The organism is Bradyrhizobium sp. 2TAF24, from assembly GCF_052115025.1.
Taxonomy (GTDB): domain Bacteria; phylum Pseudomonadota; class Alphaproteobacteria; order Rhizobiales; family Xanthobacteraceae; genus Bradyrhizobium_A.
Genome location: NZ_JBFRFW010000002.1, coordinates 113,238 through 225,244 on the forward strand (window position 1 = coordinate 113,238; position 112,007 = coordinate 225,244).

General features: G+C 66.1%; 112 protein-coding genes, 1 tRNA gene and 1 riboswitch (2 of these 114 cut by a window edge). Of the genes, 45 read left to right on the forward strand and 68 right to left on the reverse strand.

The window, feature by feature from the left end; translation table 11 throughout:
• Positions 1-940, reverse strand: the 5' portion of a protein-coding gene (cobD, locus tag AB4Z37_RS03770; protein WP_441515350.1) for a threonine-phosphate decarboxylase CobD. Its footprint begins 50 nt before the window's first position; only the first 940 of its 990 coding nucleotides appear in the window; its start codon is at positions 938-940; the stop codon falls past the left edge of the window.
• 9 nt (positions 941-949) lie between these two features.
• On the opposite strand from cobD, the gene AB4Z37_RS03775 reads away from it, so the two are divergent.
• Together AB4Z37_RS03775 and cbiB are read left to right on the forward strand one after the other, a co-directional pair.
• Positions 950-1,810: an ABC transporter substrate-binding protein gene (locus tag AB4Z37_RS03775; RefSeq protein ID WP_441515762.1), complete on the forward strand. Its 861-nt coding sequence runs from the start codon at positions 950-952 to the stop codon at positions 1,808-1,810.
• A gap of 1 nt (position 1,811) precedes the next feature.
• A complete protein-coding gene (gene cbiB / locus AB4Z37_RS03780; RefSeq protein WP_441515351.1) occupies positions 1,812-2,789 on the forward strand; it encodes an adenosylcobinamide-phosphate synthase CbiB in 978 nt (325 codons plus the stop codon).
• Here cbiB and AB4Z37_RS03785 read toward each other — a convergent pair.
• The 8 genes from AB4Z37_RS03785 to cobS form a co-directional block, all read right to left on the reverse strand.
• On the reverse strand, positions 2,786-4,249 hold the full coding sequence (locus AB4Z37_RS03785; protein ID WP_441515352.1) for a cobyric acid synthase: 1,464 nt from the start codon (positions 4,247-4,249) through the stop codon (positions 2,786-2,788). The two genes, cbiB and AB4Z37_RS03785, sit on opposite strands and share 4 nt — an antisense overlap.
• The gene (gene cobO / locus AB4Z37_RS03790) at positions 4,249-4,875 is read right to left on the reverse strand and encodes a cob(I)yrinic acid a,c-diamide adenosyltransferase (protein ID WP_441515353.1); all 627 of its coding nucleotides are present in this window, start codon (positions 4,873-4,875) and stop codon (positions 4,249-4,251) included. Before cobO ends, AB4Z37_RS03785 begins: the two co-directional genes overlap by 1 nt.
• Positions 4,872-8,582 carry a cobaltochelatase subunit CobN gene (gene cobN / locus AB4Z37_RS03795; RefSeq protein ID WP_441515354.1) on the reverse strand — a complete coding sequence of 1,237 codons (3,711 nt, stop codon included), beginning with the start codon at positions 8,580-8,582 and terminating at the stop codon, positions 4,872-4,874. The genes cobO and cobN overlap by 4 nt, the downstream gene beginning before the upstream one ends.
• A 17-nt stretch (positions 8,583-8,599) precedes the next feature.
• Positions 8,600-9,613 (reverse strand): cobalamin biosynthesis protein CobW, encoded by a 1,014-nt coding sequence (cobW, locus tag AB4Z37_RS03800; protein WP_441515355.1) that lies wholly within the window; start codon positions 9,611-9,613, stop codon positions 8,600-8,602.
• A gap of 12 nt (positions 9,614-9,625) precedes the next feature.
• Positions 9,626-10,162, reverse strand: a complete 537-nt coding sequence (cobU, locus tag AB4Z37_RS03805; RefSeq protein ID WP_441515356.1) for a bifunctional adenosylcobinamide kinase/adenosylcobinamide-phosphate guanylyltransferase — start codon at positions 10,160-10,162, stop codon at positions 9,626-9,628.
• Complete coding sequence (locus AB4Z37_RS03810; protein ID WP_441515357.1) at positions 10,159-10,608, reverse strand: DUF1636 family protein; 450 nt, start codon at positions 10,606-10,608, stop codon at positions 10,159-10,161. Before AB4Z37_RS03810 ends, cobU begins: the two co-directional genes overlap by 4 nt.
• Before the next feature lie 109 nt (positions 10,609-10,717).
• Positions 10,718-10,912, reverse strand: a riboswitch (cobalamin riboswitch).
• Between the two features lie 17 nt (positions 10,913-10,929).
• Positions 10,930-11,511, reverse strand: a complete 582-nt coding sequence (locus AB4Z37_RS03815) for a histidine phosphatase family protein (RefSeq protein ID WP_441515358.1) — start codon at positions 11,509-11,511, stop codon at positions 10,930-10,932.
• The gene (gene cobS, locus AB4Z37_RS03820) at positions 11,511-12,257 is read right to left on the reverse strand and encodes an adenosylcobinamide-GDP ribazoletransferase (RefSeq protein ID WP_441515763.1); all 747 of its coding nucleotides are present in this window, start codon (positions 12,255-12,257) and stop codon (positions 11,511-11,513) included. The genes AB4Z37_RS03815 and cobS overlap by 1 nt, the downstream gene beginning before the upstream one ends.
• Before the next feature lie 137 nt (positions 12,258-12,394).
• On the opposite strand from cobS, the gene cobT reads away from it, so the two are divergent.
• Positions 12,395-13,408 (forward strand): nicotinate-nucleotide--dimethylbenzimidazole phosphoribosyltransferase, encoded by a 1,014-nt coding sequence (cobT, locus tag AB4Z37_RS03825; RefSeq protein WP_441515359.1) that lies wholly within the window; start codon positions 12,395-12,397, stop codon positions 13,406-13,408.
• A gap of 10 nt (positions 13,409-13,418) precedes the next feature.
• On the opposite strand, the gene AB4Z37_RS03830 is transcribed toward cobT, so the two are convergent.
• Both AB4Z37_RS03830 and AB4Z37_RS03835 read right to left on the reverse strand, forming a co-directional pair.
• The gene (locus AB4Z37_RS03830; protein ID WP_441515360.1) at positions 13,419-13,910 is read right to left on the reverse strand and encodes a winged helix-turn-helix transcriptional regulator; all 492 of its coding nucleotides are present in this window, start codon (positions 13,908-13,910) and stop codon (positions 13,419-13,421) included.
• A 21-nt stretch (positions 13,911-13,931) separates the two neighbouring features.
• Positions 13,932-14,468 carry a PaaI family thioesterase gene (locus tag AB4Z37_RS03835; RefSeq protein ID WP_441515764.1) on the reverse strand — a complete coding sequence of 179 codons (537 nt, stop codon included), beginning with the start codon at positions 14,466-14,468 and terminating at the stop codon, positions 13,932-13,934.
• 156 nt (positions 14,469-14,624) lie between these two features.
• Between AB4Z37_RS03835 and AB4Z37_RS03840 the strand changes: the two genes are divergently transcribed.
• The 3 genes from AB4Z37_RS03840 to AB4Z37_RS03850 are packed head-to-tail and all read left to right on the forward strand — an operon-like array spanning position 14,625 to position 18,332.
• Positions 14,625-15,119: a (2Fe-2S)-binding protein gene (locus tag AB4Z37_RS03840; protein ID WP_441515361.1), complete on the forward strand. Its 495-nt coding sequence runs from the start codon at positions 14,625-14,627 to the stop codon at positions 15,117-15,119.
• On the forward strand, positions 15,112-17,481 hold the full coding sequence (locus AB4Z37_RS03845; RefSeq protein WP_441515362.1) for a xanthine dehydrogenase family protein molybdopterin-binding subunit: 2,370 nt from the start codon (positions 15,112-15,114) through the stop codon (positions 17,479-17,481). The genes AB4Z37_RS03840 and AB4Z37_RS03845 overlap by 8 nt, the downstream gene beginning before the upstream one ends.
• Positions 17,478-18,332 carry an FAD binding domain-containing protein gene (locus tag AB4Z37_RS03850; protein WP_441515363.1) on the forward strand — a complete coding sequence of 285 codons (855 nt, stop codon included), beginning with the start codon at positions 17,478-17,480 and terminating at the stop codon, positions 18,330-18,332. The genes AB4Z37_RS03845 and AB4Z37_RS03850 overlap by 4 nt, the downstream gene beginning before the upstream one ends.
• Positions 18,333-18,348: 16 nt before the next feature.
• Here AB4Z37_RS03850 and AB4Z37_RS03855 read toward each other — a convergent pair whose 3' ends face one another.
• The 5 genes from AB4Z37_RS03855 to AB4Z37_RS03875 form a co-directional block, all read right to left on the reverse strand.
• Positions 18,349-18,900 carry a winged helix-turn-helix transcriptional regulator gene (locus AB4Z37_RS03855; RefSeq protein ID WP_441515364.1) on the reverse strand — a complete coding sequence of 184 codons (552 nt, stop codon included), beginning with the start codon at positions 18,898-18,900 and terminating at the stop codon, positions 18,349-18,351.
• Positions 18,901-19,032: 132 nt separating this feature from the next.
• The gene (locus AB4Z37_RS03860) at positions 19,033-20,283 is read right to left on the reverse strand and encodes a CaiB/BaiF CoA transferase family protein (protein ID WP_441515365.1); all 1,251 of its coding nucleotides are present in this window, start codon (positions 20,281-20,283) and stop codon (positions 19,033-19,035) included.
• A 1-nt stretch (position 20,284) separates the two neighbouring features.
• Entirely contained in the window at positions 20,285-21,082 is a 798-nt protein-coding gene (locus tag AB4Z37_RS03865) for an enoyl-CoA hydratase/isomerase family protein (protein WP_441515366.1), read from the reverse strand.
• A 125-nt stretch (positions 21,083-21,207) separates the two neighbouring features.
• Positions 21,208-21,768, reverse strand: coding sequence for a dihydrofolate reductase family protein (locus AB4Z37_RS03870; protein ID WP_441515367.1), 561 nt, complete (start codon positions 21,766-21,768; stop codon positions 21,208-21,210).
• A gap of 53 nt (positions 21,769-21,821) precedes the next feature.
• Positions 21,822-22,448 (reverse strand): TetR/AcrR family transcriptional regulator, encoded by a 627-nt coding sequence (locus AB4Z37_RS03875; protein ID WP_441515368.1) that lies wholly within the window; start codon positions 22,446-22,448, stop codon positions 21,822-21,824.
• A gap of 306 nt (positions 22,449-22,754) precedes the next feature.
• Here AB4Z37_RS03875 and AB4Z37_RS03880 point away from each other — a divergent pair, with 306 nt between their 5' ends.
• From AB4Z37_RS03880 to dhaK, 12 genes are all read left to right on the forward strand, one after another.
• Positions 22,755-24,080, forward strand: a complete 1,326-nt coding sequence (locus tag AB4Z37_RS03880) for an ABC transporter substrate-binding protein (RefSeq protein WP_441515369.1) — start codon at positions 22,755-22,757, stop codon at positions 24,078-24,080.
• A 159-nt stretch (positions 24,081-24,239) separates the two neighbouring features.
• Entirely contained in the window at positions 24,240-25,202 is a 963-nt protein-coding gene (locus tag AB4Z37_RS03885) for a carbohydrate ABC transporter permease (RefSeq protein ID WP_441515370.1), read from the forward strand.
• Between the two features lie 7 nt (positions 25,203-25,209).
• On the forward strand, positions 25,210-26,163 hold the full coding sequence (locus AB4Z37_RS03890) for a carbohydrate ABC transporter permease (protein WP_441515371.1): 954 nt from the start codon (positions 25,210-25,212) through the stop codon (positions 26,161-26,163).
• A complete protein-coding gene (locus AB4Z37_RS03895; protein WP_441515372.1) occupies positions 26,160-26,369 on the forward strand; it encodes a hypothetical protein in 210 nt (69 codons plus the stop codon). The genes AB4Z37_RS03890 and AB4Z37_RS03895 overlap by 4 nt, the downstream gene beginning before the upstream one ends.
• Positions 26,370-26,372: 3 nt before the next feature.
• A complete protein-coding gene (locus AB4Z37_RS03900; protein WP_441515373.1) occupies positions 26,373-27,470 on the forward strand; it encodes an ABC transporter ATP-binding protein in 1,098 nt (365 codons plus the stop codon).
• Positions 27,463-28,485, forward strand: a complete 1,023-nt coding sequence (locus AB4Z37_RS03905) for an ABC transporter ATP-binding protein (protein ID WP_441515374.1) — start codon at positions 27,463-27,465, stop codon at positions 28,483-28,485. The genes AB4Z37_RS03900 and AB4Z37_RS03905 overlap by 8 nt, the downstream gene beginning before the upstream one ends.
• Positions 28,485-29,081 (forward strand): dihydroxyacetone kinase subunit DhaL, encoded by a 597-nt coding sequence (dhaL, locus tag AB4Z37_RS03910; RefSeq protein WP_441515375.1) that lies wholly within the window; start codon positions 28,485-28,487, stop codon positions 29,079-29,081. The genes AB4Z37_RS03905 and dhaL overlap by 1 nt, the downstream gene beginning before the upstream one ends.
• Positions 29,078-29,485 carry a dihydroxyacetone kinase phosphoryl donor subunit DhaM gene (gene dhaM, locus AB4Z37_RS03915; RefSeq protein ID WP_441515376.1) on the forward strand — a complete coding sequence of 136 codons (408 nt, stop codon included), beginning with the start codon at positions 29,078-29,080 and terminating at the stop codon, positions 29,483-29,485. Before dhaL ends, dhaM begins: the two co-directional genes overlap by 4 nt.
• A gap of 24 nt (positions 29,486-29,509) precedes the next feature.
• A complete protein-coding gene (locus AB4Z37_RS03920; protein WP_441515765.1) occupies positions 29,510-29,812 on the forward strand; it encodes an HPr family phosphocarrier protein in 303 nt (100 codons plus the stop codon).
• The gene (gene ptsP, locus AB4Z37_RS03925) at positions 29,796-31,406 is read left to right on the forward strand and encodes a phosphoenolpyruvate--protein phosphotransferase (RefSeq protein ID WP_441515377.1); all 1,611 of its coding nucleotides are present in this window, start codon (positions 29,796-29,798) and stop codon (positions 31,404-31,406) included. The genes AB4Z37_RS03920 and ptsP overlap by 17 nt, the downstream gene beginning before the upstream one ends.
• Entirely contained in the window at positions 31,403-31,810 is a 408-nt protein-coding gene (locus AB4Z37_RS03930) for a hypothetical protein (RefSeq protein WP_441515378.1), read from the forward strand. Before ptsP ends, AB4Z37_RS03930 begins: the two co-directional genes overlap by 4 nt.
• Before the next feature lie 43 nt (positions 31,811-31,853).
• Positions 31,854-32,843, forward strand: a complete 990-nt coding sequence (gene dhaK, locus AB4Z37_RS03935; protein WP_441515379.1) for a dihydroxyacetone kinase subunit DhaK — start codon at positions 31,854-31,856, stop codon at positions 32,841-32,843.
• Positions 32,844-33,020: 177 nt separating this feature from the next.
• On the opposite strand, the gene AB4Z37_RS03940 is transcribed toward dhaK, so the two are convergent.
• Both AB4Z37_RS03940 and AB4Z37_RS03945 read right to left on the reverse strand, forming a co-directional pair.
• Entirely contained in the window at positions 33,021-34,070 is a 1,050-nt protein-coding gene (locus AB4Z37_RS03940; RefSeq protein ID WP_441515380.1) for a S1C family serine protease, read from the reverse strand.
• Positions 34,071-34,122: 52 nt separating this feature from the next.
• Positions 34,123-35,211 carry a phospholipase gene (locus tag AB4Z37_RS03945; RefSeq protein ID WP_441515381.1) on the reverse strand — a complete coding sequence of 363 codons (1,089 nt, stop codon included), beginning with the start codon at positions 35,209-35,211 and terminating at the stop codon, positions 34,123-34,125.
• 174 nt (positions 35,212-35,385) lie between these two features.
• On the opposite strand from AB4Z37_RS03945, the gene AB4Z37_RS03950 reads away from it, so the two are divergent.
• On the forward strand, positions 35,386-36,435 hold the full coding sequence (locus tag AB4Z37_RS03950; RefSeq protein WP_441515382.1) for a LacI family DNA-binding transcriptional regulator: 1,050 nt from the start codon (positions 35,386-35,388) through the stop codon (positions 36,433-36,435).
• Positions 36,436-36,463: 28 nt separating this feature from the next.
• On the opposite strand, the gene AB4Z37_RS03955 is transcribed toward AB4Z37_RS03950, so the two are convergent.
• Together AB4Z37_RS03955 and pyrC are read right to left on the reverse strand one after the other, a co-directional pair.
• Complete coding sequence (locus AB4Z37_RS03955; RefSeq protein WP_441515383.1) at positions 36,464-37,936, reverse strand: aspartate ammonia-lyase; 1,473 nt, start codon at positions 37,934-37,936, stop codon at positions 36,464-36,466.
• Positions 37,937-37,990: 54 nt separating this feature from the next.
• Positions 37,991-39,097 carry a dihydroorotase gene (gene pyrC, locus AB4Z37_RS03960; RefSeq protein WP_441515384.1) on the reverse strand — a complete coding sequence of 369 codons (1,107 nt, stop codon included), beginning with the start codon at positions 39,095-39,097 and terminating at the stop codon, positions 37,991-37,993.
• Positions 39,098-39,387: 290 nt separating this feature from the next.
• Here pyrC and AB4Z37_RS03965 point away from each other — a divergent pair, with 290 nt between their 5' ends.
• The 3 genes from AB4Z37_RS03965 (at position 39,388) to AB4Z37_RS03975 (ending at position 42,412) form a co-directional block, all read left to right on the forward strand.
• Positions 39,388-40,359 (forward strand): S1C family serine protease, encoded by a 972-nt coding sequence (locus tag AB4Z37_RS03965; RefSeq protein ID WP_441515385.1) that lies wholly within the window; start codon positions 39,388-39,390, stop codon positions 40,357-40,359.
• A gap of 245 nt (positions 40,360-40,604) precedes the next feature.
• Positions 40,605-41,549: a LysR family transcriptional regulator gene (locus tag AB4Z37_RS03970; RefSeq protein WP_441515386.1), complete on the forward strand. Its 945-nt coding sequence runs from the start codon at positions 40,605-40,607 to the stop codon at positions 41,547-41,549.
• 233 nt (positions 41,550-41,782) lie between these two features.
• Positions 41,783-42,412 carry a transglutaminase-like cysteine peptidase gene (locus AB4Z37_RS03975; RefSeq protein ID WP_441515387.1) on the forward strand — a complete coding sequence of 210 codons (630 nt, stop codon included), beginning with the start codon at positions 41,783-41,785 and terminating at the stop codon, positions 42,410-42,412.
• A 92-nt stretch (positions 42,413-42,504) separates the two neighbouring features.
• Here the strand turns inward: AB4Z37_RS03975 and AB4Z37_RS03980 are convergent, their stop codons facing one another.
• The gene (locus AB4Z37_RS03980) at positions 42,505-43,839 is read right to left on the reverse strand and encodes an MFS transporter (protein ID WP_441515388.1); all 1,335 of its coding nucleotides are present in this window, start codon (positions 43,837-43,839) and stop codon (positions 42,505-42,507) included.
• A gap of 311 nt (positions 43,840-44,150) precedes the next feature.
• Between AB4Z37_RS03980 and AB4Z37_RS03985 the strand changes: the two genes are divergently transcribed.
• Positions 44,151-44,573, forward strand: a complete 423-nt coding sequence (locus AB4Z37_RS03985) for a YciI family protein (protein ID WP_441515766.1) — start codon at positions 44,151-44,153, stop codon at positions 44,571-44,573.
• Positions 44,574-44,630: 57 nt separating this feature from the next.
• Positions 44,631-45,893: an RNA polymerase sigma factor gene (locus tag AB4Z37_RS03990; protein ID WP_441515389.1), complete on the forward strand. Its 1,263-nt coding sequence runs from the start codon at positions 44,631-44,633 to the stop codon at positions 45,891-45,893.
• Between the two features lie 31 nt (positions 45,894-45,924).
• On the opposite strand, the gene AB4Z37_RS03995 is transcribed toward AB4Z37_RS03990, so the two are convergent.
• From AB4Z37_RS03995 to AB4Z37_RS04015, 5 genes are all read right to left on the reverse strand, one after another.
• The gene (locus tag AB4Z37_RS03995) at positions 45,925-46,392 is read right to left on the reverse strand and encodes a nucleoside deaminase (RefSeq protein WP_441515390.1); all 468 of its coding nucleotides are present in this window, start codon (positions 46,390-46,392) and stop codon (positions 45,925-45,927) included.
• 88 nt (positions 46,393-46,480) lie between these two features.
• Positions 46,481-47,473, reverse strand: coding sequence for an acyl-CoA dehydrogenase family protein (locus tag AB4Z37_RS04000; protein WP_441515391.1), 993 nt, complete (start codon positions 47,471-47,473; stop codon positions 46,481-46,483).
• Between the two features lie 19 nt (positions 47,474-47,492).
• Positions 47,493-48,650, reverse strand: a complete 1,158-nt coding sequence (locus tag AB4Z37_RS04005) for an acyl-CoA dehydrogenase family protein (protein ID WP_441515392.1) — start codon at positions 48,648-48,650, stop codon at positions 47,493-47,495.
• A gap of 2 nt (positions 48,651-48,652) precedes the next feature.
• A complete protein-coding gene (locus AB4Z37_RS04010; protein ID WP_441515393.1) occupies positions 48,653-49,429 on the reverse strand; it encodes an SDR family NAD(P)-dependent oxidoreductase in 777 nt (258 codons plus the stop codon).
• 51 nt (positions 49,430-49,480) lie between these two features.
• Positions 49,481-50,704 (reverse strand): CaiB/BaiF CoA transferase family protein, encoded by a 1,224-nt coding sequence (locus tag AB4Z37_RS04015; protein ID WP_441515394.1) that lies wholly within the window; start codon positions 50,702-50,704, stop codon positions 49,481-49,483.
• 181 nt (positions 50,705-50,885) lie between these two features.
• Here AB4Z37_RS04015 and AB4Z37_RS04020 point away from each other — a divergent pair, with 181 nt between their 5' ends.
• The gene (locus AB4Z37_RS04020) at positions 50,886-51,680 is read left to right on the forward strand and encodes a crotonase/enoyl-CoA hydratase family protein (protein WP_441515395.1); all 795 of its coding nucleotides are present in this window, start codon (positions 50,886-50,888) and stop codon (positions 51,678-51,680) included.
• Between the two features lie 7 nt (positions 51,681-51,687).
• Positions 51,688-52,653 carry a LysR family transcriptional regulator gene (locus AB4Z37_RS04025; RefSeq protein WP_441515396.1) on the forward strand — a complete coding sequence of 322 codons (966 nt, stop codon included), beginning with the start codon at positions 51,688-51,690 and terminating at the stop codon, positions 52,651-52,653.
• 20 nt (positions 52,654-52,673) lie between these two features.
• On the opposite strand, the gene AB4Z37_RS04030 is transcribed toward AB4Z37_RS04025, so the two are convergent.
• On the reverse strand, positions 52,674-53,279 hold the full coding sequence (locus AB4Z37_RS04030; protein ID WP_441515397.1) for an HAD family hydrolase: 606 nt from the start codon (positions 53,277-53,279) through the stop codon (positions 52,674-52,676).
• A 554-nt stretch (positions 53,280-53,833) separates the two neighbouring features.
• On the opposite strand from AB4Z37_RS04030, the gene AB4Z37_RS04035 reads away from it, so the two are divergent.
• The 3 genes from AB4Z37_RS04035 to AB4Z37_RS04045 all read left to right on the forward strand — a co-directional run bounded on the left by AB4Z37_RS04035 (position 53,834) and on the right by AB4Z37_RS04045 (position 56,374).
• Entirely contained in the window at positions 53,834-54,565 is a 732-nt protein-coding gene (locus AB4Z37_RS04035; protein WP_441515398.1) for a hypothetical protein, read from the forward strand.
• A 257-nt stretch (positions 54,566-54,822) separates the two neighbouring features.
• The gene (locus AB4Z37_RS04040; protein WP_441515399.1) at positions 54,823-55,431 is read left to right on the forward strand and encodes a hypothetical protein; all 609 of its coding nucleotides are present in this window, start codon (positions 54,823-54,825) and stop codon (positions 55,429-55,431) included.
• 229 nt (positions 55,432-55,660) lie between these two features.
• Positions 55,661-56,374, forward strand: coding sequence for a response regulator transcription factor (locus AB4Z37_RS04045; RefSeq protein ID WP_441515400.1), 714 nt, complete (start codon positions 55,661-55,663; stop codon positions 56,372-56,374).
• Here AB4Z37_RS04045 and AB4Z37_RS04050 read toward each other — a convergent pair.
• The 36 genes from AB4Z37_RS04050 to motA form a co-directional block, all read right to left on the reverse strand.
• A complete protein-coding gene (locus AB4Z37_RS04050; protein ID WP_441515401.1) occupies positions 56,340-56,798 on the reverse strand; it encodes a hypothetical protein in 459 nt (152 codons plus the stop codon). The genes AB4Z37_RS04045 and AB4Z37_RS04050 overlap by 35 nt on opposite strands.
• Positions 56,789-57,277 (reverse strand): hypothetical protein, encoded by a 489-nt coding sequence (locus tag AB4Z37_RS04055; protein ID WP_441515402.1) that lies wholly within the window; start codon positions 57,275-57,277, stop codon positions 56,789-56,791. The genes AB4Z37_RS04050 and AB4Z37_RS04055 overlap by 10 nt, the downstream gene beginning before the upstream one ends.
• Positions 57,278-57,307: 30 nt before the next feature.
• Complete coding sequence (locus AB4Z37_RS04060) at positions 57,308-57,781, reverse strand: rod-binding protein (protein ID WP_441515403.1); 474 nt, start codon at positions 57,779-57,781, stop codon at positions 57,308-57,310.
• Positions 57,782-57,792: 11 nt separating this feature from the next.
• The gene (locus AB4Z37_RS04065) at positions 57,793-58,227 is read right to left on the reverse strand and encodes a hypothetical protein (protein ID WP_441515404.1); all 435 of its coding nucleotides are present in this window, start codon (positions 58,225-58,227) and stop codon (positions 57,793-57,795) included.
• A 7-nt stretch (positions 58,228-58,234) separates the two neighbouring features.
• A complete protein-coding gene (gene fliR, locus AB4Z37_RS04070) occupies positions 58,235-58,984 on the reverse strand; it encodes a flagellar biosynthesis protein FliR (protein WP_441515405.1) in 750 nt (249 codons plus the stop codon).
• Positions 58,981-61,068: a flagellar biosynthesis protein FlhA gene (flhA, locus tag AB4Z37_RS04075; RefSeq protein ID WP_441515406.1), complete on the reverse strand. Its 2,088-nt coding sequence runs from the start codon at positions 61,066-61,068 to the stop codon at positions 58,981-58,983. The genes fliR and flhA overlap by 4 nt, the downstream gene beginning before the upstream one ends.
• 78 nt (positions 61,069-61,146) lie before the next feature.
• Positions 61,147-61,413 (reverse strand): flagellar biosynthesis protein FliQ, encoded by a 267-nt coding sequence (gene fliQ, locus AB4Z37_RS04080; protein WP_441515407.1) that lies wholly within the window; start codon positions 61,411-61,413, stop codon positions 61,147-61,149.
• 39 nt (positions 61,414-61,452) lie between these two features.
• Entirely contained in the window at positions 61,453-61,863 is a 411-nt protein-coding gene (gene flgD / locus AB4Z37_RS04085; RefSeq protein WP_441515408.1) for a flagellar hook assembly protein FlgD, read from the reverse strand.
• 17 nt (positions 61,864-61,880) lie between these two features.
• A complete protein-coding gene (flbT, locus tag AB4Z37_RS04090; RefSeq protein WP_441515767.1) occupies positions 61,881-62,321 on the reverse strand; it encodes a flagellar biosynthesis repressor FlbT in 441 nt (146 codons plus the stop codon).
• 8 nt (positions 62,322-62,329) lie between these two features.
• Positions 62,330-62,677, reverse strand: coding sequence for a flagellar biosynthesis regulator FlaF (flaF, locus tag AB4Z37_RS04095; protein ID WP_441515409.1), 348 nt, complete (start codon positions 62,675-62,677; stop codon positions 62,330-62,332).
• Positions 62,678-62,714: 37 nt separating this feature from the next.
• Positions 62,715-63,758: a flagellar hook-associated family protein gene (locus AB4Z37_RS04100; RefSeq protein WP_441515410.1), complete on the reverse strand. Its 1,044-nt coding sequence runs from the start codon at positions 63,756-63,758 to the stop codon at positions 62,715-62,717.
• Between the two features lie 4 nt (positions 63,759-63,762).
• On the reverse strand, positions 63,763-65,235 hold the full coding sequence (flgK, locus tag AB4Z37_RS04105) for a flagellar hook-associated protein FlgK (protein ID WP_441515411.1): 1,473 nt from the start codon (positions 65,233-65,235) through the stop codon (positions 63,763-63,765).
• Between the two features lie 34 nt (positions 65,236-65,269).
• Positions 65,270-66,505, reverse strand: a complete 1,236-nt coding sequence (locus tag AB4Z37_RS04110; protein ID WP_441515412.1) for a flagellar hook protein FlgE — start codon at positions 66,503-66,505, stop codon at positions 65,270-65,272.
• Between the two features lie 79 nt (positions 66,506-66,584).
• Complete coding sequence (locus AB4Z37_RS04115; RefSeq protein ID WP_441515413.1) at positions 66,585-67,190, reverse strand: transglycosylase SLT domain-containing protein; 606 nt, start codon at positions 67,188-67,190, stop codon at positions 66,585-66,587.
• The gene (locus AB4Z37_RS04120) at positions 67,108-68,322 is read right to left on the reverse strand and encodes a flagellar hook-length control protein FliK (RefSeq protein ID WP_441515414.1); all 1,215 of its coding nucleotides are present in this window, start codon (positions 68,320-68,322) and stop codon (positions 67,108-67,110) included. The genes AB4Z37_RS04115 and AB4Z37_RS04120 overlap by 83 nt, the downstream gene beginning before the upstream one ends.
• Positions 68,319-69,506: a chemotaxis protein gene (locus AB4Z37_RS04125; protein ID WP_441515415.1), complete on the reverse strand. Its 1,188-nt coding sequence runs from the start codon at positions 69,504-69,506 to the stop codon at positions 68,319-68,321. The genes AB4Z37_RS04120 and AB4Z37_RS04125 overlap by 4 nt, the downstream gene beginning before the upstream one ends.
• Positions 69,503-70,804 (reverse strand): MotB family protein, encoded by a 1,302-nt coding sequence (locus AB4Z37_RS04130; RefSeq protein WP_441515416.1) that lies wholly within the window; start codon positions 70,802-70,804, stop codon positions 69,503-69,505. Before AB4Z37_RS04130 ends, AB4Z37_RS04125 begins: the two co-directional genes overlap by 4 nt.
• A 1-nt stretch (position 70,805) precedes the next feature.
• Entirely contained in the window at positions 70,806-71,441 is a 636-nt protein-coding gene (locus AB4Z37_RS04135) for a hypothetical protein (protein ID WP_441515417.1), read from the reverse strand.
• Entirely contained in the window at positions 71,438-73,066 is a 1,629-nt protein-coding gene (fliF, locus tag AB4Z37_RS04140) for a flagellar basal-body MS-ring/collar protein FliF (protein WP_441515418.1), read from the reverse strand. The genes AB4Z37_RS04135 and fliF overlap by 4 nt, the downstream gene beginning before the upstream one ends.
• A gap of 130 nt (positions 73,067-73,196) precedes the next feature.
• Positions 73,197-74,138, reverse strand: a complete 942-nt coding sequence (locus AB4Z37_RS04145) for a flagellin N-terminal helical domain-containing protein (RefSeq protein WP_441515419.1) — start codon at positions 74,136-74,138, stop codon at positions 73,197-73,199.
• A gap of 179 nt (positions 74,139-74,317) precedes the next feature.
• On the reverse strand, positions 74,318-75,052 hold the full coding sequence (gene fliP / locus AB4Z37_RS04150) for a flagellar type III secretion system pore protein FliP (protein ID WP_441515420.1): 735 nt from the start codon (positions 75,050-75,052) through the stop codon (positions 74,318-74,320).
• The gene (locus AB4Z37_RS04155; RefSeq protein WP_441515421.1) at positions 75,049-75,531 is read right to left on the reverse strand and encodes a flagellar basal body-associated FliL family protein; all 483 of its coding nucleotides are present in this window, start codon (positions 75,529-75,531) and stop codon (positions 75,049-75,051) included. Before AB4Z37_RS04155 ends, fliP begins: the two co-directional genes overlap by 4 nt.
• Positions 75,532-75,544: 13 nt before the next feature.
• The gene (gene flgH, locus AB4Z37_RS04160) at positions 75,545-76,240 is read right to left on the reverse strand and encodes a flagellar basal body L-ring protein FlgH (protein ID WP_441515422.1); all 696 of its coding nucleotides are present in this window, start codon (positions 76,238-76,240) and stop codon (positions 75,545-75,547) included.
• Entirely contained in the window at positions 76,237-76,890 is a 654-nt protein-coding gene (locus tag AB4Z37_RS04165; protein WP_441515423.1) for a MotE family protein, read from the reverse strand. Before AB4Z37_RS04165 ends, flgH begins: the two co-directional genes overlap by 4 nt.
• 99 nt (positions 76,891-76,989) lie before the next feature.
• Positions 76,990-78,087: a flagellar basal body P-ring protein FlgI gene (flgI, locus tag AB4Z37_RS04170; protein ID WP_441515768.1), complete on the reverse strand. Its 1,098-nt coding sequence runs from the start codon at positions 78,085-78,087 to the stop codon at positions 76,990-76,992.
• Positions 78,087-78,566, reverse strand: coding sequence for a flagellar basal body P-ring formation chaperone FlgA (flgA, locus tag AB4Z37_RS04175; RefSeq protein ID WP_441515424.1), 480 nt, complete (start codon positions 78,564-78,566; stop codon positions 78,087-78,089). Before flgA ends, flgI begins: the two co-directional genes overlap by 1 nt.
• A 20-nt stretch (positions 78,567-78,586) precedes the next feature.
• Entirely contained in the window at positions 78,587-79,375 is a 789-nt protein-coding gene (gene flgG / locus AB4Z37_RS04180) for a flagellar basal-body rod protein FlgG (protein ID WP_441515425.1), read from the reverse strand.
• 12 nt (positions 79,376-79,387) lie between these two features.
• Entirely contained in the window at positions 79,388-79,717 is a 330-nt protein-coding gene (locus tag AB4Z37_RS04185) for a flagellar hook-basal body complex protein FliE (RefSeq protein ID WP_441515426.1), read from the reverse strand.
• A gap of 3 nt (positions 79,718-79,720) precedes the next feature.
• The gene (gene flgC / locus AB4Z37_RS04190) at positions 79,721-80,140 is read right to left on the reverse strand and encodes a flagellar basal body rod protein FlgC (RefSeq protein ID WP_441515427.1); all 420 of its coding nucleotides are present in this window, start codon (positions 80,138-80,140) and stop codon (positions 79,721-79,723) included.
• Between the two features lie 16 nt (positions 80,141-80,156).
• The gene (gene flgB / locus AB4Z37_RS04195) at positions 80,157-80,534 is read right to left on the reverse strand and encodes a flagellar basal body rod protein FlgB (RefSeq protein WP_441515428.1); all 378 of its coding nucleotides are present in this window, start codon (positions 80,532-80,534) and stop codon (positions 80,157-80,159) included.
• Between the two features lie 370 nt (positions 80,535-80,904).
• Positions 80,905-81,981, reverse strand: a complete 1,077-nt coding sequence (gene flhB / locus AB4Z37_RS04200; protein ID WP_441515429.1) for a flagellar biosynthesis protein FlhB — start codon at positions 81,979-81,981, stop codon at positions 80,905-80,907.
• Positions 81,982-81,993: 12 nt separating this feature from the next.
• Positions 81,994-83,028, reverse strand: coding sequence for a flagellar motor switch protein FliG (locus AB4Z37_RS04205; RefSeq protein ID WP_441515430.1), 1,035 nt, complete (start codon positions 83,026-83,028; stop codon positions 81,994-81,996).
• A gap of 28 nt (positions 83,029-83,056) precedes the next feature.
• On the reverse strand, positions 83,057-83,455 hold the full coding sequence (gene fliN, locus AB4Z37_RS04210; protein ID WP_441515431.1) for a flagellar motor switch protein FliN: 399 nt from the start codon (positions 83,453-83,455) through the stop codon (positions 83,057-83,059).
• Positions 83,456-83,500: 45 nt separating this feature from the next.
• Positions 83,501-83,788 (reverse strand): hypothetical protein, encoded by a 288-nt coding sequence (locus tag AB4Z37_RS04215; RefSeq protein WP_441515432.1) that lies wholly within the window; start codon positions 83,786-83,788, stop codon positions 83,501-83,503.
• Positions 83,769-84,683 carry a flagellar motor switch protein FliM gene (locus AB4Z37_RS04220; protein ID WP_441515433.1) on the reverse strand — a complete coding sequence of 305 codons (915 nt, stop codon included), beginning with the start codon at positions 84,681-84,683 and terminating at the stop codon, positions 83,769-83,771. Before AB4Z37_RS04220 ends, AB4Z37_RS04215 begins: the two co-directional genes overlap by 20 nt.
• A 17-nt stretch (positions 84,684-84,700) precedes the next feature.
• Positions 84,701-85,606: a flagellar motor stator protein MotA gene (motA, locus tag AB4Z37_RS04225; protein WP_441515434.1), complete on the reverse strand. Its 906-nt coding sequence runs from the start codon at positions 85,604-85,606 to the stop codon at positions 84,701-84,703.
• 152 nt (positions 85,607-85,758) lie between these two features.
• Between motA and AB4Z37_RS04230 the strand changes: the two genes are divergently transcribed.
• The 5 genes from AB4Z37_RS04230 (at position 85,759) to AB4Z37_RS04250 (ending at position 91,065) form a co-directional block, all read left to right on the forward strand.
• Positions 85,759-86,547: a DUF1217 domain-containing protein gene (locus AB4Z37_RS04230; RefSeq protein WP_441515435.1), complete on the forward strand. Its 789-nt coding sequence runs from the start codon at positions 85,759-85,761 to the stop codon at positions 86,545-86,547.
• Positions 86,548-86,552: 5 nt separating this feature from the next.
• On the forward strand, positions 86,553-87,284 hold the full coding sequence (gene flgF, locus AB4Z37_RS04235) for a flagellar basal-body rod protein FlgF (RefSeq protein ID WP_441515436.1): 732 nt from the start codon (positions 86,553-86,555) through the stop codon (positions 87,282-87,284).
• Between the two features lie 133 nt (positions 87,285-87,417).
• On the forward strand, positions 87,418-88,749 hold the full coding sequence (gene fliI / locus AB4Z37_RS04240) for a flagellar protein export ATPase FliI (protein ID WP_441515437.1): 1,332 nt from the start codon (positions 87,418-87,420) through the stop codon (positions 88,747-88,749).
• Positions 88,750-88,808: 59 nt separating this feature from the next.
• Complete coding sequence (locus AB4Z37_RS04245) at positions 88,809-88,928, forward strand: helix-turn-helix domain-containing protein (RefSeq protein ID WP_441515438.1); 120 nt, start codon at positions 88,809-88,811, stop codon at positions 88,926-88,928.
• 103 nt (positions 88,929-89,031) lie between these two features.
• Positions 89,032-91,065, forward strand: coding sequence for a YgiQ family radical SAM protein (locus tag AB4Z37_RS04250; protein ID WP_441515439.1), 2,034 nt, complete (start codon positions 89,032-89,034; stop codon positions 91,063-91,065).
• 48 nt (positions 91,066-91,113) lie between these two features.
• On the opposite strand, the gene AB4Z37_RS04255 is transcribed toward AB4Z37_RS04250, so the two are convergent.
• Complete coding sequence (locus tag AB4Z37_RS04255; protein ID WP_441515440.1) at positions 91,114-96,450, reverse strand: autotransporter-associated beta strand repeat-containing protein; 5,337 nt, start codon at positions 96,448-96,450, stop codon at positions 91,114-91,116.
• Between the two features lie 4 nt (positions 96,451-96,454).
• Between AB4Z37_RS04255 and AB4Z37_RS04260 the strand changes: the two genes are divergently transcribed.
• A complete protein-coding gene (locus tag AB4Z37_RS04260; RefSeq protein ID WP_441515441.1) occupies positions 96,455-96,724 on the forward strand; it encodes a hypothetical protein in 270 nt (89 codons plus the stop codon).
• Positions 96,725-96,807: 83 nt separating this feature from the next.
• The gene (locus tag AB4Z37_RS04265; protein WP_441515442.1) at positions 96,808-98,520 is read left to right on the forward strand and encodes a winged helix-turn-helix domain-containing protein; all 1,713 of its coding nucleotides are present in this window, start codon (positions 96,808-96,810) and stop codon (positions 98,518-98,520) included.
• Between the two features lie 172 nt (positions 98,521-98,692).
• Here AB4Z37_RS04265 and AB4Z37_RS04270 read toward each other — a convergent pair whose 3' ends face one another.
• Complete coding sequence (locus AB4Z37_RS04270; RefSeq protein WP_441515443.1) at positions 98,693-102,013, reverse strand: autotransporter domain-containing protein; 3,321 nt, start codon at positions 102,011-102,013, stop codon at positions 98,693-98,695.
• A 571-nt stretch (positions 102,014-102,584) separates the two neighbouring features.
• On the opposite strand from AB4Z37_RS04270, the gene AB4Z37_RS04275 reads away from it, so the two are divergent.
• Positions 102,585-103,586: a helix-turn-helix domain-containing protein gene (locus tag AB4Z37_RS04275; RefSeq protein ID WP_441515444.1), complete on the forward strand. Its 1,002-nt coding sequence runs from the start codon at positions 102,585-102,587 to the stop codon at positions 103,584-103,586.
• Between the two features lie 100 nt (positions 103,587-103,686).
• On the opposite strand, the gene AB4Z37_RS04280 is transcribed toward AB4Z37_RS04275, so the two are convergent.
• The 3 genes from AB4Z37_RS04280 to AB4Z37_RS04290 all read right to left on the reverse strand — a co-directional run bounded on the left by AB4Z37_RS04280 (position 103,687) and on the right by AB4Z37_RS04290 (position 106,062).
• Complete coding sequence (locus AB4Z37_RS04280; protein ID WP_441515445.1) at positions 103,687-104,085, reverse strand: hypothetical protein; 399 nt, start codon at positions 104,083-104,085, stop codon at positions 103,687-103,689.
• A 191-nt stretch (positions 104,086-104,276) separates the two neighbouring features.
• Positions 104,277-104,353 (reverse strand) — tRNA-Arg (locus AB4Z37_RS04285).
• Between the two features lie 230 nt (positions 104,354-104,583).
• Positions 104,584-106,062, reverse strand: a complete 1,479-nt coding sequence (locus AB4Z37_RS04290) for an ATP-binding protein (protein ID WP_441515446.1) — start codon at positions 106,060-106,062, stop codon at positions 104,584-104,586.
• 365 nt (positions 106,063-106,427) lie between these two features.
• On the opposite strand from AB4Z37_RS04290, the gene rpmH reads away from it, so the two are divergent.
• From rpmH to AB4Z37_RS04330, 8 genes are all read left to right on the forward strand, one after another.
• Complete coding sequence (rpmH, locus tag AB4Z37_RS04295) at positions 106,428-106,562, forward strand: 50S ribosomal protein L34 (RefSeq protein ID WP_006609582.1); 135 nt, start codon at positions 106,428-106,430, stop codon at positions 106,560-106,562.
• A 23-nt stretch (positions 106,563-106,585) separates the two neighbouring features.
• Complete coding sequence (gene rnpA / locus AB4Z37_RS04300) at positions 106,586-106,933, forward strand: ribonuclease P protein component (protein WP_441515447.1); 348 nt, start codon at positions 106,586-106,588, stop codon at positions 106,931-106,933.
• A 29-nt stretch (positions 106,934-106,962) separates the two neighbouring features.
• Positions 106,963-108,822 carry a membrane protein insertase YidC gene (gene yidC, locus AB4Z37_RS04305; RefSeq protein WP_441515448.1) on the forward strand — a complete coding sequence of 620 codons (1,860 nt, stop codon included), beginning with the start codon at positions 106,963-106,965 and terminating at the stop codon, positions 108,820-108,822.
• A 54-nt stretch (positions 108,823-108,876) separates the two neighbouring features.
• Positions 108,877-109,530: a ribosome biogenesis GTP-binding protein YihA/YsxC gene (yihA, locus tag AB4Z37_RS04310; protein ID WP_441515449.1), complete on the forward strand. Its 654-nt coding sequence runs from the start codon at positions 108,877-108,879 to the stop codon at positions 109,528-109,530.
• Positions 109,527-109,901, forward strand: a complete 375-nt coding sequence (locus tag AB4Z37_RS04315; protein ID WP_441515450.1) for a DUF423 domain-containing protein — start codon at positions 109,527-109,529, stop codon at positions 109,899-109,901. Before yihA ends, AB4Z37_RS04315 begins: the two co-directional genes overlap by 4 nt.
• Before the next feature lie 122 nt (positions 109,902-110,023).
• Positions 110,024-110,914: an acetylglutamate kinase gene (argB, locus tag AB4Z37_RS04320; protein ID WP_441515451.1), complete on the forward strand. Its 891-nt coding sequence runs from the start codon at positions 110,024-110,026 to the stop codon at positions 110,912-110,914.
• A gap of 137 nt (positions 110,915-111,051) precedes the next feature.
• The gene (locus AB4Z37_RS04325; RefSeq protein ID WP_441515769.1) at positions 111,052-111,957 is read left to right on the forward strand and encodes a DUF1036 domain-containing protein; all 906 of its coding nucleotides are present in this window, start codon (positions 111,052-111,054) and stop codon (positions 111,955-111,957) included.
• 9 nt (positions 111,958-111,966) lie between these two features.
• On the forward strand, positions 111,967-112,007 hold the beginning of the coding sequence (locus AB4Z37_RS04330) for a pyrimidine 5'-nucleotidase (protein ID WP_441515452.1). 664 nt of this gene lie beyond the right edge of the window; only the first 41 of its 705 coding nucleotides appear in the window; its start codon is at positions 111,967-111,969; the stop codon falls past the right edge of the window.

Below are 112,007 nucleotides of genomic sequence, written 5' to 3' on the forward strand. Positions count from 1 at the left end.
GTGGCAGGCCGAAGCGCAGCAGATCTGGCGCATCATTGAACCGCCGGCACCAGATGTGATGGCGGGCAAGGCGGGCATGGATGGCGGCCGCTTGAGAATGTCGCGCGAGGCGGAACAGCAGCGTGCCGCCGACGATCGTCAGCCCAGCCTGCATCAGGGCGCCATCGAGCGCCTCGGCCATGGCCTTGAGGCTCTCGCGGGTCCGCGTGGCCCAGGCCCGATCGGCCAGCGCCGCCGCGCCGATGGCGAGCGCGGGGCCGGAGCAACTCCAGCTCCCCAGCGCCTCGGCGATCCGTTCGGCGAGCGCCGGCGCAGCGATGGCAAAGCCCAACCGCACGCCGGCGAGGCCGTAGAACTTTCCGAACGAGCGCAGGATCACGATCGGCAGGTCGCCGCACAGCGCCGCGGCGGTCAGCGCGGGATCGACATCGGCAAACGCCTCGTCGATGACCAGCCAGCCGCCGTTGCGCTGCACCGCGCGCGCCGCCTGGCGCAATTCGTCATGGCTGAAGATGCGTCCATCCGGGTTGTTCGGATTGACGACGACAACATGGCGTCCACGCGCCACCGCGGTCGCCAGATCGTCCACGGCGACCACGGCATGACCCGCGCGACGCCACGCCAGCGCATGCTCGTTGTAGGTGTGGCCGACCACGGCGACGGCGCCATTTTCAACGAGACACGGCAGCCACTGGATCAGTGCCTGCGTGCCCGCGGCAGCGACGATGTCGACACCTTCAGGGACGGCGTAAGCCGCGCGCGCCGCCGCGAGCAGCGCGACGTTGTCGGCGTGCGACGGCAGGCGCCGCCAGACGTCTACGGCAAACGCATCCGGCAGCGGCCACGGACAGGGATTGATCCCGGTCGAGAGGTCGAGCCAATCCGACGGCGCACCGCCATGCTGCGCTATTGCCTCGCCGAGATCGCCACCATGCTTCATGGCTGCTTCATGCCACCATCGCGCCGCCTGCGCGAGCGAATTCGTGGTATCGTCGCCGGTCTTGCCATCGCGTCCGCAACGGTGACTGCCGCCACGGCGGCCGGCCCCCGCATCGCCTCGATCAACCTGTGCACCGACCAGTTGCTGATCGCGTTGGCAGATCCAGACCAGGTCCTCGGCCTCAGCCCCTATGCGCTGGACAAGGCGCGCTCCTGGATGGCCGTGGAGGCGGCGCGCTATCCGTTACTATCCGGCGAAGCCGAGGATGTTCTGGAACTCAAGCCTGACCTGGTGCTGGCCGGCCGCTACACCAAGCGCGCCACGCGCGAATTGCTGAAGCGGCAGGGCCTCAAGGTGGTGGAGCTCGACGCCGTGCGCTCCATCGAAGACACCAAGCAGCAGATCATACGCATCGGCGACGTCGTCGGCCATCCCGAGCGAGCCGCTACGCAGATCGCCCGCATCGATGCGGCAGTGGCGTGGGCGCGCGAGGCGGTAGCGCGCAAGCCGGTGCGGGTGCTCGGCGTCTCACGCCGTGGCTGGGTGTCCGGCGGCGACAGCCTGACGAGTTCGCTGCTTGCAACCATCGGCATCACCAATGCCGCCCGCGACGTCAACCTCAAGTCCAGCGGCGGCTTCGCGTCGCTGGAAGCCATCATCGCCGCAAAGCCGGATTTCATCGTGGTGTCGGAGGGCGACGACTTCGCCGAGGACCAGGGCCGCGCCTTCCTGCTGCACCCGGCGCTGCAAGACCTCTATCCGCCTGACAAGCGCATCGTGCTGCCCGAGCGCCTGACCGTGTGCGGCGGGCCAATGCTCGCGGACGCGCTGGATCGCCTGGTGGCAGAGTTTGAGCGGGTCAGCCACTGACATGGCATCCTGGTCTGACAGCCTTCTGGTCGTGCTTGGCGCGCTGGCGTTCGATGCACTGCTTGGCGATCCCGACTGGCTGTGGCGGCGCTTGCCGCACCCGATCATCCTGATCGGCCGCACCATCGGTGCGCTCGACCGCGCCCTCAATCACGAGACACAGTCGCCGGCGTGGCGCCGCGTCGCCGGCATCCTCACGGTCGCGGTGCTCGTGGCCGCGGCGCTGCTCATCGGATATCTGATCGACATCGCCCTGCGCGCGCTCCCCGCAGGCTCCCTGTTTGTCGCACTGATCGCCGCGATCTTCATCGCCCAGCGCAGCCTCTACGAGCACGTCGCCGCGGTCGCCGCCGCCTTCGCATCCGGCGGCCTCACTGAAGCGCGCCGCGCGGTATCCATGATCGTCGGCCGAGATACCCTGCAGCTCGACGACAGCGGGGTGTGCCGTGCCGCCATCGAATCCTGCGCCGAGAACTTTTCCGACGGCGTGGTGGCGCCGGTGTTCTGGCTGGCGCTGCTCGGCCTGCCGGGCCTCGTCGCCTACAAGGTGATCAACACCGCCGATTCCATGATCGGCCACCGTACCGCCCGTCACGAGGCGTTCGGCTGGGCCGCGGCGCGGTTCGATGACCTCGTCAACCTGATCCCGGCGCGGCTTGCCGGCCTGCTGGTCGCGCTCGCCGCGCCCGTCGCCAGCGGCAGCATCAGCCGTGCGCTGCAGGTCATGGCGCGCGACGCCGCCCACCATCGCTCACCCAACGCCGGCTGGCCGGAGGCCGCGATGGCCGGCGCGCTCGGCCTCGCCCTCGCCGGCCCACGCCGCTACGCCACCTACAGCGTCGACGATCCCTTGCTCAACGCCGAAGGCCGCAGGGATGCGGCGCACGCCGACATCCGCCGCGCGCTGCGCGTGATGGCGACGGCCTGCATCCTGCAGGCGGCGGTCTATGCCGTGCTGCTGGCCGTCTCGCTGAACTAGCGACTGCGCGCGATCTCGAGCAGACGGTCGATATCGAGGTGAGCCGCCAGATGATCGGCCAATGCATCGAGCGCCCGCTCGATCGTCGCGTCGTAGGCCAGCGACGCCGCAACGCCGAACTGGCTGAGCCAGGCACGACGGAACGCATCACCCGCGAACAGGCCATGAAGATAGGTGCCCTGCAACCGTCCGTCCGCGGACATCGCGCCATCCGGCCGGTCGTCGAGATGCACGAACGGCCGAACGCAGTCGCCCCCTTCGGTGCGGCCGAGATGGATCTCATAACCTTCGATCGGCGCACCGCTGGCGCAGTGCGTCCCCCGCGACAGCACCGTCGTCTTGTCGCCGCTCATCACCGTGGTGACGTCGAGGAGGCCGAGGCCCGCGACCGTGCCCGCCGGTCCATCGATGCCATCGGGATCGGCGATCGTCGTGCCGAGCAGCTGATAGCCGCCGCACAAGCCGAGCACATGACCGCCGCGCCGGACATGGGCGAGGATGTCGATGTCCCAGCCCTGCTGACGCAGAAAGGCGAGGTCCCCAATGGTCGACTTGGTACCGGGCAGGACCACGACATCGGCCTCCGCCGGGATCGGCGCGCCCGGGCGGACGAACACAAGGCGCACGCCCTCCTCCATGCCGAGCGGATCGAGATCATCGAAATTGGCGATGCGCGACAGCATCGGCACCGCAATCACCAACTCCGCCGGCGCGGCTGCCATGCGATCGAGATCGAGCGCATCCTCCGCCGGCAGGAACGCCGCTTGCGGCAGCCACGGCACGACGCCGAGCGATGGCCAGCCGGTGTGGCGCGTGATCTCCGTCAGGCCTGCATCGAATAGCCTGACCTCGCCGCGAAACTTGTTGATCAGGAAGCCGCGGATACGCGCCCGTTCCTCCGCCTCCAGCACCGCGTGGGTGCCGACAATGCTGGCGATCACCCCGCCGCGGTCGATGTCGCCGGCCAGCACCACCGGCACGTCGGCGGCCGCGGCGAAGCCCATGTTGGCAATGTCGCCGGCGCGCAGGTTGATCTCCGCCGGGCTGCCGGCGCCCTCGACCAGCACGATGTCGGCATCCCCCGCGAGATGTTCAAAGCTCTCCAGCACCGCCGGCAGCAGCGCCGCCTTGCGGTCGAGATAGTGCTGCGCCCGTAGCGTGCCGGTGCGCCGGCCCCGCACGATGACCTGCGCACCGGTGTCGGTCTCCGGCTTCAGCAGCACCGGGTTCATGTGGACGCTCGGCCGCCGCCGCGCGGCGCGCGCCTGCACCGCCTGGGCACGGCCAATCTCGCCGCCATCGACCGCGATCGCCGCGTTGTTGGACATGTTCTGCGGCTTGAACGGCGCGACACGAAGCCCGCGCCGTGTCAGCAACCGCGCCAGCCCGGCAACCAGGGTCGACTTGCCGGCGTTGGAGCCGGTCGCCTGGATCATCAGCGCGGGCGTGCGGCCCGCCATCAGAACTCGATGCCCTTCTGCGCCTTGATGCCCTGGCGGAACGGATGCTTGACCAGCGTCATCTCGGTAACGAGGTCGGCGAGCTCGATCAGCGCCGGGTGCGCGTTGCGGCCGGTGACAATGACATGCTTGTCCGCCGGCTTCTCGTCGCGCAGGAACGCGACGACCTCGTCGATCGGCAGGTACTCGTAGCGCAGCACGATGTTGAGCTCGTCGAGCAGCACCAGGCGGTTGTCGTCGCTGCGAACCAACTCCTTGGCGCGCTCCCAGGCGGCGCGGGCTGCCGCGATGTCGCGGGCGCGGTCCTGGGTCTCCCAGGTGAAGCCTTCGCCCATGATGTGCAGGGTGACGAGCTCCGGAAATTTCGCCAGCAGCCTGGCTTCGCCGGTGTCCCAGCTCGGCGACTTGACGAACTGGACCACCGCCACCGGCCAGCCATGGCCGATATGGCGGAACACCATGCCGAGCGCGGCGGACGTCTTGCCCTTGCCCGTGCCGGTGTGGACGATCAAGAGGCCCTTGTCACCGGTCTTGCCGGCCATGATCTTGTCGCGGGCCGCCTTGTGCTTGCGCATCTTCTCGGCGTGACGCGCATTCTCGGTGTCGTCGCGGTCCGGTTCGGTCACAGTCGTGTCTCCTGCAAAGTCAAAAGCTCGGCGACCAGATTGGCGGCGCTGTTCGAGCGCGGCGTCCACAGCCCGCGGCGCATCGCCTCGGCAAAGCGCCGTGCCGTTTCGCGCAGCGCCGCGGGATTGGCCTCCGCCATGAAGTCGCACACCCGCGCGTCCTCCAGATAAGCCGCGAACAGCTGGTCGAAATGATGGCTCGACACCGCGTCGGTCGAAGCGGCGAAGCCGAACAGGTAATCCACCGTCGCCGCGATCTCGAACGCGCCTTTGTAGCCATGGCGCATTACGCCGTCGATCCATTTCGGGTTGGCGGCGCGGCCGCGCACCACGCGCGAGATCTCATGCGCCAGCGGTCGCGGCAACGGCGCCTCGGGGCGAGAGGTGTCGATATGAGCAATGCGCGGCGCGGCGCCGCGCAGGCTCTGCACCGTCGCGGCGAGCCCGCCCATGAACTGGTAATAGTCGTCGGAATCGAGAATATCGTGCTCGCGGTTGTCCTGCGCCTGCGCGACCAGGTCGACACGGCCGAGCTGGGCGGCGAAATCGCCGCGGGCAGCCGCGCCCTCGCTGCCGCTGCCATAGGCGAACGCGCCCCACGACAGGTAGACGTCGGCGATATCGCCGCGCGTGTCCCAGCCCCCCTCGTCGATCAGCGCCTGCAGTCCCGCGCCATAGGCGCCGGGCTTGGCGCCGAACACGCGATAGCTCGCCTGCCGCTGCGCGGCGTCGGCCGGCACGCCGTCTGCCGCAAGCGCACGCGCCCGCACGCGAACATGGGCCGCGATCGGATTGGCGTCATCCGGTTCGTCCAGCGCCGCGATCGCGCGCACGGCGCTGTCGAGCAGGTCCATCTGGGTCGGGAAGGCGTCACGGAACAGGCCCGACACCCGGAAAGTGACATCGACCCGCGGTCGCCTCAGCTCCGCGAGCGGTATGACTGCGAAACCGGTGACCCGCCCGGATGCCTCGTCCCACAGCGGGCGCGCGCCGATCAGCGCGAGCGCCTGTGCCACATCGTCACCGCCGGTGCGCATATTGGCGGTGCCCCAGGCCGACAGCGCAATGGTGCGGGGCCATTCGCCGGCCTGCTGCCAGTAGTGCTCGACCAGCCGCTCGGCGGCGAGCCGGCCGATACGCCACGCTGACGGGCTCGGCACCGCACGCACGTCGACCGCGAAGAAATTGCGGCCGGTCGGCAGCACGTCCGGCCGTCCACGGGTCGGCGCGCCGGATGGCCCGGGCGGCACGAAGCGACCGTCGAGCCCGCGCAGCAGCGCCGTGATCTCGGCCTCGCCGCAGCCGCTGATGGTCGGCCGCAGCCGGGTCTCGATCCAGTGCAGCACCGGTGCCGCCTGCGTCCAGGCCGGATCGGGCGCCGCGTCGCCGCGCACCAGCGCCGCAGCGAGATGCTCGATCCGCTCCACGGTGTCGCCAGCGGTGCGCCAGGGCGCATCACCGAGCGTAGCAAGCGTCGACGGCCGCGGACCGCTGTAGTCAACCGCCAGTTCCCGCGTCAATGGATCAAATTCGCCGAGCCCCAGGTCACGCGCCAGCGCCCGGTGCAGCGACGCATCCTCCGGCCGGATCTCGGAACGCGGCAGCCGCGCGATGGCGACCAGGAGGTCATCGCTCTGCCGTCCCCCGGGCGAACGGCCGAACACATGCAGGCCATCGCGAATCTGCATTTCCTTGAGATCGCAGAGATGGGCATCGATCGCCCGTAGTGCGTCGACGGTCGGCGTGTCTCTGTCGACGCCGACATCGGCGTCGAGGCGCTGCACCCGCGCCAGCGACAGGATGTCATCAGCGATCGCGCCCGCCCGCTTGGGATCGAGATCGGCGGCGAGCGCATATTCGTCGACCAGACTTTCCATCCGCGCCAGATCGTCGTGCAGCTCGGCGCGGGTCATCGGCGGTGTCAGGTGATCGACGATCACCGCGGCAGTGCGGCGCTTGGCCTGGATGCCTTCACCCGGGTCGTTGACAATGAACGGATAGATATGCGGCAGCGGTCCCAGGACCGCATCCGGCGTGCAGTCGGCGGAGAGGCCGGCGCTCTTGCCCGGCAGCCACTCCAGGTTGCCATGCTTGCCGAGATGGATCACGGCGTGCGCGTCAAATGCGGTGCGCAGCCACAGGTAGAATGCAAGATAGTGGTGCGGCGGCGCGAGGTCGGGATCGTGATAGGTGCTCTTGGGATCGATGTTGTAGCCGCGCGCCGGCTGGATGCCGACCATGAGGTTGCCGAAGCGATGCAGGCCGAGATGGAAGGCGTCGCCCACGACATGTGGATCCCGCGCCGGATCGCCCCAGCGCTCGGTGATCGCCTGCCGGACGCTCGCGGGGAGTTGCGCGAACGCCTGAGCATAGTCGGTAAGCGGCCAGCGCACGCCACCATGACGCGCGGCGCGGTCCGCGAGGTCGTTGGTCGGGCCAGCCTGCAGGCGCCGCATCATCGCGGCGTTGTCGCCCGGCGCGGCGCCGGCATCGTATCCGGCCTGACGCATTGCCTGCAGGATACCTATCAGGCTTTCCGGCGTGTCGAGACCGACGCCATTGGCGAGCCGTCCGTCGCGGTTCGGATAGTTGGCGAGCACCAGCGCCACCCGCCGCTCAGTCGGCGCAGCGCGACGCAGCGCCACCCAGCGCGCGGCGAGCTCCGCCGTCGCGGCGACGCGATCGGCAACGGCACGCAGCATGGTCGGCGCGAACGCGCCGTCGGCGGCAGCCGCCTTCTCCTTGAAGGCGATGGCATGGGCGAAGACGCGGCCATCGACCTCGGGCAGCACCACATGCATGGCGAGGTCGCGCGGTGTCAGGCCGCGCGACGACGTCTCCCAGGCGGCGCGGGACGATCCCGCCAGCGCCACCTGCAGCACCGGACAGTCGAACGCCGCAAGGACGCCGCTGTCGGCGGCTGCGGTCGCGGTGGCGAACGCCGTTGCGTTGATGATGATCTTGGGCGGATGCGCGGCCAGCGCCGCACGCAGGAAAGCGCTCGAGCGCTCATCTTTGAGGCTGGTGACATAAACGCCCACCGGATCGAGGCCGCGCTGCTGCAGGGCCTCGGCGAGGTCGGCGAGCGGCGCGGTGTCACCGGCGGCGGCCAGCGCGCGGTAGAAAATCATGGCTGCACGGGGGCGTTCGCTCGATGCCGGCTCGGCGGGCCAGAACCCGGCCGCGGGCATCGGTCGTGGCGGCGGCGGTGCCTCGCCCTGCCCGATCAGATGCGCCGCGAAGCGCAGCGCCAGCGCGATGTTCTCCGCGCCCCCCTCGCTGCAGTAGCGCCACAGCTGCTCGGTGGCGCCTGCATCCAGCGTGCCGCGCGCGGCCAGCGCCGGATTCCAGGTCAGCTCACCTGGAATGCAGGCGAACAGCGCACCGCGGCGCAGCGCATCGGCCCGCAGGCTCTCGATGCCATGCGGCCAGTAGCTTTCGCCGCCGAGCATGCGCAGCACGACGATTTTCGCTGCGCTTAGCGTCCGCTCGACATAGGCATCGACCGAAGCCGGGTGACCAAGCGCCAGCAGATTGGTCAGCGTCAGCGATGGAAAGTCCGCTCCCAGCCGTGCGGCCGCGGCGCCGAACGCCGCGAGTTCGCTGTCGGCCGCCGACAGCACGACGATGTCGGTCGTCGGCTGCCCGAGATCACGGGCGACGTCGCCGTCGTCGATGCCACCGCTGGTGTCGAGCTTGAGGTGCATCGGATCGTCGTAACCTCCTAGCCGGCGAGCGCGCGGCGTGCCGCGTCGCCGTCGAAACCCTTCAGACCGATGACGACGAGGTGCTCGGCTTGCGCCGCATCAGGACGTCCGAACGCCAGTTCGACCCGGCTGCCGACCGCCTGCACCACTACCGGCGCCGGCTTGCCGTCAATACGGGCATGCCCCTTGACGCGCAGCACCCCATCCAGAGCGAGGGCCTGCGCCACACGCGCCCGCACACCGTCGAGATCCGACGCGGCTGATGGCGTCACCACGATGCTCTCGAAGTCATCATGGTCGTGCTCCTCTTCCTCACCGTGGTGACCGGCACGCGCAGCGAGATCGTCTTCGGCCGTTGCCTTGAGGCCGATCAGCACATCGGCGGGCAGATTGCCTTCGGAGCGCACCAGCCGCACGCCGGACCGCACCACGGCGGCGAGACGGCTCTCCATCTCCGCCAGCGCCTGCGGCGCCACAAGGTCGGACTTCGACAGCACGACGAGGTCGGCGCAAGCGAGCTGATCCTCGAACACCTCCTCGATCGGATCGTCGTGATCGAGCGAGGGATCGGCGGCACGCTGCTCGCCCAGCGCCTCCTCGTCGAGCACGACACGGCCTTCGGACAGCGCCAGCGCGTCGACCACCGTGACCACGCCATCCACCGTGGCGCGGGTGCGCACATCAGGCCAGGCGAACGCCTTCAGCAGCGGCTGCGGCAGCGCCAGGCCAGATGTCTCGATGACGATGGCGTCGAGCGGCCGCTCGCGCGACAACAGCTTGTCCATGGTCGGAATGAAATCATCCGCCACCGTGCAGCAGATGCAGCCATTGGTCAGCTCGACGATATCGCCCGGGGCGCACGCCTTGGCGGCGCATTCCTCGACAAGGCCGCCATCGAAGCCGGCGTCGCCGAATTCGTTGACGATGACCGCGATGCGGCGACCGCCGGCCTGGGTGAGCAGCGAGCGCAGCAGGGTGGTCTTGCCGGCGCCGAGAAAGCCGGTGAGGACGGTGACGGGAACACGGGACATGCGAACTCCGGATCAGGCAGGTGGAATGGACGAACGTTTGAGCCACAGCGGCAGCCCCGCCGCGACAAAGGCGACCTCGGGCACGGCTGCGGCGATGGTCTGGTTGAGGCGTCCCTGGGCATCCCGGAAGCTGCGGCCGAGCGGTGTCTCCGGGACAAGGCCGAGGCCGACCTCGTTGGACACCAGCACCACGGGACAAGTTGCGTTACGCAGCCAGTCGGCGAGGCGCGTGCCCTCGCGCGCGGCATCGCGGCCGGCGTGCATCAGGTTGGAGAGCCACAGCGTCAGGCAGTCCACCAGCACGGCAACGTCCACGTCGCTGTCGCGCGCAAGGACCTCGACGAGATCGAGCTCGACCTCGCGGGTGGTCCAGCCGGCGCCACGCCGGTCGCGATGATGCGCGATGCGCGCACGCATTTCGTCGTCGCCTGCGGCCGCCGTCGCGACGTAGATCCGCGCAAGGCCGCTGGCCGCGATCAGCGATTCGGCGAAGGAGGATTTGCCCGAGCGCGCGCCGCCAAGCACCAGAGTGGTTTGCAGCACGCTCATTTGGGCGGCTCGCCATCGTCCGGCGACCAGATCGCCGGCGGAATGCGCGCCACGGTGCCTTTGCGCAGCACCTCCGCGCGCGACCGCCACGGCACCAGGCCATAGTTCGACATGCGGTACGCGGACACGAAGCTGGTCAGCGCCGGCACGCCGCGCTCGACATCGAGATCACCGAACAGGAAAGTGTAGCGGTCGGCGCCGGACACCGCGACGGTCACCGGCCGTTTGCAGACGCTGAGGCATTGCACCGCACGAACCCGGGCGGGCTCGCCACCGGCCTCGAACACCTCGCGGAGCGCCGCGAGCAGCGCGGGCCCGACCGTCGGCGGCGCATCCGCCGCGCGGCAGGTGGTGCAGACGCTGACAACGACATCCGGCTGAACATCCGCACGGGCCTCGGGCGCGGTCACCGTAGGCGCATCGGACGGGGATTCGGATCGATCCATCACAAGCTCTCAAGGCGTGGCTTCTAGGGCCGCGAGCTTTGTCGGATCGCGCGATGGCACGGGCCATCGGTCAACGCTCCCGTCCGGTGCACCCCGCCCCGACGCCTCCAAAGCACAAGTCCTGATGGCAGGTCTCCTGGCTTGCGAGTCGCGGCCTGATCGCCGCCTTCCCGGGACCTCCCAGTGGCTTCGGCACAGGCTCGTCGCTTACAGTTGCGGGGGCAGCGCCGGCCTTGAGACGAGCTCGCACCGGCTTCCCTTTTCACCTTCCACCGGGGAAGGAACCATCGGCCGGCACGGTATCTGCGGCCATCGCCGGGGTCAACCGCGCGAAACCGACGACTGGTTGACGGCCGCGACCCGCCATCCCGACGCCAGCCGATCGATCCGGGTCAGCGACAGCGGATCGATGACAAAACGCAGCGCATTCTCCGCCGCAAGGTCGAGCGCGATCGCCAGCGCCGCCCGCACGGTTCCCGAATGCACCACCAGCACCGCCTCGCCGTCAGGCAAGGCCGCGAACCCTCGCGACACCCGCGCGATCTGGTCGACAAAGCTCTCGCCACCGGGCGGCCGGTTGGTGGCGGAGGCAGCCCAGAACGCCCGATAGGCATCGCCCATCTCGGCGGCGAGGTCGTCGTGCCGGCGTCCCGTCCAGGAACCGAAATCTTGCTCGCGAAACAACGGGGCGAGCTGCGGCGTGAGCCCAAGCGCCGCGGCGGTTTCGCGGGTGCGCCGGGCCGGACTGCAAAAGCTGGTGGCGGAAGACGGCAGCAGGCGCCGCAAGCCAGCCAGCGCGATATGATCCGACACGTCGGCAGGCGCATCCGGTCCATGGATCACGCCCCGCGGACCATCGACCGGCGCATGGCGGATCAACCACAGCCGGGAGACATCCGTCATCATGCCAACCGAGCCGACAGCAGGAGCAGCACCACGACCTCCACTACCTGTTCGGCCGCACCGAGCACATCGCCGGTGTAGCCGCCGATCTGGCGGCGAGCCAGCCAACCCATGACAGCAGCGCCAAACACGGTCACCATGATGGCGCCGAGCGCGGTGCCGAACGGCAGGCAAATGAGAGCGATGGCACCGCCAACCGTCATCGCGGTCAGCACCGTGGCCTGATCGGGCCGACCGGCGCTGGCGGCAAGGCCGTCGCTGCGCGCCGGCGGCAGCAGCAAGGCCAGCGCCGGCAGCGGGCTGCGTGCCAGCGCATGGGTCGCCACCAGCGCCGGCACCACCGCGTGCAGCGGCAGCGCGGCCAGCGCCGCGAGCTTGGCGGCGAAGCTCGTGATCATCGCCAGCATGCCGTAGCTGCCGAGCCGGCTGTCCTTCATGATCGCGAGCTTGGCGGCGATGTCGCGTCCGCCGCCGAAACCATCGGCAACGTCGCCAAGGCCATCCTCGTGCAGCGCGCCGGTCAGCCACGCGCTGGCGCCCAGTGTCAGCGCTGCTGCGGCAAGAGGCGGCAGGCCGAGCCGCAGCAGCGCGAGGTCGAACAGCCCTGCGGCGAGGCCAATGACAGCCGCCACCAGCGGAAACAGGCGCATCGCCCGCGGCACGTCGACGGGGCCCGCCGGCGGCGCCAGCGGCACCCGCGTCAGGAAGGTCACGGCAAGGCGGAAATCGTCGAACCAGTCATGCATGGGCACGGCAGCAACAATCGGACGGCATCGCCTTGCTGCATACACGCGCCCTGCCAAAATTGCTTCCGTTTTCCGCCATTGACAGCCCCTCCCTGCGGTGGGATCGAGGGTTCGCAGTCCCGCCCGACAGGTTTTTCATGCCCTTCGAGACGCTCGACGAGATCCGCGCCTTCTGCCGCGACCCTTCGCACGGCAACGCCCAGGCGGCCGAAGCTGCCGCCGCGCGGCAGGACACGCTGACCAAGCCGCCGGGCAGCCTCGGCCGGCTGGAAGAGCTCGCCGTCTGGCTCGCCACCTGGCAGGGCCGGGCCGTTCCGCGCCTCGACCGCATCAAGATCGCGGTGTTCGCCGGCAATCACGGCATCGCCGCCCGGCGGGTATCGGCCTTCCCGCAGGAAGTGACCCATCAGATGGTGGCGAACTTCGCCGCCGGCGGCGCCGCCATCAACCAGCTCGCCAAGCTGCTGGGCGCCGATCTGCACGTCACGCCGCTCACCCTCGACCGCCCGACGTCGGACTTCACGAGGGCGCCGGCCATGGGCGAGGCCGACTTCCTTGCCGCGGTCAACGCCGGCTGGGCTTCGGTGCCCCTCGCCTGCGACCTGCTGATCATCGGCGAGATGGGCATTGCCAACACCACCACCGCGGCGGCGCTTTGCGCAGCCCTGCTCGGTGGCGGCGCGGCGCGCTGGGTCGGCCGCGGCACCGGCGTCGACGACGATGGCCTCGCGCGCAAGCGCGCCGCGATCGATGCCGGGCTTGAACGCCATCGCGCGCAACTCAACGATCCGCTGGCCGTCGCCGCGGTACTCGGCGGTTTTGAGCTCGCCGCCATGGCAGGCGCGGTGCTGGCGGCGCGGGCGCAGCGCATCCCGGTCCTGCTCGACGGCTTCGTCAGCACGGCCGCGATCCTGCCGTTCGCAAAGCTCAACCCGGAGCTGCTGGCGCATTGCCGCGCCGGCCATGTCTCGGCCGAAGCGGGCCATCGGCAGTTGCTCGCCGACCTGCGCCTCGAGCCGCTGCTCGATCTCGGCATGCGGCTCGGCGAGGCTTCTGGCGCCGCCACCGCTGCGCTGCTGCTGCGCGCCGCGGTCGCCTGCCATGCCGGCATGGCAACCTTCGCCGAAGCCGGCGTCTCCGACGCCGGCTAGCTTCGCACGGTCATGTCTGCGGAAAAGTCAGCCGCCAGCGAATGCGATCGTCGGCGCCCGGGCCGGCCTGCGGCGCGACATCGGAGATCCTGACCGGCTCGTCGGTCGCGGCGTCGACCAGCTTCAGCTTCACCGGCCGGCCGGTCTTGCGGTTCACGAACCTCATCGGCGGGCCGTCCTCTCCGGTCACCTTCCACCTGTCGCCGATCTGGATCAGCGCCTGGGTCAGCAGCACCGTGTCCCAGCCCTTGCGCGTCAGCAGGTATTCATGGCGCTCCGGATTGGTCTGGTACAAGCGCCGCTCGATCAGCTCGTTCGCTTCGAGATGCTTGAGACGATCCGACAGGGTCGCGTGGGTGACATCGGTCGAACGCCGCAGATCCTCATAGCGGCTGAGGCCGAGCGACAGGTCGCGCAGGATCAGGATCGCCCAGCGATCGCCGATGGTCTCCAGCGCCCCGGCGATCGAGCACGCCATTCCGTCGAAACTCTTCGAACGCATCGTTGATCCGCCTCTCCCCGCTCAGGCCGGCTTGCCCGCCGTCCCGATCATCGCGAATGTCGCCGTCGCGTGCACCGCCAGTTGTTCGGCGCCGTCACGAACGAAGCCTTCGGCATAGCTGGTCTGCCGCCCGAGCTTGATGACCTTGCCCTCCGCCGAGATCAAGCCCGAGCGCGCCGACAGCGGCCGCAGGTAGGTCAGCTTGAGATCGAGGGTCACCGCGCCCTGCCCCGCCGGCAACATGGTCGAGATCGCACAGCCCATCACGGTGTCCAGCAGTGTTGCCGCAACCCCACCATGCAGCAAACCGATCGTGTTCTCCAGACTCTCGTGTGGCTCGATCGCCATGCCGATCAGGCCGGGCTCGGCGACATTCATCATGAAGCCCATCAGCCGAGCGATCGGCGGCGGCGGCAGCAAGCCATCGCGGATCCCGCGCATCGCCTCGAGCCCTGACAGCTTCGCCGCCAACTGCGCCACCGGTTGCGGCGCCTGCCAGTCGACGACGTGTCGCCGCTGCGCCGTCGTCGCGAACAAGGCGGCTCGCTGAAGCTCCATGTCGTCCATTACTTCTCCTCCGGCCACCGGACCACCCGCATCAAAACGCTTGCATCCAGCGCGCATCTCATTCACTCTTATTATTAGAGTTACAAAATGTCCAGCCCTTGCCGCCCCCCATAGGGCCCGGCAACAACGGCGCGCATGGAGATCCACATGAGCCAGAGCGACGACCGGCATCACGCCGTGTCGATCACCATCAACGGCACCCGCAGATCGGCAACGGTCGAAGCCCGCAAGCTGCTGGTGCACCTGATCCGTGACGATTTCGGCCTCACCGGCACCCATGTCGGCTGCGACACCTCGCAGTGCGGCGCCTGCACGGTCGACATCGACGGCCAGGCGGTGAAGTCCTGCACCGTGCTCGCGGTGATGGCCGATGGCGCCTGCGTCACCACCATCGAAGGGCTCGCGCCGAAGAACGGCGGGCTGCACCCGATCCAGACTGCGTTCCAGGAGCAGCACGCCCTGCAGTGCGGCTTCTGCACGCCGGGAATGATCATGAGCGTACGCCAGCTGCTCGCGACGTGTCCCGCGCCGGACGAGCACGAGATTCGCCACGGCCTCGCCGGCAACATCTGTCGCTGCACCGGCTATCACAACATCGTGCGCGCCGTCGAAACCCTCGCCGCGGAGGCTCACCATGACTGACGCAGCGCCCCGCTACATCGGCCAGCCGCTGCGGCGGCGCGAAGATCTCAAGCTGATCACCGGCAAGGGCCGTTACGTCGACGACATCAAGCTGCCGGGCATGCTGCATCTGGCGATCCTGCGTTCGCCGCACGCCCATGCGAACATCAGGCATGTCGACCTCGACGCAGCGCGCGCCGCGCCGGGCGTGCGCCTTGCGCTCGCCGGAGCCGACCTCACCGGCAGGCTCGGCGCCATCGTGCCGAACTGGATTCTGCCGGGCACCAAGGTGCCGCACCGCCCGGTCGTCGCTGTCGATCGCGTGCGCTTTGTCGGAGAATGCGTCGCGCTCGTCGTGGCGGAGACGCTCGCGGAGGCCTGCGACGCTGTCGGCCTGATCGACGTGGACTACGAGGCGCTGCCGTCCGTGGTCGGCGAGGATGCTGCGATCAGGCAGGGGGCGCCGCAGTTGCACGACAATGTGCCGGGCAATATCACCACGCTGTTCAGGATCAAGGGCGGCGACTTCCAAAAGGCGGTGCAGGACGCCGATCAGGTCATCAAGCTGCGCATCGTCAACAACCGCCTGATCCCGACCTGCATGGAGACCCGCGCCATCCTCGCCGATCCCGGCGCCGACGGCGTCATGACCGTCTACATCCCGAGCCAGGTGCCCCACATGCACCGCCGCTGGATCGCCGAGACGGTCGGCATCTCCGAGCACATGCTGCGCGTGGTCGCGCCCGACATCGGCGGCGGCTTCGGTGCCAAGATGCATCTCTATCCGGAAGAACTGCTGTGCACCTATCTGGCGCGCGAGCTCGGCGCCCCGGTGAAATGGTGGGAAAGCCGCTCCGAAAGCCATCAATCCACCAGCCACGGCCGCGCCCATATCGAGACCATCGAGGCCGCGATCCGCAACGATGGCACCATTCTCGGCATGCGGGTGGAGACGCTGGGCAATGTCGGCGCCTACCTCTCCAACATGGCGAGCGGCGGCCCGACGGTGAACACCATCAGCTACGGTACCGGCTCGTACCGGATCGCCAACTATGAGGCGATCTCCAAGGTCATCGTCACCAACACGGTGCCCGTCGACGCCTATCGCGGCTACGGCCGGCCGGAAGGCGCCTACATCGCCGAACGCACCATCGATGCGGTGGCCCGGCATCTTGGCCTCGACCAGGTCGAGGTGCGGCGCAAGAACTTCATCCAGCCCTCGGACTTTCCCTATCGCCCGTATAGCAGCACGGGCGTGATCCTCGACAGCGGCAACTACGAGGGCTGCGTTCGCAAGGCGCTCGCGGCATTCGACTATGATGCGCGGCGCAAGGAGCGGGACGACTTGCGCGGCCAGGGGCGCTACCGCGGCATTGGCGTCGCCGCCTACACTCATATGTGCGGCATGGCGCCGTCGCGTCGCCTCGCCACGAGCGGCTTCGACCGCGGCGGCTGGGAAAGCGCGCGGGTCAGCATTGATTCCAGCGGCCGCGCGGTGATCTATTCGGGTTCGATGAGCCAGGGCCACGGCCATGCCACCTCATTGGCCCAGATCGCCGCCGATGTGCTGCAGATCCCCATCGAATACATCGACGTGGTGCAGGGCGATACTCGGCTGGTCCAGGCCGGGCATGGCACCTTCAACTCGCGCTCGATGGCGGTCGGCGGCTCGGGCGTGCATGTCTCGTCTCACCGTGTCCTCGTCAAGGCGACGAAGATCGCCGCCGCCTTGCTGGAGGTCGACGAGAAGGACGTCGCTTATGAGCAGGGACGGTTCAGCGTGCCCGGCACCGATATCGCGCCGGTGACCTTCGCCAGCGTCGCGCGCATGGCCTATGTCGGCCATCGCCTGCCGGCCGGACTCGAGCCCGGTCTCGACGAGACGGTGTTCTACGATCCCGTCGGCATGGGCGCGCCTTCGGGCGTGCACATCGCCTATGTCGACGTCGACCCCGACACCGGCATCGTCGATATCATCGACTATGTCGCCGTCGACGATGTCGGCACGCTCATCAATCCGTTGCTCGCCGCCGGCCAGATCCATGGCGGCGTGGTGCAGGGGATCGGGCAGGCCCTCTATGAGAGCGTGACCTACGATCCCGACAACGGCCAGTTGATGACCGGTTCGCTGCTCGACTACGCCGTGCCGCGCGCCGAGCAGATGCCCAACATCCGCGCCTCGTTCCAGGAAACGCCGTCGCCGACCAATCCGATCGGCGTCAAGGGCATCGGCGAGAGCGGCGCGATCGCCGCACCGCCAACCATCGTCCATGCCGTGCTCGACGCGCTGGCGCCGTTCGGCATCACCCATCTCGACATGCCGATGACGCCGCCGCGGATCTGGGCGGCGATCCAGGCCGCCCGCACCGGAGCCCCGTCATGATCCCCGCAGCCTTCGACTACATCCGCGCCACCTCGCTGTCCCACGCCCTCGGCCTGCTGCAGGACGACCCCGACAGCAACAAGCTGGTCGCCGGCGGCCACAGCCTCATTCCGGCGCTGAAGCTGCGGCTTGCCTCACCCGAGCGGCTGATCGACATTCGCAACCTCCCCGAACTGAAAGGCATCTCACTCGGAGACCGCATCCGGATCGGCGCGCTGACGACCCATGCGGAGCTGCTGGCAAGCGATGCCCTGCACGAAGCCGCACCGATCTTCCGCCAGGCCGCGAACCTGATCGCCGATCCGCAGGTCCGCAACCGCGGCACCATCGGCGGCGCGCTGGCGAACGCCGACCCGGCCGCCGACTGGCCGGCGGTGGTGCTCGCGCTCGGCGCGACGCTCGACGTCGTCGGGCCCAACGGACCGAGCCGGGTCGCCGCCCGCAATTTCTTCGTCGACATCATGACCACGGCGCTCGCGCCCGACGAGATCCTGCTCGCGGTCGAGTTCGACCGGCCGCAGCCCGGCACGCGCTTCCGCTACCGCAAGATCCGCCATCCGGCGAGCGGTTATGCCGTGGTCGGCGTCGCAGTCGTGCTGCGGCCCGTGGACGGCGCGGTCGCGGAGGCCACGATCGCGATCACTGGCGCGACCGGCCACGCCTTTGTCGCCGTCGACGCCGCGGCGCAGCTGATCGGCAAGCCACTGTCGGAGGCGACGATCACAACGGCCGCGGACGTCGCAAGCGGGCAAGCCGAGTGTCTCGCGGACAATTACGCGCCCGCGGCCTATCGCCAGCATCTGATCCGGACAGAAGTCGCGCGGGCGCTCGCATCTCTGGACGGTGACTGACTTGCTGACGCCGTCGCTAGGACCGTTTGCGTGGGATGCGGGCCGCCTTGGCGCGCGAGGCGCCCGCTTCATCGTCAACGCGGTCCCCGAACCGCTTGCGGTTGAAGGCGACAGCGCCGGTGCCTGGTACGACCTCGACATCCTCGAGGCGCAACGGGGTACCACGCGGCGACTGCAAATCAGGATATGCGATCGGCCGGCCGCTTTCGCGATCGCGGAACACGACCTGCGGGCCCGCCGGTTCAGCCAGCCAGTCGTCACCCCACTTCTTGAGGGCGAGATAGGCCGGGAAGAACCCTCGTCCCTTTTCGGTCAGCACATATTCGTAGCGGCCGGCATGCTCGGGCAGCGGCACCCGCGTCATCAGGCCCGCCTCGACGAACTTCTTCAGCCGGGTGCTGAGAATATTGGGCGCGACGCCGACATAGTGCTGGAATTCATCGAACCGCCTGACGCCGTAATAGGCCTCGCGCAGCAGCAGGATCGACCAGCGGTCGCCCACCACCTCCATCGCGCGCGCGACGGAGCACTCCTTGTTGGCAATACGGCTGCGCCGTTTATCCGGCATCTCGGATCCTGACCGCGCGCTTCCAGGAGCGCGCGGATCGACTTCTAGCATTCAATCGCATCGATTGACCAGCAACGCATGCCACCGGCTGCAGCAATGCCGCAGCCGGCCATGACCGTGCGTGCCGACCCATCAGGCCGCGGCTTCATCACCCCTGGCCTCGGGCGCCAGCGCCCGCTTGTGCGCGACCAGCGCGCCCGATGCTGTCAACCGCTGTACATCGGCGTCGCTGACGCCCAGCTCACGGAACACCTCCCTGTTGTGCTCGCCCTGGAAGGCCGGCGCGCCGATCGGGGCGAGTTCGTCCCGCGAGAAGTGCCAGGGCCGGCCAGGCAGGCGGTATTCGCCGCCGCTGCGGTCCGGGACGAGTTGAACCGCGCCCCAGTAGTCGCTCCACTCCGACTCCGCGAGATCCTTGACGGAGCGGATTTCACCCATCGCGATCTTCGCCTCGTCGAACTGCGCGTCGAGCGTCGCCATATCCGGGAAGGTCAAGATCCAGGACTGAATGATGGCATGCAGGGCGCCGAAATTCAGCCGCCGCGCGGCCGCGGACGCGAACCGCGGATCCTCCATCAGGTCGACCCGCCGCATCGCCCGCAGCCAGGACGGAAAGGTCCGGCTGCCGACAATGCTGGTGGCGACGGTGAAGTGCTCGCCATGCGGCCCGGTGAAGAACGCGCAGTCGGTGGCGCCCAGCACCGCAGGTTCCGCACCGATGTCGTCGTCGGACAGATCGACATGGGCCCGCTCGTTCACCGCGAGCAGCGTCGCGGCCATGGCGACATCGATATACTGGCCCCGTCCGGTCGCCTCGCGGCTGCGCAGCGCAGCGAGGATAGCGATCACGGCCTGCAGCCCGGTGTAGACGTCGGCATGAGACAGGCTGTCGGTGCGCGGCTCCGCGAGCGCGTCGCCGTAATGGCGCACGCTATTCTCTGTAAACCCCGCCTCGGCCTGCACGGTCGGCGCATACGCCATGCGGCTGCGCCACGGGCCACCCTGGCCATAGCCGGTGATCGACGCATAGATCAGCCGCGGATTGCGCTTCGCCAGCGTCTCGTAGTCGAGCCCGAAGAAGCCGAGCGTGCCGGCCCGGAAATTCTCGACCACGATGTCGGCGCTGTCGCACAGCTTGAGCGCCAGCTCATAGGCCCCGGGAATGTTGAGATTGATGCTGACATTGCGCTTGCCCGCATTCTGCTGGGCGTAATAGCCGGACATGCCGTCAGTGGAGGGAAACGCATAGCGCGAAACGTCCGGGCTCGGCGGTTCCACCTTGATCACTTCGGCGCCCAGATCCTGCAAGGTCCGGGCACACAAGGGGCCCGCGAGCACGCGGGAGAAGTCGACGATACGCAGGCCGTGGAGAGGTCCGCTCATGTCAGCGCCCCGCGAACTTGGCGAGGCCCGGACCGTTCTTGCGGAACGAGGCGAGACCGGCCTTGAGATCTTCCGACGCCCAGATCGGCACCTGCACCCGCGCCATCGCCTCGTCGGCGGCCGTGACGCCGTCATTGACCGCGATATGGACGAGCTCCTTGGTCGCCGCATGAGCCAGCGTCGGCCCCTGCGCGAACTCCTCGGCGATCGCCATCGTCGCCGTCTCCAGCTGTTCTTCCGGGACGGTGAGGTTGATCAGCCCCCATCTCTCCAGCGTCGGCGCATCATAGCGCCGGGCCAGCATCGACATCTCCTTGGCGCGCGCCGCGCCGATACGCTGGGCCTGGCGCTGGATGCCGCCGAGCAGCGGATGCAGCCCGAGGGTCGCCTCGACCGAACCGATCTTGGCCGACGAAGCCGCGATAATGTAGTCGCAGGACAGCGCCAACTCGAGGCCGCCGCCCAGACAGACGCCATGCACGCTGGCGATCAGCGGAATTGGCAGCAGCTCCATGAAGCGCAGGAACTCGACGCCGCTGAGGCGCCGCTCCTCGTCGGCGGCACCACCGCCGCCCTGCGCCACACGCTTCTCGAAGATGTCGAGATCGGCACCGGCGGAGAAGTGCCGCAGCCCGCTGCGCAGGACGATCGCGCGGCTGCCGGCCTGCTGCGCCTGCTCGACCTCGCGCACGATGGCGTTGATCAGCTTCGGCCCCAGCAGGTTGTAAGGCCGATAGGTCATGGTCAAAACGGAAATATTGCCGCGCTGCTCGCGCGTCACCAGGGCGTCCTCGGACACGGTTCTGCTCCCTCGCTGGACGCATTGCCGCGTCCTTTTCGTTCACGGGAGAGAGCCTAGCTTACGACTTGCATTTTGCAAGTCACAAGCTGGACTGTTGCCGCGCAGACCTGCTCTACGTCCGCCTAACCCGCCGGTGCGTAACGCAGGAAGACGTTGCCGTTGCCGAACGTTCGCGACGACAGCAGTTGGAGACCCAGCCGCTCCGGCAGCCCCTCGAACAGTGTCCGCCCGGCCCCGAGCACCACAGGCACCATCACCAATTGATATTCGTCGACAAGGCGGGCTGCAGCGAGCTGCGCCACGAGGCGACCGCTGCCGAGCACCACCAGATCCGGTCCGGCCTGCCGCTTCAGCGTCGAGATTTCGGTGGCGAGATCGCCCTTCAGGAGCGCGGTGTTCTGCCAGGACACCTGCGACAGCGTGCGCGAGAATACCACCTTCTGCTGGGCGTTGATCCGCTCCGCCACCACGGGATTCTGCTCGCGCGCCAGCTGCGTCGGCCAGTAGCCTGCCATCATCTGATAAGTGACGCGGCCGAACACCAGCACCCCGCCGCCCTTGGCGTTATCCTGAACGAATGCGTTGAACTCGGGATCGCGGCGGTGCGCCCAGCTCATGTCGCCCTCCGTGCTGGTGAAATAGCCGTCGAGCGTCACGTTGTTGAAGACCGTCAGCTTGCGCATATTGTGCGTCCTTCTGCAGTGGAGGTGATGCAAGGGGAAGCGCGGCCTGATCGTCAGTCGGAGGGATTGCGCGGCGCCAGTTCGTGCGCGAGATACCGCCTGAGGTGAGCGAGACAGTCCGCCACCACGGCTGGATCCTGCTTCGCCTTGGCAAGAACAAAAGCACCCTGCAGCACCGCCTGCGTGAACAGCGCCATGCTGTCGCTGCTCCATGGCGCATCGGGCGCATTCCGTGCCCGCGCGACATCGATATCGTGCGCGACCGTCGCCGCGTGATCATCGATATGCGCCTCACACGCTTCCCGTATCATCGGATGGGTGCGGTAAGCCTCCTGCACCATGGTGCCAAGCAGGCAGGTGAAACTGGCGAGATCACCCGAGGCAATGGCGCTGCGGAAATCGACATAGCCGAGCACGCGGTCGACCGGATTGCGCGCCTCCTGGAATGACGCCTGCGCGAAGCGCGCATCCGCCTTGGCGGCAAAATGGGCTGCGGCGGCGATAGCCAGCGCTTCCTTGCTCTCGAAATGATGAAAGAAGCTGCCTTTGGTCAGCCCCGCCGCCGCACAGACGTCATCGACGCGGGTCCCCGCGTAGCCGCGCGAGCGGATCACCTGCAGCGCCGCATCGAGCAGCTTGAGCCGGGATTCATGTGGCTGATCGACCATCGCTGAACTCATCGTCGCCTCCGGCAACTGCTTGCCGCATAAGCATACCAACTAGTTGGTATGAAGCAACACAACAGAATGACACGACCAACCCGGGGCTCTGCTGCAGTGCCGGATGTTTAGTGATTCTCGCTGCAACGCAAAATATTTAGCTGAAATTCATCGATTGCGGTGTTTATCAAAATGCGCTTTACTAAACTTAATTACTAAACAGACGCCGGACGTCACCGGCGCATTACGGAAGAAACGTCGCCCACCCACAGCCCGCTCTGCTTTTTTCGGCGCACGGCGCCGCGCGGGCGTTTCAAGGAGGAATTGATGAGATCGTTGCTCACAGCCGCCACAGCTCTCACCGCAGCGGCCCTCGCTTTCGGCCCGGCCGCGCCCGCCCACGCTCAGACCAAGCAGCTCACCTTGTGCTGGGCCGCCTGGGACCCGGCCAACGCGCTGGTCGAACTGTCGAAAGACTTCACCAAGGAGACCGGCATCGGCATGAAGTTCGAGTTCGTGCCGTGGACCAACTACGCCGACCGCTTCCTCAACGAACTCAACTCCCACGGCAAGCTCTGCGACCTGATCATCGGCGACAGCCAGTGGATCGGCGGCGCCGCCGAGAACGGCCACTACGTCAAGCTCAACGACTTCTTCGCCAAGGAAGGCATCTCGATGGATGACTTCATGCCGGCGACCGTGGTCGGCTACTCGCAATGGCCGAAGAACACCGCGAACTACTGGGCGCTGCCGGCGATGGGCGACGCGGTGGGCTGGACCTACCGCAAGGACTGGTTCGCCCGCCCGGACATCCGCACCGCATTCAAGGCGAAGTACGGCCGCGAGCTCGAAGTGCCCAAGACCTACGACCAGTTGAAGGACATCGCGGCCTTCTTCCAGGGCCGCGAGATCGACGGCAAGACCGTCTATGGCGCCTCGATCTATACCGAGCGCGGCTCCGAAGGCATCACCATGGGCGTCTCCAACGTCCTCTACGACTACGGCTTCGAGTACCAGAACCCGAAGAAGCCCTATGACATGAAGGGCTTCGTGAATTCGCCGGACGCCGTCGCCGGTCTCGAATTCTACAAGTCGCTGTACAAGTGCTGTACCCCGCCCGGCGCCTCCAACAGCTACATGAGCGAGGGCCTCGACGCCTTCAAGTCGGGCCAGGTCGCACTGCAGATGAATTTCTTCGCCTTCTTCCCGGGCCTCTACAAGGATCCGAACGTCGGCGGCGACAAGATCGGCTTCTTCGTCAATCCGGCGGCGAAGTACCAGTTCACGCAGCTCGGCGGCCAGGGCATCTCGGTGGTCTCCTATTCCGAGCATCGTGACGACGCGCTGAAGTACATCAAGTGGTTCGCCAAGGGCGACGTGCAGAAGAAGTGGTGGACGCTCGGCGGCTACTCCTGCGCCAAGTCGGTGCTGAACGATCCGAGCTTCCCCAAGAGCGCGCCGTTCGCGGCGGAATTCCTCAAGTCGATGGACATGGTCAAGGACTTCTGGGCCGAACCGTCCTATGCCCAGTTGCTGCAGGCCGAGCAGAAGCGCGTCCACGACTATGTCGTCGCCGACAAGGGCACCGCGAAGGAGGCGCTCGACAAGCTGGTGGAAGACTGGACGCAGATCTTCAAGGACGACGGCAAGTGATGAAGGCTTGACGTTGTCAGTTGCTCCGGGAGTCCCGTCTCTCCCGGAGCAGCCGCCCCTTCCGGATCAACCGTCTTGGCCAGTCCCGACCACAACAGCGACACCGCCGCGCGCGAGCGCGCCGTCCCATCCCCCATGCCCCAGCCGGATCACGGGTCCATGACCGAAGTCTCCGCCCAGAGCACATTTGCAGACCGCGCCGCCGACGCCACACCCGCCTCGGTCGGCCGCGCGATCCGCGGTCTGTCCGACAAGGCCATCGCCTGGTTGTTCATCGGCCCGACCATCGCCTTGCTGCTCGCGATCAACATCTTTCCGCTGATCTGGACGATCTACCTGTCGTTCACCAACTATCGCGCCAACCGGCCGAACGCCGAGGTCAAGTTCGTCGGGCTCGATTGGTACCAGCGCATCCTCGGCGACGCCGATATCTGGGCGGCGATGCAGACCACGGCGCATTTCGTGATCTGGACCATCGTGATCGAGACCGTTCTCGGCTTCGGCCTCGCCTGGCTGATCGACAAGAAATTCCGCGGCCACGCGCTGTGGACCACCGTGATCCTGATTCCGATGATGCTGTCGCCCGCCGTCGTCGGCAATTTCTGGACGTTCCTGTACCAGCCGCAGAGCGGGCTGTTCAATTACGTCATCGCGTTCGTATCCGGTATCGATCCCTCATCTTTCCAGATGCTCGGCAGCGTGCGCCTGAGCCCGTGGGCGATCGTCATCGTCGACGTCTGGATGTGGACGCCCTATGTGATGCTGATCTGCCTCGCCGGCCTGCGCTCGATCCCCGAATACATCTACGAGGCCGCCGAGGTCGATCGCGCATCGCCGTGGCGGCAGTTCTGGTCGATTACACTACCGATGGCGCTGCCCTTCATCATGCTGGCGGTGCTGTTCCGCGGCATCGAAAACTTCAAGATGTTCGACATGGTCAACCTGCTCACCGGCGGCGGCCCCGGCTCGATCACCGAGGTCGCCTCGATCACCCTGAAGCGGCAGGCGTTTGAAAGCTGGCGCACCGGCTACTCCTCCGCCTTCGCCATCATTCTGTTCGTCACCGTGTTCGGCCTCGCCAATATCTATGTGAAGGCCCTGAACCGCGTGAAGCAGCGCTGAGGTCGCCATGTCCGGATCAACCCAGGCTCATTCCGTCGTCGCTCCCTCCCAGCTGTCGCGCCGCATCGCCGGCACGCTGGTGATCGTCTATGCCGTCATCACCATGATCCCGCTGGTGTGGATCGTGCTGACCAGCTTCAAGACCCCGCCGGATTCCATCGCCTATCCGCCGAAGGTGATGTTCACGCCATCACTCGAGGGCTACGTCAATCTGTTCACGACGCGGACGCGGCAGTCGCCCGAGGTGATCGCGCAATTGCCGCCGCCGACCACCTGGTACGACAAGCTGGTGCGGTCGCGGAACATGGTGATCGCCGGTCCGTCCAACGTCATCCCGCGCTTCGTCAACTCGATCATCATCGCGTTCGGCTCTACGTTCCTCGCCGTGGTGCTGGGCACGCTCGCGGCCTACGGCTTCTCGCGCTTCCGCGTGCCGCTCAAGGACGACCTTCTGTTCTTCATCCTGTCGACCCGGATGATGCCGCCCATTGCGGTGGCGATCCCGATCTACCTGATGTACCGCGAGCTCGGCCTGTCCGACACCCGCCTCGGCATGATCCTGCTGTACACCGCCGTCAACGTCTCGCTTGCCGTCTGGCTGCTCAAGGGCTTCATCGACGAGATTCCGCGCGAGTATGAGGAAGCGGCGATGATCGACGGCTACACACGCCTGCAGGCGTTCCGCAAGGCGGTGCTGCCCCAGGCCGCCACCGGCATCGCCGCCACTGCGATCTTCTGCCTGATTTTCGCCTGGAACGAGTATGCCTTCGCCGTGCTGCTGACCTCCGGCACCGCCCAGACCATGCCGCCGTTCATACCCTTCATCATCGGCGAGGGCGGCCAGGACTGGCCCGCCGTCGCCGCCGCCACCACGCTGTTCGTGATCCCGATCTTCGTCTTCACCATCCTGCTCAGGAAACATCTCCTGCGCGGCATCACCTTCGGAGCGGTGCGCAAATGACCGGTCCCGGCCCCACCCGGCCCACCATCCTGCAGCGCCTGCTGCGCTTCCGCCGCGGCCCGTGGGAGAACCTCGCCACGGTGGTGATCGCCCTCGGCATCGTCATGCTGATGCAGCCGTTCTCGGCCACCGCCTACGCCTATTCGTTCGTCACCATCCTTGCCGGCACGGTGTCCTTCACCGTCGTCAGTCATTTTCCGGAGTAAGCCATGGCCGAGATCCGGGTCGAGAACGTCCAGAAGACTTTTGGTGGCTTCACCGCCGTCAAGGGTTCGACATTCACCATCGAGGACGGCGAGTTCTTCGTGATGCTGGGCCCGTCGGGCTGCGGCAAGACCACGACACTGCGCATGATCGCCGGCCTCGAGCTGCCCACCGCAGGCAAGATCCTGCTCGGCGGCGAGGACGTCACCTTCAACCGCGCCGCGGCGCGCGACATCGCCTTCGTGTTCCAGCTGTTCGCGCTGTATCCGCACATGAACGTGCGTCACAACATCGGCTTTCCGCTCAAGTGTCAGGGCATGGCGCGCAGCGAGATCCGCCAGCGCGTCGAGGAGGCCGCGCGCCTGCTGCGCATCGATCATCTGCTCGACCGCCCGGTGTCCGGCCTCGCCGGCGGCGACCGCCAGCGCGTCGCGCTCGGCCGCGCCATCGTGCGCCGCCCCAAAGCCTTTCTCATGGACGAGCCGCTGGGCACGCTGGACACCGAGTTCCGCGACCTCATGATCCACGAACTGCGTGACTTGCACACCCGTATCAGGGCGACCACGGTCTATGTCACCCATGACCAGCTCGAAGCCATGGCGATGGCCGACAAGATCGCGGTGATGAACCATGGCGTCGTCGAGCAATTCGGCCGCCCCCAGGACATCTACGATCGCCCCGCCACCATGTTCGTCGCCGATTTCATCGGCTCGCCACCGATGAACTTCCTCGCCTTCGAGAGCGGCCTCAAGACCGGCGATCGCGCCGTGCGCATCAACGGTGCGGACGTCGCGGTGCCGGAAATCCGCGCAGATCGCGCTCCCGGCGCGCTGGCGCTCGGTGTGCGGCCTGAACACATCGTGTTCGATGACGCCTCCAGCCTGCGCGGGTCGGTGTTCGAATCCGCCTATCTCGGCACCACCCAGATCGTTGCGGTGGAAACGGCCCACGGCGCGATCAAGGCCCGCCTGCCCGCCGACCGCGTGGTGCGCCCGGGCGAAACCGTGGGCCTGCGCTTCCGCTCGGAGCGGCTGTCGCTGTTCGACGCCGGCTCGGGCCGCGCGGTGCCCTCAGCCCTTTATGCAGGAGCCGGCCATGGCTGACGTCGTTCTCGATGGGGTGACCAAGCGCTTCGGCGACACCACCGCGGTCGCCAACCTGTCACTGTCGATCGCCGATGGCGAACTGATCGTGCTGCTCGGCCCGACCGGTGCAGGCAAGACCACGACGCTGCGGCTGGTGGCCGGCCTCGAACACGCCGACGCCGGACGCATTGCGATCGGCGGCCGGGATGTCAGCACGGTCGAGCCGGCGGGCCGCGACGTGACCTTCGTGTTCCAGCAGTACTCGCTGTACCCGCACCTGTCGGTCTACGACAACCTCGCCTTCCCGCTGCGCTCGCCGGCGCGCCGCGTGCCGGAAGATGAGATCAAACGCCGGGTGACCGACATCGCCACCATGCTGCGGATCGCGCACAAGCTCGACAACCGCGCCACGCGGCTGTCCGGCGGCGAGATGCAGCGCGTCGCGATCGGCCGCGCGCTGGTGCGCCGTCCCTCGATCTACCTGATGGACGAGCCGCTGTCGTCGCTCGACGCCAAGCTGCGCTCGGACCTGCGCCTCGAGCTCAAGCGGGTGCAGCAGGACCTCGGCGCCACCATTCTCTATGTCACCCATGACCAGATCGAGGCCATGACGCTGGCAAGCCGCATCGGCATCATGCGGGCCGGTGAGCTGGTGCAGATCGGCACGCCGCGCGAGATCTACCAGAGCCCGGCCAATGTCTATGTCGCAAGCCGCCTCGGCCAGCCAGCCATCAACCTGCTGCCAGCCGGCCTGATCCCCGCCGGCGCGGCCCCCGCGGGCGCGACCACGGTCGGCGCCCGCACCGAGCATCTGCGGATCACCAAAGCGGCGCGCCGCGACGCCCTCGGCGAGGTTGCGCGGATCGAGCATCTCGGCGATCAGAACCACCTGCACATCCGGATCGGCGACAACCGCCTGACCACCCTGGTCGATCCGGGAACGGAGCTCGCGGCCGGCGACACGGTTGCGCTGGCGTTGATCGATCCGCTTTATTTCGATCAGGCTGGATATCGAATCGGAGGAGGAGCCTGATGCTCGACCAAACGGCACGACGCGCCCTGATCGAAACCGCCGCAAGGCGCGTGATCGACCATGCCGATGAACTGACGACGCTCGACCAGGCGATCGGCGACGGCGACCATGGCATCAACATGAAGCGCGGCCTCGAAGCCGTGCTCGCCGATCTCGATGGCCTTGCCGCCAAGCCGCTGCCGGAGGCGCTGAAGGCCATCGGCATGACGCTGGTGATGAAGGTCGGCGGCGCCTCGGGCCCGCTGTACGGCACGCTCGCCATGACCCTCGGCAAGGAGCTGCCGGAAGACCCGAGCCGTGCCGACATCGCCCGTGCCCTCGGCGCGGCGATCGCCGCCGTGAAGGCGCGCGGCAAGTCGGAGGTCGGCCAGAAGACCATGCTCGACGTGCTCGCCCCGGTCGCCGAGGCGCTGGCACAGACCGGCGATCCGGCCGAGGCCGCCTCGGCCGCGGCCGACGCCACCATTCCGATGAAGGCGATCCGCGGCCGCGCCTCCTTCCTCGGCGAACGATCGATCGGCCACATGGACCCTGGCGCGCGTTCCAGCGCATTGCTCGTCGCCGCCATCGCAGAGATAGCAGGACATTCGGCATGACCAAGACCACACCAAGCAGCAACGTCGGCATCGTCATCGTGTCGCATTCGCCCGACGTCGCCCGCGGCACCGCGCAGATGGTGCAGCAGATGGTGGGCGAGGAAGTCCCGCTCGCCTATTGCGGCGGCGATCCCGGCGGCGGGCTCGGCACCAGCGTCGAGGCGATCCTGAGTGCGATTGACCGCGCCTGGTCCGACGCCGGCGTCGCCATCCTGGTCGATCTCGGCGGCGCCGAGACCAATTCGGAGATGGCGATCGAAATGCAGCCGGCGGAACGGCAGGGCAAGATCGTGGTGTGCAACGCGCCGATCGTGGAGGGCGCGGTGATCGCGGCCACCGAGGCATCGGGCGGTGCATCGCTTGACGTGGTGCGACGGACGGCCGAAGAGCTGTCGCCGGCCTGACGGACAACAGAAGGAACGATCATGGTGAATGGTGAAACATCCGGCAGCGTCCTGTTGACCCATGAGGTCGGACTGCACGCCCGCCCCTCGGTGAAGCTCACCAAGCTCGCCAAGACGTTTCAATCGACCATTGAGCTCAACATTGACGGCAGCGACAGCTGGATCGACGCCAAGAGCATCGTCAAGGTGATGGCCGCCAAGGCGCCGCAGGGCACGACGCTGCGCTTCCGCGCCAGCGGCCCCGATGCCGATGCCGCGGTAGCGGCGCTGGTGGCACTGGTCGAACGCGATTTCGATGAGGCGGAGGCCCATGCCGGCAACGGTTGAACTGAAGGGGCGCGCTGCCGCGCCCGGCCTCGCCCACGGTCCGGTACACCGCATCGTCGATGTCGCCGAGCTGCATCGTGCCGCGGACACGCCGGCGAGCGAGCGCGACGCGCTGGCTCGTGCGATCGAGGCCGCGACCGCCGATCTCGGCGATCTCATCGCCGGGACCGATGCCGATGGCGCGGCGATCCTCGAATTCCAGGTGGCGATGCTGGAGGACGACGCGCTGCACGATCCTGCACTCGCCGCCATCGATCGCGGCTCGGACGCCGCCAGCGCCTGGAAGAACGCCCTCGCTGTCCAGGTCGCGGATTATCGCGGCAGCGACGACGCCTATTTCAGCGCCCGCGCCAGCGACCTCGAAGACCTGCGCGACCGCGTGCTGTCGCACCTGTTCGGTGCGACAACTGATGCGCGGATCGCGCCTGGCGCGATCCTGGTCGGCCGCGACCTGACGCCGAGCCGGTTCCTCGCCGTCGACTGGTCGAAAGGCGGCGCCATTGCGCTTGCCGAGGGCAGCCCGTCGAGCCATGTCGCGATCCTCGCACGCTCCCGCGGTGTGCCGATGGCCGTCGGGCTCGGTCATATTCCGGACGAGGCCTTCACCACCGCCATTGTCGATGGCGAGCATGGCCGCCTGCTGCTCGATCCCGGCGCGGAAGACATCACCGCTTTTGGCGCCGCGCGGGATGCCGCCGCGGCCCGCCGCGCTGAGGAAGCAACCGTCCTCACGCAACCAGCCCTGACGAAGGACGGGGTATCCATCTCGGTTCAGATCAACGTCGCCGAGCCGGAAGAGCTCGATACGCTCGATCCGGCGATCTGCGACGGCATCGGCCTCGTGCGTACCGAATTCCTGTTCAGCCGGCCGGGCGGGCTGCCGGACGAAGCAACCCAATATCGCGCCTACGCCCGCATCGTCGACTGGGCCAAGGGCCGCCCCGTGACCATCCGCACCATCGATGCCGGTGGTGACAAGCCCGTTCCCGGGCTGACAGAGAGCGGCGAGTCAAATCCGTTCCTCGGGCTGCGTGGCGTCCGCCTGTCGCTCGCCAAGCCCGCCATCTTCAAGGTGCAGTTGCGGGCGCTAGCGCGCGCAGCGCTGCATGGTCCGCTCAAGATCATGCTGCCGATGATCACGGTACCTGAGGAGATTACGGCGGCCGCCGCCCTGCTCGATGCCGCCGTCGCCGAACTGCAGGTGGAGGGCGTCGATGCCCGCCGGCCGCCGCTCGGCATCATGGTCGAGGTGCCGGCCGTGGCCATCGTGCCCGAGCTGTTCAAGTCAGCCGCATTCTTCTCGATCGGCTCCAACGACCTGACACAGTATGTCACCGCCAGCGCCCGCGACGTTGCCGCGGTGGCAGCACTCAACGATCCCGGTCATCCCGCGGTAACCGCACTGATCCGCCGCGTGGTGGAGACCAGCCGGACGCTCGGCATCGACATCAGCCTGTGCGGCGACATGGGCGGCGATCCACAGCATCTGCCGGCGCTGATCGGCGCGGGCCTGCGCTCGGTGTCGGTGGCGCCGCCACTGGTCGGACGAGTCAAGCTCGCGCTTCGCGACATTGCGACGGGAGGCACGGCATGACCGACGACAGCGACGTCGGCGATGCGGTGGCCGACTACAAGCGGGTGCTACAGCGTGTGCTCGACAACCGCCCCTCCGGCACCCGCGGCCGGCTGGCGCACGCGCTCGGCAAGAACCGCTCCTTCGTCAGCCAGATCACCAACCCGGCCTACGCCACGCCGGTGCCTGCGCAGCACATCGAGACCATCTTCGAAATCTGCCACTTCTCGCCGGACGACCGGCGGCTGTTCCTCGACGCCTACGCGCAGGCGCATCCGCGCCGTGCACCGTCGATGGACGACATGCGCCGCATGCGCCAGCACGTGATCTATCTGCCCGATCTCGGCGACGACGACCGCAACCGCGAGCTCGACCAGTTGGTCGGCGAGTTCGTGCAGCGCCTGAGCAAATTGTTGGGCGAGTGATCGCCCGCCGCCATCATCTGAAAGACGTCCTGGGGAGGACACCATGAAGAAGCTCATCAATGCGCCCGACGCCGTGCTCGCGGAGAGCCTCGACGGCCTCGCCGCCGCCCATGCCGACATCCTGACGCTTGGCGACGAACGCAAGTTCGTCCGCCGCCGTCACCTGATCACCGGCAAGCCGGCGCTGATCTCCGGCGGCGGGGCCGGCCATGAGCCGCTGCATGCCGGCTTCGTCGGCTCCGGCATGCTCGACGCTGCCTGTCCCGGGCAGGTCTTCACCTCGCCCACCCCCGACCAGATGATCGCAGCGGCAAGCGCCGTCGACACTGGCGGCGGCGTGCTGTTCATCGTCAAGAACTACGAGGGTGACGTCATGAACTTCGCCATGGCTGCGGAGATGACCGACAGCAGGAACCTGACGGTGATCGTCGACGACGACGTCGCGGTGGAGAAGTCGACGTTCTCGACCGGCCGCCGCGGCGTCGCCGGAACGCTGATCGTGGAGAAGGTTGTCGGCGCGGCGGCGGAAGCCGGCATGGCGCTCGACGCCCTCAAGGCGCTCGGCGAGCGGGTCAATGCCGGCACCCGCTCGATGGGCGTGGCGCTGACGAGTTGCACGGTGCCGGCGGCCGGCAAGCCGACCTTCACCCTCGGCGAGGACGAGATGGAGATGGGGGTCGGCATCCATGGCGAACCCGGACGCCGCCGTGTCAAGCTCGCCCCCGCCGACCAGATCGCCGAGGAAATCGTCGGCGCCATCGCCGGCGACCTCAAGCAGACCGGCGACTGCATCCTGCTGGTCAATGGGTTCGGCGGCACCCCGTCGATCGAGCTCTACCTGATGTTCAACGCTGCCCGCAAACAGCTCGAGAAACACGGCCTGCGCGTCGGCCGCGCCCTCGTCGGCAACTATGTCACCTCGCTGGAGATGGCCGGCTGCTCGATCACCGTATCGATGCTCGACGACGAGATCGCCAAGTTCTGGGACACACCGGTGCACACCGCCGCGTTGAACTGGGGCCAGCGGTCGTAGGTCCACTGACCCGCCAGCGCCGAGCTCCCCTCATGGTGAGGAGCGCGGCGAGGCCGCGCGTCTCGAACCACGAGGCCCCTCCAGGCCGCTTCTCCGGCCTCATCCTTCGAGACGCCCGCTTCGCGGGCTCATCAGGATGAGGAGGCAGCGTGTCTGCAAGAAACTGCCGCGGCCCACCTACTTCACCGCCTGCTTGCGCAGCGTCGGGCGGATGTTGAACACACGCAGCCGGCCGAGCCGCAGGGCCTCGATCTCCAGCGAGCGGTCGATGCGGTCGCGATCGAGGGTGCGGATGAGGTCGTCGACGCCGTTGATCTCCTGGCCGTCCAGACGCACCACCACGTCGCCCGGCAGCAGGCCGGCGCGGGACGCCGCTTCGTTCGGCTCCAGTTGCGCCAGCAGCGCCCCCATGCGGTTCGGGATGCCGGCCAGCACCGCATGCTGGCGCGGCACCGGCACGGTCTGCGCCGCGACGCCGACATAGCCGCGCCGGACGTGGCCGTGGCGGATGATCTCCGACAGCACGAACTGCGCGGTGTTGCTGGCGACCGCAAAGCAGATGCCCTGCGCACCGCTGATGATCGCGGTGTTGATGCCGATGACCTCGCCCGCCGACGACACCAGCGGGCCGCCGGAATTGCCGGGATTGAGCGCCGCGTCGGTCTGGATCACGTCCTCGATGGTGCGGCCGCTGACCGAGCGGATCGAGCGGCCGAGTGCCGATACCACGCCGGCGGTCACCGTCGATTCGAAGCCGAGCGGATTGCCGATCGCGACCACCAGCTGGCCGCGACGCAAGGTCCTGGAATTGCCGAGCGAGGCGAAATGCAGGTCGCGCGCGCCATCGGCCCGCAGCAATGCGAGATCGGTGTCGGGATCGACACCTAGCACGCGCGCCTCGGTGCTCATGCCATCGGCGTCGCTGAGACGGATCTGCCGCGCCGTGCCGACCACATGGCTGTTGGTCAGCACGAAGCCGTCGGGCGAGATGACAATCCCCGAGCCGACACCGCCGCGGCCGCGCGCACCGGCGTCCGTTGTGCGCGTCTCGACACGCACAACGGCCGGGCCGACCCGCTCGGTGACGTCGATCACGGCCCGGGAGTAAGCGTCGAGCAGCGCCTGATCATCGACCGGCTCTTTTGGCGTCGCGGACCGCACCTGATCGGGCGACGCCGCTGCGTCCGCTGGCGAGTGAAGCGAAATATCCTGGGTGAAATCCAGCATGGTGAACCCTCGGCTTCACAGATGGTGGTCCTGCGAGCTGCTCGCAAGTAGCTCAGGCCCCGACCGTCGGCAGGGGGGCCGCCAGCCAGTCGAGGAGCCCGGCGTTCTCCTCGCGCGGATAGGTGTGGCTGAGATCCTCGATCTCGCGATAGCTGACAGTGGCGCCTGCCGCCGTCAGCGCCTGCCGCGCGCCGCGGGCGATCTCCACCGGGAACATCCAGTCGAGCACACCATGGGTAATGCGGATCGGCAGGCCGTGCAGCCGTTCGGCATCTGCCGCCTGCGCCATCAGCGGGTGGAACGAGGCGGCGACCGGGGCCAGATGGGTGAACGGCGAAGCCGGCTCCAGCCCGCTGACATAGCTGAACGTACCGCCATCGCTGAGGCCGGTAAGCAGCAGCCGCTGCGGATCGATGGCCCAGCGTTCGCGGACAAAGGCGAGGATGCGCGCCAGATTGGGCGTATCCGGATCTTCCCCCATCAGTGCCCAGGTCGGGCCGATCGCGGTCGGCGCGACCAGGATGGCACCGCGGCTGCGCGCATCGCGCAGCCAGCTCCACAGGAAGGCGCGGCCATGGCCACTGCCTCCATGCAGCGCCATCACCAACGGCCAGGCTCGGTCCGGCGTGTAGTACTCCGGCACATAGAGCGAAAAGCCGCCACGATCACGAAACGAATTCTCGGCATGCAGCACGCCGGTGCCGTCGCGCTTGCCGGCGCGCGCGAAGCGGGTCTGGAGATCGGGGTCCTCACGCACCTGCGGATCGAGAAAGAACGCATGGACCGGCGCCAGATCCGTCAGTGGATAGAGCGCCTCCTGGGCCCGCGGCAACTGTCGCAACGCGCCGAACACCGCCCTCAGACCATCCGCCTCGCCCGGCGCCGCGCGCAGGCCGTCGAACGCTGCGAGCACCGCTTCTGCCGCGCCCCGCAACTGCGTGACGACAGGCGCCAGTGCCTCCGGCCAATCCGCGAGCCGGGGCAACGCGTTCCGCAGCGCAACCTCCGGGGTGCCGACAGCCTCCAGCACCGCGGCAAAATCCGGCGGATGGAGATGGCGCGCGATGAAGCCGAGCCCTTCCAGCGACCGCAGCAGCGGCGGCAGCAGAGCGACGAGATCGTCCAGCCGGGCCTGGTCCATGTGCTTCCTCCTGCCAGCCACGATCAGCGACCGTATCCCGCCACGCCGGACTTGCCCATGCATGCCAGTCATGACGATCGATTGCGTCGAGGTCGATTGCCGGTAGAATGACCGGATTGATTTTCGCAGCCCCCATTTCGGGGTCCCGTCGCAGAAGGCTTCCGATCCCCCTCCATGGCTCCCACGCGCAAGGGCAAACGCCGCATCGTCACGCTCAAGCAGGTGGCGGAACTCGCCGGCGTCCACGCCTCCACGGTCTCACGCGCACTCAACCCATCGACCCGCTCGATGGTGATGCCCGCCGTGGTGGAGCGGGTGGTGAAGGCCGCCAACAATCTCGGCTACCGCCCCGACCCGGTGGCAGCCAGCCTGCGCACCGGCCGCTCCGCCCTGGTCGGCATCCTGGTGCCCGATATCGCCAACACCGTGTTCGCCCCGATTCTCAGCGGCGCCAGCGAGCGGCTGTCCGCTCAGGGCTACTCGGTGATCGTCGCCGACGTCGGCAATGACGAGAGCCGGCAGATCGAGCTCGTCACCGGGCTTATGGCGCGCCGGGTGGACGGCCTGATCCTCGCCACCGTCAGCCGCGACGATCCGCTGGTCGCCTACTGCGTCGAGCAGGACTTGCCAGCGGTGTTGGTCAACCGGGCGGAGACCCAGTCCCGCCTCCCCGCCGTGGTCTCCGACGACGCGCTCGGCATGAAGCTTGCTGTCGACCACCTTGTCGAGCTGGGGCATCGGCGCATTGCCCATCTCGCCGGGCCGGCACGACATTCCACCGGCTTCCTGCGGCGGCAGGGCTTTACCGCCGCGATGGCGGCACGCGGCCTCGATGCGGCCGCAGCGCCGTGCGAAAGCGCCGATGCTTTTTCCCGTGACGCAGGTGCCGCGGCGATGCGGCGCCTGCTCGATGCCGCGCCCGGCATCACCGCGGTGGTCGCCGCCAACGATCTGCTGGCACTCGGTGCCTACGACGTGCTGCACGAACGCGGCCTCATCTGCCCCCGCGACATATCGATCGTCGGCCACAACGACATGCCGCTGGTCGACATGGTCGAGCCGGCGCTGACCACGATCCGGATCAGCCATCGCGAGATGGGACGGCAGTCCGCCGACCTGCTGCAGCAGGCGATCGAGCAGCAGGATGTGCCGGTTCGCACCATCGTGCTGCCGCCGCAACTGGTCGTGCGCCGTTCGACGGCAGCGCCCCGCACATCCGGTTGACGCCGCTCTGCAGAGCGATGGTGAGGGCTCAGCGCGCCCGCGCCGGCGCCGTCATCGCATCCGCCCGAAACAGCCGGCTGAGCTGCTCGGGTGTCAGCAATTTCTCCTCCAGCAGGATATCGGCGACACGGCGGTTCTGGGCCAGCGCCAGCTTGGCGACGCGCGAACAGGTCTCGTAGCCGAGCGTCGGCACCAGCGCCGTGACCAGCCCGATCGAGTTGTCGAGCAGCGCCTGGCAGCGTTCCTGATCGACCTCGATGCCGTTGACACATTTGCGCGTCAGTGTGGAGACCGCGGCGGTCAGGGTGCGGATCGATGACAGGATGCAATAGCCGATCGTCGGCTCGAACGCGTTGAGCTGCAGCTGGCCGCCCTCGGCACACATCGTCACCGTCAGATCGTGACCGATCACCATGAAGGCAACCTGGTTCACCACCTCGGGAATCACAGGATTGACCTTGCCTGGCATGATCGACGAGCCAGCCTGAACGGCGGGTAGGCGGATTTCCGCCAAACCTGCCCGCGGCCCGCTCGAGAGCAAGCGCAGGTCATTGCAGATCTTCGACAGCTTGACGGCGACACGCTTCAGCACCCCGGAGAACAGCACGAAGGCCCCCATGTCGGAGGTCGCCTCGATCATGTTGCTGGCGGGCACCATCGGCTGCTGCGAGGAGCGCGCCAGCTCTTCGATCGCCAGCGCAGCATAGCGTGGATCGGCATTGATGCCGGTGCCGATCGCGGTGGCACCGAGATTGACCTCGCGGAACAGTGCCGCCGCTTCGCGAATCCGTTGGATATCCTCCTTGATGGTAACGAAGAAGGCGTCAAATTCCTGTCCGACCGTCATCGGCACCGCATCCTGCAGCTGGGTGCGGCCGATCTTCAGCACGCTGCCGAATTCGACGGCCTTCGACTTGAAGGCGAAGGCAAGCTCTTCCAGGGCATCGATCAGCGGGCCGGAGGCGAAGATGATGCCGAGCCGCAACGCCGTCGGATAGGCGTCGTTGGTGGATTGGGACATGTTGACGTCGTCGTTGGGATGCAGCGCTGCATAGTCGCCCTTCGGCCGCCCCATCAATTCCAGTGCAACATTGGCAATCACCTCGTTGGCGTTCATGTTGGTCGATGTGCCTGCCCCGCCCTGCACCGCGTCGACCACGAACTGGTCATGGAAACGCTTCTCCCTGGCGATAAGGTCGCAGGCCCGATCGATCACGGTCGCCTTGTCGGCCGCAAGATAGCCGAGCCGGCGGTTGGCGCGCGCCGCCGCCTGCTTCACCAGCGCCAGCGCGCGCACGAAATCCGGGAAATGGCCGACCGGCACGCCGGTGATCGGAAAATTATCCACCGCCCGCAGGGTGTGCACGCCCCAATAGACGCTGTCTGGCACCTCGGCGTCGCCGAGCAGATCATGCTCGCGCCGGGTGGCGACGCGGTTGATCTCGATGGAACGGGTGGTTGCAACCTCTACGGTATCCGGGCCCGTCGATTCAGCCGTCATTGTCGTACCTTTCGATCCACGATTGTCGGGAGACTTGCGTCTCTCCTGCCACGATCACATCGCATGCCCGCCGCCATCCCCGCGGTCCAGCGACCACGGCAACGGCTCGTCACCACGAAACACCACCACCTCGTCGTCTCCCACCACGACCGACGACGGCAGCGGACGCACCTGTCGCACCAAGGTCGTGGTACCGCTGTTCAGCAGCAGTCCATAGAACGTGGCGCCATTGACCGAGCAGAACGCTTCGAGACGATCGAGCGCGCCGTCCTCGTCGAACACCTGCGCATAGGTCTGCAGCGCGGTCGCCCCGACGAAGATGCCGGCACATCCGCAGGCCGCCTCCTTGGCGCGCGAGGGATGTGGTGCGGTGTCGGTACCGGCGAAGAAACAGGGCTCTCCCGACGTCGCCGCCCGGCGCAGCGCCAAACGATGATGTTCGCGCTTGGCGACAGGCAGGCAATAGAGATGCGGCCGCAGACCGCCCTGAAACAGCGAGGTGCGGTTGATGACGAGATGATGCGGTGTAATGGTGCCGGCTGCGCGGACCGCATGGGCGCGCACGATCGCCACCGTCTCCTCGGTGGTGACGTGCTCGACCACCACCTTCAACGCCGGAAGATCACGCAGCAGCGGCAGCAGCTGCGTGTCCATGAACACCTGCTCGCGGTCGAACACGTCGACGGCCGGATCGGTCGCCTCGCCATGGATCAGCACCGGCATGCCGATGCGCTGCATGCGCTCCAGCACCGGCCGCAGCGCCTTGATGTCGGTGACGCCGTGATGCGCATTGGTGGTCGCGCCGGCGGGATAAAGCTTGGCCGCTACCCACACCTTCTCGGAAAAGCCGCGTTCGATCTCATCCGGCGCCGTGACATCGGTCAGGTAGCAGGTCATCAGCGGCTGAAAGTCGCTGTCTGGCGCCCGCGCCGCAAGAATGCGCGCGCGATAAGCCGCTGCGGCCTCCACGGTCGTCACCGGCGGCACCAGATTGGGCATGACCACGCCGCGGGCAAACTGGGCCGCAGTATAGGGCAGCACCGCCCGCATCATCTCGCCGTCACGCAGATGCACGTGGAAATCGTCGGCGCGCCGAATGGTGATCCGGTCGGCTGCAGCCGTACGGCGAGCGRCAAGATCAAACAACGCTGCGGTTGTCATAACCATCCCTCCGCAACACCCAGGGAGCGGGAGCCTGGAAGCGAAGCCTGGAAACGGTCGATCGCCATATCGGTCAAGATTCGCAGCGATGCTGAAAGATCAGGCAGCAAAAATAAAGGATCGGCGCAGTTTGATCCAGTGTGAACAGCACACGATTTATTGCATTGCTGCAGTTGCTCATCCGTGGCGACCGAATGCCGCGCCAAGAACTCAATGACGGGTTCGGAGGATCTGCGGCTCGTCGCCGCGACGGCGGTGTGATAAAGTGCACCGCAAACAGGAGAGCCCCGATGGCCTCGTTGACCGAGTGGACCGTTCCGCAAGCCGCTCAGCCACGCAGCGATGACTACGACTTCGACCTCGAGCACGCGCTCGCCGCCGTGGTCGGGCTGCATGCCATCATTCCGCCGGACGCTTTCACGGCCGAAGTGCTCGGCACCGAACGCGTTGGCAACGGCGTATTGATCGATCGTGGCCTGGTGCTCACCGTCGGTTACCTGATCACCGAAGCGGAGACGGTGTGGCTGCATATGGGAGATGGCCATGTGGTGGAAGGCCATGCTCTGGGCTTCGATCAGGAGAGCGGCTTCGGCCTCGTACAGGCGCTCCAACCGATCGATGTTGAACCGCTGCCGCTCGGCAATTCCTCCGTCACCGATATCGGCGACCGCGTGGTGCTCGGCGGCGTCGGCGGTCGCACGCGTTCCGTCGCTGGCCGTATTGCGGCCAAGGAAAGCTTCGCCGGCTATTGGGAATACGCCCTCGACGAAGCGATCTTCACCTATCCAGCCCATCCCAACTGGGGTGGCACCGGGCTGATTTCGGCCAGCGGCGAACTGCTCGGTATCGGCTCGCTCCAGGTCGAGCGCGAGCGCAAGGGCAAGAACGAGCACCTCAACATGGTCGTGCCGATCGACCTGCTCAAGCCGAACCTCAGCGACCTCAGCCGCTACGGCCGCGTCAACAAACCGGCGCGCCCCTGGCTCGGGCTTTATGCCACCGAGATCGAAGACAATATCGTCATCGTCGGCATCGCCGCCAAGGGGCCTGCCGCACGTGCCGAATTGCGCGTCGGCGATGTGATCGTCGCGGTCAAGGGGGAGAAGGTGTCCGGCCTCGCCAGCTTCTATCGTGAGCTGTGGGCTCAGGGATCGGCAGGCGTCGACGTCCCCCTGACACTTTACCGCGACGGCGTCACCTACGACGTCGAGGTGAAGTCGTCGGACCGCGCCCGCTTCCTCAAGCAGCCGCGGCTGCACTGAGCCACTGCCAGCGCCTCAGGTGAACGACCGGCAGCGGGCCGCTCGACCGGCGGCGCTTTGCGCCTGCTGCAGCGCCCTGCTCTCCTCGTGCTCGATGGCAATCGTGCCCCTGACCAGTTGTCCACGCAGCCACTGCGCGATCGCGCATCGCGCCGTGCACGCTCTCATATCAACGTGGCTGGCAAAGCCGACGACGATGTGTCAAACGCATGATTTGCAAGATTCGATGATTTTGACGCATCAGCATGATTACCGTGAGACATGTCGAGCTCGTCCGCGCGCTCGACCAGCATCGCCACTTCGGACGTGCCGCCGAGGCGCTCGGCATCACGCAGTCGGCGCTGACCCGCGCGCTGCAGGCGCTGGAAGCCGATCTCGACGTCCGTCTGTTTGACCGCGGCACAGGCGTTCCCGAGCCCACGATGTTCGGGCGCATCGTGCTGGAATGGGGCCAGCCGGTGATGCGCGGCATCGACAACCTCAACCGCGAGATCCGCCTCGCAAGGGGTCTCGCGATCGGCGAGATCACCGTCAATGCCGGAACGTTTCCATCCGACCTCTGGGTGCCGCAGACGCTGGGACGGCTGGCGATGGAATTTCCCAACCTGCGCTGTCGCATGCGCTCCAGCGAGAGCCGCCGCGCGGTGAAAGAGGTCCTGGACGGCACGGTCGACATCGCCGTGGTTGATCTCGTCGAGATGCGCGGGATCGAGGAGCTCGCGATCGACGAGCTGATCACGGTCGACGTGGCGCTGTTCTGCCGACCGAACCATCCGCTGCTGCGCCACAAGGTGATCAACGAGATGGATCTCGCGGATTTTCCGCTCGCCGGCCCGCGCCCCTCGCACTACGCCTCCGAGGTGATGGAGAGCGCCGGCGAAAATCGTGCGCTGACAGTGCCAAAGTCCGGCGGTTTCGTGCCGCGCATCTGGGTTGAGAGCTTCAGCGCCATGCGCCATGCGGTGACCGCCAGCAACGCAGTCAGCTGGGCTCCGATTGCGCTGCTCGAGCCGTACTGGCGCCGCGGCGAGCTTGCCCATCTGGTGATGCGGCCGGCGCCGATCAACATCACTTACGGCCTCGCCAGCCAACGACATCGGACCCCCTCGCCGGCTGTCCAGGCGTTCGTGACGACCATCCGGAGCGTTGCCGCGACGACGCGCATCCCGCACGACCTCGTCCGCGTGTAACATTGTCGCGGGCACCGATGATCGGATGCACGTTCGATCTGAATCGCGACCCAAACGCGCACTCATTTTTGCTTAGACGCTTTTTTCTTCACATAATCCGGCGCCCGCCTCGCCCAAGCGACGATCGAGCGTCATCCAATTGATGAAAGTTTGATTCAATCTGATCGACGCGACTTAGTCGTGTGACAAATCCTCCATGGGAGGAACGGCCTCGTTTCAACGGCGAGGTCCCGATGTCGCGCGTAGCGTTCTGCCGACTTTTTCTGTCCGTCACGGTCGCACTGCTGTGCGCCGCCAACGGGGTGCGCGCGGCCGACACGCCGGGGCTCTATGTCAGGGTCGGCGCACACACATCGGCCCCGCCGACCGGCTGGGTGCAGTTCTGTCAGACCTACGCCAGGGAGTGCGAGACACAGCGCCTGCAACCCCGCGACATCATCCTGACCGACGATGCGCTGAGCGACCTGCGGCGCCTCAACGATTGGGTCAATCATCACATCAAGCCGATGACCGACAGGGAGCATTACGGCATGGTGCAGTGGTGGCGCTATCCCGACGATGGCGCAGGTGCCTGTCACAGCTATGCGCTGCTGAAGCGTCGTCTGCTGATCGAAGCCGGCTGGCCGCGCCAGGCCCTGCTGATGACCATCGTCCGCCAGACCAACGGTGAGGGGCATGCCGTGCTGACGGTCAAGACCGACCGTGGCGAATACATCCTCGACAACCTGACCGACGAGGTCCTGCTGTGGTCGAAGACGCCCTACGGCTACCACAAGCGCCAATCGCAGGACGATCCGAACCAGTGGGTCTGGCTGGACGAGACCCGCGCTGACATGACGGCCACGTCCACACGCCTGCGCTAGGCCATCGACGGCCGAGGAAGGCGGGCAACGGCCCGAGGCCCGCCGCCCGCCCTCCATTGACTTTCAGGCTGCGTCGGCGCGATCGCACGACGTCAGTGCGCGACATTCAGGTCGACGCCCTTGCGTTCCCTGATCGTCGATACAGCCGCCAGCGAAATGATCGACAGGATCATGAGATAGACGCCGATCGCCCAGGACGTGCTGTAAACGCCGATGATCCATTGCGCGATCATCGGCGCGAACGCCCCGCCGAGAATGGCGCCGAGGGCATATCCCACGGAGACGCCGGAATAGCGGACCTTGGCCGGATAGAGCTCGGCATAGAGGGCCGCCTGCGGGCCATAGGAAAGACCGAGGCCCAGCGTGAGCCCGAACGCAGCGATGAAGAACAGCACGATGTTCTTGCTGTCGATCAGGAACCACATCGGCACGGCCCACACCACCAGGATGGCATAGCCGACCTGGAAGGTGCGCACGCGTCCCCACCTGTCGCCGAGCACGCCGCCGGCGAGTGTGAACACGAACCAGGTCACCGCGCCAAGGGTCGAGACCAGCAAAATCTGGTCCGCCGGCATCTTCAGTGTATTCAATCCGTAGCTGATCATGAAGGCGATGAAGATGTAGCCCGCCGCATTGTTCGCCATGAACACCAGCGCCGTGCGGAAGATCTCGGCGCTGTGATCGCGGAACAGCTCGCGCAGCGGCGCGGCGGATTCCTTCTGGCGCCGCGCCATCTCGGCGAACACCGGCGATTCCTCGACGGAGCGGCGGATGATTGCGCCGATCACGATCAGGGCGATCGAGAGCAGGAACGGAATGCGCCAGGCCCATTCCGACACCGCCGCCTTGCCAAGGGTCGAGGTCAGGATCCACAGCACGCCGGTCGCAAGGATCATGCCGATGGGTGTGCCGATCTGGGGGAAGGAGCCGAAGAAGCTGCGCCGGTGGACCGGCGCATGCTCGACCGCCATCAAGGCCGCACCACCCCATTCGCCGCCGGCCGAAAAGCCCTGGAGAATGCGCATCAGGATCAGCAGCGCGGGCGCCCACGGGCCGATCTGGGCATAGGTCGGCAGCAGGCCGATCGCGGCGGTTGCGACCCCCATCAGCACCAGCGTCATCACGAACACCGCCCGGCGACCGAGCCGGTCACCGAGATGCCCGCAGAGAATGGCGCCGAGCGGCCGGAACAGGAAGGACAGCCCGATGGTGGCGAAGGACACGATCTGGGCCAGCAAGGGATTGTTCTGGACCATCGGCCCGAAGAACTGCGGCCCGAACACCAGCCCCGCCGCCTGGGCATAGACGAAAAAGTCGTACCATTCGATGGTGGTTCCGACCAGCGTCGCGACGAGAACCCGCTTCTCGTCCGCAGTGACACTCTGCGCATCCAGACGGTCTGCTCCCGCCCCTACATACGATTCCATGACATCCTCCCCGATGCTTCTGAATGGGTGGACCAGCCCGGGGACGCCACGGCTCTCCCTCGATCATGAGGGGCGACACCCAGCCATTGGCGCGAGGACCTGTCCACCAAAGTTGCACCAGAAGGTATACTGGTGTGGGGCAAGGCTGGCAAACGCATGCATCCGCATACGTTCGGGCTGAGGATCACAACCGCGTGCCCCCGATCACGCCGTTTGAAAAAAATTCTGGCAGGATGTCGATCCGGCCGATGCTCGTTCGTCGTGAGGGCAGGAAGGCCATGGTGGCCGCCACAATTCGAGGAGATGAAACGATGCGCGTGATGGTGATGGTGAAGGCGACCAAGGACAGCGAAGCCGGCACGATGCCCTCCACCGAACTGCTCGAGGCCATGGGCAAGTTCAACGAGCAGCTGATCAACGCCGGCATCATGCTGGCGGCTGATGGCCTGAAGCCGTCCTCGCAGGGCAAGCGGATCGCCTTCGACGGTCCCGGCCGCAGCGTGATCGACGGCCCATTCACCGAGACCCGCGAGCTCGTCGCCGGTTACTGGATCTGGCAGGTCAAGGACCTGGACGAGGCGGTGGAATGGGTAAAGCGTTGCCCCAACCCGATGCCGGGCCCGAGCGAGATCGAGATCCGCCCGGTGTACGAGATGAGCGACTTCGGTGAGGCTCTCACTCCGGAGGTGACCGATCTGCATGACAGGAACCGCGAGAAGACCGCCGGCCACTGACGGTTCCAGCCGCTGTCCCCGCTTGTCTCGCCTGCGGCCTTCCCGTAAGCGAGACATGTGGCCGCGACCGAGACCCATCGAGCGATCGAGACCGTTTTCCGGATCGAGCAGGCGCGGCTCATCGCCGGCCTCGCCAGGATGGTGCGCGACGTTGGCCTCGCCGAAGAGCTGGCACAGGAAGCACTGGTCACGGCACTGGCCGAATGGCCGAAGACCGGAGTTCCTGCCAATCCCGGCGCATGGTTGATGGCTGCGGCCAAACGCCGGGCCATCGACGGCTTTCGCCGCGACAAGATGCTGGCGCGCAAGCACGCCGAGATCGGCCGCGATCTCGAAGATGACCGCGACAGCCACGTCGCCGCTCTCGAAGCGTCCCTCGACGACGACCTCGGCGACGAGCTGCTCGGCCTGATCTTTACCGCATGTCATCCGGTGCTGTCCGCCGACGCACGGGTCGCACTGACGCTACGCCTGATCGGCGGGCTGACGACGGAGGAGATCGCCCGCGCCTTCCTCGTCGGCGAGACCACGATCGCCCAGCGCATCGTCCGCGCCAAGAAGGCCCTCGGCACCGCCCGCCCGACCTTCGCGGTGCCGACCGGAGATGAACGCAACAGCCGCCTCGCCTCGGTGATGGAGGTGATCTACCTGATCTTCAACGAAGGCTATGCGGCAACCTCCGGGGAGGACCTGATCCGCCCCACCCTGTGCGCCGAAGCCCAGCGGCTCGGCCGCATTCTCGCCGGCCTGATACCTGAGGAGCCGGAGGTGTTCGGCCTGCTCGCCCTGATGGAAATCCAGGCGTCCCGCCTTGCGGCGCGCACGGCGCCCGATGGCGCGTTCATTCCGATCACCGAACAGAACCGAGCCCGCTGGGACCGGCTGCTGATCGGCCACGGCCTCGCCGCGCTCGACCGCGCCAGGGCCCTCGGCGGCGCCGGCGGGCCTTATGCGCTGCAGGCCGCGCTCGCCGCCTGCCACGCCCGTGCGCCCCGGTCGGAGGAGACGGACTGGACGGCCATCGCCAGCCTCTACGACACCTTGCGCAAGGTGATGCCGTCCCCCGTGGTCGATCTCAACCGGGCGATCGCGCACAGCATGGCGTTCGGCCCGAACGCCGGGCTCGCCCTGCTCGAGGAGATCAATCAGGTTGCCACGCTTCGCGACTATGCACCGCTGCCAGCGGCGCGTGGTGACATGCTGTTGCGGGCCGGCCGCCTTACCGAGGCAAAACAAGCCTTCGCACAGGCGGCGTCTCTCACCCGCAACGCCCGCGAGCGGGACTTTCTGCTCGCACGCGCGGCGGCCTGCGGCGGCTGATCGCATGCCCCGCCACAGCGCATTGAACTGATCAGCCTTTCGGCCTCGCCGCCCACTCCTGATAGAGGCCAGAATCGCCTGCCGAACGGACCGGCACATGGCGGATCTTCATCGACTGCTCGGCAAACGGTTTCGCCAGATCCGCATAGATCGCCGCCGTGGAGAGGCCGAAAGGCGCGCCATCGTCATTCGAATAGGCGTAGTAGACCTCGCTGATGCCGGCGAGCCGCATTGCCGCCATGCACATCGGACAGGGATGGCCGCTCGCATACACGGCAGCTCCCGACAGGTGCGGCGAGCCGAGCTTGCGGCTCGCCGCGCGCACTGCCACCAACTCCGCATGAGCCGTGGGATCGTTGGTCGCGACCATCTCATTGACCCCGGTCGCAACGACCTCGCCGTTCCTGACGATCACCGCCCCGAACGGCCGGCCGCCAGCCATCATATTGGCGCGCGCGAGCCGGACAGCTTCCTGGAGATAGTGCTCGGTCGTGCTCATGATCGTCTCCTTCGGCGGATTGCAGCCAATCGTGCCCGATCCGCGCATAGCCGGCGCTCGAGACATTCGCAAGCGCTTCAAAGCGATCCTAGATCATCCGTATGAACCGCGACACCGGCTCACTGTCTGCGAGAAGCTGTTCACCGATGACGCGATGCCAATAGGCTTCGGATCCGTGTGCCATCCGCCAGCCATGCAGCCGGCGGGTGAAGAGCTGCAGGTCGTATTCGTCGGTCACGCCGATCGCGCCATGCACCGCGTGGGCGATGGGAGCGACCACCGTCACGGCTTCACTGCCACGGGCCTTGGCCACCGCGGCCGGCAGGCTTGCGGGAATCGTCCGCCCCGCGGAGAACGCACCGGCCGCCGCCATCTGCGCTGCGGCGACATGCTCGGCCATTACCGCAAGCTGGTGCTGGATCGCCTGGAATTTGCCGATTGGCTTGCCGAACTGCACACGGTCATTGCCATATTGCAGCGCCAGCTCGAAGCTGCGCGCCAGCGCTCCGGCGAGCAAGGCTGCGTGCAGCGCCGCACCCCAGGCCGCGAGGCTTCCGGCCGGCGCAGCGCCGGACAGCACGCGGCCGGCACGTCGGGCCACCGCCGCGTTCCAGGTCAGATCCGCCGTCGCGTCATGATGGATCCCGAGGGAGCGGCGCTGCGCCTCAGCGGCGTCCAACAGCAAGAGCTCGCCATCCAGCTCGCCCACCACGTGATCGGCCAGCGCGCCGAAGGGCACGCGTGGCGCCTGCAGGCTGCCGTCCGCCCCGCGCGTCAGGGCCGGCGCGAAGGTGGGCATCCCCTTGGGAACGGTTTCGCCCGCCGGCAGCAGCGTGCGCAGCGCGATCGCCTGGCCGACCGGCAATGGCATCGCATGGGCACCGAGCAGGCGCAGGATCGGTAACGCGACGGCGAGGTCCTGCCCGGCACCGCCGGCGTCTTCGCTGGCCATCAGCTCGAGAAATCCGGAGTCGGTGATCACGTCCCAGAGCAGCGCATGTGCTCCGCCGGATTCGATGACGCGTACCGCGGCTGGCGTGCAGTGATCGCGCAACAGAGCCTCAAACGCTTCGGTGAACATGGTCGATGGCTCTCTGTGGTCAGCGCAGGCCGAGGCCGCGGGCGATCATGCCGCGCAGGACCTCGCGCGTGCCGCCGCGCAATGAATAGGTCGGACAGATCTGGTTGATGTAGGCGCAGGCGCGCAACAATTCGGCATCGATCGGCGCGCCGGGATCCTCCCCCAGCGCGGCCTCGATCGCGGCGGGAATATCCTGCTCGAAGGTGGTGCCGAGGTCCTTGACCAACGCTGCCTCGACCACCGGGCTCTCCCCCGCGGCCAGCAGCGCCGTCACCGACAGCGACAGGCCGCGCAGCACCACAAGGTGCGTGGCGAAGCGGCCCACCGTCGCGGCATGCGCGGCGCCGCCACGCGCGCGCAGCAGCTCGATCCAGCGCTCCAGCAGCACGATGCTGGAATAAATGCGCTCCGGCCCGCTGCGCTCGAATGCGAGCTCCGCCGTCACCTGATGCCAACCGCTGCCCTCCTGGCCGATGAGCGCCTCGTCGCTGAGATGCACGTCATCGAAGAACACCTCGGAGAAATGCGCATCACCGGTCAGGTCGGTGATGGGCCGCACCGTCACCCCCGGCAGCGAGAGGTCGATGATGAATTGCGACAGCCCCTGGTGGCGGTCTTCCGGCTTGCCGGAGGTGCGCACCAGCGCGATCATGTACTGGCACTTGTGGGCGTTGGTGGTCCAGATCTTGCGGCCCGAAAGGCTCCAGCCGCCGTCCGCGCGACGCGTCGCACGGGTGCCCACACCCGCGAGGTCGGAGCCTGCATTGGGCTCGCTCATGCCGATGCAGAAGAATGCCTCGCCGCGGCAGATGCGCGGCAGATAGAACGCGCGCTGCGCGTCACTGCCGAATTTCAGGATCAGCGGACCGCTCTGGCGGTCGGCGATCCAGTGCGCCGACACCGGCGCGCCGGCGCACAGCAACTCCTCCACCAGCACGAAACGCGCGAAGGCATCCATCTCCGCGCCGCCATGGATGCGCGGCAGCGTCACCCCGACCCAGCCACGCGCGGCGAGCTTGCGGCTGAAGTCGGCGTCGAAGCCCATCCATGACCGCGCCCGCCGATCCGCCGGCAGCGACGGCATTTCGGCGGCGAGAAAGGCGCGCACCTCGCTGCGGAAGCGCTCCGCGACAGCGGGAAGGGCGGCTGGCTCGAAACGGTCAAGCAGGGTTGCCATGGTCACAGCCCGATGGTGTAGCCGCCATTGGCGGACAGATGCTGGCCGGTGACGTACGATGCCGCGTCCGAGAGCAGGAAGCAGACAGGACGGGCCACTTCATCAGGCTCGCCCCAGCGGCCGATCGGAATCTGCTGCAGGTAGGCGTCACGAAACTTGTCGCCGCGGATGGTCTCGGTCATCGGCGTCTCGACCACACCAAAGCCCACCGTGTTGACGCGGATGTTGTACTTGGCCCATTCGCGCGCAGCGCACATGGTCAGGCCGAGCACACCGGCCTTGGCGGCGCCGTAGTTGATCTGGCCGATGGTGCCGCGCCGCCCGGCGTCGGACGAGATGTTGACGATCGATCCCGCGACCTTCTCGCCGGCCCGGGCGCGCTCCAGCAGATGGCGAACGAGCGCCTGCAGGAAGTAGAACGAGCCCGACAGGTGCACGTCGATGACCTGCTGCCAGGCTTCGAGCGACATCTTCTCGATCATCGCGGTGCGGGTGATGCCGGCATTGTTGACCAGCGCATTGACGCTGCCGAACGCGGCGATGCCGGTTTCGACCGCCTGTTGCGCCAGTGCGGGATCGGCCACGTTGCCGACCAGCGTAACGCAACGCTCACGACCCAGCGTCTCGCGCAGCGTCGCCAGGGGATCCGGGTTGAGGTCGACGGCAACCACCCGACCACCAAGGCCGGCGACGGCCGTGGCAATGGCACGGCCGATGCCCTGGCCCGCGCCGGTGACGATGACCTGCTTGTTCTCGAGCGAGAAAACGCTGTCCTGCATCTGCTGTCTTCCTGATCGTCAAAACATCTTCCGATCGCGATATGCGGGACGTCAGATCACGCCCGTATCCCGCAGCTCCGCGATGCGGTCGGCCGAAAAACCCAGCCGCTCCGTCAGCACCGCCTCGGTGTGTTCGCCGAGCAGCGGCGCCGAGCGGCCATAGTCGATCGGCGTGCCTGACAAGCGGATCGGGCTCGCCACCGCAGGTGCTTCGACACCCGCGCTGTGCGGCAGCGACAGGCGCATGCCGCGGTGCTGCACCTGCGGGTCCCTGAAGACCTGCTGCATGTTGTAGATCGGGCCGCAGGGCACGTTGGCGGCTTCCATCAGCTCGACCCACTCCTCCATCGGGCGCGCGAGCATCGCCTCGGCGATCTGCGGGATCAGCGTATCACGATGGCGGTTGCGCTGGCCGGGCGTGGCGTAGCGCTCGTCGGTAGCGAGGTCCTCGCGACCGATCAGCTTGCACAACGCGCGGAACTGGCCGTCATTGCCCACCGCAACGATGACGTCGCCCTCCCTGCAGCGAAACACCTGATAGGGGACCATGTTCGAGTGCGCATTGCCCATGCGCTGCGGAATCCGGCCGGAGAGAAAGTAGTTGATGGCCTGGTAGGATGTGATCGCGACCACGCAGTCCAGCAGCGCAAGATCGATATGCTGCCCCTCGCCGCTCACATGCCGGCTCTCCAGCGCCGCCAGGATGGCGGTGGTGGCGTACATGCCGGTCAACAGATCGCTGATGGCGATGCCGACCTTCATCGGCTCGTCGCCGGGCGTGCCCTCGGGCTGGCCGGTCATGCTCATCAGTCCGCCCATGCCCTGAAACACGAAGTCGTAGCCGGGCAACGCGGCGTAAGGGCCGCTCTGGCCAAAGCCGGTGATCGAGCAGTACACCAGCCGCGGATTGACCGCCTTCAGGCTGTCATAGTCGAGGCCATACCGCGCCAAGGTGCCGACCTTGTAGTTCTCCACCACCACGTCCGCCTGCGTCGCCAGTTCGCGGATCAGCGCCTGACCTTCGGGATGGGCGAGATCGACGGTGATCGACTTCTTGCCGCGGTTCGCCGACAGGAAATAGGAGGAGTCCGCCGTCTCGCGGCCGTCGCGATCCTTCAGGAAGGGCGGGCCCCACGCCCGGGTGTCGTCCCCGACGCCGGGCCGCTCGACCTTGATGACCTCCGCGCCCATGTCGGCGAGATTTTGCGTGGCCCAGGGGCCGGCCAGGATGCGGGTGAGATCCAGCACCTTGAGGTGCCCGAGCGCGGTTTTCATTCCTGAGTTGTCTCCGGTTCACCGATGCGGGGGTGCAGCATAGGCGGGGTGACTTGCACCACTCCAATATTGAGTTTTATAAATTCAATACCGATTTGGTATCAAAAATCCTCCCGGGGGCACCGATCGGCGGCCCGGGGGAACCAAGGCCCGCCTCTCCACCGCAACAAGGCAAAGAACGATGAGCGACTTTCTGTCCTACGAGCAGCAGGATCACGTGGTCACGCTGACGATGAATGATCCGAAGCGACGTAACCCGTTGACGGGCAACAGCGCGGTCGACGAATTCGTGGCCGCCCTCGCGCGCATCCATGCCGACAGCAGCGTGCGCGCCGTGATCCTCACTGGTGCCGACCCGGCCTTCTCCGCCGGCGGTGACATCCGCACCATGCAGCAGCAGGCCGCCCCTGAGGTGTCGCCCGGGCGCATCCGCGAGGATTATCGCGGCGGCATCCAGCGCCTGCCACTGGCGCTGTTCAACCTGGAGGTGCCGGTGATCGCCGCGGTGAACGGACCGGCGATCGGCGCCGGACTCGACCTCGCATGCATGTGCGATCTGCGCATCGCGTCCGAGAATGCCAAGTTCGCGGAGAGCTTCGTCAAGCTCGGCATCATCCCCGGCGACGGCGGCGCCTGGCTGCTGCCGCGGGTGATCGGCATGGCCCGTGCGGCAGAGCTGACGTTCACGGCCGAGATGATCGATGCGCAGCGCGCGCTGGAATGGGGGCTGGTCTCGCGTGTGGTGCCGCACGCCTCCCTGATGGACACCGCCCGCGAGCTCGCCGCGCGCATCGTGGTGCACCCGCCGCTGGCGATGCGCATGACCAAGAAGCTGATGCGCGAAGCCATGCACACGCGGCTCGATACGCTGCTGGAGATATCGGCCGCGTTCCAGGCCCTGGCGCACAAGACCGCAGAACATGCGGAAGCGGTGTCCGCTTTTCTGGAAAAGCGCGCGCCGCGCTTCACGGATTGAGGCTCACATGGCGGACCCGACGCGCGCGATGCCGGCAACCGGCGCCCCCGGCGAGATGCTGCGCGGCGGCACGGTGCTCGACCTGCGCCGCATCCGGCAATTCGTCGTGCTGGCTGAGACGCTGAATTTCCGCCGCGCGGCGGAGCGGCTGCACATCGCGCAGCCGCCCCTGTCGGTGTCGATCCAGAAGCTGGAGGCGGAGCTGGGGGCCCGCTTGTTCACCCGGGGGGGCGCGGGCGGCGTCTCGCTCACGCCCAGCGGGCAGGCCGCACTGGTGGAGGCCCGACGTCTCCTGTTTCACAACGAGCAGCTGCTCGCCGCGGTCCAGGCCGCGGCCACGGGCACCGGCGGAGCGCTGCGCATCGGCTTCGTCGGCTCGACCATCCACGGCGTGCTGCAGACAATCGTGCGTCGGTTTCGCGACACCTACCCCGACGTGGAGCTGGTGCTGAAGGAAGCGACCTCGGTGCGTATCGCCGAGCGCGTGGACCGCGGCGAGCTCGACGTCGGACTGGTCCGCACACCACTGATGACGCCGACGCAGGCCCACCTGATGCCGCTGCTGACCGAGCGCTTCGTGGCGGCGCTCCCCCTCGGCAACCCGCTGGCGCACAAGGCCGCGCTCAGGCTGCAGCAGCTCGCGAACGAATCCTTCGTGTTCTACACGCGCGACGACGCCGCGGGACTGCAGGCCATGGCCATGCTAGCGTGTCAGCATGCCGGCTTCCTGCCAAAGGTGACGCAGGAGGCGACGCAGGTGCAGACCATGCTGTCGCTGGTTGAGAGCGGCCTTGGCGTGGCATTGGTGCCGTCGGTGATGCAGCACACGCCCAACCCGCGAGTCGCCTACCGTCCGGTCACCGATATCACGCCGGCCGCCGACGTCGGACTGGCCTTGCTGCTCCCGGAGCTCTCCAGTCCGGCGGCCCGGCACTTTCGTGATGCCGCGCTCGGCTGCTTCGCCGCCGGATGAGCCGGCAAGCGGACGCGCCGCTATTCGACCAGGACACCGTGCTCCTGCAGATGACCGAGCAACCATTGCTCGCCCAGAAACACCTCGGCCTGAAAGCCTGCCTGCCGCGCGCCATCGACGTTGACGGGCATGTCGTCGAAGAAGATCGAACGCGCCGGGTCGATGCCGGCGCGCTCGGCGACGATCTGGAACGAGCGCAGCGACGGCTTTTCATGACCGATGAGGTGGCTGAGATAAGCCTCGTAGCCAGCGAGCTCACCGTTCGACGCCCTCAGGATGAAATCCCAGTGCTCCTGATTGGTGTTGGAAAAGATCACGATGCGATTGTGCCGTGCAAGCCGCCCCAGCAGCGCCAGCATCGACGGGTCCAGGACGAGATGGCAGCACCAGTCGTCGAGGAACACGCTCCACGGAGCATCGTACCCGCCCTCGGCTTTCAGCTGATCGTAGAAGTGCCGGATCGGCGTGCCCGTTCCCCAGCCGCCCTGCCTGAGGCGGGCACTGACCTCCTCCAGACCCCATGAGCGCGAGCAACGCGACGCGAGACGCTCGAACAACATTGCATTGTCGTGCTGGACAATGACGCCGCCGAGGTCGAACACCAGGGCCTGGAAGCGGGCTGACATCCTGTTCTCCCAATAGCGAAAGCTGAGGGATTATCACAGCCAGCGCGTGAAGCCCTGCCGATCTTAATGGTCAGGATTGGATGCCGCGCATCCCGCCACGTCAGCGAGGCCGAAGGCGCTATCGGCCGCCGAAAAAGCCACATGTCGGCAACAACTTGATGACGGCACCGGATAGCCCGCCTCATCCCGTCGACGACAATCGCTGCATGCCCGAGCGGAGCTTCCCGGACGCCTCTACCCATATACCCTCTTCCAAACCTCTCGTGGCCGAAACGCCGGCGCTGCCCCACGGTACGGCCGGCGCAAGCCGATTGTGCTCCGCCGCAGCCTCCGGTTTCGCACAAGGTTCGCATGTTAACGAAACGTTAACGAGTTGCTTGCCTGCCACGGTAGCCATGGTCGAACCGACACCCCGCGAGACAGCGCCTGCGGCGCCATCGACTGACCCACGCACAGCTGTTGCGGCCGGGAACACACATACATCCAAGACGCAAGCCGCTGGCAAGGCGGGCGCCGAGGAACCGTCACGCGCCCCTGCATCGACCATTGATGAGTTGCTGGCCAAGGAGGCGCTGGCGAACCTGAAGCGCTCGCGCGCAACGACACGCAGCGAACCCGTCAAGTTCAGGGCACGCACGCCAATTCCAGCCGCGACGCTCGTGGTCAAGCCTTCGCAACGGCCGCCGTGGCTGACGCCGTTCATCGCGCTCGCAGCGGTCGTGATGATCACCTCCATCTCCTCTGCGGGAGGCATGGCCTACCTGTTCATGCGACCAGTGACGACGGCTGCGACATCAGACACCGAACTCCGCAATCTGCGCGAGACCGTGGCGCAGTTGCGCCGAACCATCGCCACCCTGTCCGGTGATATGGCCGCGAACCGCGCTGCACTTGACGTCGCCAACAAGGCAGTAAGCGACCGCTTCGGCCGTCTCACCCAGAGCGTTGAACGCGTCGAGAGAGATCAGTCCGTATCGGCGACCAGGATCGAACGCATCGCCGAGGAAAAGGCGCAAGTTGCCCGGACGGGCGCAGCCGCGCCGTCTCCCGAAATCACCGGCAGTGTGCAGCCGCAACGACCGAGCAGCACGCGGCGTGACATCGTCGCCGGCTGGCGCGTGCGGCGCGCATTCGATGGCGTCGCAGTCCTCGAGGGGCCGCTGGGAGTGATCGAGGTCATGCGAGGCCAGGAGATCACGAACCTCGGGCGCATCGAGGAAATCAAGCACGACAATGGAAACTGGCAGGTCCTGACCAGCAAGGGGACCATTCTTTCCACGCGCTGACCTTGCTCACACGCACAACCGATCGGATGGCACCGCAATTCAATCGGCATCGATGGCCCACGACTCGCACGCTGGCGCGAACATGCGCCGGCGCACGGCGCGTTGCCCGCACACACTGCGCCCGGCGCGCTCACGATACGCACATCCGCATCGCGCTCGGCTCAGGTGCCCCAAAACGATTCAACATCCGCGCCCGCACACGCGCTTATCCACTCCCCGCCGCGACATGTGGCGCTTTGCCGCGGAACCATATGCAGATGCCGATCGCGATGACGCCACCGCGCCGCAACCGATCATCGGCACAAGCAACCATCTCAAGCCACAACAGTATTTTCAGCGCGGCAACGGCAACGCGACGTCACTGCGACTCCAGCCATGATTGCTGCGAACACCGACCATCATCGGCCGATCGCGTTTTCAACAGCACGCGATGCGCGCGCAACTCGCGGCTCGACGACACAACCAAGATCACTCGCAAAATGCGCGATACGCAGCGATGCAACACCCTTCAGCGTACTGATCCAGCAACAGGAAATGCATTCCCCGAGCGCGATCTCGACCGCTGTTATCGTGCAATTACACCGCAAAAATCAGGGCATCTCGTCATCATGCGATGTTTCAAAATGATACGAAAATTCGCTAGCTGGCTGCACGGCAGGGGATGCACAGTTCCGCTGCTTGACGATCACACGCCGCTTCGACGTAATGGAACCGCTCTACGATTCGAATGCGCACGAGCTGCACCACGATGCGCAAATCGAAATAACCCGCAGGGCATTCTTGATGAAGCGCCCATCATCACGCTTCGTGCCTCGACGATGATCGGTTCATCAAGACTTCACCTTGTTTGCTCAGACAGCGCCTGATGAATCCCGAAGTATCATCACGCGCCCCGGGCAGCGTCATGACGGCGGCCGCGTCATACTCTCGATCGGCCACACCACGCGCGTCGAACAGTTCTTCAGTGAGAACGGGCGCACGTCTTCGGGACTTGCTTTGTATCGCGTTAGTACCTGTTGAGTTGCGTAACCAAAATGGAGCGAGTGGGCCTGCTTCGCCTCCAGAACAACCATTTGGGCAAACAGGGGCATCTACATGTTCATCGTCATCGATGATCGGGAGACCGTAACACGGGGTTACGCAGCGGGATTTGACCGGGAAGGCGTCGTATCGGTCGGCTTCTCGTCGAAGGATTTTCGCGAATGGCTGGAATCGGCGGTTGGCCATGACGTGATGGCGATCGGGGCGTTCATTCTGGGCGACTGCTCGGACCGAACCAGCATACCCAAGACCATTCGCAACAAGTCCCACGCGCCGATCATCGCCCTGACCAACCTAAAGCAGCTCACCGCAACGATCGAGCTGTTCGAGGCCGGCGTCGACGATGTCGTCCATGTGCCGATCCATGTTCGCGAGATCCTCGTCCGCACCGCCGTCATTCGCCGGCGCAGGTCCGAGCAGTCCGCAGGAACGCCGACCAACCTGATCAAGGTTTTCCTCGATGGTCGCGACCCGGAAATCGGCGGCAGGACGCTGGCCTTGCCGCGCCGCGAGCTGCGTATTCTCGAGCATCTGGTCGGGCACCAGGGCAAGTGGCTGACCAAGGCGCAGCTTTTCAACGCGACCTATGGTCTGTTCGACTCGAGTTTCGACGAGAACGTGATCGAGGGGCACGTCAGCAAGCTACGCAAGAAGCTGCGCGGCCATCTTGGCTACGATCCCATCGAGTCGAAGCGCTATATGGGTTACCGTCTCGAAGATCTGAAATCGCGTGCTAGCGGCGAATCTGATCCTTCGAAACATAATTGAAGTCCTGGACCAGCACGTCCTGCAACACGTCGGCTTGAAGACGCTTGTTGACGTGCTCCCGGACTGTTCGGGTCAATTGCGCGAGGTCGTAGCGGGATAAATTCCTGAAATCGAGTTTCTCATCGGCGTAGATGTTCCGGAAGGCCTCGTCCACGACGTAGGTTTCCGGTGGCACCGGCTGCTGGCGGACCATGGTTGAATCCGCGGTGAACGCGAACTGCGCCACGATATAACCCTGGACGCTGCCCTCGGCGATCATCGGCACGTTGATGATCCTGGTCTTCTCCGTCACGAGGCCCTCGACATGGGCCAGCTTGGCGCCGGGCCCGCCATGACTGTCCTTCCAGTAGGACAGCGCCATGCCGGCACCGACCGTCACGATACAGGCCCAGACGCCCGCAATCAGCAGCCTGACTATTTGCATCCGCCAGCCTCCATCAGGGAATATGTCCCGTCGGATTCAACCTCCTGGATCGACCGCGCGATGATCGCGGAGACCTCCCGAACGGCGTCGAGATGGATCTGCAGAGCTGCCCGATTGCGCACCAGGCTGGCGCGCAATCCGGAGAGATGCGCCACGACGCGCGGATCGGCCTCGACGCTTTCCGTCAGGCGCATGGCCCGCGTCAGTTCCAGCAGGCCGCGGTTCTTGCGCTGGCTGAAGACGTCGAAATCAACCACCTCGCGCCTGGCGAGCCTGTCGGTTTCCTCATCGATGGTGGCCTTGAGCCGATCGATTGCGCTCAGCGTGTTCGAGTCCGTTCCCAGCCATTGCGCTGGCGCCGGCCGCTCGTCGGCCACGGCCGCCAACGCGGATTGAGGCAATGCCGGCAGACCGGCGCTCGAACCGTGTTCCTCCTGACCGTCGATAATGCCAGCCAGCCGCTCTTCGTTCTGTTTCATCGATACCCTCGTCCTGTCCACGCCCGTCGCTCAACCTTCCTGCGCCGCCGCCGCATCGTCGGAGTAGCGTGATTTCGCCAGTTGCTTGGCAATGCCAACACCATCCCCCTTGGCCATCTCGTTGCCGATCTGCTCGGCCAACATCGATCGCCAGATCGTTCCAGCCGTGCCCTTGCCGAAAACGACGCTCGCATCCTGTGGCAACATCGATTCAACGAAAGTCTGCAGAACGAAGGCTTCGAATTTTCGATAGACCGTCCGGTCAGAAGCCGTGGCGTTGACGACGGTGGCGTGGCCGCTGTCGAGCGGCGTCATGCTGCGCGAGGCATCGGCACGCGGCGGCAGCGCGGCGCCCTGCTCCTGCTTCCCCGCCTCGATCCTGCTATCGACCTCGGCCACGAAGCTGCCGCCCGCTGCCGACTGCAGCCGTTCGAGCTTGGTCGCCGCCAACCGCTGCGACACCGGATCCGCAGCGGCCATGACGTCGACGATCAGGTCCGGCACCGGAGCAACCGTCATGTGGATTCTCCCTCGGTAATCTCAACTCGCGTCATATGTGCGTCCTCGCGCGGCCGCTTCGCCGCGCTATCGATGATGTCGTCGAGCAGGTGCCTGTCAAGCACACGCAGCGCCTCGCGATCTGCCGCCTCCGAGGCGCGCTGCACCTGCTTCAATTTACGTGCTTCGGCCAACGCCCGGGAGGTCAGTCGCTCCTTCGCGCCGGCAAGCGCGCCCTGCTCGACGCTTGCGGTTCTCAGATTGCGGCTGGCGGTCTGCGCCGCCAGCGCCGGCATGCCCTGCCCGTCATTGAAGCTCTCGATGATCCGGCGCTGCCGCTCCTGCAGCTCATGCTCCCTTGCGCTGCATTCCATCAGCTCCCATTGCGCGAGCTGGTGCAGCTTGGCCTGCACAGCCACGATGCGGCGGATCTTGCGGTCCCTCGCCGTCATGGCGCGGTCATCCGGTGAGCCACGACGCAAACGCAATCGTGAACTGAAGCACCATCTCGCGGCAGGTCAGGTAAATCAGCATGAGGCCGCCGAACAGTACGAACGGCAGAGAAATGAAATACACTGGAATGGCGGGCGTCAGCTTGTTGGCGAGACCGATGGCGAAGTTGACGATGACCCCGTAGATGACAAACGGGCTGGCCACCCTCAACGACAGAATGAACGCCTGCGAGAGATGATCGGTGAGCTGCGACAGCGCGGTTTCGCCGCTCAAGCCGACCCCGGGCTGCCACACCCGATAGGAACTGATCAGGCCGCGCAGCAGCTCCCAATGCTGGTCGGTCAGGAACAGCAGGACAACCGCTGGCAGTGTGATCAGCGGCACGACGGCCGGCGTATGTTCGCCGTCGTCGGTCGCCCCGGCGATGCCGCTGAGCCCCATCGTGGAGGCGATTAGCGTCGCCATCGTTTCCAGGGCGAGGAAGAACACCCGCGCGCTCAGGCCGATCAGGAAGCCGATCGCGAGTTCCACTGCGATCGCCCGCACCACGGCTGCCGTCGTCGCCGATTCCACCGCTGGACGGACGATGGCCTCGAGCAGCGGAGCCAGCATCAACGAGACATTGATGGCGAGAAACAGCCTGACCTGGACTGGGATGTTGGACCGCGAAAAGCCCGGCGCGACCATCAGGCAGGTGCCGACGCGGCAGAAGATCAGGAACGTCGCCAGCACAGAGGCAGACAAACCTGCGATCAAGAAATGGCTCCAAGGGACTTCACCTCGATGCCGCGGGCAATTTCGACATGCGACAGCACCGGCAGAGTCGGGAATACCCGCTCGGTGATCATGCGGACATAGGGCCGCACCTCGGGAGGCGCGACCAGGACGACGCTCTCGCCCTGCGCCATCGCCTTGCGCACGGTGGTGGAGACATCGGCAGCGAACTGTTCGACGAGCCGCGGATCGGCGTCGAACTCCACGATCTCCCCCTTGGCGTCGCGCTTGAGGCTCTGGTGGAACGCAAGGTCCCAGCGATTGCCGAGCCGCAGCACCTTCAACACGCCATTGTCGGCGAAATCGCCGCAGATCTGCTGCGCGATGCGCATGCGCACATGCTCGGCGATGTGCTCGGAGCGGCGGACATAGGGCGCGATTTCCGCCACCGCCTCGAGAATGAGATGCAGATTGCGGATCGAAATCCGCTCGGCCAGCAGCAGCTTGAGCACCGCCTGCATCCCCGAATAGGAAATTTGCGACGGGCAGATGTCCTCGATCAGCCGCTTGTATTCCGGGTCGAGCCGATCGAGCAGCGCCCGCATGTCCTTGTAGGACAGCAGCTGCGCCAGATTGCTGCGCACGACCTCGCTGAGATGAGTGAGCAGGACGGACATGTTGTCCGCCACCTTGAAGCCGTCTCTCCTGACCTCCTCCAGGAACGTCTCCGGCACCCACATCGCCTTCATGCCGAAGGCAGGCTCGATGGTCTCGTCACCGGGCACGTCCGGCTTGCGCACGCCGTCGAACAGCACCAGCACCTCGCCGAGGCGCAACTCGTGCTGAGCCACCACGGTGCCATGAATCTTGATGCGGTAGGTCTTTGGTCCGATCGCGAGGTCATCCGCGAGCTTGATCTCGGGAATCACGAACCCGTACTGGGTGGCAAAGCGGCGCCTGATCTTGCCGACGCGATGGCTGAGCTCGCCATGGGCATGCAGCATCTGGATCGCCAGTTGGCTGCCGACGCACAGCTCGATGTCCGCCGTTTTCAGGAATTCTTTGATCGATTCCTTGGAGTCCACCTGCGAGCGCTCGCGCTCCTGCGCGGCGACGGCTTCTTCGTGCTGGCGCCGGGCGGCTTGCCGGCGCGGCAGCGCGTAGCTCATGAAGGCCAGAACTCCGCCCAGGAATGCGAACGGCAACAGTGGCAAGCCCGGCAACAAGCCCAGCACGAACATCATCAGCGCAGCGACGGACTGCGCGCGCGGATAGCCACCGAGCTGCTTGAGCACCGTCTGCTCGGCTGAACCTCGCGTGCCGCCCTTGGACACCAGCAGGCCGGCTGAGAGCGACACGATCAGGGCGGGGATCTGGGACACCAGGCCGTCGCCGACCGAAAGCTTGGTGAAGACGTCAGCCGCGCGCGCCAGCGGCAGGCCATGGTGGGTGACGCCGATGACAATGCCGCCGAAGATATTGATCGCGGTGATGATGAGGCCGGCGATGGCGTCGCCGCGCACGAATTTGGAAGCGCCATCCATGGCGCCGAAGAAGGCGCTCTCCTCTTCCAGCTCCTGGCGCCGGCGCTGCGCCTCCTTGTCGTCGATCAGGCCCGCGGAGAGGTCCGCATCGATAGCCATCTGCTTGCCCGGGATGGCATCGAGCGTGAAGCGGGCACCGACCTCCGCGATTCGGGTCGCGCCCTTGGTGATGACGACGAAGTTCACCGTGACCAGGATGGCGAAGATGATCAGGCCGATGACGAAATCGCCCCCCATCACGAACTTGGAAAAGCCGGCGACGACATAGCCGGCGGCATGCTCGCCCTCAGCGCCGCGCGACAGGATGACGCGCGTCGTCGCCACGTTGAGGGCGAGGCGCAGGATAGTGGCGATCAACAGCACGGTCGGAAACGCCGAAAAATCCAGCGGCCGCTGGATCCACAGCGCGACCATCAGGATCAGGGCCGAGAGGGCGATCGAGAACGCCAGCCCGACGTCGATCAGCACCGCTGGAACCGGCAGGATCAGGATCGTCACGATGGCGACGATGCCCACCGCGAAGGCCACATCGGCGCCAATCCGGCGCTCGTTCGGAAGCGCCCGGATCGAGGTATCGGTCATGGAAAATCCCGCCAAATCGTCACGCCCCCACCTTGCCGCGCCGAGCTTGTGCGAAGGTAGCGGCAGCCATATCCGGCGTTAGAAGCCGTGCTCGATCCGCGAGTAGAGCAGCTCGGTGAAGGCGTAGATGTGCGCCCCCATGAACGATCCGGAGACCGCGGCCACGATCAGCATGACCACGATCTTGGGAATGAAGGTCAAGGTCATCTCCTGGACCTGGGTCAACGCCTGTAGCAACGCGATGGCAACGCCGACGAGCATCGCGGCGCCAACTGCGGGCCCCGAAGCAACGATGACAGTCCAGATCGCCTGCTGGACGATATCGAGAGCATCGCGTTCGTTCATGGCCTGCCGAAAACAGGTACGAATGTTGTCATCTGATTGCTAACTGATGGTGATGCCCGGTCCGAGCTGCACCTCGACGCCATTGTCCAGGCTCGCCACGGCACCGCCCTGGATAATGCGCACCGAATTGATCTTGCCGACGGTCTTCTGACCGTCGGAGCTGGTGAACGTCGCAGTACGGCCGATCAGGCCTTCCGCCTGCGACAGCGCACTGGATGACAGCAGCGAGTCGAGTTTGGTGTTGGTCTGGACCGCCTGCTCGACCGACGACAGCTGAGCGAACTGGCTCATGTACTGCGTCATGTCAGTCGGGTTTGTCGGATCCTGGTTCTTCATCTGCGCGATCAGCAGTTGCAGAAACTGATTGTAGTTTACCGTGGTCGGCGGCGACGCGGATCCGCCATCCTTGCTCGCTGCGGATTTGGCGTTGGTCACGCTATTGACGTTCATGTCGTTCTCCACGCCGTTCAGGCGATTTCAGCGGGCAGTTCGCCGGCCAACTCGGCTGGCTGGATCTGCGGCGCGTCCTTCCCGGCGAGAATCATCTGCTCGACCTCGAACAGAGAACGTATCTTCCGCAGGGCATCATAGTAGCGCCTCGCCTCGACCAGTTCGCCGATCACAGCCAGCCCCCCGATGATATCCGCGTTCCCGGAGGCCTGGCGAAGCGCATTGTGCTGCTCCCAGTAAACTGCCTTGGCATCCGCGACATCCTGCGGATTCATCAGCATGAGCTGGACCACGAAGTACAGCTGGCGCAGAGGCGTCGTCGCGTCGGCCACCTGCATGACCTGGTTTTCCAGCAGGAAAGTTACGTCATTGACCAGTTCGAGGGTTACCTTGCGGTCGACCCGCAACACTGCGCCATTCACATAGATCTTCTCGCCGCTGCGCAGCGAGATGCACATCGGTTTCTTCATGCCAACGCGTCTCGGATGATGATGTTAATTCCCAGCAACTCGGCGACGTCGGTGGATTTTTCCTGCCGAACCCGATCCGCCTCCTTGATGACCCATAGGCCGATGGAGATGAGATCGGCGCGCAGCTTCTCCGACAGTCCATTGCGCTCACTGGAGAGATCCTGCACGAAGAACGTCCACAACCGGCGAACGAACAGCAGGGCTTCCGTATCCTCGGGCGGCGCAAGCTGTCCGCTCTGCAATTGCCGCAACAGGTTGATCCCGTGGTTCAGGGCCTCACGCTCGCGACCGCGTGCTTCCTGGCCACCGTCCTCGATCACCGCATCGTAACTGGATAATGTCATGTCATGTGCAGCCGGCTACTGATCGACGAGTCCCCGATCAGAGGTAATTCAGAATGCTGAGCTTCTGGATCCGGGTCGTCAGCGCCAGTGACATCTCGACCTGGTTGCGCAGGCTGGTGACGCGGACAGATGCTTCCGCCGGGTCGACCTGTTCCATTGCCGTCACCTGCTTGGTGAGGAGGTCGACCTGCACCTTGAGACGGTCGGTGGCGTTGGTGGTCTGCTCCTGCGCCGTTCCGACCGTGGCGCCGACGCCGGCGAGATCGTTGATGGCCTCACCGACGACCTTCGTCGCCGTGTCGATGACTGTCTGGAACGCCGCCTGGTTGAGATTTTGCGTTCCGAGGTCGCTCAGCATCGTATAGGCCATGGCCAGCTTGCGGAACGCAGGTTGATTGGCACTCACCGAGGAGTTGATGGTTTCCGTGGTCGAGATGCGGCTGCGCATCACCTGGTCTGACGCCGTCGACCAGTTGGTACCCCAGGCCGGATCGGCAAACTGCGCCTTGAACGTAGTGTCCAGGAAGTTCTGCATCGCGGAGGCACTGATGCCGGAGACCGCCGGCGAGTTCTGGGCAACACCAAAATTGGCCAGGAACGCCGCATCGACGGCGTTCTTGCTGGCCGAGCCGGCGGCATAGTTCGCCACCGGCTGGTTCCCGGTATTGATGCCGCCGAACAGATACTGGCCATCCATGGTGACGTTTAACGTCGAGATCAGGCTGCCGAGATTGGCCGTCGCCGACTGGACGATGATGTTGCCACCATTCGCCGAATTGCGAGCCGCCAGGAGATCCTTCTGGAAGGCCTGGGCCGTGTTGATGAGGTCGCCGATCCGGTGCTGGGCCACATCGAGGCGCCCGGCCACCAGCGCGTTGGTGTCCACCATCTTGTCGGCGTCCTGCAGTTCGGCCCGCAGCGTGACGTCACGGCCGGTCAGAGCACCGAGATCGAGCCCGATATCCGCGAAGCGGCCGTTGGTCGCCTCCTGCGTCGCCTTGGACAGCGCGGCCTGGCTCTTCATGGTGGCAAGGCGTAGGGTTGTCGAGATCGAATTCGTGGAAATGAACGTGGTCGCCATCGCGTTACCTCACCGTCGCAAGAAGATCTTTCAGCATCGCATCGACCGTGGAGATCAGCTTCGACGAAGCTGAAAACGTCCGTTCGATCTGCAGCATGAATGACATTTCGTCGTCCATGTTGACGCCGCTGACGTTCGAAAGCGCTTCCGCGCTTCGCTCGAGCAGCGTCTGGCTGTACTTAGCCTCATCGCTGGTATTCTTGCGCGTGGCCTCCAGCCAGCTCACCGATGACCCGGCGAAATCCACCAGATTGGCATTCGGTTTCGCCAGCGCCGCCGGGTCGAACGGGCGATTGGTCGCCATACGGTCCACCATCTGCTGCAGCCGCGCCGAGAACCCGGCGGCGCCGGTGGTGTTGTAGCGATAGGCCGGGTTGCCCGAGATGGCGCCGTCGCGAACCAGGTTCGGGTTGCCGCCCGCGCCCTGGTCGACCGACGGATTGACGAATATCGTGCCGGCGAGCCCGGGGGAGATCACGCCCGACGGCGGAATCGCCGGCGCCCCCGGATAGGTGAAGAGGCCAGGGACATCCGGCAGTCCCGCGCCGCTCTGATCGCTCTCTGCGAACGTCTCGACCAGCCCGCGCGCCACCTCGTCGAGCTGCTTCTGGTAGGTCACCGTCGTATCGTCGCGCAGCGACGACAGCCCCGCGAGATTGCCACCGTGGATCGGCATCACCGCAGACGCGCCGGTCACCGGCACGCCATCGATGTAGACCGCATTCCCCGCGGTGCCCGACGTGAAGGCATTTGTGCGGTTGAAGCTCACGGAACGGGCGCTTGTCTCGAACAATGTGACGCCGGAATCGGTATAAATCACCGTGTCGTTGTTGGCGCGGGTGGCGACGGTGATGCCGACCTCCTGCGACAGTTTCGACAGGATGCTGTCGCGCTGGTCGAGATAGTCCGTGATATCGCTGCCGCTGATCGTGCCCTTGACGATCGATGTGTTCACCGTCTCGAACTGCCCGAGCAGTTGGTTGATGGTCGAGACCGACGTCGCCATATCGGCATCGGCGTCAGCTCGCACCGACTGGACGGTCTTGGTCGCATTGTTGAGCGAAGCCGCGACGCCCTTGGCCGCCGTCACCGCCGCTTGCGCCATTGTTGTGTTGTCCGGCGCAGTAGCGTATTGCTGCAGCGCGCTCTTCAGCTTGGCGAGCTGCGCCGCCGGCGACTGATCTTGCTGCGGATCGTCGACCGTTGTCGCGGCGATCTTCTGCAGACCATTGTACAGCGCGTCCTGCTTGGCCGAGGCGGAGGCCGATTTCAGCACATTGTAGAACAGCCCCGTACTGGTGGCGCGCTGGATGCCGGCGACATAGACGCCGTTTCCGGGCAGGGTCGCCACCAGCACGTTCTTGCGCGAGTAGCCATCCTGCTGAGCGCCCCCGATATTGCGCGACACGACCGACGCCTGCGTGCCGGCCGTCATGAGCGACGTACGAGCTGAATTGAGTGCGACCGTAAGTGACATGAGATGCCCCGGCTCGATGATAAGCTGACGCCGTTCAGCGCTTCAGGTTGACGAGGACATCGAGCAGGTCGGCACCGGTCTGGAACACCTTGGAATTGGCGGTGTAACCACGTTGCGACTCGATCATCGCCGTGAGTTCGCTGGCGAGGTCGACGTTGGACTGCTCGAGTGCCTCCGACTTGAACGTACCGAGGCCACTGTGCCCGGCGAAATCGACCTGCACGTTGCCGGAGTTGATTCCAACCGAGTAGACGTTGCCGGCTTCCGGCACGAGATTGTCCGGGCTGGGCACGGTGGCGAGCGGGATGTGGTAGCGCGCGAGCCGCGTGCCGTCGCTGTAGATCGCGTACATGGTGCCGGAGGTATCGACCTCGACCTTGTCGATGGAGCTCGGCGCATTGCCGTCCACCGATGCCTTGAACGCGAATCCGGCGGCGACCTGGGTCATGGTGGAGAAATCGAGCGTCAGCGGCGAACCACCGGGCACCGTCAGTGCGAGCGAGGTGGGACTACCGGCAGCCAGCTTGCCCTTGCCTGCGGCGCTGACATCGAAGGTAAAGGTATTGGTCGCAAGAGGCCCGCTCGAGTAAGGGAAGCCGCCGGCCGTCGACGTAGCGGTGTCATACACTTTTACATCCCAGGCGTTGGCGGCGGTCTTGCTCATGTAGACGTCGAGCGTCACCTTGTTGCCAATGTTGTCATAGGTGACGACCGAGGTCTTCGATGTATAATTTGGCACGCCCGCCGTGATGGCCGCGTTGGCATCGAGGTTGGCGTTCACCGTGCCCTGCGTCGACGGATTGCCCTGCAGCGCGGTCTGCGCGATGTTGACGACGCTGAGGCCGGAGAGGCCGTTGGCGACGACGTTGGGCGGGCCGTTCTTGAGGTCATAGCCCATCAGATAGAAGCCGGCGGCATTGACCAGGTTGCCCTTGCCGTCCGGCACGAACGAACCGGCACGCGTCAGGAACGGTGTGCCCGCGGTATTGGAAACGACGAAAAACCCATTGCCCTGGATCGCCAGGTCGGTCGCCGAGGTCGTGTACTGCAGCGGGCCCGAATCAGAGATGGCATAACGGACCTGCGTCTCCACACCGCCGGAATTGTAGGAGCCGGAGCCGCTCTTGAGGATGAGCGAGGAGAATTCGGTCGAGGCGCGCTTGTAGCCCGTGGTGTTTACGTTGGCGATGTTGTCGGCCACTGTCGACAGCTTGTTGGACTGCGCGGTCATCCCAGAGCCACCAGTGCGCATCACACCATACAGACTCATCGTTTATCTCCATTCTGATTTGGTTTCATTAGAGGTGCGTTGGCTTGTGTGAGCCTGACTCCGCAACCATCTGACGAGCTCAGGTCGCACGCGCACCACAGAACGCACGCGCTTCGCTCGTCCACGAACCGAAACCGCTCGTCACCAGATTTCCGATCACGCTGCAGACATAGCGACGTTGCCCGATAGTGTTGTTCGGCCCTGCATTGTAGCGCGCGACCGCCATGGTCCAGCTGCCTTCTCGGGCGCGCAACTCCTTGAGGAATCGCGCGGCATAATTGACGTTCTGGACCGGATCGAACATCGCTTCGACGCTCGCAAACTGCGTGCCGTGGTAGAGATGGTTGACCTGCATGCAACCGAGATCCACCAGTTTGGCGCCCTTGCTCTTGGCGTCGCGGAATTGCGCCACGGCCTCGCGGAGATCGGCGGCCCTCACGGTGCGACCGTCGATGTTGAGCGCGTAGGGATGCAATACGCCCTTGCGCCCGGTCTCGCTCAGGCCGACGGCATAGAGCACACCCAGCGGCACGTTCTGCACGCGGGCCGCCCGCACCATTTCGCGTTCGCACGGACCGTCGGCCTGTGCCGTCGTCGCTGCGCTACAGATAGACACCGTCACCGCTGCGACGAGCCACCGCATCTTCGTCCTGACGTTGCTTGGTTGGTTCGACAGCCTGATCATGCCCGTGCCTGTTGTGCCGCGTTCCACCCTGCGCATCATTGGGCTGGCGCTCCGGCGTTCCGCCGCTGAATTGCGATCCGCCTTGCGGCTGCTGCGAATGATTTTGGTTCGTCTGCGCCTGCGATTGGCCAGCGCCTGGATCCATCTGCCCGGCGTGGCTGTGATCGATCGCGGCGATCTCGAAGGTGTAGCCGGCCGACTGCATCGCATCCACCAGTGCGCCGCGTTCGGCGCGCAGCAGCTGCGTGGTGTCCTGCCGCTCGGCGGACAGCTTCACTTCGACCGCATCGCCGGTCAGACGCATCCGCACGGTCACGGTGCCGAGGTCGGGCGGATCGAGCTGCAGCGTCAGCATGCGAATCGGCGCATCGGGCCCCCGATGCGGCATGGCGAGCGCTTGCGCGGGGTCGGACGCACCGCTGGCGGCAGATGCGGGCGCGGCGGCCATATCCGGCGCGATCCGGTCGACGATCTTCTGCAGCAGTGTCGGCTGCGCGATCGGCTGGAAATGGGTCTCCTGTTCGCGCACCGCGACCTTGACGATCGGCGTCGCGCGCGTCTCGGCCGCACTGAGCGACGACGCAAAGCCCTGCGTCGAGGTTGCCTCGGTCTTCGTCGACTTCGCCGACTCGGCGTGCGCCAGCAACTCCGCGCGGCGCTCGCCATGAGCCGGAGACGGTGCCGCGCGGGCCGCATCGCCATCATCGGGGAGATCGAACGCTTCGGCGTGGTCGAGACGCGACATCACCGCACTGAGCGCGGCCTCTGGGAGACGCCATTCGGGCAGCGACGGCTTTGCCTCGCCCGCCACGCGATGAGGAGAGGGTTCGGCCGCCGCCTGGCGGGAACGCTCGCGCGGGCGGACCGTAGCCTGCTCCTGAAGCGGCTCGGCAGCCTGCGCCAGCTCGGCGTCAGCATGCCCCTCCGGCCGTACGACCTCTTTTTTTGGGACCTGTGCGAACGCGCGCAGCTGCTCGCGGAATTGATCGGCACGACCCCTACCGTCCTCGACCCTGGCTTTCGGGTCCTTAGGGTCCTTGGCAATCGTGGAGGCCTGGGCGCTGCCGCGGGGCGCTGTCTTGGCGTGGGCGAGCTGGCGGAGCATCGCCATCAGGGGATCGGTGCTGGTCATCGCTCCTGCTGCTTCAGTTGGCGTTGCGATTCGTTGAGAAGCGCCTGCGCCCGGTTGATGGTGGCCCGCGATGGACTGAAGTCGATTCGCGGCCCCATCGATGGCTGGCTCTCACTCGGCGCATCCTGCTGCGCCGTCACGACAGGGCGGACCTTGCGGACGTTGCGGCCAACGGCCAGCACAGCCCGCAGCAGCTCCACGTCCCGTTCGGGCAGCCGCGCCGCCTCGACGGCCTGCAGATCCAGCAGCGCTTCCTCATGAGCATGCGTGACAACGCGTGCCGCGGCGCGATAGAAGCGCCCGCGTTCACGCCCGGCGCTGCCCTCGTCCGTCAATGTCATGGCCCGCTCCGCTGCGAGATCGGCCATCTCGACCTTGCCGTTCACCAGCGCAGTGCGCGCGATCCTCAGGTACAGGGAGGGCCGGTCGGCCCCGTCGAGTTGATCGAGCAGGGCGACGAGGCGGGGAAAGCGCTGCGGTTGCTGCGCGAAGCTGAACCGGGCGACGGCGCGCCCGAGGCGCTGGCGGAAATTCTCCGAATAGATCGACGACCTGAAGCGCCGCAGGTAGCGCAGCGACAGCGCCTCGAAGCGATCGAAATCATCGGCCTGTCCGGCGACAAAAATCTCCCGACGCAGCGCCGCCTCTTCAATCAGCGTTCCCGGCATCAGCAGGCGCGCCTCGTCAAGCCGGTCGATCGCGGCTTTTGCGTCATCTTGCGCAGCCAGTGCCGATTGCACCAGCGCAACCTCGGCGGCGATCGAGACGGGCAGGTCGCGAGGCTTGATCCCGCCGAGCCGTGCCCGGGCCTCGTCCGGGCGGCCTTCGATATAGGCGATGGCGCCATCCAGAATTGCCGCATCGATGGCCAGTTCGCCATGCGCCCGCAGCTTGCCGACGACCTCCGGCGACCCGCCGCTGAGCAGATAGGTCACGGCGGCGCGGGCATTCTTCGGATTCTTCCAGACCACCGGATCGGCGTTGACGAAGTCTTCGCCCAGTTGCTTGAGCACGGCGGACTGCGCATTGTGCGCCTCCATGCTGCCGCGCGCGATTTCATCCTGCAGCGCATGAAGCTTGCGCAGGAGCTGATAAGGCTCGCGCACCGGCGCCTCGGCCTGCTCCGCCCGAGCGGTGCCGAGTAGGGCGAACAGGGCAACCGCGATGGGGCCGGCACGCATCATGGCTGCGGGGCGCGGATCAGCAGGTCGATCCGCCGGTTTTCCGCCGCCGACGGATCATTGGGATTCTTTGGCCGGCGGTCGGCGAAGCCCTCGATGTGCTCGATGCGCCGGGTGTCCAGCCCGCCGCGAAGCAGCATGTAGTGCGCCATGTGCGCTCGCGCGGTCGACAGGCGCCAATTGTCGTAATCCGCCGAGCGATAGGGACGGTTGTCGGTGTGGCCACGCACAATGATCTGTCCCTTGGTCTGGGCGATGAGGGGCGTGATCTTGTCGAGCGCCCGGACGAGGCCGGGCGTCGGCTCCGCCGAACCGTTGGCGAACATGCCGTAATTGACGTCGTCGGTGAGGCTGATGAGCAGGCCCTCATCGCTCGCCCTCACCTCGGTGACAGGGCGCACCGCGCCGAGGGGAGCCAATGCTGCGGAGATCGCGGCCTGCAGCCTGCTAGCCTCGCTCGACGCTGACTTCTTGTCATTTTGGGGAGCGGCGGCGGTCTTGTCGGCCGGTGGGCTCGACGCACGATTGGCCGCCGGACTGCTTCGGGAATCATCATCGGCGAACAGTCCCACAGCTTTTGCGGTATCCTGCTTGTCGCGCGCCGCGGCCGCCCCCTTCACCGGATCGGACTCGGATGCAGCCTCGGCGGCCGCGTCGCGCTTGTCGGTCGATGCACGCGCCATCTTTGCTTCGCCGGGCTCCGGCGCGTCGTCATCGGCGAGGAGGCCGCCGGGTTGCCTGCTGCCGGGTCCCCTGGCATCCGATGGCGTCGCGGGCGCGGTCGGCCAGGACGTCGGGTCAAACGGATCGCGGAACGCCTCACCGCCCTTCCAGCCCTCCTTGCGGGCCGCATCGGGCGCAATCCCGGCTTCGACGTTGCGCGGCGGCGTACCGGCGATCTCCGTCAGCGCCGCATAGGGATCGCGAAACAGCGCCGTTTCACCGAGCCGCGGCTGTGGCGCCTGCGGGCGCTGCATTTGCTGCGTGGATTGGCCGGGCTCAGGCTTCGGCCGCAGGCTGTCGTCCTCCACCGCCTTGCCGGGATCGACGCGCCGGGCATCGTTGATCCCCTTGCGGTCGGGCGTGGAGTCCGCGAGCTTGATGGGGTTGAAATAACTGGCAACGCTTTCGCGCGTCTCCTGGTTCGTCGCGCTGATCAGCCACATCACCAGGAAGAACGCCATCATGGCCGTCATGAAGTCGGCGTAGGCGATTTTCCAGACGCTGTTGTGGCTCTCGGCAGCTTCGAGGCTGGTCCGACGCCGGACGATGATCAGCTCTGGTCGCTCCTGGTCAGACATGTCAGGCCGGCACCGCAAGCTTCAAGTGCTCGGCCCAGCGCGTGATCTGGGTTTCGAGGACCACCTGATCGACAATGACGGACACCTCAGCGGATGAACCGACGCGCAGGTCCGCGACAATCGAGCGCGCGGTGAGTTTGCTGCGCACGACGTCCAGCAGGGCGACAGGACCCGTGATCCGCAGCAGCGGATGGCGGACATCCGACACCATGGATGACAGATGCTCGACAAACGCAGCGACCGCCTGCTTCTGCGCTTCGCCCGCGATGAACGGCGCGAGGATGCGCGCCGTTACCCCGGCAATTTGGGTCTCGAGCTGCGCGCTGGCATCAGCAAGGCCACGGGCGATCGCCGCGGCAGCCTCGTCGATCAGGCTCTGCCGCTCCGCGGCAAGCTCCGCGCTCAGCCGGGCCTTCTCGTCGGCGAGCTTCTGCTCGCTTTCGGCCAGGGCCGCGGCATAGCCTTCGGACTTGCCGCGCTGATAGGCCTCGTCCTCGTTCGACGCCACCTCCGGCTTGGGCTGCACCTTGGCCGCGATATGCTGCGCATGATCGAACGGAACGACCCGGCTGCGCGCCTTCGGTGGTTCCGGCGGATCAAAGTTGACCAGCAGGCGTGCGACCTTTTCCGAACTCATGTCGGCTCCTCCTGCCGGATCCATTGCTTGAGAATCGCCGCTGCCTGCTTCTCATCCAGCTGAATGATCTGCTCGAGGCGTTTCTGCGGCGCGTACTGAACCTTCCTGGAGATGTCCTGCACCAGGTTAGGCGTGTCCTCCTGCGCCAGCGCCGCCAGCGCGCTGCCCTCGCCCGCCAGCAGGGCGCTGCTCCCCTCCTCCATCTCGACCTCGGCGACGTCCGCGGACCGGGAATCGAGGATGGTGTTGATTGCGGGCCGCAGGCCGAACCAGATCAGCATCGCAGCAACGGCGACGATGGCCCCCGCGCTGACGAAGCTGCCCGACTGGCGCATCAGCACCTCGGTGAAAGTGATCGCCGGAACTGGGGCGAAGTCGCGCGCGCCTTCCATGAATTCGACTGCCGAGACCTGGATCTGGTCGCCCCGCTGGCGGTCGAGCCCCGCCGCGGTTGCCGCAAGCTGGCCGATCTCGGCGACTTTCGCCTCGACCGCCGTATCGCTGGCTTTATCGCCGAGGCTGGCCATCAGCCGCGGCCGGTTGACCAGCACAGCGAGGAACAGCTTGTTGACGACATAGCCGTCGCTGACGGTCGTCGTCGTCTTCGACGACACCTCGTAGTTGGTGACGTCCTCTTTACGCTGTTTCTCGTCGTTGGAATTCTTGCCGCCATTGGCGTTGACCTGCTGGTCGGGCAGGTTCTGCTGCACCGTGGTCGGCGTCTGGCGGTCGAGGCTCTGCGATGCTTCTTTTTCGCGGACCGAGCGCACCGAGCGCTGCACCCGCGACTCCGGATCATAAACCGTCTCATTGGTCTGCCGCTTGTCGGTGCTGAGCTGGGCGGCGACGCTGACCTCGAAGTTGTCGAGTCCGAGATAGGGCGACAGTGCCTTGCTGACGTTCTCTTGGATCAGCCGGCTGACCACGCGCTGCAGATTGGCCATGCTGGTCGGCGCCGTGCCCTCGTCGTCCGACGCCAGCAAAGCGCCGTCGCTGTCGAGCACCGTCACCTTGTCGGCCGTCATGCCGGGGACCGCAGCTGCGACGAGATGGCGCACCGAGCGCGCGGTGCGGGCATCGGCAGCGCCGTCCGAGCGGATGACGACAGAGGCCGTCGGGGGCTGCTGCTCGCGCCGGAACGAGCCGCGCGCCGGCATGACGATGTGCACGCGCGCCGCCTTGACGCCCTTGAGCACCTGGATGGTGCGCGCGATCTCGCCCTCGAGCGCCCGCACCCGCGTCACCTCCTGCATGAACGACGTCAGGCCGAGGGAGCCGATCTTGTCGAACAGCTCATAGCCGCCGCTGCTGCTGTTCGGCAGCCCCTTCTCCGCCAGCAGGGTGCGCGCCAGGGCGGTCTGGCCCGGCCGCACCAGCACGGTATCGCCGGCGGCATTGACGTCGAACGCGACACCGGCGTCGCGCAGCGCCGCGCCGACACGGGACACGTCCTCACGCGAAAGCCCGGTGTACAGCACCTCGAATTCCGGCCGGCTGAGATAATAGGCGCCGCCGCCCACGCCGAGAAAGACCGCAAGGCCGACCAGGGCAAGCACGGTGAGACGCCGGGGCCCGAGCTCGAGGAGATTGTTCCAGAGCCGCTGCGCATGTCCACGATTAAACATCAAGTCCCCTGCAATGCTTGCGAATCGATTCTCGACCGCGAAGCTTGTCCGAGGGTTGCGCACTGCGGAAAACGAAGACGGCCGCGACCAGGCTGGTCGCGGCCGTCAATGTCAGTGATCGCGAAAGCGATTAGCCGCGGAACAGCGACAGAATGCTCTGCGTGCCCGAGTTGGCGATCGACAGCGCCTGGATGCCGAGCTGCTGCTGGACCTGGAGGGCCTGCAGGCGGGTCGATTCGGCATTCATGTCGGCGTCGACGAGCTGACCGACGCCGCGGCTGATGGCGTCGCGCAGCGACTTGACGAAGTTGGAGTTCGAGTCGATGCGGGTCTTCACCGCGCCGAGATTGGCGGACGCCTGGGTCACGTCGCCGAGCGCCGCGTCGACCATCCCGATGTAATCGTCGAGCTTCTTCTGGTCAGCGGTCGAATCGGTCAGCGTCGAGATGTCGATCGTCGCCACCGTGCCGGTGGTGCCGCCGGCGCCCGTGCGCGTCTTGTCCATGATGCCCGCGGGGGTGCCGCCGGCGTTGTCGTACAGCTTGAGCTTGCTGGTGTCGACGTCGATCGTCTTGATCGTCACGGCGCCAGCAACGCGCGAGAACGACGACACCACCGACTTGGTGGCGTTGTAGCCGGCGACGGAGGAGTCGACCGACAGCCAGTTCTCGCCGTTGAACACCGCCAGGTCAGAGGTGTTCTTGAGGTCGTCCTGGATCGCCTTGACTTCGGCCTGGATCTTGCCGCGATCGACGCCCGGCTCGCGGGCCGCGACGAGCTTCGCCTTCAGCGCGGTGAGGCCGCTCTTGTTGTCGCCGACGACCGAGGTCAGCGCGGTGTACATGGTGTCGACGGTCGCGGCGCCGAGACCGAGGGCGTCGGACACCGCCGACAGCGCTTCGTTGTCCGAGCGCATGGTGGTGGCGATCGACCAATAGGCCGAGTTATCGGACGCTGTCGCGACGCGGTAGCCGGTGGAGATGCGGTTCTGCGTGGTCGCCATGTTGGTGCTCACCGTCCGCAGGGTCTGCAGAGCGGTCATGGCGGAGCTGTTGGTCAACAAGCTAGACATAGGATGTCCCTTAATGGTGTGAGTGTTTGTTCACGGGACATACCGGGCTTTCACCGGTACCACAGGGCGGCATCATGCCTTTGGGTCGAGGGGGGTGAGGGGAAGGACCCAACCTGTGGTGTATTGCTGGTAGCACGCGAACCTTACCTAAAACTGAATCGGTCGCGCGGCCCCGATTACTAGAGGAATGAGCGCATCAGGCCGACGGTGAGCAGATTCCAGCCGTCGATCAGCACAAAGAACAGCACCTTGAACGGCAGCGCGAACACCGTCGGCGGCATCATCATCATGCCCATCGACATTGTCAGCGTCGCGACAACCATATCGATCACCAGGAATGGCATGATGACCAGAAAGCCGATTTCGAATGCGCGCCGCAGCTCCGAGATCATGAATGCGGGAATGATCACGCGCAGATCGATGCGCTGACCGTCGGAGCGCGTCTGAAACCCTTCGGGCGCAAGGTTCTCGAAGGACTGCAGATCCTTCTCGCGGACATGTGCCAGCATGAACTCGCGAAATGGATCGGTCACTCGCGCAAAGGCCTCCTTCTCGGAAATCTCGTTGTTCATCAGCGGCTGGATGCCGTTGTTCCAGGCACGATCGAATGTCGGCGCCATGACGTAGAAGGTCATGAACAGCGCAAGGCTGATCATCACGAGATTGGCCGGCGTGGTCTGCAATCCCATGCCCATGCGCAGGAACGACAGTGCAACGACGAAGCGGGTGAAGCTCGTCACCATGATCAGGAGGCCCGGCGCCAGCGACAGCACTGTGAGCAGCGCGACCATCTGGACCACACGGCCGCTGGCGGTACCGCCGCCGGACGGGATCAGCGTGGACAGGTCCGGCACCTGGGCTGCGGCCGCGGTGGGCATGAGAACGATCAGAAGGATGAGCCAGAGGCGTTTCATTGGACGACCAGGGTTTCGATGATGAGTTCGCGCACCTTGCCGCCCGAGCGGATCGCCGCCCTCTCGTTGAGATCCTCGCGCAGGTACTGCAGTCCACGTGCGCCCTCGATCTGCGTCGCCGAGACTGTCCGCAGGTACGACGCGATGTCTTGTCCGATCCTGGCGACCAAAATGCTGGCCTCCTCTTCGTTCAACTGATCGGTGACGACCGAGCCTTCCATGCGGATCCAGGCCCCCGAAGGCGCCGCCAGATTGGTGATAACCGGGGCGATCTTGCGGAAACGGACCGACGCGCCGTAGGCCGAGGCCGCGGACCGCTCCGGCGCATCCGGGTGGCCGTCCGCGGCGCGTTGCGCGGTGGAGAGCAGATGCGAACTCGACAGCAAGCCCGCCGCGGCGGAGACAACCGTAAGCAGCAGGAACGCCACCAGCCATTGCATCCCGCTGCCCATTGCCGCACGTCCCTCGGACTGTTCCATCGCCCGGCTCATGCTAGAATGGGGCGACTTGGTCGTAGAGCTGGTGGCCCCATCCCGGCTGCTGGACCTCCATCAGCCGGCCACGGCCGCCATAGGAAATCCGCGCCTCGCCGACCTTGTCGTAGGCGATGGTGTTGTTGCGACCGATATCCCGCGGCCGGACAATGCCGGCGATATTGACGACCCGCATCTCGTAGTTCACCCGCACTTCCTGCGAACCGCTGATCAGCAGATTTCCGTTCGGCAGCAGGTCGATGACGACGGCCGCGACCGAGAACTTCACCTCCTCGGTGCGATCGACCTTGCCAGCCCCCTTGGACGACGTCTGCGAGTTGATGTTGGCATCGACCTGGCCTTTCTGGCTCCAGCCGAACATCTGGGCGAGATAGTCGCCGCCGAACTTGATCTGTGAATCGCGCGAACGATCCGACTTGTTGTCGAGCGAGGCTTTGTCGTTCATGGAAATGGTGACGGTGATGAGATCGCCGATGCGCCCGGCGCGCGGATCGCGGTAGAGATCATTGCGATCATCCCACACCGACTGATAGCCCGCGGCATAGCGCCCCGGCCGATCGACGGGAACGCCGCGTGCCTCGACACGCAGGCCTTGTCCGATCGGCGACATGGTGGGCGCCTGGTTGAGCTCGGTGAGGGGGTTCGCGCAGCCGCCCAGCGGCAACAGCAGGCATAGCAATCGCAGGGTCTTCATTTCCCGGTCTTCCCGTCGTCGGGGCGCCGCATCCCGGCCAAGGTGTCGGCGAGATGGGCCGCGCGCCCTGGTTCCATCTCGTTGAGGATCGCGCTGGCGCTGCGCACCTTGAGCTTGGCCAGCACGGCGGCCGCGGTGTCGTCGGCCATGCTCGCGATCTGCGACGCGGCCGCGTCCGGCGCCATGCCGGAATAGATCTCGACCACGTTGTCCTCGGCACGCTTGAGAAAGTCCTCGCGCAGCTTCAACCACTTCTCGTACTCGGCGCGCTTGGCCTCGAGCTCGGCAATGCGCTCGCGCAACTTGGCTTCCGTAGCCTCGAGCTGCTCACGCTGCCAGGCAACACGTGCGTCGAGCGCCGCGTCGGTGATATTCCTGCAGAACTCGGCAGCATCGGATCCGCGTCGCTCGGCCCCATCCCCCGCCACCGGCGGCGTGGCGCCTGTCCCGCCAATCGCCCCGGTCGTTGCCGGCGCCTGCAGCACCGGCTGCGCCGCAGCAGCGGGCGCCTCCGGCCTGGCATCCCTCTGCACCGGCGCCGCACGCGGCGTCTTGGCGAAGGTCGCGAGATTGAGCGGTTTAGACGGCTTCTGCGCCGGTTCGGCGACAGCCACTTGCGCGAAGAGCGCACAACAGCCGAGAAGGAGCATGCTCCCGCGTAACGTTGCAAACCTCATCATTCATTCTCTCGCACCGAATCGCTCGCAAGCGTTGCACGGCGGGGCTTGCGCGGCGCTGACGCGCGGCTATTACTGGATCACGAGATCGGCCTGCAGCGCACCCGCCGCCTTGATCGCCTGCAGAATGGCGATGATGCCGGTTGGCTTGAGGCCGATCTGGTTGAGGCCGCGCACCAGGCGCTGCAGATCTGTGCCGCGCAGAATTGCGATCTGCGCGCCAGGCTCGTTGGCCTCGATGAAGGTCTGCGGCGTCACGACTGTCTGGCCCCGAGAGAAAGGACCGGGCTGCGACACCACGGGCGCTTCGGTGATCCGCACCGACAGATTGCCATGCGTAACGGCGACCGTCGAAATCTGCACGTTGCGGCCGATCACCACCGTTCCGGTCCGCTCGTCGATGACGACTCGCGCCGGCGTGTCCGGCTCGACCATCAGTTCCTCGATCTCGGCGACGAAGCGCACCGGCGACACCGAGCGCGGCCGCGACAGGATGATCGTGCGATAGTCGCGCTCGAAAGCGAGGCTGGCGCGATATCGCCCGTGACCATAGTGGTTGATGGCGTCGATGATGCGGGTCGCGGTGACGAAATCGGGATTCTTCAGTTCGAGAATCAGCGCTTCCATCTGCTTGAACTGGCCGCGCACCTCGCGCTCGATCAGTCCGCCGTTGGGAATACGGCCGGAGGTCGGAACGCCCTGGCTGACAGTCTGCGCCGCGCCCTCAATCGAATAGCCGCCGACCGCGATGGCGCCCTGCGCCACCGCATAGACCTCACCATCGGCGCCGCGCAGCTGGGTCATCAGCAGCGTGCCTCCCATCAGCGAGGAAGCATCGCCGAGCGACGACAGCGCGACGTCGATGCGCGAGCCGCCGGCGACGAACGGCGGCAGGTCGGCGGTGACGACCACGGCGGCGACGTTGCGCGTGCGCAGCGACGTGCCGCGGATGTTGATGCCCATGTTGTCGAGCATCGACTGCAGGGATTGCTCGGTGAAGGGCGCGTTGCGCAGCGTGTCGCCAGTCCCCTTGAGGCCGACGACGAGGCCGTAGCCGATGATCTGGTTCTCCCGCACCCCCTTGAGGTGGGCGATGTCCTTGATCCGCACCGCCGCATCCGCGGCCGTGACGGACAGGAGCAGGAGGGCGGCCGAGAGAAGACGCAGCATCATCCGTTCTGTATCCGCACGGAGCCGTCGGGCTGAACGATACCCCTGATGATGACGCCGGTGTCGAGATTGCGCAGCTGGATCATCGTACCCGGGCTGCCCGACTGCAGCGCCGACGCATAGGTGACGATCGACAGCGAATCCTCCTCGATCACCACCTTGACGGCACTACCGCGCGTCACGACCTTCTGATCCTCGAGGGCGTTGAGCGGGATCGGCTGCCCCGCCACCAGCGTGCGCCGTGCGGTGCGGCCGATGACCGTCGCACGGTCGCTGACGAAGGCAGCTGCACCCGGCATGTTCGGCGCGAACGCGCGATCCATGATCAGCTCCTCGCGGATCACGTCGCCGGGATAGATCACCGTCGCCGGCACCGCAAAGTGCGCGGCTTCGTCCGCGGCCGCGGGGCCGCAGACGACGGTACCCGCAAGCAGCGATGCCGCGAGAAGGCGAACCACCATGGGCAAGGCACGTGTCACGACGCTTCTCCGCTGCGCTGCTACCGGAGGCCCTTGGAGATTGTCGACGCCATCTCGTCAGCTGCCTGGATCACCTTCGAGTTCATCTCATACGAGCGCTGCGCCGAGATCAGCTCGGTGATTTCCTTCACCGGGTCGACGTTCGAGCTCTCGAGATAGTGCTGCCGGATCTTGCCGAAGCCGGGATCACCAGGCACGCCGACCACCGGAACGCCCGACGCCAGGGTTTCCTTGTAGAGGTTGCCGCCAAGCGGATCGAGACCGGCTTCGTTGGCGAAATTGGCGAGATTGAGCTGGCCGATCTGGCGCGGCGCGATCTCGGTGTCGAGCTTGGCGTAGACCTGCCCGGATTCGTTGACGGTGACCTCCACAGTGCCCTGCGGCACAATGATCACCGGATCGACGGTGTAGCCGTCCGCCGTCACCAGTTGCCGGTCGGCATTGGTGTTGAACGACCCCGCGCGCGTATAGAGCACTTCACCATTCGGCCCCGATACCTGAAACCAGCCGCGGCCGTTGACTGCAAGGTCATAGGTGTTGCCGGTCTGCGCCAGCGTGCCCTGCAGATGCAGCTTGCGCACCGCGACCGAGCGGACGCCGAGGCCGAGCTTGGCGCCTTCCGGCACCGCACCTTCACCGGCACGGTTGGGCACGCCCTGCATGCGGTCGACCTGATAGAACAGGTCGGTGAACTCGGCGCGCGAGCGCTTGTAGGACGTGGTATTGATGTTGGCGATGTTGTTGGCGATGACCTCGACGTTGAGCTGCTGCGCGCTCATTCCGGTCGCTGCGATGGCAAGAGCTTTCATGTGCGTGAATCCTCAGATCGCCATCCGGCTGACTTCCTGGTAGGCCTGCACAACCTTGTCGCGTACGGCCACCGCCATCTGCAGCGTCTGCTCGGCGGACATCACCGCCTCGACGACTTTCTGTGCCGAGACCTTGCCGTGGATGTAGGAGATCGAAGCCGCTTCGCCCGCCTTCATCGTCCCGATCGCCTCGGTCGCGACCTGCTCCAGTACGCCGCCAAAGCCGAGCGGCTGCGGCGCTTGCGGCGCTTGCGCCATGACCGGCGCCGATCGCGTCACCTCACTGGACTGGACGACGCCGCCTACGCCCGAGAGGATCGAGGATATCGCTTCAACCGCCATGGCTCATGCCCCCTTCAACAGATCGATGGTCATCGCGACCATCGATCGCGCCTGTTTGACCACCTGCAGATTGGCCTCGTACGACCGATTGGTTTCCCGCATGTCCGCCATCTCGATCAGCATGTTGACGTTCGGCAGCTTGACGTAACCGTTCTGGTCGGCCGCCGGATGCGACGGCTCATAGTCGACACGGAACGGCGCGCGATCGACGCCGACGTCCTTGATCTTCACGACCGGAACACCCGCCGCACGGTCGATTTCGGCGGTGAAGGTGGTGGTCTTGCGTCGATAAGGCTCGGCGCCCGGCGTCTTGCCGGTGGAATTGGCGTTCGCGAGGTTTTCGGACACCACGCGCAGCCGCGTCGACTGCGCCTCGAGCCCGGAGCTCGCGATCTGAACGGACGCCTGCAGCGGATCGATCATCGCCTGTCGCCTTCTTTCAGGTTTTCGAGCTGGTCATGAACATGCGGTGGAACGATTTGACGATCGCCGTGTTCAACGAATAATCGCGGTTGATGTCGCCCGCTTTCAGCATCTCCTGCTCGAGGCTCACGGAGTTGCCGGAGTGAACGACCTCCCAGCTGGTCTCCTTGCGAGTACCCTGCGGACGCAGCGACGGCCCACCCGAGATGTGCATGGAAGACGTCGCCGCGAGAGCGACCACCTTGGTGTCGAGGATCTTGCCGAACGGCTCGATATCCTTGGCGCGATAGCCCGGCGTATTGGCGTTGGCGACGTTCGATGCGATCGTCGCCTGGCGCAGCGACAGCCAGCTCGCGTGAGAGGAAGCCAGATCGAAGAGGTAGACAGGTCCCACAGCAACCTCGTCACGAATTATGGTTAACACTCGTATAAGAAGCAAAACTTGCCCGAAGCTGGTGCGGGTGTAGTGAGGCGCGCGATCATCGCACGCGATCTCCGCAGCGCATCTGCTGTCGCTCGGAGCTGAACACGCCCACTGCGTCATTGCCGGACTTGATCCGGCAATCCAGCTTGCCCGCAGCATGACGAGAGTAAGTAGAAGCTGGATGACCCGGTCTCGGCGCGGAGCCTGTCATCGGGCCGCGCTTTGCGCGGACCCGTTGGCGCCGGCCCGGTGATGACGCTGAGAAATGCAAGACGCGCTGTATCAATGGCGCGCGACCGCCGGATCCGGCGTTGTGTGCGCTCAATGACGCCAGCTCCGCCTACACCTTCGCCTTCTGCTTGCGAGACTGCAGGAAGTAGATGATCTCCGCGACCGGGCGGAAGAATTCGTGCGGAATCATCTTGTCCACCTGCGCGGCGTCATACATCGAGCGTGCCAGCAGCTTGTCTTCCACCACCGGCACGTTGTTCTGCTCGGCGAGTTCCCTGATTTTCAGCGCGATGAGATCCTGCCCCTTCGCCAAGACGGTCGGCGCGACATCCTCACCATGCTGATATTTGAGTGCGATCGCGTAGTGTGTCGGGTTGGCGATCACCAGTGTCGCGCGCGGCACCGCGGCCAGCATCGTCTTGCGCGCGCGGTCGCGGGCGAGCGAGCGCAGCCGCGACTTGACCAGTGGATCGCCCTCGGCCTGCTTGAACTCGTCCTTGAGCTCCTGCCGCGTCATGCGCAGGTCGCGCCGCCAGCTGAACCGTGCCCAGACGAGGTCGAGCGCCACCAGCACGATGGTGGCGATGCTGACGGCCGACACCAGCCGCATCGCTATGGTCAGGATCATCTCCGGAACGGTGGCCGGGTCGCTGAACAATGCATTCACGGCCGCGGCCTCCTCTGCCCGCAAGGCGATCGTCACGACGACACCAATGGCAAGAAACTTGAAAACAGACTTGCCGAACTCGACGCGCCCCTGAGCGCCAAAAATCCGCGTCCAGCCCTGGGCGATCGAGATTCGCGACCCCTGCGGCTTGATTCGCTCGAACACGACACGCGGCGCGTTCTGCAGGAACGACGACGCCAGCCCCGCAACCGCAAGCACGATCACCATCGGCAGTACCAGACGGGCGGAAACACCACCGATCGCCATCAGGAACTCGACCGCATCCGCACCGTTGCGAATGCGGTAACCGGAGGGGTCGTCGATCAGCCGGCTCAGAGTTAGTCCGAGATTTCGCGCGCTGTCGGCGGCGAGGAAGCTCTGGACGATAAGCAATGCGACCATCGTGGCGAAGACCGACGCTTCACGCGAGACCGGGACCTTGCCCTTCTCGACGGAGTCGCGGATCTTCTTCTCGGTCGGCTCTTCGGTTTTGCTTTCCTTGTCGGGCCCCTCGGACATGGCGGGCCGTCGTTACGTGAAGACCTGCTGGTCTTCCTGGTCCGGGTTGAGCTCGATCTCGCCGCGCCCGGCCATTTCCAGCGCAAGGTCGGTGATCGCCCGTCGGGCGTCGAGGATCTCGCGCTGGTTCGACGGCACGCCGTTCGACATTTCGTGTTCGACGAGGCGACGGGTGCGCGACGCCAGCGACGACAGGATGAGCTCGCGGAAACTCGAATCGGTGCCCTTCAGCGCCGTTACCACACGATCGGTCGGGATCTGGTCGAAGATCGCCATCCGCGCCTTGCCGGTGAGGTTGACGATGTCGTCGAACGTAAACAGCATTCCCTTGAGGATCTCCGCCGACTTGGGTCGCGATTCGGACAAGTTCTTGAGCGACTCTTCCATCTGCGCACGCTCCATCTTGTTGATGATGTCGGCCATGCGCGGATAGGTGTCGGAGGCGAGATTGCGCGCGAAGTTGATCATGAAGTCTTCGTGCATCGTCTTCTCGATGACGCTCATCGCTTCCTCGACCACGGGCTTCAAGCTCAGCATGCGGCGCATCAGGCCGTGGCGCATGTCCGGCGGCAACAGGCTCATCACCCGCGCCGCGCACGCCGGCTTGACCCGCGACAGGATCAGGGCCGCCGTCTGCGGATGTTCCTTGAGCAGGTAGTTGGCGAGCAGGCTCTCGGAGACCGACGAGATCCGCTCCCACACCGACTTGGTCTTGTTGCCGAGCACCTCGGAAATGATGTCCGTCACCTGGTCGGGCGGCAGCACGCCGTTGAGCAGCTTTTCCAGCTCGTTGACCGTGCCGAAAATGTTGGGCCCCGACGTAAAGTGCAGGGCGAACTCCTCGATGATCGCCTCGAGCTCGGGACCCGACACGGGCTTCAGATCCGCCGCCGCGCGGGTGACAAGGCGGATCTCCTCGGCATCGAACTCCTTCAGGACGCCGCCGGACAGCTCCCGACCCATCGCCAGCAGCAGCGCGGCGACCTTCTCGGTCCCGCGCAGCGGCCGAACTTCCGTGCCGCGCTTGGCGGGTGCATTGAACGCCATCCGGAGAGCCCTTTAAGCTTCGCTGTCGTTACGCTTCGACATCCCCGGACGCGCCGCCGACGATCTCCGTGAGCGAGACGCCGAACCGCGAGTTCTCGTCCTCGACCACCACGACCGCGCCACGGGCGACGATACGACCGTTGACCACCACTTCGACCGGCTCGCCAACGCGATGGTCGAGCGGAATGACGGCGCCGCGCCCAAGCTTCATGAGGTCCGCGACCGGCATGGTCGCCGAGCCCAGCAGCACCTGAACCGTGACTGGAATGCGCAGGATCGGATCGAGGTTGGTGATCCGATTGGTCTCCTCCACGGCGCGCGCGGCGAGGTCCGCGAGCTTGCCGAAGGAGGCGGCGCCCAGCTTGTGCGTCTCCGTCGTCCCCAGGGTCTGGGAGGCATTGGTGTCTGTTTCGAACGGCTGCATCATCTCACCTGCTTATTCTGGTTTCTTGTGACCGGCGACCTGATCGCGTCAGGTTTGCCGACGCGAGGCCTCGCCAAGGGCCTCGATGTCCGTGACCGCCTTGCGCGCCTCGTCGATCTTGCTGCCGAGGACATGAACCAGTTGCTTCCCCTCGGCGTTGAACTCACGCATCATCAGCACCATGTCGTCGACGGCCTCATTGGTCTTGTCGAGTACTGCGGCGAAATCGCCCTGCCCGGCGCGCAGCAGCACCAGTTCGCGATGCATCCGTGTCACGCGGATGCTGGTGACGAGGAGCGCGATCACAAGGACCAGGTCAACGAGATAGGATGCCATCGATGAATTCCCGCTTTTGGTCGGCCGTTTCCTTCACCTGCAGCGAGTAGGCGCCATTGAGCTGCCCCATCTGGCACCAGAACAGGCGCTGATTGTTGCACTCCAGCCGCACCAGGGTATCCGGCGTGGCATTGAGCTTGATCACCTGGCCGACATGAAAATTCGCAACCTCGCCAAGACTGAGCGAGCGCTCCTCAAGCACGGCGCGCAGCACCACCTCGGTGCGCTGGATCTCGCTGTGCAGTTGCCGGCTCCAGTTCGGATCGGTCGAGACGGATTCGCCGGACACGATCTGCGACAGCGACTGGCGCAGCGGATTGAGCACCGAGTGCGGGATGACGACGAACATCTCGCCGCCGCGATCGAGCCCCTGCACCAGGACCTTGGCATAGACCGCCATGTTGTTGAGCCGGCCGATCGCGAGATAGTCCATCCGCGTCTCGACGCGCTCAAGCTCGAACTTGACCTCCGTCGCACGCGAGAACGACGACTGCAGCGCCCTGCCGAAGCGCTCGAACAGCGCCTCCGCGACCTTCAGCTCGACATTGGAAAATACCCTGGGCATATCGAGCGGCGGCTCGGCACCATCGGCGCCGAACAGCAGTTCGACCATCGTGTAGATGAAATCGCGATCGAAGCCGATCAGGATGCGACCATCCCACGCCTGGGCGTAGAACACCGCGACGATCGCCTCCGACTCGTAGCTGTCGAGAATTTCCGACATCCGGCTGCTGCCGACACCGGTCAGCGAGAAGTATGACTGCGACGGCGACATCGACCGCAGGCTCTCTGCACAGAGGTTGGTCATCTGGTCGAAGATCACATGCAGCATCGGCATGCGCTCGACCGAAATACCCGCCGCGCCGAGCAGCTGGTCCGGCGCCTGATCCCGCATGGACTTATCCTCCAACACTAGGCTTTCGCTCCCGCAACCTTGGCAGCCGGCTCGGCCGCGCCCGGCTTGGCAGCGCCCGGGATGGTCTCGCTTTCGACAACGTCGATCGACGGCCGCTCGCTCGGGCCGATCATCTTGCGGCCATGCTCAATGGCGATCTGCGGCAAGGCACCGTTCATGAACGCCAGTAGCGCCTGCTTGACGATGATGTAGAGGCGGCTCTGCTGCTCCCTGACCATCTTGACCTTGGTGGCGAGCGGCGCGACCAGGCCATAGGACAGAAAAATGCCGGCGAAGGTGCCGACCAGCGCCGCGCCGATCAACCCGCCGAGCAGTTTGGGCGACTGATCCAGCGCGCCCATCGCCTTGATGACACCGAGCACTGCCGCAACGATGCCGAGCGCCGGCAAGCCTTCCGCCACCGCCATCAGCGAATGATAAGGTTTCATCTTGCTGCGGACGATGGTCTCGATCTCCTCGTCCATAAGCGCCTCGATCTCGTGCGGACGGGCGCTGCCCATGACGATCAAGCGGAAATAGTCGCAAACGAAGTGCGTCAGCGAATCATTGGCGAGTACTGTCGGAAAGTTCTGGAATATCTCCGACGAAGCCGGATCGTCGATATGCGCCTCGACCTCGTTGCGGCCCTTGTTGCGCACTTCGCGCATCAGCGCATGCAGCAAGCCAAGCAGGTCGAGGTAGTGGCGCTGCTTCGGCACCGCGACGGTCAGCGCCTGCATGATGGCGACGCCGGTATCGACCACCACCTTCCACGGATTGGCCACGATGAAGGTGCCGGCGGCCATGCCGGCAATGATCACGAACTCCCACGGCTGCCAGATCACGCTGATGTGCCCACCGAGCGCCACGAAGCCGCCCAACAGGCTGGCGATCGTGACGATCACGCCAAAAAGAATGCTCAAGCCGGCCGCTCCGAATCAAACCCTTGATTCGTTTAGGCAGCGACGCTTGCACGGAGCTGACCGGCCTTCCGGCACGGCAGGCCCGCGCAAGCTTGTCGGCCGATTCTCGCTGACAACCTGATCCTCATGCCCGCGCCGGAGTCGCTTGTCCGATGACGTCGACCATCGCCACCTACCAGATGATCTCCAACAACATCGTGCGGCAGTTGCAGCAGACCGCCAAGAGGCCGGACGTATCGCGCGACACCGACTACTACCTGCAGCACATTGGCCAGGTGAAGACGATCGACCAGTTCCTCGGCGATTACCGGCTGTACTCCTACGCGATGAAGGCCTTCGGCCTGTCCGACATGACCTACGCCAAGGCCTTCATGCGCAAGGTACTGACGGAGGGTGTCACCTCGTCCACCAGCTTCGCCAACAAGCTGGTCGACAAGCGCTACCGCGACTTCGCCGCCGCCTTCAACTTCGCCTCGCTGGGCGACAGGGCGACCAGCACCACCGCGGCGACGACCGGCACCGTGAGCAAGTATGTGCGCCAGACGCTGGAGGAAGACGCCGGCTCGCAGAGTGAGGGCGTGCGCCTCGCTCTCTATTTCGAACGCAAGGCGCCCAGCATCACCAATGTCATGCAGATCCTGTCCGACAAGGCTCTGCTCCAGGTCGCCCAGACCGCGCTCGACATCTCGCCGATGACCTCGATGGCCGCCGTCGACAAGCAGGCCACGATGCTGGCCAAGCAAATCAACGTCGCCGATTTCAAGGATCCGGCGAAGCTGAGGACCTTCCTGCAGCGCTTCAGCGCGATGTGGGACATGCAGAACACCGACGCGGCATCCTCATCGCCGGCCCTCACCATCATCACCGGCGGCCAGTCCAGCGACATGGGGCTCAACGCCGATATTCTCACCAGCCTGCAGAATCTCAAGCTCGGACGCTAACGCCCATGCAATCCGCCCTCTATGTCAGCCTCTCCGCCCAGGTCGCGCTGGAAAAGCGGCTCGAGACCATCGCCAACAACCTCGCCAACATGAAGACCACCGGCTTCCGCGCCGATGCCGTCAAGTTCGAGGCCGCGATGTCTCGCGCAGCGACCCAGCCGGTGGCCTTTGCGTCGTCGGGAGAGAACTTCATCTCGCGCAAGCCCGGGGGCGTGACCCGCACCCAGAACAGCCTCGACGTCGCCATTGTCGGCAACAGCTGGATGTCCTTCAACGGCCCCGCCGGCCGCGTCTACACCCGCGATGGCCGCATGCAGATCGCCGGCAATGGCGAACTGCAGACGGCAACCGGTTATCCGGTGCTCGACGCCGGCGGCATGCCGATCATTCTCGATCCGGAGGGCGGGCCGCCGACCATCACGCGCAACGGCACTATCGCGCAGGGCCCCAACCAGGTCGGTGTGCTCGGCCTTTATGACATTCCCGCGAGTGCACGGCTGGAGCGTTTCGGCAACTCGGGGGTCATCCCCGACCGCGCCGCATCACCGGTGATCGATTTCCTGCAGACCGGCTTCCAGCAGGGCTTCGTCGAGGATTCCAACGTCGATTCGATGTCGGAGCTGACCCAGCTGATGACCGCGTCGCGCGCTTTCCAGAGCGTGTCGTCGCTGATCGACGGCTCGGAGAGCACGATGCAGAATGCGATTCGCTCACTGGGCGAACCGACGAAGGGATAGGGTTGGACGATATCGTGTCGCTCGGCTGGGGCGCACGACAATGCCTGCCATGAAGCGACGATTGAACTGGCGCCCTTTGTTGAATTCGGAATAAAGCCGATCCTCTGCGTATCCCACCGGACCTGATGCTCCCATGAATGCCCTCGAACGGCTGGAAGTGACGCTGCAATTCCTGCGCAGGGAGGTACCGCCGGCGCGCATCGGCGGCTATGTCTGCGAGGTGACACCGACACATTACCGCGTCGCGGGACTGTCGAAATTCGCCAAGCTTGGCGAACTGATCGGGCTCGACATCGACGGCCAGATACAGCTCGGCGAAGTGGTGCGCATCGACGCCGGCGGCGTCACGGCCAAGCCGTTCGACTCCCACATCGGCGCCGGCCTCGGCCTAACGGCCTATCGCATGCCGCCGAAGACCATCGCGCCGCATCCAAGCTGGAAAGGCCGGGTGCTGAACGCGCTCGCCGAGCCGATCGACGGCGCGGGCGTGCTGCCGACCGGCGAGCGGGCGATGTCGACCGACGCGGGGCCGCCACCGGCCGTGGGACGCAGCCGCGTGCAGGCGCCGCTGCGCACCGGCGTGCGGGTGCTCGACCTGTTCACGCCGCTGTGCCTGGGCCAGCGCATCGGCATTTTCGCCGGCTCCGGCGTCGGCAAGACCACGCTGCTGGCGATGATGGCGCAGAGCCGTGGCTTCGACACCGTGGTGACGGCACTCGTCGGCGAGCGCGGCCGCGAGGTGCGCGAATTCCTCGACGACACGCTGGGGCAGGATCGCACACGCGCCATCACCGTGGTCTCCACCAGCGACGAGAGCCCGATGATGCGGCGCCTCGCGGCCAAGACCGCGACCACCATCGCCGAATATTTTCGCGACCGGGGCGAATCCGTGCTGCTGATCGTCGATTCGGTGACGCGCTTTGCGCACGCAGCGCGCGAGGTGGCGCTGGCGACCGGCGAACCGGCGGTGGCGCGCGGCTATGCGCCGAGCGTGTTCAGCGACCTGCCGCGCCTCCTGGAGCGCTCCGGCCCCGGCACGGAAGGACAGGGCTCGATCACCGGCATCTATTCGGTGCTGGTGGACGGCGACGACCACAACGAGCCGATCGCCGACACCGTGCGCGGCACGCTCGACGGCCACATCGTGCTCGACCGCGCGGTGGCCGACCAGGGGCGCTATCCGGCGGTCAACGTGCTGTCATCGGTGTCTCGCCTCGCCCAGCAGGTGTGGACGGCGGAGGAAGGCCACCTGCTGCGCCGGCTGCGCGCCATGATCGCCCGCTTCGAGGACACGCGCGACCTGCGCCTGATGGGCGGCTATCAGCCCGGCCGCGACGGCGAGCTCGACCAGGCGGTGCAGCTGGTGCCGAAGATCTATGACCTGATGTGCCAGATGCCGTCGGATCCGCAGAGCACCGAGCCGTTCCAGGAACTGCTGGAGATCATCAAGAAGGAGATTGGGTAGGCTGGAGGCGACGCCGCCGGCGCGCATGGCCGGGCGGGCGCCCCGCTGGGCAGCGCCACATGTCGGTGGAACGGGGTGCGGAGAGCCTCGGTTTCGCCGAAACGGCGAGCTTCTCCCGTGCGTTCAAGCGCTGGAAGGGCCTGTCGCCGCTGCAATTCCGCCGCCGTGGCATGATCTGACGGACCCACTGCCCGATCGCCTCGGGAACCCGTGCCAAAGCCGTGCGCCGCGTCACACGCCTGTCGGTTGAATTTACGGGCCCGGGGTCTTATGCGTGTCGCCATGACCATCGCCCTTGCCGCCGCAAAACCGCTGAATTCCTGGCCCCGTCACCGGGCGCATCCGGGGAAACCCGCGCCGTTCCTGCCGATGAGCCGCGCCGAGATGACGGCGCTCGGCTGGGACGCCTGCGACATCGTGCTGGTGACCGGCGATGCCTATGTCGACCATCCGAGCTTCGGCATGGCGATCATCGGCCGCCTGCTCGAGGCCCAGGGCTTTCGGGTCGGCATTATCTCCCAGCCCGACTGGCAATCGGCCGAGCCGTTCAAGGCGCTGGGCAAGCCGCGGGTGTTTTTCGGCGTTACCGGCGGCAACATGGACTCCATGGTCAACCGCTACACGGCGGACCGCCGGCTGCGCCATGACGACGCCTACACGCCGGGCGGCGAAGGCGGCAAGCGGCCGGACCGCTGCACCCTCGTCTACGCCCAGCGCTGCCGCGAGGCGTTCAAGGACGTGCCGGTGGTGCTCGGCGGCATCGAGGCATCGCTGCGCCGCATCGCCCATTACGACTACTGGTCCGACAAGGTGCGCCGCTCGGTGCTGGCCGACGCCAAGGCGGACATCCTGCTCTATGGCAACGCCGAGCGCGCCGTCGTCGAGGTGGCGCATCGCCTCGCTGCCGGCGAGAGCCCGCGTGACCTTGCCTCGATCCGCGGCACCGCGCTGTTCCGCCGCGTCCCCGAGGGCTACACCGAGCTGCATGCCGACGATCTCGACGCCGCCGACGAGGGCGCGGCGCGTCATCCCGGCGACACCGTGATCCGTCTGCCGGCGTGCGAACAGGTCGAACAGGATCGCGAGGCCTATGCCCGCGCCTCGCGCGTGCTGCACCGGGAGAGCAATCCCGGCAACGCACGGCCGCTGGTGCAGCGCCATGGCGACCGCGACCTGTGGCTGAATCCGCCGCCGATCCCCCTGACCACCGAGGAGATGGACGGCGTCTACGATCTGCCTTACGCCCGTGCGCCACATCCGTCCTACGGCGAGGCCAAGATCCCCGCCTGGGACATGATCCGGTTTTCGGTGACGATCATGCGCGGCTGCTTCGGCGGCTGCACATTCTGCTCGATCACCGAGCACGAAGGCCGCATCATCCAGAATCGCTCGGAAGGCTCGATCCTTCGCGAGATCGAGCGCATCCGCGACAAGACGCCGGGCTTCACCGGCGTGATCTCCGACATCGGCGGCCCCACCGCCAACATGTACCGCATGGCGTGCAACGATCCCAAGATCGAGGCGGCATGCCGGCGGCCGTCCTGCGTGTTCCCCGAGATCTGCCCGAATCTCAACACCTCGCACGACGACCTCATCCGGCTCTATCGCAAGGTGCGCGAAGTGCAGGGCGTCAAGAAGGTGATGGTCGCCTCGGGCGTGCGCTACGACCTCGCGGTGAAGAGCCCGGAATACGTCAAGGAGCTCGTCACCCACCACGTCGGCGGCTATCTCAAGATCGCGCCCGAGCACACCGAGCGCGGCCCGCTCGACAAGATGATGAAGCCGGGCATCGGCACCTATGACCGCTTCAAGGAAATGTTCGACGCCGCCGTGCAGCAGGCCGGCAAGAAATATTTCCTGATCCCCTATTTCATCGCGGCGCATCCCGGCACCACCGACGAGGACATGATGAACCTCGCGCTGTGGCTCAAGAAGAACCGCTACCGTGCCGACCAGGTGCAGACCTTCCTGCCCTCGCCGATGGCGACCGCGACCGCGATGTACCACACCGGCGTCAATCCGCTGCGCGGCGTGCGCCATGGCGGCAGCGACAAGGTCGAGGCGATCAAGGGATTGCGGCAGCGCCGGCTGCACAAAGCGTTCCTGCGCTACCACGATCCCGACAACTGGCCGCTGCTGCGCGAAGCGCTCAAGGAGATGGGCCGCGCCGACCTGATCGGCTCACGCCCCGACCAGCTCGTGCCCGCCCATCAGCCGCCCGGCACCGGCAAGGCTGCCGGCACCCGCCGCCCCATCCGCGACGGCGGCGGCAGGACACAGCGCTTCACCACCAAGGGCGTGCGCATCAGGAAGTGATGCCGCCGGCGTTGCCGGACGGCATGTCCGACCCGGCCGACGGCCTGCCTACCACGCGTAGCGCACCGTGCCCTTGCCAGCGTAGCTGCTGGTGCTACGGGAGAATTCGCCTTCGAAGCGACCGCCCACCGACACGCCGCTGCGCCATTTCATGTCGGCGCCGGCGGTGACGAGCGCGGCATCAGCGGCCGGCTGCGCGCCGTTGACCGTGAAGGCCGCGCCGGGCAGCGCCTGGAAGGCCGCGGTGATGGGACGATCGGTGTTGGAATCGTGCGCCCAGGCGAGACGGCCGCGCAGCGTCAGCACACCGTTGGACATTAAAAAGTCCTTGTCCAGCCGCGCGCCGACCTCGGTGCGGATATTGGTCGTGGTCTGCCCGCTGTAGGCGAGTGCGAACTGATTGCTGCCGGCGGCGGCGTATTCGCTGTATCCCGGCAGATAAAAGCTCGTGACCTGAACCGCCGCATAGGGCGTCACGCCGATCGCAGCGGCAGGCCAGGGCGCGAGGCGCCAGCCGACCTCGCCGCGCGCGGCAAACGTGCTGGCCTTGAAGTTCGCGCTCAGCTTGTCGGCACCCGACACGGTGACCGTGCGATCGGTGGTAACGTCCTGCCAGCCATAGGCGAGCGCCGCCGAGATATAGGCCGGCCCGATGGTATGGCGGCCATAAAGACCCGCCTGGAACAGGTCGGCGCGGCCGCCGCCGAGGCTGTCCGCCAGCGCGAAGTTGAAGCCCGCGCCGCCAAGCGCGAAGCCGAGCAGCGTGTTCGGCGCCACGCGATAGTCAGCGCCGACGATGGTGCCGTAGATGCGGCTGGTGGTGGTGCTCGTTCCGGACACGGCGTTGCCGCTCACTGTGCTCGCGCCACCGTAGCCTGAGGCCCACACGCCCCAGCGGCTATCGAAACGCTCGCCACCCCGGTCGAACGGCGTCACCGCCGCATAGGCCTCGCGGGTTCTGGCATCGCCGCCATCAGACGGAGCATAGCCGAGCGCAGTTCCCTCTCCGCCCGCGCTGCGCTCGCCGTCCATGCCGCCACCGCCGAACGGATCGAGCATCGAGACGAACTGCTGCATGGCATTGAACGCGCCCTGCGTACCGGCAGCACCCGGCTGGCCGGACACCTGGTTGAGCGCGCCGGTCTGCTGCGCGCCGCCCATGTTGAGCAGCGCGTCGAATCCCGCTGGTGGCGTCGTCCCACCCAGTACCGCGCCGTTAATGGCGCCGGCGACCTTGGCCTGGTTACTGCCCGCGCCCGCGGGCAGTACGATCAGGCCGGGATCGAGCACGAGGTAGACGTTGTTCGGATCGTAGGTGAGGTGCGGATTGCGCGCGAGCGGAGCAATACTGCTGCCGGTGACGCTCAACCCGGCGAACTGCGTGCCGCCGAGCCCACCGGTGGCATTGAGGATGGTATAGGTCTGGCTACGGAAGCTGGCGGGCAACGTGACCGCCTGCACGGTGCCGCCAGTCAAGGTCGCCGCGCCCAGAACGTTGATGCGATCCGCCGATGTCGGCAGGACCTCGACCCGATAGGTCGAACCGGCGTTGAACGTCAGGCTGCCATTGACCGTGATGGTGCCGATGGAGTTGCCCGGCGACAGCGTGCCGCCATTGTTGATGACGGTCGTCGGCAGTTGCCCGGTGCCGCCCAGCGTGCCGCCGCCGTTGACGGTCACGCCGCTCGACGAGGCGATCGACCCGTTCACCGCCAGCGTGCCGCCGTTGACGATGGTCGCGCCGGTATAGGTGTTGGTGCCCGACAGGGTCAGCGTGCCGGTGCCGCTCTTGGTCAGTGCGCCGCTGCCCGTGAGACCGACGTCGATGGCGCCTGCCTGAACGTCAAACACGCCGGACGACGACAGCGTACCGTTGGTGATGCTGCCACCCGTCAGCGTCACGCCGCCGTTCTGGATCTGGGTCGTGCCGCCGAGATCGAGCGTGCCACCCGCAACAATGGTAGCGGCGCCGGTGCCACCCAAGGTGCCGGCGCCTGCGATCTTCAGCGTCCCCGCGTTGATGGTGGTGCCGCCGGAATAGGTATTGACGCCGCTCAGCGTCAGCGTGCTGGAGCCGGTCTTCACCAGCGAGGCGCCGGTGCCGCCGACCAAGCCGCCATCGGCGATCACGCCGCTGACCGTGGTCGACAGGTTATTGCCGCCAACCGTCAGCGCGTTGGCGCCGAGGTCGAAGGTACCGTTGCCGGCGATGGAGCCGGCGCTGAGCTTGTGGTCGTTGTTCGGGCCGGAACTGGGGGAGAAATCGAAGAGGGCACGGGCGCTGTTGTTGGTCAACTGCGCATTGCCTGCGGTGGACCGACCGGTAAATGCCACGACGCTGTCGGCATTGTTGCTGATCGTCGCGTTTTGCGCGGAGCTACCGCCATTGAAACGGACGACGGCCGAACTGCTGTTGAGGTTGATCGTGGCACTGCCGGCGGTGCTGCTGGCGTTGAAGTCGACGCCGCCGCCGCTGGTATTGATGGTTGAACTGCCGGCCGTGGCGGCGTTTGCGAAGGTGAGGAAGGAAAGGTTGGTAATGGTCGAGCTGCCGGCGCTGGAGCTGCCATTGAACCACATCAGGTTGTTGTTGACGATGTTCGCGCTTGCGGCCGTGCTCGAACCAGAGAAGCTGACGCTGCCGCCGGCATTGTTCGTGATGGTGGCATGACCGGCGGCGCTGTTGCCGGAGAAACTAACGATGTTGTTGTTGGTGATGCTGGTGATGCCGCTGGAGTCGGCGTTGAAGACGCTGAACGTGGCGCCGGCGCCGACAGTGACAGCCCCCAGAATGGAGCCGCTGCGGCCGGCGCTGCCAAGCTGCAACGTGCCACCGTTGATCGTGGTGCCGCCGCTATAGGTGTTGGCCCCGGACAGCGTCACGATGTCGATGCCGCTCTTGGTCAGTGCGCCGCTCCCGGCGAGCGAGGCATCGATGGTGCCCGCCTGAACACTGAATGTGCCTGAGGACGACAGCGTGCCGTTGGCGATGCGACCGCCCGTCAGCGTCACGCCGCCGTTCTGGATCTGCGTCGTGCCGCCAAGATCGAGCGCGCCACCGGAAACAGTGATGGCAGCACTGGTGGCGCCCAGCGTGCCGGCGCCCGCGAGCTGCAGCGTGCCCGCACTGATCGTGGTCCCGCCGGTATATGTATTGATGCCCGAGAGCGTCACCATGCCGACGCTGCTCTTGGCCAGTGCACCGTTCCCCGCGAGATTTGCGTCGATGACGCCTGCCCGAAGGTCGAACAGGCCGGCCGATGACAGTGTACCGTTGGTGATGCGGCCATCCATCAGCGTCACGCCGCCGTTCTGAATCTGCGTCGTGCCGCCGAGATCGAGCGTGCCGCCCGCGACTGTGGTGGTGGCGCTGCTGCTGCCCAGCGTGCCAGTGCCGCTGATTTGCAGCGTGCCTGCATTGACCGTCGTGCCACCGGTATACGTATTGGCTCCCGACAGCGTCACCGTGCCGGTGCCGCTCTTGGTCAGCGCGCCCGCGCCCGCGAGCACGGCATCGATGGTGCCCGCCTGAACGGCGAATCCGCCTGACGACGACAGGGTGCCATTGGTGATGCTGCCGCTGGTCAGCGTCACACCGCCGTTCTGGATCTGGGTCGTGCCGCCGAGATCGAGCGTGCCGCCCGCGACCACGGTGGCGGCGCCGATGCTTCCCAGCGTGCCGGTACCCGCGATCTTGAGCGTACCCGCATTGATGGTGGTGCCGCCGGAATAGGTGTTGGCGCCGCTCAGGATCAGCGTCCCGGCACCGGCCTTGGTCAGCGCACCCGGACTGGCGCCGGCGTCGGCGATCACCCCGGAGAGCGTGAGCGTGTTGCTGTTGGTATCGACCCTGCCGCCAGCGCTGCTCAGCGCAATGGCGTTGCTGATGGTCAGATTGTTCGCGCCGGCCTGAAGCGTGCCGCCGTCGATCGTCACCATGCCGGTGCCGAACGCGGAATTGTTGCCGGCCACGGCCGTCCCGCTGATGGTCGTGCCGCCGCTGTAGGTGTTGGCCCCGTTCAGGACCACGGTGCCGCGCGCGATCGCGATCGCCGCGCCCGCGCCCGTGCCTGCGGCGAAGCTGTGTCCGCTCGGCACGCTCGCGGCGCTGTCGTCGGCGATGGTGCCATTGATCGTCAGCGTTCCGGTCGGGCTGAAGGTGGTCGTCGCGCCGCTCATCAGGAACAGGCTGGAGCCCGCGGCCACGCCGCGGGCTGACGCGATAGAGCCGGCGCCGGCCGTCACGCTGTTGCCGGTGAACGAACCATCGCTGATGGTCAGGCTGGCACCACCGCGGACAAACACCGCACCGCCGAAGCCCGCGCCGCCGCCGCCATAACCGGTGGAGCCGCCGCCGCCGCCGACGCCGCCCGAACCGGGGCTTCCAAACAACGTACCGCCGCCGCCGCCGCCAAAGCCGCCGACACCACCGTTGGTGCCGAATCCGGAGCCACCACCACCGCCGCCGAAGCCCCCGTTGCCAGCGCTTCCGCTGTCGGTGCCGCCGCCGCCGCCACCGAAGTCGCCGCCATTGCCGCCATTGCCGCCGCCGTTGCCGCCGGCGCCACCGCCGCCGCCGCCAATTCCGCCGTCGGTGCCGGCACCATGGGTACCACCGGTGCCGCCGGCACCCGCGGCGAGGCCGCCGCCACCGCCACCGCCACCGCCATCGATGTCATTGGAGGTGCCCGAACCACCGGCGCCGCCGCCAAGGCCACCGCCACCGCCGCCGCCGCCGGTCTGGAAGGAAAACCGGACGCCCGACGCGCCACCGGCACCACCGCCGTTCGCACCGGAACTTCCGCTCGTCCCCATGCCACCGCCGCCGCCATTGCCGCCAGGACCGCTACCGCCAGCACCGCCGGGAATGCTGGTCCCCGCGTGATCGGTCGGACCACCGCTGCCGCCACCGCCACCGCTGTAGCCGCCGCCGCCGCCGCCCGCATTCTGTCCGGCGCTGCCGCCACTGCCGCCCAACCCGCCGCCACCGCCACCGCCGGGTGTGCCGCCGGCGGTTGCAGTGCTGCCGCCATTGCCGCCGGCCGCGCTGTTGTTGGCAAAACTGACATTGCTGATCGTGGCGTTGCCGGTATTGACGAAGATCGCACCGCCGGCGCCGAGTCCGCCGCCACCCCTGCCAGCACCGCTGCCGCCCTGGGCATTGCCACCGACGAGCGTGACGTTCTGGATCGTCGCCGTGCTGTTGAGGAAGAAGATCCGGTTGTTGCCCTGGGCATCGATGGTGTGGCCGTTGCCGTCGATGGTGATGTTGGCCGCCACCGGCGGCAGCAGCGTCGTGCCGAGCGCGATATTGTTTTGCAGCAGAATGCGGTCGCCCGCCGACGCGCCCGCGATGGCCGCGGACAGCTGCGATGCATCGGACACCAGGATGTCGCTGGCGGCCGCAGGCGTCGCCCCGATGACCGGAAATGCCAAGGCGATGACCAGCGATGTCGATGCGAGCCACGCCGCCCGCAACCTCTGCTTGCTCCCCAACCGAGCCACTACCGTCACCACTATCCCCGCCCCCTCTCACCGCACGGATCAGCCTCCCCGCTCATCCGTGCGCAACCGTCAGCAGCCCGGAAAATCGAGCGCGCGATACTTCATTTCACTGGAAGTGAGTAGTGTCCTGAAATCGCTGGGGATGGCGTTCTGAAAATTTCTGAAATTTCCGCTTCAGCGCCGTTTTCAGTAGTGTTTTGCTGTATTTAGTCCGCTCACGCCGCCTGGGGGGTCTTCGTGTTTCGTTTCGCCGGTTTCGAGCTGGACCAGCAGCGCGCCGAGCTGCGCGGGCCCGACGGCGTTGCCGTCAAGCTGCGTCCGAAGACCTTCGAGATGCTGCGGGTGTTCGTGACCAATGCCGGTCGCATCCTCAGCAAGCAGGAACTGATGGAGGCCGTCTGGCCGAACGTCCACGTCGGCGAAGACAGCCTCTTCCAGTGCATCCGCGAGCTGCGTGCCGCGCTCGGCGACGAGCAGCGGCAGACGATCAAGCTCGCGTCCGGCGGCGGCTATGTTCTGACCGCCGAGGTGAGCGCCGAGCCAGCCGAACCGCCTGCCATCCCGGACACCTCTACCATCCAGCCTGCGGACGACGCACCCGCACCGCCGGCTGAAACGGTCATCGAACCGTCGCAAGCCGAGCGGCCGGCCTTCGCCTTGCGCGGACGTGTGGCGATCGCCGCCGCCATTCTCTGCACCATCGTCGGCGTTGCCGTCGCGGCGACGACGTTCTGGCCGGGCCGCATCATCAAGCAGACGCCGCCGGTCATCACCGTCATGCCAATCGTTGACACCAGCAATGATCCCGGTGGCGCAATGATGGCACAGGAGGTCACCAGCCGCCTCGTGGACGGCTTCGCCAAGATCGACAATATCCGGGTTGTCACCACGGCGCGGCGCGAAGCGTCTGCCACGCCCGTGGTGCCATCTGATTTCGAAATCCGCGGCGAATTGCAGTATGGCGAGCCATCGTGGACGCTGCGCGCGCGCCTCGTCAGGACGGCCACCGGCGAGGTCCAGTCGGTGGCGACCGTTTCGGTCGGCCCCGAGGCAGCGGACGCCCAACTGCAACAGTCGCGCCTCGCGGCGGGCGTCGGTCATCCGCTTGCGCGCCGCCTCAACGAACTGATCGAGGCCAGCACATCGTCCGTCCCCCCGGAAGCGGCTGCCGGAAAAGCCAAGGTCGTCATCGAGCAGGCGACGGCATCGATCAATCAGACCACGCGCGAGCGTTTCGGCATGGCGCAGAGCATGCTGCAGAAGGCGCTCACCGACGCTCCCGACAATGTCGATATCGCCGTCGCACTCGCCTCGCTTCAGCTGCGCGGCATCCAGATGGTCTGGTTCAGCCCCGACCAGGCGATCGCAGTCGAGGCCGAGGCCAGCGCAACGCTCGAGCGCGCGTTGCGCGCCAGGCCCAATTCCATCGCGGTGCTCGAGACCTATTGCCGCTTTCTGAGCGCAACCAACCATTTCGTGGAAAGTCTCGTGGCCTGCGCCAGGGTCCTGAGCTTCGACCCCTGGCACGGCGGCGCGCTCTATCTCATCGGCCTCGGACAGGTCAATCTCGGCCGATTCGAGGACGCGCTCGCGACATTCCAGCAGGCCGACCGGTTCGATACGCCGGCGGTCTCCCGGTGGACGTGGCTGCTGGGTGTGGCATGGGCCAACATGCTGATGGGCCGCGACGCCGACGCACTGCCATGGCTGCAACGCTCGCTTGCCATCACCGGGGCATCGGGCCGCCCGTACATGGTGTTGGCCGCCATCCACCAAAAGGCCGGGCGGTTCGACGAGGCAAGGGCGGCGATTCAGGAGGGACTGAAATTGCGGCCCGGCACGACGCGGCTCAACGTCAGCCCGCCGACCAAGAACAGCAGTCCCGTCTTTATCGAAGCAACGGACAGGATCATCCAGCACATGGTCGATGCGGGACTGCCGGAGCGTTGAACCCGGCGATCGGCCACGAACGCGACAGCTGAAGGCGGAAGATATCGATCGCCGTGGCGCGGATGCCTGGGGCGGCAAGCGATCTCCCGATCGCTTGCCGATATAACGATCGCCCCACACGATGCCGCGACACGACCGGATTGTCACAGCATGTCGTCAGCGTTGCCTGCCGTTACCAGCTGAGGCGGGCGCCGCCCGACAACTGGTGGCTCTCGGCATTGCGGCGGAACTCGCCGTTGTACGCAGCGAACACCCGGAAGTTGTCATTCCACCAGCCGGAGAGCTTGGCGCCGACCAGGGCCGCGTCGCGGCCCGGCTGCGCGGCCGCAACCGTGAAGGCCTCGTCGAGCAGTGCCGCCTGGCTGACCAGCGTAGTGTCGCGCAGGTCGTGCGCCCAGGCGAGCTTCACTTCCGGAACGATGGTGACGCCGTCGACCGTGCGCAGCCGCGCGCTCAGCGTGGCGCCGGCGGTCGTGGTCAGCTTGTCATAGGTCTGCGCGGCATAGACCAGCCCGAACGGCAACTGGCTCTCGCTGTAGCCATCGCGACGGAAGCCCTGCCAGTTGATCCCGGCGAACGGCTTCAGCGTCACATTGGCCGCCAGCGGAATCCGATAGCCGGCTTCCAGCGAGGTGCCGACGCCAACACCATTGGTGCTACCCTGCAGGGCAGACGAGGTCAGCAGGATCTGGCGGTTGGTGGTCATCTGGCTCGGACCGGCTGCGACGCGAAGGTCGACCACCGCCGCGCCCGGCGTCCAGCTCGCATACAGCGCGCCGGCATAGGTGTCGGACGTGCCACGGATGTCTGTGCTGGTCGCCGTGGTGCGCGCGTAACCGAATGCGCCGCCGGCGGTCAGGTTCGCAGAGAACTGCCGATCGGCACCGAGCGTGAAGCCGCCGCTGGCCATCTTCGAGCCGGCAAGCTCGCCCGCATCGCCGACCCGGCTGCTGCGACCGAATCCCTGACCCCAGACACTCCAGCCATTGCGCACGCGCTCCGCCGGAGCGAGGCTGGCGAAGGCATTGGTCGCCGAACTGGTCTCGGCGCTGACGATGCCACGGCCGGCGTAGGACAACGCGAACGACTGCGCCGCACCGGTCTGGCCCTGCTCGGCGCCGAGCGCCAGCATATCCTGGCGATCGCCGAGCGCCCCCAGAATGCCGGAGAATGCCTGCAACGGCGCGCTGGATATCGCCGGCTGGCCCGGACCGCCGAGCTGCGACAGCGCCTTGTCGTACTGCGTCTCCGTATCAAGGTTGTAGAGCGCGTCGAACAACCCCTTCTCGGCTGCGCTTGGCATCACGCCGGACGCGGCACGCTCATTGTCGAGGATCCTGGCGACCGATGTGCGCGGAGCGTCGCGCGGACCGGCGGGCACAAGGCTGCTGAAGCTGACCGGCGTCACTGCCAGCGTGATCGCGGTGGGGCTGTAGATCAGATCGAAGCGGCCATTGGCCGGCAACCCCGAGGTCGGCTGCACCAGTGTCGAGAAGGTGCCGGCGGTGCGCGCACCGTTCTGCGCCTGCACGAAGGCGAACTCGGTGCCGATCGCGGGAGTATAGTTGCTGACGGTGCCGACGCTGCCGCGCAACACCGGTGTAACCGTGCCGGCGGCATAGAACACGTTCCCGGCGCCGGTCACGTAGATCTTGTCATAGGTGCCGGGGCCGCCCGGCACGTTGAGCGTGCCGTCGATGTCGATCCGGGTCGTGGCGGTCGACGTCAGCGTCACATTGCCGTTGAACGTCAGCGAGCCGACCGAATTGCCCGACAGCACGGTGCCGGGCGCGATCGAGCCGTTGGCGATGAGATCACCGACGTTCGCCATTTTACCGGGCGAGAGCGTGCCTGCGATGACGCTGTCGCCGTTCACGGTGCCAAAGCCGGCCAGTGTCGCGGGCTGCTCGACACTGAGTTTGTGGCCGGAGGTGAGGCTCAGCGTGCCATCGACAGCGAGGGTGCCGAGTGTCGCCGTGACGTTGCCACCCGCATTGGTGCGGCCGGAGATGGTCAGGATGCCGTCACCCGACTTGGTGAAATCGCCGTCGGTGTTCAGCAGCCGGCTCCAGAAGGTCGTGGTGTTCGCCGCGACCGACACATTGCTGTTGGCGGCCAGCGTCGTCGGACCGTCGGTGGCGCGATCGAGCCTGATCAGACCATAGCCGAACACGGTATTGATGCCAGGCGCGCCGAGATTTTCGGCGGTCGAGAACAACAGATGCGACAGATCCTGCGCGTTGTAGGTCGGGTTGGCCTGGATCAGCACGGCAATCGCGCCGGATACCGTGGGGGCCGCCATCGAGGTGCCGCCCATGGCGCGGTAGGTGTTGCCGGGAACGGTCGAATAGACCTCGGGTCCGGTCTCGTTGTCACCGCCGGGCGCCGCAACGCACCAGCTGGCGGTCACGCCGCAGAGGTTCGAATACCACGCCGGAGCCTTGGTGTTGCCGACCGACATGACGGCAATGATCTGGCCGTTCTGGCGCTGCAGCCCGGTGCCGTCCAGCCCCTGGCCCTGGTCGTCATAGACGCCGAGATTGGCGTGCGCCGGATTGAGAAACGGCAGCAGCGCCAGCCCGGACGGATTGCGTGCAGCGATCGGATTGTCCCCGCGATCATTGCCGTTGGCAGCTACGATGATCTTGCCGGCCCTCAGGACGTTGAAGACGGCGTCGCCCTCCGCAGAGATGTTGCCGATCGTCCACTGCGTCAGATTTTTAGCGTCGTACTTGGGCCCGTAGCTGGCGTTGTAGACCATGGTCCCGTTCAGCGTCGCGAAATAGTTCAGCGCGCTGGCGCTGGGATCGACGATTCCCGGTCCGGGCGAGGAATTGCTGTCTGTCAGAACCCGCAGCGGAATGATCATGGCGTCGTAGGCGACACCGTGCATATCGACGTTGTCGAACTTCTGTGCCCCGACAATGCCCGCGACATGGGTGCCGTGGGCGTCGGTCGCTGACAGCGGCGACAGGTTGGCGGGATTGTAGACCCCACCCTGGGCGACATAGTTACGGGCGAGATCGAGCCGCAGCTTGTTCACGAGCGCCGCGTTGGTGGTGTCGAAGCCGGTATCCGCCACGGTGACATTGACGCCGGCGCCGGTGAAGCCGCGAGCGTAGGCCAGCGGCGCACCGATCATGGTCAGATTCCACGTCTGATCGTAGGTCGAGGGCAACGGACTTGGCAGGTTCGGCGAATTGTTCACCGCCATCGCGACGTTCTGGTACGACGTCGCTCCCGGAGCGGAAGCGCCGGCAGTGCGCGTTGCCAGGACCTGCGCGGCATTCGGGGCCAGTGTCATCGGGTGACCGGAGGTCAGGACCCCCAGATCCGCGGCCGTCGTCAGGTCGCGAAGTGCCGACGGCGCCAGACCCGAGGCGTGGCGCAGGACTGCATCGCGCAGCTCCGGATTGCGATACGTGCGATCATAAACCTGCGCGATCAGCCCGCGTTCGCCCTGCGCCAGCGCGCTGGCAAGCTCGGCCCTCATGGCTGCGGACAGCGACGCGCCTGGCGCGGACTTCGGCTGCGCGACGCGAAGCGGGGCCTGGCGAACGGCCCGCTCGGAGGCATCAACCGGCGCCGAAATGCAGATGGTGCTCAAAAGCGTGGAGCAGACAAAAAATGCCGAAGCCCCGTGAAAACTCCCCATGACCCCCACAGAACAAGACTCCCCTTCGAATGTCGGACTGGCCGGGATACGTCCATCCCGTCAGCGCTGCACAAGCCGAGGTCGGTTCTAGTATGGCGTCTGATCGATTGGACAGCGCGATCCCCGGATCGCGCGCACCGGCATTGCTTTTGACTTGACGATGCGTCTCAACTGTTCTGTTGTTTCTTTCCCGCCCGCACGCACTCGCGACATATCGCCACACAGGAGCATCCCCGATCATGCGATCGCAACGCCGTCCAGCGCGCGGCAAGCGCCATGCCGTGAAGCTTCGCTGAAAGGGTCGCCCAGGACGCCCCAGACGGGGGAGCATCACGCATGTTCGTCACATCCGCGGCGGCAATTTCGCGCCAGCACCACGACCGAAACGCACAAGCAGAGTTTCCAGCTCATGTCCGATCTTCCGAGGCTCTTCTACATCACCACCGGATTGAAAGAGCCCAACGCGTTCGCGACATGGAGCGCGGTACTGTCGCCGCTGTTCGAACCTCGCTCCTACGGGGCTTCCGGGAAAACGCCGACGGGCTCGGCCGCGGGCATTATCATCGGCGATCTCCTCATTGCGAGGGTGATGTTCAATGCCCAGAACTTCCTAAGAGATGAGCAGCGCATCCGCGCCACCCCCGATCACATCCTGTTTCACCTCTACACCAGCGGAGGGTTCAACGGCGTCGTCAATCGCCAGCGTACGGTGATCGGCCCCGGCAAGGTCGCCATCATCGACCTTGCTCATGGCGTCGATACGCGCGCATTCTCGTCCAATACGCTGTCGCTGATCGTTCCCCGCAAGCTACTGAGCGATCTGCCGCTGGATATGCTCAAGCCTCGCCTCGATCCGCTTCGAAACGAGCTGCTCGCAGCACACATCATGTCGTTGCGCGAACGAAGCGCCCAACTGAGCCAGGCCGATGTTGAAGCGACTGTGGCGAACACCGTTGGCTTTCTGAAGGACCTGCTCGCCCCCGACCCCGAAGCGCTTCCCGCACCGGCAAGAGAAGCAGATGAGAGCGTGACGGCACTGATCGAAGCCACCATCCGCGACAGTCTCGCATCGCCGGACCTGTCGCCGGATTGGCTGGCATCGACGCTCAAAATTTCGCGAGCGTCTCTCTACCGTTTTTTCGCGAGCCACGGCGGCATCATGCGTTATATCCAGGAGCGCCGGCTTCTCGCGGTACGAGCGGCTCTCAGCGACCCGCTCGAGATGCGCCTGTTGTCACGGCTTTCGGCCGACTTCGGCTTCAAAAGCGAAGCGCACTTCAGCCGAAGCTTTCGCAGCCGCTTCGGCATCACAGCCAGCGCATACCGGAAAGCGCAGCTCGACATCTCTGCCAGGACCCAGCTGACAAGCCCCGACGTCGTTCAGCAATGGTGGACGAGCGTCCGACAATGATCGGGCCGGCGGCATCTCGGGCAATCACCGCGCTTCGACGGCATTTTGATTGAGCCGACGGCGTAGCCCCGCGCCTATCGCGCGGGCACGGTGCGACAGGTCACTTCGGCGCGCTCGCGGCAATGAATGCATCCACGATCCCGTAGATCGTGAACATCTCCACCGTCAGGATGAGCGCCGTACCGATCAGCCCCAGTCGCCACGCCTGCGTCTCCCACGCAGCATATTCCAGCACGAAGGCGATGGTGTTCCAGGCCAGCATGAACGCTCCGAACGCCAATGTGATCAGGATCGCCGCCATGCTGAAGACATCACTCCCCCACAGCAGCCTGATCGCCCCGGCCGCCGCGGACGTGAGCGCGCCATAGCTCAGGATCGATCGCGTGAACTCGTTGATCCTGTGCAGACGGGCGCGCCCGACATCCGAACCGATCCAAGAGCAGAAGCGCTCGATCTTTTGCCCCAACACCCAGATGCCTCGCTGGCGGAGTTTACTCATGCTGCAGCCACTGCGATGAAATCGAACGGCACGGATGCCGACCGCAATGTGCTCTCTGGATCATAGGGGAGGCAGCTCCAGACCGGAAATTCGCAAGATTGATCCGCGAGCGAGGGCTGCGAACGCCCCAAGGTAACGCGGGGTCAGCAGCGTCAGGCTGTTTTGACAGGCTTAAACAAAGCAATTGGAAATGGCGCGCCCGAAAGGATTCGAACCTCTGACCCCCAGATTCGTAGTCTGGTGCTCTATCCAGCTGAGCTACGGGCGCATTTGTCGCAGACGCCCTCATCGATGGGGCGAGCGAAGGATCGGCGATGTGGTGGTCGCCGAAGGCGCGCCATAGCTACCGGCTCCCGCCGCGGTTTGCAAGCGCTCAAACCAATTTCAGCAAACGTTTGATGACAAACGTTCGTCACCCGCGACAACCTGCGTTAAACCTTTCCAAAATCAAATGTTTTCTGAAGGAAAGGGCTGCCGTGAAGTGCGCGGCTGACCATTTCAGGCGCGAATACGCTCAGGACGCGGGCTGTACAACTGCACCGGACGGTCGGGGATCGAGATACGGAAGGTCGCCCCGATCGTCCCTTCGACGAGATGCATCTCGCCGCCATGGGCACGGACGAGCTCGGAGGCGATGACGAGACCGAGGCCGGTGCCGCCGTCGCGCGACGAGCCCTGGAACGGCTCGAACAGGTGCTCGCGGGCCGTCTGGGGCACGCCGGGGCCGGTATCCGAGACCTCGATGATGGCCACCGCCCCCTCGCGCCGCCCGGTGATCCGGATCTGCTTGGTGGCGCCGGGGTTGACGCTCTCGCTTTCCAGCGCCTGCGCGGCGTTGCGCACGAGGTTCAGGAGCACGCGGAACAGCTGGTCCGGATCGGCATCGATCGCCAGCCCGCGCTCCACCGCATTGACCCAGATGATCGACGTATCAGCGGCGAGACCGGCGGACTCCCGCACCTCGTTGACGATCGGCTCGAGCGCCACCATGCGCCGGTCCGGCGCCGCCTCCTGGGCACGGCCATAAGATAATGTCGACTGGCAGAACGCGATCGCCCGCTCCAGCGAGCGCACCAGCTTGGGCGCGAAGCGCTGCACCCGCGGATCGGGCACATGGGCGAGCTGGTCCGAGATCAGCTGCGACGATGCCAGCAGGTTGCGCAGGTCATGATTGATCTTCGACACGGCAAGGCCGAGCGCGGCGAGGCGGCTCTTCTGATGCAGCATCGACACCAGATCGCGCTGCATGGCCCCGAGCTCGCGCTCCGCGACGCCGATCTCGTCACCGCGATCCGAGGTTGGAATGATCCGCGCCGGGCTCTCCGGATCGGCGTGATAGGCGACGAGGTTCGCCGTCAGCCGCCGCATCGGCCGCACGAACAGGTAGTGCAGCGCGAGATAGACCAGCGCGGCGGTCAGAATCGCGATCACCAGCGACAGCAGCAGCAAGTTCCGCGAGAAGCGGTACATCGCCTGGCGTAGCGGCAGCTCGTCGACCACCACCTCCAGGAACTGGCCGTGGTTGCCCGGCGCCGGGCCGACCACCCGGATTGCCTGGTTGCCGCTTTCCAGCATCACCTCGAAAGCATCCATGATCGCCGACCAGGCGGTCATCGAGCGCATGTCGACGTCATGCTCGATCGCCGGCGGCATGTCGGCGATGGCGAGCAGGCGGCGCTGCTGCCCCATCTTGATGGCCACCGCCCGCGCCCCGATGCTGCTGAGGATCTCCCGCGCCAGCGAATCGGGCACCATGCCGCTCGGCGCGGCGTTCAGCACCAGCGCGGCGGTGTTGGCGGCCGCCAGGCGATCGTTCAGGCGGTTGATCCTGAAGTTGGCGATCGAGGGCACATAGATCAGCACCTCGGCGATCATCACGAGCGGGATGGTCAGCAGCAACAGCTTGGCAGACAAGCCAAATCGCGGCGGAACGAGCTGCCGCTGGGGCCGGTCGGGGGGGTCCAAAGCGTCGGTCATCGCGCCTGTTCAACTCGAAAATTTCCGCCCGCGGCACGGCCAGCAGGGCGAGACGACCGGCGGCGCCCCCAACGCACGGTCTGCGCCGAACCATGCTCCGTTCCCGCCAATCCGTCAAACGCCTGACAACACTGCCTAAACAGCAGGCAGCGCGGGCCGGCGGCGATGTTTTGCGACCGCAACGGCAAGATTGACGAAAACCGGCTGCTCCCTTATAAGCCGCGCCAACTGTCTCCGGTGGCCGATTTCGCTTGGCCGGGTCATTTGCAGGACCGATTTCGGTTCTTTTTTGACAGACGGGGACGTCATCTCAATTTTTGGAACCCTTACAACCGGCATCCCGGCCGGTCAGCGGAGAACGACCCGTGAAGCGGACCTATCAACCCAGCAAACTGGTGCGCAAGCGCCGTCACGGCTTCCGTGCTCGTCTCGCGACCACCGGCGGCCGCAAGGTTCTGGCTGCCCGCCGCGCCCGCGGCCGCAAGCGTCTGAGCGCCTGAGCGCCTGCCAAGACCCCTTATCCGTGGACCGGTTGAGGCAGCGAGCGGATTTTCTCGCCGCAGCCCAGGGGCCAAGGGCGGCGGGTGCCGCCTTTGTGGTCCAGTACCGCCACCGCGACGATTCCGGCCCGACCAGGGTCGGATTCACCGTTTCCCGCAAGGTCGGGACTGCCACCGAGCGTAACCGTGTCCGCCGCCGGCTTCGCGAATTGGTGAAGCGCATGGACCCCATATCCATGCGACCGCACAGTGATTATGTGCTAGTCGGCCGTCGGGCCGCGCTCGGCCGCGACTTCCAGACCATGCTCGACGATCTGCGCACGGCGCTGAAGCGCCTCGACAGGAAGCCAGCGAAATCGATCCCAAACTGAAGCCAGACGGAATGGCGAGATAGAGACCGATGACCGACAATCGCAACACCATCCTCGCCGTCGTCCTGTCCGGCATCGTGCTGCTCGGCTGGCAATATTTCTTCAACATCCCGCAGATGGAGAAGCAGCGCGCCGCGGAGAAGGCCGCCCAGCAGCAGGCCCAGCTCCACGCCCAGAACCAGCCGGCCGCCGCCGGCAAGGCGACCCCGACCCCCGCCGGTGGACCGGCTGGCGCCCCGGGCTCAGCCGCCACCGTGGCACCGACCGTGACCCGTGAGGCCGCGCTCACCGCCGCGCCGCGCGTCAAGATCGACACCCCGCGCGTCGCAGGCAGCATTTCGCTGAAGGGCGGCCGCATCGACGACGTTTCGCTGGTGAAGTACCGCGAGACCGTGGACCCGCACTCACCGGCGATCGTGCTGTTCGAGCCGTCGGGCGCCCCGAATCCCTTCTATGCCGAGTTCGGCTGGGTCGGCGCCAGCGGCACCACTGCGAAAGTCCCCGACCAGACCACGGTTTGGACCCAGGACGGCTCCAACGCGCTGACCCCCACCACCCCGGTCGTGCTGACCTGGAACAACGGCGAGGGGCTGACCTTCAAGCGCACCATCGCGATCGACGACAACTACCTGTTCTCGCTCAAGGACGACGTCAGCAACGGCGGCGGCGCCCCGGTGACGCTGTATCCCTACGCGCTGATCTCGCGCCACGGCATGCCGCAGGTCGCCGGCTACTACATCCTGCATGAAGGCCTGATCGGCGTGATGGGCGACCAGGGCCTGCAGGAGTTCGCCTACAAGAAGATCGACGAAGAGAAGAAGAAGGAATTCAAGGCGACCAACGCCTGGCTCGGCATCACCGACAAGTACTGGGCCGCGACCCTTCTCCCCGAGACCAACGCCGCCGTGCAGGCGCGCTTCTCGTCCGACACCGTCGCCGGCATCAAGACCTACCAGACCGACTACCTCGCCGACCCGCAGACCATCGCCCCCGGCGGCAGCGGCAGCAGCACCGCGCGGCTGTTCGCCGGCGCCAAGGAGAGCAAGCTGGTCGACGCCTACGACCGTAACCTCAAGCTCAACCGCTTCGAGCTGCTGATCGACTGGGGCTGGTTCTACTTCATCACCAAGCCGATGTTCTGGGTGATCGACTTCCTGTTCCACCTGGTCGGCAATTTCGGCGTCGCCATCCTGCTGGTCACGGTGCTGGTGAAGGCGATCTTCTTCCCGCTCGCCAACAAGTCGTACGCCTCGATGGCGAAGATGAAGGCGGTGCAGCCCAAGCTCGCCGAGCTGCGGGAGCGCTTCCCCGACGACAAGATGAAGCAGCAGCAGGAGATGATGGAGCTCTACAAGAAGGAGAAGATCAATCCTCTTGCAGGCTGCCTGCCGATCGCGATCCAGATCCCGGTGTTCTTCTCACTCTATAAGGTGCTGTTCGTCACCATCGAGATGCGTCACGCGCCGTTCTTCGGCTGGATCAAGGACCTCTCCGCGCCGGACCCGACCAATCTGTTCACGCTGTTCGGGCTGCTGAACTACGATCCGACCCAGTTGCCGATCATCGGCCACTACCTGGCGCTCGGCATCTGGCCGATCATCATGGGCATCACGATGTGGTTCCAGATGAAGCTGAATCCGACGCCGCCGGATCCGACCCAGAAGATGATCTTCGACTGGATGCCGCTGATCTTCACCTTCATGCTCGGCTCGTTCCCCGCCGGCCTCGTGATCTACTGGGCCTGGAACAACACCCTGTCGGTGCTGCAGCAGAGCGTGATCATGTCGCGCAACGGCGCCAAGATCGAGCTGTTCGACAACATCAAGGCGACGTTCGCCGGCAGCAAGAAGGCCGCCGACAACCAGCCGAAAACCCAGACCAAGGGCTGACGACCGTGCCGGTGGCCGCAAGGCCGCCGGACCGTCGCGACAACGGGGCTTCGCATGAATGCGACCAGCGATGCGGAGCTGATCGAGACCGGTCGCAAGGTCTTTGCCGGCGACTGGAAGTTCATCTGGGCCGCCGGCTCGATCGAGACCTTGCCGCCGATGGACGGCATGGAAGTGGCCTTCGCCGGCCGCTCCAATGTCGGCAAATCCAGCCTCATCAATGCGCTGACCAACCGCAATGGCCTCGCTCGCACCTCCCACACACCGGGGCGCACCCAGGAACTGATCTTCTTCGAAGGGCCGCCGAACGCCGGCCTGCGCCTCGTCGACATGCCCGGCTATGGCTATGCCGCTGCGCCGAAGGCGAAGGTCGCGGCCTGGACCGCGCTGATCCACAAATTCCTGCTCGGCCGCGCCAGCCTCGCCCGCGTCTATGTGCTGATCGACTCCCGCCACGGCTTCAAGGACGTCGACATCGAAATTCTGAAGACGTTCGACCGCTCCGCGGTCAGCTACCAGATCGTGCTCACCAAGATCGACCAGATCAAGGCTGCCGAACTGCCTGAGCGCATCGCCGCCATCCAGGCGACGCTGGCGAAGCACCCCGCCGCCTTCCCCGATGTGCTCGCCACCTCGTCGGAGACCGGGGCCGGCATGCCGGAACTGCGCGCGGCGATGATGAAGCTGTTGCGGGAGCGCGGCGCATGACCGGCGCCGGCAAGCCGCTCGCCGCGGTGGCCGCGCTGATGGGCGCGGCAGGCGTCGTGCTCGCGGCGCTGTCGGCGCACGAACCTGACGCCGCCCGGCTCGGTTCGGCGTCGAACATGCTGCTGTTTCACGCCGTTGTCATCATCGGCAGCGTGCTGCTGGTCAACAGCGGTTTCGCGCAGCGGCATATCGGCCTCATCGCCGCCCTCGCCTTCGTCGCCGGCGCCGGATTGTTTGCCGGCGACCTCGTGCTGCGCCAGTTCGCCGGCCAGGGCGTGTTTCCAATGGCCGCCCCGACCGGCGGAACGCTGATGATCCTCGGCTGGCTCGCCCTCGCCATCGCCACCGCCTGGCCGACAAAGGCCGGTTGATCCGCTTTGCGCCGGCGCGGCTGATCGGCTAAAACCGCGCCACCGCATGCGCGCGGCGTGCACTCGCTTGCATGACCGCCGCACGGTCCTGCCGACGTCGCGCCAACAGCCGAGACCGCTCCATGACGGATCCCATCTCCCCGATCGAACAGGCCCGCATTCTCTCCGAGGCACTGCCGCATATGCAGCAGTACGACGAGGAAACCATCGTCATCAAGTACGGCGGCCATGCGATGGGCGAGGAGGAACTGGCACGGCAGTTCGCCCGCGACATCGTGCTGCTGGAGCAGACCGCCATCAATCCGGTGGTGGTGCATGGCGGCGGCCCGCAGATCGCCTCGATGCTCAAGCGCCTCGGCATCGTCTCCGAATTCGCCGCGGGCCTTCGCATCACCGACGCCGCGACCATCGAGATCGTCGAGATGGTGCTGGCCGGCTCGATCAACAAGCAGATCGTCAGCCACATCAACGAAGCCGGCGGCAAGGCCGTCGGCCTGTGCGGCAAGGACGGCAACATGGTGATGGCCACCAAGGCCACGCGCACCATGGTCGATCCGGACTCGCATATCGAGAAGGTCGTCGATCTCGGCTTCGTCGGCGAACCGGAGAAGGTCGACCTCACGCTGCTCAACCAGCTGATCGGCTATGAGCTGATCCCGGTGCTGGCGCCGCTCGCGTCCAGCAAGAACGGCCAGACCTTCAACGTCAATGCCGACACCTTCGCCGGCGCCGTCGCCGGTGCGCTGAAGGCCAAGCGGCTGCTGCTGCTGACCGACGTGCCCGGCGTGCTCGACAAGTCGAAGAAGCTGATCCCGGATCTTTCGATCAAGGACGCGCGCAAGCTGATCGCCGACGGCACCATCTCCGGCGGGATGATCCCCAAGGTCGAGACCTGCATCTATTCGCTGGAGCAGGGCGTCGAAGGCGTCGTCATCATCGACGGCAAGACCCCGCATGCGGTGCTGCTCGAACTGTTCACCAACCACGGCATCGGCACGCTGATCCACAAGTGAGCCGAACGCCGCAACGCCTCGCGACCACGCCGCGGCCTCATGGCCGCAGCTTCGGCCACGGTCTCGCGGTGGCGGCACTTGCCGCCGCCGCGAACGCCGTGACGCCGGCGCATGCCGATCTCAAGCTGTGCAACCGCATGAGCTATGTGGTCGAGGCCGCCATCGGCCTCGAAGACAAGGGCACCACGGCGACGCGAGGCTGGTTCCGGATCGACCCGGCGCAATGCCGCGTGGTGCTGCAGGGCCAGCTCTCGGCCGACCGCGTGCTGCTGCATGCCCGCGCGCTGCCAGTCTATGGTGCCTCGCCGATGCCGCAGAGCGGCACCGACAATCTCTGTGTCGCCACCGACAACTTCACCATCGCTGCCGCGCGGCAATGCCGCGGCGGCCAGCTCACGGCCCCCTTCACCGAAATCAAGCCGAGCCAGACCGACGACGGCAACATGGTCGCCTATCTCGCCGAGGACAGCGAGTACGACGATGAGCAGGCCAAGCTCGCGGCGATCCAGCGCCTTCTCGTCATCGCCGGCTACGACGCCGCGCCGATCGACGGCGTCGACGGCCCGAAGACGCAGGGCGCGCTGAGCTCCTTCCTCAAGAGCCAGGGCCTCAGCGCCGACGCACCCGGGTCGGCCGACTTCTTCACCACCATGATCGCCAAGGTGCAGACGCCCTCCGCCACCGGCCTGACCTGGTGCAACGATACCCCGCACAAGGTAATGGCGGCGGTCGCCATCGACGACGGCAAGGCCGTGGTCAGCCGCGGCTGGTATCGCATCGAACCAGGCAAATGCTTGCATCCGGACCTTGCCGGCCAGCCCAAGCGGGTGTTCAGTTTCGCCGAGGCGGTGGACGCGGCCGGCAAGGCGATCCGCGTCAACGACAAGCCGCTGAACTGGGGCGGACCGACCCTGCTCTGCACCCGCGACAGCAAGTTCGAGATCAACGAGCAGGGCGACTGTGCCTCACGCGGGCTGTCCGCCGCCGGCTTCGCCACCATCGATGCCAGCGCCGGCAAGACGCTGCGTTTCGGCATGCCCTGAGAGACCCCGATGACCAACCGACCGCTCCCACGCTCCTTCACGCACGTCGA

Excerpts from the sequence above, each read along its gene's own strand:
- AB4Z37_RS03775 (WP_441515762.1), top strand. The coding sequence starts at position 950 with ATGCCACCATCGCGCCGCCTGCGCGAGCGAATTCGTGGTATCGTCGCC.
- cbiB (WP_441515351.1), top strand. The coding sequence starts at position 1,812 with ATGGCATCCTGGTCTGACAGCCTTCTGGTCGTGCTTGGCGCGCTGGCG.
- AB4Z37_RS03785 (WP_441515352.1), bottom strand. The coding sequence starts at position 4,249 with ATGGCGGGCCGCACGCCCGCGCTGATGATCCAGGCGACCGGCTCCAAC.
- cobN (WP_441515354.1), bottom strand. The coding sequence starts at position 8,582 with ATGCACCTCAAGCTCGACACCAGCGGTGGCATCGACGACGGCGACGTC.
- cobW (WP_441515355.1), bottom strand. The coding sequence starts at position 9,613 with ATGTCCCGTGTTCCCGTCACCGTCCTCACCGGCTTTCTCGGCGCCGGC.
- cobU (WP_441515356.1), bottom strand. The coding sequence starts at position 10,162 with ATGAGCGTGCTGCAAACCACTCTGGTGCTTGGCGGCGCGCGCTCGGGC.
- AB4Z37_RS03810 (WP_441515357.1), bottom strand. The coding sequence starts at position 10,608 with ATGGATCGATCCGAATCCCCGTCCGATGCGCCTACGGTGACCGCGCCC.
- AB4Z37_RS03815 (WP_441515358.1), bottom strand. The coding sequence starts at position 11,511 with ATGACGGATGTCTCCCGGCTGTGGTTGATCCGCCATGCGCCGGTCGAT.
- cobS (WP_441515763.1), bottom strand. The coding sequence starts at position 12,257 with ATGCATGACTGGTTCGACGATTTCCGCCTTGCCGTGACCTTCCTGACG.
- cobT (WP_441515359.1), top strand. The coding sequence starts at position 12,395 with ATGCCCTTCGAGACGCTCGACGAGATCCGCGCCTTCTGCCGCGACCCT.
- AB4Z37_RS03830 (WP_441515360.1), bottom strand. The coding sequence starts at position 13,910 with ATGCGTTCGAAGAGTTTCGACGGAATGGCGTGCTCGATCGCCGGGGCG.
- AB4Z37_RS03835 (WP_441515764.1), bottom strand. The coding sequence starts at position 14,468 with ATGGAGCTTCAGCGAGCCGCCTTGTTCGCGACGACGGCGCAGCGGCGA.
- AB4Z37_RS03840 (WP_441515361.1), top strand. The coding sequence starts at position 14,625 with ATGAGCCAGAGCGACGACCGGCATCACGCCGTGTCGATCACCATCAAC.
- AB4Z37_RS03845 (WP_441515362.1), top strand. The coding sequence starts at position 15,112 with ATGACTGACGCAGCGCCCCGCTACATCGGCCAGCCGCTGCGGCGGCGC.
- AB4Z37_RS03850 (WP_441515363.1), top strand. The coding sequence starts at position 17,478 with ATGATCCCCGCAGCCTTCGACTACATCCGCGCCACCTCGCTGTCCCAC.
- AB4Z37_RS03855 (WP_441515364.1), bottom strand. The coding sequence starts at position 18,900 with ATGCCGGATAAACGGCGCAGCCGTATTGCCAACAAGGAGTGCTCCGTC.
- AB4Z37_RS03860 (WP_441515365.1), bottom strand. The coding sequence starts at position 20,283 with ATGAGCGGACCTCTCCACGGCCTGCGTATCGTCGACTTCTCCCGCGTG.
- AB4Z37_RS03870 (WP_441515367.1), bottom strand. The coding sequence starts at position 21,768 with ATGCGCAAGCTGACGGTCTTCAACAACGTGACGCTCGACGGCTATTTC.
- AB4Z37_RS03875 (WP_441515368.1), bottom strand. The coding sequence starts at position 22,448 with ATGAGTTCAGCGATGGTCGATCAGCCACATGAATCCCGGCTCAAGCTG.
- AB4Z37_RS03880 (WP_441515369.1), top strand. The coding sequence starts at position 22,755 with ATGAGATCGTTGCTCACAGCCGCCACAGCTCTCACCGCAGCGGCCCTC.
- AB4Z37_RS03885 (WP_441515370.1), top strand. The coding sequence starts at position 24,240 with ATGACCGAAGTCTCCGCCCAGAGCACATTTGCAGACCGCGCCGCCGAC.
- AB4Z37_RS03890 (WP_441515371.1), top strand. The coding sequence starts at position 25,210 with ATGTCCGGATCAACCCAGGCTCATTCCGTCGTCGCTCCCTCCCAGCTG.
- AB4Z37_RS03895 (WP_441515372.1), top strand. The coding sequence starts at position 26,160 with ATGACCGGTCCCGGCCCCACCCGGCCCACCATCCTGCAGCGCCTGCTG.
- AB4Z37_RS03900 (WP_441515373.1), top strand. The coding sequence starts at position 26,373 with ATGGCCGAGATCCGGGTCGAGAACGTCCAGAAGACTTTTGGTGGCTTC.
- AB4Z37_RS03905 (WP_441515374.1), top strand. The coding sequence starts at position 27,463 with ATGGCTGACGTCGTTCTCGATGGGGTGACCAAGCGCTTCGGCGACACC.
- dhaL (WP_441515375.1), top strand. The coding sequence starts at position 28,485 with ATGCTCGACCAAACGGCACGACGCGCCCTGATCGAAACCGCCGCAAGG.
- dhaM (WP_441515376.1), top strand. The coding sequence starts at position 29,078 with ATGACCAAGACCACACCAAGCAGCAACGTCGGCATCGTCATCGTGTCG.
- ptsP (WP_441515377.1), top strand. The coding sequence starts at position 29,796 with ATGCCGGCAACGGTTGAACTGAAGGGGCGCGCTGCCGCGCCCGGCCTC.
- AB4Z37_RS03930 (WP_441515378.1), top strand. The coding sequence starts at position 31,403 with ATGACCGACGACAGCGACGTCGGCGATGCGGTGGCCGACTACAAGCGG.
- dhaK (WP_441515379.1), top strand. The coding sequence starts at position 31,854 with ATGAAGAAGCTCATCAATGCGCCCGACGCCGTGCTCGCGGAGAGCCTC.
- AB4Z37_RS03940 (WP_441515380.1), bottom strand. The coding sequence starts at position 34,070 with ATGCTGGATTTCACCCAGGATATTTCGCTTCACTCGCCAGCGGACGCA.
- AB4Z37_RS03945 (WP_441515381.1), bottom strand. The coding sequence starts at position 35,211 with ATGGACCAGGCCCGGCTGGACGATCTCGTCGCTCTGCTGCCGCCGCTG.
- AB4Z37_RS03950 (WP_441515382.1), top strand. The coding sequence starts at position 35,386 with ATGGCTCCCACGCGCAAGGGCAAACGCCGCATCGTCACGCTCAAGCAG.
- AB4Z37_RS03955 (WP_441515383.1), bottom strand. The coding sequence starts at position 37,936 with ATGACGGCTGAATCGACGGGCCCGGATACCGTAGAGGTTGCAACCACC.
- AB4Z37_RS03965 (WP_441515385.1), top strand. The coding sequence starts at position 39,388 with ATGGCCTCGTTGACCGAGTGGACCGTTCCGCAAGCCGCTCAGCCACGC.
- AB4Z37_RS03970 (WP_441515386.1), top strand. The coding sequence starts at position 40,605 with ATGATTACCGTGAGACATGTCGAGCTCGTCCGCGCGCTCGACCAGCAT.
- AB4Z37_RS03975 (WP_441515387.1), top strand. The coding sequence starts at position 41,783 with ATGTCGCGCGTAGCGTTCTGCCGACTTTTTCTGTCCGTCACGGTCGCA.
- AB4Z37_RS03980 (WP_441515388.1), bottom strand. The coding sequence starts at position 43,839 with ATGGAATCGTATGTAGGGGCGGGAGCAGACCGTCTGGATGCGCAGAGT.
- AB4Z37_RS03985 (WP_441515766.1), top strand. The coding sequence starts at position 44,151 with ATGCGCGTGATGGTGATGGTGAAGGCGACCAAGGACAGCGAAGCCGGC.
- AB4Z37_RS03995 (WP_441515390.1), bottom strand. The coding sequence starts at position 46,392 with ATGAGCACGACCGAGCACTATCTCCAGGAAGCTGTCCGGCTCGCGCGC.
- AB4Z37_RS04000 (WP_441515391.1), bottom strand. The coding sequence starts at position 47,473 with ATGTTCACCGAAGCGTTTGAGGCTCTGTTGCGCGATCACTGCACGCCA.
- AB4Z37_RS04005 (WP_441515392.1), bottom strand. The coding sequence starts at position 48,650 with ATGGCAACCCTGCTTGACCGTTTCGAGCCAGCCGCCCTTCCCGCTGTC.
- AB4Z37_RS04010 (WP_441515393.1), bottom strand. The coding sequence starts at position 49,429 with ATGCAGGACAGCGTTTTCTCGCTCGAGAACAAGCAGGTCATCGTCACC.
- AB4Z37_RS04015 (WP_441515394.1), bottom strand. The coding sequence starts at position 50,704 with ATGAAAACCGCGCTCGGGCACCTCAAGGTGCTGGATCTCACCCGCATC.
- AB4Z37_RS04020 (WP_441515395.1), top strand. The coding sequence starts at position 50,886 with ATGAGCGACTTTCTGTCCTACGAGCAGCAGGATCACGTGGTCACGCTG.
- AB4Z37_RS04025 (WP_441515396.1), top strand. The coding sequence starts at position 51,688 with ATGGCGGACCCGACGCGCGCGATGCCGGCAACCGGCGCCCCCGGCGAG.
- AB4Z37_RS04030 (WP_441515397.1), bottom strand. The coding sequence starts at position 53,279 with ATGTCAGCCCGCTTCCAGGCCCTGGTGTTCGACCTCGGCGGCGTCATT.
- AB4Z37_RS04040 (WP_441515399.1), top strand. The coding sequence starts at position 54,823 with ATGCCGATCGCGATGACGCCACCGCGCCGCAACCGATCATCGGCACAA.
- AB4Z37_RS04045 (WP_441515400.1), top strand. The coding sequence starts at position 55,661 with ATGTTCATCGTCATCGATGATCGGGAGACCGTAACACGGGGTTACGCA.
- AB4Z37_RS04050 (WP_441515401.1), bottom strand. The coding sequence starts at position 56,798 with ATGCAAATAGTCAGGCTGCTGATTGCGGGCGTCTGGGCCTGTATCGTG.
- AB4Z37_RS04055 (WP_441515402.1), bottom strand. The coding sequence starts at position 57,277 with ATGAAACAGAACGAAGAGCGGCTGGCTGGCATTATCGACGGTCAGGAG.
- AB4Z37_RS04065 (WP_441515404.1), bottom strand. The coding sequence starts at position 58,227 with ATGACGGCGAGGGACCGCAAGATCCGCCGCATCGTGGCTGTGCAGGCC.
- flhA (WP_441515406.1), bottom strand. The coding sequence starts at position 61,068 with ATGACCGATACCTCGATCCGGGCGCTTCCGAACGAGCGCCGGATTGGC.
- fliQ (WP_441515407.1), bottom strand. The coding sequence starts at position 61,413 with ATGAACGAACGCGATGCTCTCGATATCGTCCAGCAGGCGATCTGGACT.
- flgD (WP_441515408.1), bottom strand. The coding sequence starts at position 61,863 with ATGAACGTCAATAGCGTGACCAACGCCAAATCCGCAGCGAGCAAGGAT.
- flbT (WP_441515767.1), bottom strand. The coding sequence starts at position 62,321 with ATGTGCATCTCGCTGCGCAGCGGCGAGAAGATCTATGTGAATGGCGCA.
- flaF (WP_441515409.1), bottom strand. The coding sequence starts at position 62,677 with ATGACATTATCCAGTTACGATGCGGTGATCGAGGACGGTGGCCAGGAA.
- AB4Z37_RS04100 (WP_441515410.1), bottom strand. The coding sequence starts at position 63,758 with ATGGCGACCACGTTCATTTCCACGAATTCGATCTCGACAACCCTACGC.
- flgK (WP_441515411.1), bottom strand. The coding sequence starts at position 65,235 with ATGTCACTTACGGTCGCACTCAATTCAGCTCGTACGTCGCTCATGACG.
- AB4Z37_RS04110 (WP_441515412.1), bottom strand. The coding sequence starts at position 66,505 with ATGAGTCTGTATGGTGTGATGCGCACTGGTGGCTCTGGGATGACCGCG.
- AB4Z37_RS04115 (WP_441515413.1), bottom strand. The coding sequence starts at position 67,190 with ATGATCAGGCTGTCGAACCAACCAAGCAACGTCAGGACGAAGATGCGG.
- AB4Z37_RS04120 (WP_441515414.1), bottom strand. The coding sequence starts at position 68,322 with ATGACCAGCACCGATCCCCTGATGGCGATGCTCCGCCAGCTCGCCCAC.
- AB4Z37_RS04125 (WP_441515415.1), bottom strand. The coding sequence starts at position 69,506 with ATGATGCGTGCCGGCCCCATCGCGGTTGCCCTGTTCGCCCTACTCGGC.
- AB4Z37_RS04130 (WP_441515416.1), bottom strand. The coding sequence starts at position 70,804 with ATGTCTGACCAGGAGCGACCAGAGCTGATCATCGTCCGGCGTCGGACC.
- AB4Z37_RS04135 (WP_441515417.1), bottom strand. The coding sequence starts at position 71,441 with ATGAGTTCGGAAAAGGTCGCACGCCTGCTGGTCAACTTTGATCCGCCG.
- fliF (WP_441515418.1), bottom strand. The coding sequence starts at position 73,066 with ATGTTTAATCGTGGACATGCGCAGCGGCTCTGGAACAATCTCCTCGAG.
- AB4Z37_RS04145 (WP_441515419.1), bottom strand. The coding sequence starts at position 74,138 with ATGTCTAGCTTGTTGACCAACAGCTCCGCCATGACCGCTCTGCAGACC.
- fliP (WP_441515420.1), bottom strand. The coding sequence starts at position 75,052 with ATGAAACGCCTCTGGCTCATCCTTCTGATCGTTCTCATGCCCACCGCG.
- AB4Z37_RS04155 (WP_441515421.1), bottom strand. The coding sequence starts at position 75,531 with ATGGAACAGTCCGAGGGACGTGCGGCAATGGGCAGCGGGATGCAATGG.
- flgH (WP_441515422.1), bottom strand. The coding sequence starts at position 76,240 with ATGAAGACCCTGCGATTGCTATGCCTGCTGTTGCCGCTGGGCGGCTGC.
- AB4Z37_RS04165 (WP_441515423.1), bottom strand. The coding sequence starts at position 76,890 with ATGCTCCTTCTCGGCTGTTGTGCGCTCTTCGCGCAAGTGGCTGTCGCC.
- flgI (WP_441515768.1), bottom strand. The coding sequence starts at position 78,087 with ATGCTGCGTCTTCTCTCGGCCGCCCTCCTGCTCCTGTCCGTCACGGCC.
- flgG (WP_441515425.1), bottom strand. The coding sequence starts at position 79,375 with ATGAAAGCTCTTGCCATCGCAGCGACCGGAATGAGCGCGCAGCAGCTC.
- AB4Z37_RS04185 (WP_441515426.1), bottom strand. The coding sequence starts at position 79,717 with ATGGCGGTTGAAGCGATATCCTCGATCCTCTCGGGCGTAGGCGGCGTC.
- flgC (WP_441515427.1), bottom strand. The coding sequence starts at position 80,140 with ATGATCGATCCGCTGCAGGCGTCCGTTCAGATCGCGAGCTCCGGGCTC.
- flhB (WP_441515429.1), bottom strand. The coding sequence starts at position 81,981 with ATGTCCGAGGGGCCCGACAAGGAAAGCAAAACCGAAGAGCCGACCGAG.
- AB4Z37_RS04205 (WP_441515430.1), bottom strand. The coding sequence starts at position 83,028 with ATGGCGTTCAATGCACCCGCCAAGCGCGGCACGGAAGTTCGGCCGCTG.
- fliN (WP_441515431.1), bottom strand. The coding sequence starts at position 83,455 with ATGATGCAGCCGTTCGAAACAGACACCAATGCCTCCCAGACCCTGGGG.
- AB4Z37_RS04215 (WP_441515432.1), bottom strand. The coding sequence starts at position 83,788 with ATGGCATCCTATCTCGTTGACCTGGTCCTTGTGATCGCGCTCCTCGTC.
- AB4Z37_RS04220 (WP_441515433.1), bottom strand. The coding sequence starts at position 84,683 with ATGCGGGATCAGGCGCCGGACCAGCTGCTCGGCGCGGCGGGTATTTCG.
- AB4Z37_RS04230 (WP_441515435.1), top strand. The coding sequence starts at position 85,759 with ATGACGTCGACCATCGCCACCTACCAGATGATCTCCAACAACATCGTG.
- flgF (WP_441515436.1), top strand. The coding sequence starts at position 86,553 with ATGCAATCCGCCCTCTATGTCAGCCTCTCCGCCCAGGTCGCGCTGGAA.
- fliI (WP_441515437.1), top strand. The coding sequence starts at position 87,418 with ATGAATGCCCTCGAACGGCTGGAAGTGACGCTGCAATTCCTGCGCAGG.
- AB4Z37_RS04245 (WP_441515438.1), top strand. The coding sequence starts at position 88,809 with ATGTCGGTGGAACGGGGTGCGGAGAGCCTCGGTTTCGCCGAAACGGCG.
- AB4Z37_RS04250 (WP_441515439.1), top strand. The coding sequence starts at position 89,032 with ATGACCATCGCCCTTGCCGCCGCAAAACCGCTGAATTCCTGGCCCCGT.
- AB4Z37_RS04260 (WP_441515441.1), top strand. The coding sequence starts at position 96,455 with ATGTCGCTGGCGGCCGCAGGCGTCGCCCCGATGACCGGAAATGCCAAG.
- AB4Z37_RS04270 (WP_441515443.1), bottom strand. The coding sequence starts at position 102,013 with ATGAGGGCCGAGCTTGCCAGCGCGCTGGCGCAGGGCGAACGCGGGCTG.
- AB4Z37_RS04275 (WP_441515444.1), top strand. The coding sequence starts at position 102,585 with ATGTCCGATCTTCCGAGGCTCTTCTACATCACCACCGGATTGAAAGAG.
- AB4Z37_RS04280 (WP_441515445.1), bottom strand. The coding sequence starts at position 104,085 with ATGAGTAAACTCCGCCAGCGAGGCATCTGGGTGTTGGGGCAAAAGATC.
- AB4Z37_RS04290 (WP_441515446.1), bottom strand. The coding sequence starts at position 106,062 with ATGACCGACGCTTTGGACCCCCCCGACCGGCCCCAGCGGCAGCTCGTT.
- yidC (WP_441515448.1), top strand. The coding sequence starts at position 106,963 with ATGACCGACAATCGCAACACCATCCTCGCCGTCGTCCTGTCCGGCATC.
- yihA (WP_441515449.1), top strand. The coding sequence starts at position 108,877 with ATGAATGCGACCAGCGATGCGGAGCTGATCGAGACCGGTCGCAAGGTC.
- AB4Z37_RS04315 (WP_441515450.1), top strand. The coding sequence starts at position 109,527 with ATGACCGGCGCCGGCAAGCCGCTCGCCGCGGTGGCCGCGCTGATGGGC.
- argB (WP_441515451.1), top strand. The coding sequence starts at position 110,024 with ATGACGGATCCCATCTCCCCGATCGAACAGGCCCGCATTCTCTCCGAG.
- AB4Z37_RS04325 (WP_441515769.1), top strand. The coding sequence starts at position 111,052 with ATGAGCTATGTGGTCGAGGCCGCCATCGGCCTCGAAGACAAGGGCACC.